83 protein-coding genes and 2 pseudogenes (1 of these 85 running past the window's edge) are annotated in these 115,343 nt (G+C 60.2%); 40 read left to right on the forward strand and 45 right to left on the reverse strand.

The annotated features are described in order from the left end of the window. Positions 1-389 precede the first annotated feature (389 nt). Entirely contained in the window at positions 390-1,457 is a 1,068-nt protein-coding gene (locus tag AC1RL4_RS10310; RefSeq protein ID WP_028940457.1) for a WD40/YVTN/BNR-like repeat-containing protein, read from the forward strand. Between the two features lie 28 nt (positions 1,458-1,485). Beyond that, positions 1,486-3,870: an efflux RND transporter permease subunit gene (locus AC1RL4_RS10315; protein ID WP_096480098.1), complete on the forward strand. Its 2,385-nt coding sequence runs from the start codon at positions 1,486-1,488 to the stop codon at positions 3,868-3,870. A gap of 64 nt (positions 3,871-3,934) precedes the next feature. Here the strand turns inward: AC1RL4_RS10315 and AC1RL4_RS10320 are convergent, their stop codons facing one another. The 3 genes from AC1RL4_RS10320 to AC1RL4_RS10330 all read right to left on the reverse strand — a co-directional run bounded on the left by AC1RL4_RS10320 (position 3,935) and on the right by AC1RL4_RS10330 (position 11,451). After that, entirely contained in the window at positions 3,935-8,650 is a 4,716-nt protein-coding gene (locus AC1RL4_RS10320) for a dermonecrotic toxin domain-containing protein (protein WP_230172544.1), read from the reverse strand. A 144-nt stretch (positions 8,651-8,794) separates the two neighbouring features. Then, on the reverse strand, positions 8,795-9,514 hold the full coding sequence (locus tag AC1RL4_RS10325) for a FadR/GntR family transcriptional regulator (RefSeq protein ID WP_019579311.1): 720 nt from the start codon (positions 9,512-9,514) through the stop codon (positions 8,795-8,797). Positions 9,515-9,714: 200 nt separating this feature from the next. Further along, entirely contained in the window at positions 9,715-11,451 is a 1,737-nt protein-coding gene (locus AC1RL4_RS10330) for an IlvD/Edd family dehydratase (protein WP_018926177.1), read from the reverse strand. Positions 11,452-11,644: 193 nt separating this feature from the next. Between AC1RL4_RS10330 and AC1RL4_RS10335 the strand changes: the two genes are divergently transcribed. The 9 genes from AC1RL4_RS10335 to AC1RL4_RS10375 all read left to right on the forward strand — a co-directional run bounded on the left by AC1RL4_RS10335 (position 11,645) and on the right by AC1RL4_RS10375 (position 18,389). Beyond that, positions 11,645-12,967 carry an MFS transporter gene (locus AC1RL4_RS10335; RefSeq protein WP_019579310.1) on the forward strand — a complete coding sequence of 441 codons (1,323 nt, stop codon included), beginning with the start codon at positions 11,645-11,647 and terminating at the stop codon, positions 12,965-12,967. 43 nt (positions 12,968-13,010) lie between these two features. Beyond that, a complete protein-coding gene (gene araD1, locus AC1RL4_RS10340) occupies positions 13,011-14,003 on the forward strand; it encodes an AraD1 family protein (RefSeq protein ID WP_096480100.1) in 993 nt (330 codons plus the stop codon). A gap of 10 nt (positions 14,004-14,013) precedes the next feature. Then, on the forward strand, positions 14,014-15,594 hold the full coding sequence (locus AC1RL4_RS10345) for an aldehyde dehydrogenase (NADP(+)) (RefSeq protein WP_230172545.1): 1,581 nt from the start codon (positions 14,014-14,016) through the stop codon (positions 15,592-15,594). An 88-nt stretch (positions 15,595-15,682) separates the two neighbouring features. Beyond that, the gene (locus tag AC1RL4_RS10350; protein WP_493119595.1) at positions 15,683-15,979 is read left to right on the forward strand and encodes a DUF5629 family protein; all 297 of its coding nucleotides are present in this window, start codon (positions 15,683-15,685) and stop codon (positions 15,977-15,979) included. Next, entirely contained in the window at positions 15,972-17,141 is a 1,170-nt protein-coding gene (locus AC1RL4_RS10355) for a lactonase family protein (RefSeq protein ID WP_028940460.1), read from the forward strand. Before AC1RL4_RS10350 ends, AC1RL4_RS10355 begins: the two co-directional genes overlap by 8 nt. 155 nt (positions 17,142-17,296) lie before the next feature. Then, the gene (locus AC1RL4_RS10360; RefSeq protein WP_019650041.1) at positions 17,297-17,476 is read left to right on the forward strand and encodes a hypothetical protein; all 180 of its coding nucleotides are present in this window, start codon (positions 17,297-17,299) and stop codon (positions 17,474-17,476) included. Between the two features lie 205 nt (positions 17,477-17,681). Beyond that, positions 17,682-17,807: a hypothetical protein gene (locus tag AC1RL4_RS10365; RefSeq protein WP_019579306.1), complete on the forward strand. Its 126-nt coding sequence runs from the start codon at positions 17,682-17,684 to the stop codon at positions 17,805-17,807. Positions 17,808-17,922: 115 nt separating this feature from the next. Then, on the forward strand, positions 17,923-18,135 hold the full coding sequence (locus AC1RL4_RS10370) for a hypothetical protein (protein WP_019579305.1): 213 nt from the start codon (positions 17,923-17,925) through the stop codon (positions 18,133-18,135). Then, a complete protein-coding gene (locus tag AC1RL4_RS10375; protein ID WP_018926169.1) occupies positions 18,132-18,389 on the forward strand; it encodes a hypothetical protein in 258 nt (85 codons plus the stop codon). The genes AC1RL4_RS10370 and AC1RL4_RS10375 overlap by 4 nt, the downstream gene beginning before the upstream one ends. 170 nt (positions 18,390-18,559) lie before the next feature. Here the strand turns inward: AC1RL4_RS10375 and AC1RL4_RS10380 are convergent, their stop codons facing one another. The 10 genes from AC1RL4_RS10380 to AC1RL4_RS10425 form a co-directional block, all read right to left on the reverse strand. Beyond that, a complete protein-coding gene (locus AC1RL4_RS10380) occupies positions 18,560-19,156 on the reverse strand; it encodes a glutathione S-transferase (protein ID WP_204123759.1) in 597 nt (198 codons plus the stop codon). Continuing rightward, positions 19,153-22,794, reverse strand: coding sequence for an AAA family ATPase (locus AC1RL4_RS10385; protein WP_230172546.1), 3,642 nt, complete (start codon positions 22,792-22,794; stop codon positions 19,153-19,155). The genes AC1RL4_RS10380 and AC1RL4_RS10385 overlap by 4 nt, the downstream gene beginning before the upstream one ends. Then, the gene (locus AC1RL4_RS10390; RefSeq protein WP_019579302.1) at positions 22,791-24,035 is read right to left on the reverse strand and encodes an exonuclease SbcCD subunit D C-terminal domain-containing protein; all 1,245 of its coding nucleotides are present in this window, start codon (positions 24,033-24,035) and stop codon (positions 22,791-22,793) included. The genes AC1RL4_RS10385 and AC1RL4_RS10390 overlap by 4 nt, the downstream gene beginning before the upstream one ends. A gap of 254 nt (positions 24,036-24,289) precedes the next feature. Further along, positions 24,290-25,930 carry a BatD family protein gene (locus AC1RL4_RS10395; protein ID WP_019579301.1) on the reverse strand — a complete coding sequence of 547 codons (1,641 nt, stop codon included), beginning with the start codon at positions 25,928-25,930 and terminating at the stop codon, positions 24,290-24,292. Next, positions 25,927-27,663, reverse strand: coding sequence for a vWA domain-containing protein (locus AC1RL4_RS10400; RefSeq protein WP_019579300.1), 1,737 nt, complete (start codon positions 27,661-27,663; stop codon positions 25,927-25,929). The genes AC1RL4_RS10395 and AC1RL4_RS10400 overlap by 4 nt, the downstream gene beginning before the upstream one ends. Further along, entirely contained in the window at positions 27,660-28,754 is a 1,095-nt protein-coding gene (locus AC1RL4_RS10405) for a vWA domain-containing protein (RefSeq protein WP_028940466.1), read from the reverse strand. The genes AC1RL4_RS10400 and AC1RL4_RS10405 overlap by 4 nt, the downstream gene beginning before the upstream one ends. Beyond that, the gene (locus tag AC1RL4_RS10410; RefSeq protein ID WP_019579298.1) at positions 28,747-29,241 is read right to left on the reverse strand and encodes a DUF4381 domain-containing protein; all 495 of its coding nucleotides are present in this window, start codon (positions 29,239-29,241) and stop codon (positions 28,747-28,749) included. Before AC1RL4_RS10410 ends, AC1RL4_RS10405 begins: the two co-directional genes overlap by 8 nt. Then, positions 29,238-30,182 (reverse strand): DUF58 domain-containing protein, encoded by a 945-nt coding sequence (locus AC1RL4_RS10415; protein WP_019650033.1) that lies wholly within the window; start codon positions 30,180-30,182, stop codon positions 29,238-29,240. The genes AC1RL4_RS10410 and AC1RL4_RS10415 overlap by 4 nt, the downstream gene beginning before the upstream one ends. 5 nt (positions 30,183-30,187) lie before the next feature. Beyond that, positions 30,188-31,147 carry an AAA family ATPase gene (locus AC1RL4_RS10420; RefSeq protein WP_007941298.1) on the reverse strand — a complete coding sequence of 320 codons (960 nt, stop codon included), beginning with the start codon at positions 31,145-31,147 and terminating at the stop codon, positions 30,188-30,190. A gap of 238 nt (positions 31,148-31,385) precedes the next feature. Further along, on the reverse strand, positions 31,386-31,739 hold the full coding sequence (locus AC1RL4_RS10425) for a hypothetical protein (protein ID WP_019579296.1): 354 nt from the start codon (positions 31,737-31,739) through the stop codon (positions 31,386-31,388). 514 nt (positions 31,740-32,253) lie between these two features. Here AC1RL4_RS10425 and AC1RL4_RS10430 point away from each other — a divergent pair. Continuing rightward, a complete protein-coding gene (locus AC1RL4_RS10430; RefSeq protein ID WP_019579295.1) occupies positions 32,254-37,164 on the forward strand; it encodes an NAD-glutamate dehydrogenase in 4,911 nt (1,636 codons plus the stop codon). A gap of 88 nt (positions 37,165-37,252) precedes the next feature. Here AC1RL4_RS10430 and AC1RL4_RS10435 read toward each other — a convergent pair whose 3' ends face one another. The 3 genes from AC1RL4_RS10435 to pdxR form a co-directional block, all read right to left on the reverse strand. After that, entirely contained in the window at positions 37,253-37,672 is a 420-nt protein-coding gene (locus AC1RL4_RS10435; RefSeq protein ID WP_230172548.1) for a cupin domain-containing protein, read from the reverse strand. A gap of 287 nt (positions 37,673-37,959) precedes the next feature. Beyond that, positions 37,960-38,253: a putative quinol monooxygenase gene (locus AC1RL4_RS10440; RefSeq protein ID WP_018926158.1), complete on the reverse strand. Its 294-nt coding sequence runs from the start codon at positions 38,251-38,253 to the stop codon at positions 37,960-37,962. A gap of 123 nt (positions 38,254-38,376) precedes the next feature. Next, entirely contained in the window at positions 38,377-39,810 is a 1,434-nt protein-coding gene (gene pdxR, locus AC1RL4_RS10445; protein ID WP_230172549.1) for a MocR-like pyridoxine biosynthesis transcription factor PdxR, read from the reverse strand. A 208-nt stretch (positions 39,811-40,018) separates the two neighbouring features. Here pdxR and AC1RL4_RS10450 point away from each other — a divergent pair, with 208 nt between their 5' ends. The 3 genes from AC1RL4_RS10450 to AC1RL4_RS10460 all read left to right on the forward strand — a co-directional run bounded on the left by AC1RL4_RS10450 (position 40,019) and on the right by AC1RL4_RS10460 (position 42,142). Beyond that, the gene (locus AC1RL4_RS10450) at positions 40,019-40,459 is read left to right on the forward strand and encodes a carboxymuconolactone decarboxylase family protein (protein ID WP_019579292.1); all 441 of its coding nucleotides are present in this window, start codon (positions 40,019-40,021) and stop codon (positions 40,457-40,459) included. A gap of 92 nt (positions 40,460-40,551) precedes the next feature. After that, positions 40,552-41,538, forward strand: a complete 987-nt coding sequence (locus AC1RL4_RS10455) for a LysR family transcriptional regulator (protein ID WP_230172551.1) — start codon at positions 40,552-40,554, stop codon at positions 41,536-41,538. 85 nt (positions 41,539-41,623) lie between these two features. Next, on the forward strand, positions 41,624-42,142 hold the full coding sequence (locus tag AC1RL4_RS10460) for a GNAT family N-acetyltransferase (protein WP_019579290.1): 519 nt from the start codon (positions 41,624-41,626) through the stop codon (positions 42,140-42,142). Position 42,143: 1 nt separating this feature from the next. On the opposite strand, the gene AC1RL4_RS10465 is transcribed toward AC1RL4_RS10460, so the two are convergent. Further along, positions 42,144-42,836 carry an aspartate/glutamate racemase family protein gene (locus AC1RL4_RS10465; RefSeq protein WP_028940471.1) on the reverse strand — a complete coding sequence of 231 codons (693 nt, stop codon included), beginning with the start codon at positions 42,834-42,836 and terminating at the stop codon, positions 42,144-42,146. Positions 42,837-42,913: 77 nt separating this feature from the next. Here AC1RL4_RS10465 and AC1RL4_RS10470 point away from each other — a divergent pair, with 77 nt between their 5' ends. Together AC1RL4_RS10470 and AC1RL4_RS10475 are read left to right on the forward strand one after the other, a co-directional pair. Next, positions 42,914-43,690, forward strand: a complete 777-nt coding sequence (locus AC1RL4_RS10470) for a helix-turn-helix domain-containing protein (RefSeq protein ID WP_028940472.1) — start codon at positions 42,914-42,916, stop codon at positions 43,688-43,690. Positions 43,691-43,760: 70 nt separating this feature from the next. After that, on the forward strand, positions 43,761-44,255 hold the full coding sequence (locus AC1RL4_RS10475; protein WP_019579287.1) for a hypothetical protein: 495 nt from the start codon (positions 43,761-43,763) through the stop codon (positions 44,253-44,255). Positions 44,256-44,419: 164 nt separating this feature from the next. On the opposite strand, the gene AC1RL4_RS10480 is transcribed toward AC1RL4_RS10475, so the two are convergent. Then, complete coding sequence (locus AC1RL4_RS10480) at positions 44,420-44,641, reverse strand: hypothetical protein (protein ID WP_019579286.1); 222 nt, start codon at positions 44,639-44,641, stop codon at positions 44,420-44,422. Between the two features lie 15 nt (positions 44,642-44,656). Next, positions 44,657-46,084 carry a cytochrome-c oxidase, cbb3-type subunit I gene (gene ccoN / locus AC1RL4_RS10485; RefSeq protein ID WP_230172553.1) on the reverse strand — a complete coding sequence of 476 codons (1,428 nt, stop codon included), beginning with the start codon at positions 46,082-46,084 and terminating at the stop codon, positions 44,657-44,659. A 428-nt stretch (positions 46,085-46,512) separates the two neighbouring features. Here ccoN and AC1RL4_RS10490 point away from each other — a divergent pair, with 428 nt between their 5' ends. The 8 genes and pseudogenes from AC1RL4_RS10490 (at position 46,513) to AC1RL4_RS10525 (ending at position 55,830) form a co-directional block, all read left to right on the forward strand. Further along, a complete protein-coding gene (locus AC1RL4_RS10490) occupies positions 46,513-48,186 on the forward strand; it encodes a nitrite/sulfite reductase (RefSeq protein WP_230172554.1) in 1,674 nt (557 codons plus the stop codon). Beyond that, positions 48,183-48,677 carry a DUF934 domain-containing protein gene (locus AC1RL4_RS10495; RefSeq protein ID WP_028940476.1) on the forward strand — a complete coding sequence of 165 codons (495 nt, stop codon included), beginning with the start codon at positions 48,183-48,185 and terminating at the stop codon, positions 48,675-48,677. Before AC1RL4_RS10490 ends, AC1RL4_RS10495 begins: the two co-directional genes overlap by 4 nt. A 183-nt stretch (positions 48,678-48,860) precedes the next feature. Then, positions 48,861-49,532, forward strand: a pseudogene (locus tag AC1RL4_RS10500) (hypothetical protein); the annotation flags it as partial. 120 nt (positions 49,533-49,652) lie between these two features. Then, entirely contained in the window at positions 49,653-50,324 is a 672-nt protein-coding gene (locus AC1RL4_RS10505; protein WP_230172556.1) for a DUF3313 domain-containing protein, read from the forward strand. Positions 50,325-50,820: 496 nt separating this feature from the next. Then, positions 50,821-53,382 carry a pyocin-S2/colicin E7-DNase domain-containing protein gene (locus AC1RL4_RS10510; protein WP_230172557.1) on the forward strand — a complete coding sequence of 854 codons (2,562 nt, stop codon included), beginning with the start codon at positions 50,821-50,823 and terminating at the stop codon, positions 53,380-53,382. Then, complete coding sequence (locus AC1RL4_RS10515; protein ID WP_230172559.1) at positions 53,372-53,647, forward strand: bacteriocin immunity protein; 276 nt, start codon at positions 53,372-53,374, stop codon at positions 53,645-53,647. The genes AC1RL4_RS10510 and AC1RL4_RS10515 overlap by 11 nt, the downstream gene beginning before the upstream one ends. A 105-nt stretch (positions 53,648-53,752) precedes the next feature. After that, the gene (locus AC1RL4_RS10520; RefSeq protein WP_230172561.1) at positions 53,753-55,321 is read left to right on the forward strand and encodes an S-type pyocin domain-containing protein; all 1,569 of its coding nucleotides are present in this window, start codon (positions 53,753-53,755) and stop codon (positions 55,319-55,321) included. A gap of 65 nt (positions 55,322-55,386) precedes the next feature. Continuing rightward, positions 55,387-55,830, forward strand: coding sequence for an SRPBCC family protein (locus tag AC1RL4_RS10525; RefSeq protein ID WP_019650013.1), 444 nt, complete (start codon positions 55,387-55,389; stop codon positions 55,828-55,830). Between the two features lie 75 nt (positions 55,831-55,905). Here AC1RL4_RS10525 and AC1RL4_RS10530 read toward each other — a convergent pair whose 3' ends face one another. Beyond that, on the reverse strand, positions 55,906-56,331 hold the full coding sequence (locus tag AC1RL4_RS10530) for a YciI family protein (RefSeq protein WP_019579276.1): 426 nt from the start codon (positions 56,329-56,331) through the stop codon (positions 55,906-55,908). Positions 56,332-56,525: 194 nt separating this feature from the next. Here AC1RL4_RS10530 and AC1RL4_RS10535 point away from each other — a divergent pair, with 194 nt between their 5' ends. The 8 genes from AC1RL4_RS10535 to AC1RL4_RS10570 all read left to right on the forward strand — a co-directional run bounded on the left by AC1RL4_RS10535 (position 56,526) and on the right by AC1RL4_RS10570 (position 70,178). Continuing rightward, entirely contained in the window at positions 56,526-56,969 is a 444-nt protein-coding gene (locus tag AC1RL4_RS10535; protein WP_230172562.1) for an SRPBCC family protein, read from the forward strand. Between the two features lie 149 nt (positions 56,970-57,118). After that, positions 57,119-57,619, forward strand: coding sequence for a thiol peroxidase (gene tpx, locus AC1RL4_RS10540; RefSeq protein WP_018926141.1), 501 nt, complete (start codon positions 57,119-57,121; stop codon positions 57,617-57,619). Positions 57,620-57,799: 180 nt separating this feature from the next. Beyond that, on the forward strand, positions 57,800-59,116 hold the full coding sequence (locus AC1RL4_RS10545; protein ID WP_019579274.1) for an MdtA/MuxA family multidrug efflux RND transporter periplasmic adaptor subunit: 1,317 nt from the start codon (positions 57,800-57,802) through the stop codon (positions 59,114-59,116). Beyond that, positions 59,113-62,217 carry an MdtB/MuxB family multidrug efflux RND transporter permease subunit gene (locus AC1RL4_RS10550; RefSeq protein WP_028940481.1) on the forward strand — a complete coding sequence of 1,035 codons (3,105 nt, stop codon included), beginning with the start codon at positions 59,113-59,115 and terminating at the stop codon, positions 62,215-62,217. The genes AC1RL4_RS10545 and AC1RL4_RS10550 overlap by 4 nt, the downstream gene beginning before the upstream one ends. Next, the gene (locus AC1RL4_RS10555; protein ID WP_230172564.1) at positions 62,214-65,321 is read left to right on the forward strand and encodes an efflux RND transporter permease subunit; all 3,108 of its coding nucleotides are present in this window, start codon (positions 62,214-62,216) and stop codon (positions 65,319-65,321) included. Before AC1RL4_RS10550 ends, AC1RL4_RS10555 begins: the two co-directional genes overlap by 4 nt. Continuing rightward, entirely contained in the window at positions 65,318-66,799 is a 1,482-nt protein-coding gene (locus AC1RL4_RS10560) for an efflux transporter outer membrane subunit (RefSeq protein WP_230172565.1), read from the forward strand. The genes AC1RL4_RS10555 and AC1RL4_RS10560 overlap by 4 nt, the downstream gene beginning before the upstream one ends. A gap of 282 nt (positions 66,800-67,081) precedes the next feature. Then, positions 67,082-69,163, forward strand: a complete 2,082-nt coding sequence (locus AC1RL4_RS10565) for a putative bifunctional diguanylate cyclase/phosphodiesterase (protein ID WP_028940484.1) — start codon at positions 67,082-67,084, stop codon at positions 69,161-69,163. A 268-nt stretch (positions 69,164-69,431) separates the two neighbouring features. Further along, positions 69,432-70,178, forward strand: a complete 747-nt coding sequence (locus tag AC1RL4_RS10570; protein WP_230172569.1) for an SDR family oxidoreductase — start codon at positions 69,432-69,434, stop codon at positions 70,176-70,178. A gap of 132 nt (positions 70,179-70,310) precedes the next feature. Here the strand turns inward: AC1RL4_RS10570 and mapR are convergent, their stop codons facing one another. From mapR to AC1RL4_RS10585, 3 genes are all read right to left on the reverse strand, one after another. Next, entirely contained in the window at positions 70,311-71,720 is a 1,410-nt protein-coding gene (mapR, locus tag AC1RL4_RS10575; RefSeq protein WP_019579269.1) for a GntR family transcriptional regulator MpaR, read from the reverse strand. Between the two features lie 175 nt (positions 71,721-71,895). Then, positions 71,896-73,326: a cytochrome c oxidase accessory protein CcoG gene (ccoG, locus tag AC1RL4_RS10580; protein WP_230172571.1), complete on the reverse strand. Its 1,431-nt coding sequence runs from the start codon at positions 73,324-73,326 to the stop codon at positions 71,896-71,898. A gap of 195 nt (positions 73,327-73,521) precedes the next feature. After that, on the reverse strand, positions 73,522-73,755 hold the full coding sequence (locus AC1RL4_RS10585) for a DUF3203 family protein (RefSeq protein WP_019579267.1): 234 nt from the start codon (positions 73,753-73,755) through the stop codon (positions 73,522-73,524). A gap of 279 nt (positions 73,756-74,034) precedes the next feature. Here AC1RL4_RS10585 and AC1RL4_RS10590 point away from each other — a divergent pair, with 279 nt between their 5' ends. From AC1RL4_RS10590 to glgB, 3 genes are all read left to right on the forward strand, one after another. Then, entirely contained in the window at positions 74,035-76,032 is a 1,998-nt protein-coding gene (locus AC1RL4_RS10590; protein ID WP_230172573.1) for an alpha-1,4-glucan--maltose-1-phosphate maltosyltransferase, read from the forward strand. 253 nt (positions 76,033-76,285) lie between these two features. After that, the gene (gene treS / locus AC1RL4_RS10595; RefSeq protein WP_230172582.1) at positions 76,286-79,627 is read left to right on the forward strand and encodes a maltose alpha-D-glucosyltransferase; all 3,342 of its coding nucleotides are present in this window, start codon (positions 76,286-76,288) and stop codon (positions 79,625-79,627) included. Between the two features lie 2 nt (positions 79,628-79,629). Continuing rightward, positions 79,630-81,861 (forward strand): 1,4-alpha-glucan branching protein GlgB, encoded by a 2,232-nt coding sequence (glgB, locus tag AC1RL4_RS10600; RefSeq protein ID WP_230172583.1) that lies wholly within the window; start codon positions 79,630-79,632, stop codon positions 81,859-81,861. Between the two features lie 107 nt (positions 81,862-81,968). Here the strand turns inward: glgB and AC1RL4_RS10605 are convergent, their stop codons facing one another. The 12 genes from AC1RL4_RS10605 to AC1RL4_RS10660 all read right to left on the reverse strand — a co-directional run bounded on the left by AC1RL4_RS10605 (position 81,969) and on the right by AC1RL4_RS10660 (position 98,959). Beyond that, the gene (locus AC1RL4_RS10605) at positions 81,969-83,033 is read right to left on the reverse strand and encodes an autotransporter domain-containing protein (protein WP_026345922.1); all 1,065 of its coding nucleotides are present in this window, start codon (positions 83,031-83,033) and stop codon (positions 81,969-81,971) included. Positions 83,034-83,459: 426 nt separating this feature from the next. Beyond that, positions 83,460-84,260: an endonuclease/exonuclease/phosphatase family protein gene (locus AC1RL4_RS10610; RefSeq protein WP_019579262.1), complete on the reverse strand. Its 801-nt coding sequence runs from the start codon at positions 84,258-84,260 to the stop codon at positions 83,460-83,462. A gap of 229 nt (positions 84,261-84,489) precedes the next feature. Continuing rightward, a complete protein-coding gene (locus AC1RL4_RS10615; RefSeq protein ID WP_019579261.1) occupies positions 84,490-85,248 on the reverse strand; it encodes a PIG-L deacetylase family protein in 759 nt (252 codons plus the stop codon). Positions 85,249-85,642: 394 nt separating this feature from the next. After that, positions 85,643-87,799 (reverse strand): glycogen debranching protein GlgX, encoded by a 2,157-nt coding sequence (glgX, locus tag AC1RL4_RS10620; RefSeq protein ID WP_019579260.1) that lies wholly within the window; start codon positions 87,797-87,799, stop codon positions 85,643-85,645. A gap of 93 nt (positions 87,800-87,892) precedes the next feature. Continuing rightward, complete coding sequence (locus AC1RL4_RS10625) at positions 87,893-88,237, reverse strand: DUF2934 domain-containing protein (protein WP_019579259.1); 345 nt, start codon at positions 88,235-88,237, stop codon at positions 87,893-87,895. Positions 88,238-88,258: 21 nt separating this feature from the next. After that, complete coding sequence (locus AC1RL4_RS10630; RefSeq protein ID WP_230172586.1) at positions 88,259-91,045, reverse strand: malto-oligosyltrehalose synthase; 2,787 nt, start codon at positions 91,043-91,045, stop codon at positions 88,259-88,261. Beyond that, a complete protein-coding gene (gene malQ, locus AC1RL4_RS10635) occupies positions 91,042-93,120 on the reverse strand; it encodes a 4-alpha-glucanotransferase (protein ID WP_096480124.1) in 2,079 nt (692 codons plus the stop codon). Before malQ ends, AC1RL4_RS10630 begins: the two co-directional genes overlap by 4 nt. Next, a complete protein-coding gene (gene treZ, locus AC1RL4_RS10640; RefSeq protein WP_096480125.1) occupies positions 93,117-94,913 on the reverse strand; it encodes a malto-oligosyltrehalose trehalohydrolase in 1,797 nt (598 codons plus the stop codon). Before treZ ends, malQ begins: the two co-directional genes overlap by 4 nt. Positions 94,914-94,926: 13 nt before the next feature. Continuing rightward, the gene (gene glgA, locus AC1RL4_RS10645; RefSeq protein ID WP_019579255.1) at positions 94,927-96,513 is read right to left on the reverse strand and encodes a glycogen synthase GlgA; all 1,587 of its coding nucleotides are present in this window, start codon (positions 96,511-96,513) and stop codon (positions 94,927-94,929) included. Between the two features lie 563 nt (positions 96,514-97,076). Next, positions 97,077-98,030, reverse strand: coding sequence for a D-2-hydroxyacid dehydrogenase family protein (locus AC1RL4_RS10650; RefSeq protein ID WP_019579254.1), 954 nt, complete (start codon positions 98,028-98,030; stop codon positions 97,077-97,079). A 36-nt stretch (positions 98,031-98,066) separates the two neighbouring features. Then, positions 98,067-98,513, reverse strand: a complete 447-nt coding sequence (locus AC1RL4_RS10655) for a YqaA family protein (protein ID WP_028940491.1) — start codon at positions 98,511-98,513, stop codon at positions 98,067-98,069. Continuing rightward, positions 98,513-98,959 carry a DUF411 domain-containing protein gene (locus AC1RL4_RS10660; protein WP_230172587.1) on the reverse strand — a complete coding sequence of 149 codons (447 nt, stop codon included), beginning with the start codon at positions 98,957-98,959 and terminating at the stop codon, positions 98,513-98,515. Before AC1RL4_RS10660 ends, AC1RL4_RS10655 begins: the two co-directional genes overlap by 1 nt. 563 nt (positions 98,960-99,522) lie before the next feature. On the opposite strand from AC1RL4_RS10660, the gene AC1RL4_RS10665 reads away from it, so the two are divergent. Further along, positions 99,523-100,056: a hypothetical protein gene (locus AC1RL4_RS10665; RefSeq protein WP_019579250.1), complete on the forward strand. Its 534-nt coding sequence runs from the start codon at positions 99,523-99,525 to the stop codon at positions 100,054-100,056. Between the two features lie 49 nt (positions 100,057-100,105). Here AC1RL4_RS10665 and AC1RL4_RS10670 read toward each other — a convergent pair whose 3' ends face one another. Beyond that, positions 100,106-101,101, reverse strand: coding sequence for an aldo/keto reductase (locus AC1RL4_RS10670; protein ID WP_230172589.1), 996 nt, complete (start codon positions 101,099-101,101; stop codon positions 100,106-100,108). Positions 101,102-101,216: 115 nt separating this feature from the next. On the opposite strand from AC1RL4_RS10670, the gene AC1RL4_RS10675 reads away from it, so the two are divergent. Further along, on the forward strand, positions 101,217-102,143 hold the full coding sequence (locus tag AC1RL4_RS10675; RefSeq protein ID WP_204123737.1) for a LysR family transcriptional regulator: 927 nt from the start codon (positions 101,217-101,219) through the stop codon (positions 102,141-102,143). Here the strand turns inward: AC1RL4_RS10675 and AC1RL4_RS10680 are convergent. The 6 genes and pseudogenes from AC1RL4_RS10680 to AC1RL4_RS10705 all read right to left on the reverse strand — a co-directional run bounded on the left by AC1RL4_RS10680 (position 102,132) and on the right by AC1RL4_RS10705 (position 109,654). Continuing rightward, positions 102,132-103,094, reverse strand: coding sequence for a GNAT family N-acetyltransferase (locus AC1RL4_RS10680; protein ID WP_096480129.1), 963 nt, complete (start codon positions 103,092-103,094; stop codon positions 102,132-102,134). The two genes, AC1RL4_RS10675 and AC1RL4_RS10680, sit on opposite strands and share 12 nt — an antisense overlap. After that, entirely contained in the window at positions 103,094-104,383 is a 1,290-nt protein-coding gene (locus AC1RL4_RS10685) for a phenylacetate--CoA ligase family protein (RefSeq protein WP_196808796.1), read from the reverse strand. Before AC1RL4_RS10685 ends, AC1RL4_RS10680 begins: the two co-directional genes overlap by 1 nt. Positions 104,384-104,422: 39 nt before the next feature. Then, positions 104,423-106,825, reverse strand: a complete 2,403-nt coding sequence (locus AC1RL4_RS10690) for an aldehyde dehydrogenase family protein (protein ID WP_028940497.1) — start codon at positions 106,823-106,825, stop codon at positions 104,423-104,425. Position 106,826: 1 nt separating this feature from the next. Beyond that, positions 106,827-107,958, reverse strand: a pseudogene (locus AC1RL4_RS10695) (LuxE/PaaK family acyltransferase). A gap of 21 nt (positions 107,959-107,979) precedes the next feature. Then, positions 107,980-109,221, reverse strand: coding sequence for an MdfA family multidrug efflux MFS transporter (locus tag AC1RL4_RS10700; RefSeq protein ID WP_026331694.1), 1,242 nt, complete (start codon positions 109,219-109,221; stop codon positions 107,980-107,982). A gap of 295 nt (positions 109,222-109,516) precedes the next feature. Beyond that, positions 109,517-109,654, reverse strand: coding sequence for a hypothetical protein (locus AC1RL4_RS10705; RefSeq protein WP_019579242.1), 138 nt, complete (start codon positions 109,652-109,654; stop codon positions 109,517-109,519). 158 nt (positions 109,655-109,812) lie between these two features. Here AC1RL4_RS10705 and AC1RL4_RS10710 point away from each other — a divergent pair, with 158 nt between their 5' ends. Then, positions 109,813-110,001 carry a hypothetical protein gene (locus tag AC1RL4_RS10710; RefSeq protein WP_018926107.1) on the forward strand — a complete coding sequence of 63 codons (189 nt, stop codon included), beginning with the start codon at positions 109,813-109,815 and terminating at the stop codon, positions 109,999-110,001. On the opposite strand, the gene AC1RL4_RS10715 is transcribed toward AC1RL4_RS10710, so the two are convergent. Further along, positions 109,991-110,392: a fe2+ zn2+ uptake regulation protein gene (locus tag AC1RL4_RS10715; RefSeq protein WP_204123733.1), complete on the reverse strand. Its 402-nt coding sequence runs from the start codon at positions 110,390-110,392 to the stop codon at positions 109,991-109,993. The two genes, AC1RL4_RS10710 and AC1RL4_RS10715, sit on opposite strands and share 11 nt — an antisense overlap. Positions 110,393-110,626: 234 nt before the next feature. Between AC1RL4_RS10715 and pvdQ the strand changes: the two genes are divergently transcribed. Beyond that, the gene (gene pvdQ / locus AC1RL4_RS10720; RefSeq protein ID WP_230172592.1) at positions 110,627-112,972 is read left to right on the forward strand and encodes a bifunctional acylase PvdQ; all 2,346 of its coding nucleotides are present in this window, start codon (positions 110,627-110,629) and stop codon (positions 112,970-112,972) included. Between the two features lie 56 nt (positions 112,973-113,028). Here pvdQ and AC1RL4_RS10725 read toward each other — a convergent pair whose 3' ends face one another. Both AC1RL4_RS10725 and AC1RL4_RS10730 read right to left on the reverse strand, forming a co-directional pair. Then, positions 113,029-114,030 (reverse strand): FecR family protein, encoded by a 1,002-nt coding sequence (locus AC1RL4_RS10725; protein ID WP_230172594.1) that lies wholly within the window; start codon positions 114,028-114,030, stop codon positions 113,029-113,031. Between the two features lie 98 nt (positions 114,031-114,128). Beyond that, positions 114,129-115,343: the 3' end of a M35 family metallopeptidase gene (locus tag AC1RL4_RS10730; RefSeq protein ID WP_230172595.1), read on the reverse strand. 3,609 nt of this gene lie beyond the right edge of the window; the window shows 1,215 of its 4,824 coding nt (coding positions 3,610-4,824); its start codon lies beyond the right edge, outside the window; it ends in the stop codon at positions 114,129-114,131.

Below are 115,343 nucleotides of genomic sequence, written 5' to 3' on the forward strand. Positions count from 1 at the left end.
CACTGCGGTGCATGCACATGTTTCAACGGACCGGGTAATCAAGGCCGCCAAAACGAAAAGACCTTGAAAGGGATGGCTGTAAGAGCGGAACCAATAGCCGCCGTTACCGCAGAAACGGATATGTACCCCAGACCCCAGACCCCAGACTCCAATCACCGCTCCGAATGCCTCCCCATTCACCCACACCCCATATCCCCCCGGTTAACAAAACATAACGTGGCGTCGATTGTCAGACCTTTCCAAACCCCGATAGGATAAGCCCAGCTTCCGAAGGGGCTCTGGATTGCGGGTTTCAGGACTATGCTCTGGAATAGGGCAGTCCCGGTGAGCACCCCCTTACGGCGCCCTGAAAGGTTGAATGACCTAACAATAATAATGGGGGAAGGTCTATGAGTGAGCCTGTCATGGGTGTGAGTATTTGCCGCCCGCCGGCGTTACGCAGGTTCGCGTTGCTGGCTACAGCGCTCTCGCTGTTGGGTTGTGCCGTGTTGTCGGCTCCTGTGCTGGCCGCTGCCGCGCCGACCACCGACGTGGTTTATTCCATTGAATCCGCCAAGGCCAGCAAAGGCCTGATGCTCGATGTCGTGCATGCCGGCAAACGCCTGGTGGCGGTCGGCGATCGCGGGCATATTCTGTATTCCGATGACCAGGGCGCGACCTGGACCCAAGCCAAGGTGCCGACCCGGCAACTGCTGACAGCGGTATTTTTTGTCGATGACAAGCACGGTTGGGCCGTCGGCCATGACGCGCAGATCCTCGCCAGTGAAGACGGCGGTGTCACCTGGAGCAAACAATTCGAAGACCTGCGACGCGAATCGCCGCTGCTCGACGTCTGGTTCAAGGACGTCAACAGCGGCTTTGCCGTGGGCGCCTACGGTGCCTTGCTGGAAACCACCGACGGTGGCAAGAACTGGGAAGACGTCAGCGATCGCCTGGCCAACGAAGACCAGTACCACCTCAACGCCATCGCTGCAGTCAAGGATTCCGGCATTTTCATCGTCGGCGAGCAGGGCAGCATGTTCCGTTCCGGCGATGAAGGGCAGACCTGGGAAAAGCTTGAAGGCCCCTACGAGGGCTCGCTGTTCGGCGTCATCGGCACCGCGCAACCGGCCACGCTGCTGGTCTACGGCTTGCGGGGCAATCTTTACCGCTCCACGGATTTCGGCACCACGTGGGAGCAGGTCGAGCTCAAGGCTGCACGCGGTGCGCTGGAATTCGGCCTGTCCGGCGCCACGTTGCTCGACGACGGCTCCATCGTGATCGTCGGCAACGGCGGCAGTGTCATTCGCAGCAGCGACGACGGCGAAACCTTCAGTGTGTTCAACCGTCCCGATCGCATTTCCGTCTCGTCGGTCACGGCGGCGGGCAACGGTAATCTGATTCTGGCAGGTCAGGGCGGCGTTCGCGTCACCTCGCCAACGGGTGCAGAGAATGGAACAAACGGGTCGTCCAAATGAGCCGGGCAAATAATAAGAAGGCGGGTCTATGACATCCTTAAGCACTCCTCATCAGGACAAGGCGACGTTTCTTGAGCGCCTGATCTTCAACAACCGCCCGGCGGTGATCGTCATCTGCCTGCTGGTCAGTATTTTCCTGTTCTGGCAGGCGACGCTGATCCGGCCGTCCACCAGTTTCGAAAAAATGATCCCGCTCGAGCATCCGTTCATTGAAAAGATGATGGAGCACCGCAACGATCTGGCGAACCTGGGCAACACCGTACGGATTTCCGTTGAAGCCACCGATGGCGACATCTTCTCCAAGGAGTACATGGAGACTCTGCGCCAGATCAACGACGAGGTGTTCTACATCTCCGGCGTCGACCGTTCCGGCCTCAAGTCGCTGTGGAGCCCGAGCGTGCGCTGGACCGAGGTGACGGAGGAGGGCTTCGCCGGTGGTGAAGTGATCCCCCAGAGCTATAACGGTTCCCAGCAAAGCCTCGACCTGTTGCGCAACAATGTGCTCAAGTCCGGGCAGGTCGGGCGCCTGGTGGCCAACGACTTCAAGTCGAGCATCGTCGACATCCCGCTGCTGGAGTCCTATCCGGACCCGCAAGACCAGGGCAAGTTACTGGCGCTGGACTACCGCAAGTTCTCGCATGAACTTGAAGACAAGATCCGCAACAAGTTCGAAGCCCAGAACCCCAACGTGAAGATCCACATTGTCGGGTTCGCCAAGAAAGTCGGCGACCTGATCGATGGGCTGGTCATGGTGGTGATGTTCTTCGGCGTCGCCTTCGTCATTACCCTGATCCTGCTGTACTGGTTCACCAACTGCATGCGCAGCACCGTGGCAGTACTGAGCACGACGCTGGTGGCGGTGGTCTGGCAGCTCGGCTTGATGCACTTTTTCGGCTTCGGGCTGGATCCGTACTCGATGCTGGTGCCGTTCCTGATCTTCGCCATCGGGATTTCCCACGGCGTGCAGAAAATCAACGGTATCGCCTTGCAATCCAGCGAGGCAGAGAACGCACTGACCGCGGCGCGGCGAACATTCCGTCAGTTGTTCCTGCCGGGGATGATCGCGATTCTCGCGGATGCGGTGGGTTTTATCACGCTGCTGATCATCGACATCGGCGTGATTCGCGAACTGGCTATCGGCGCGTCCATCGGCGTGGCGGTGATCGTATTCACCAACCTGATCCTGCTGCCGGTTGCCATTTCCTACGTGGGTATCAGCAAACGCGCCGTCGACCGCAGCAAGAAAGACGCGCACCGCGAGCATCCCTTCTGGCGCATGCTGTCGAACTTCGCCAGCGCGAAAGTCGCACCGGTGTCCATTGTCCTGGCGCTGATCGCGTTCGGTGGTGGCCTCTGGTACAGCCAGAACCTGAAAATCGGTGACCTCGACCAGGGCGCGCCGGAACTACGCCCAGACTCGCGCTACAACAAGGACAACAGCTTCATCATCAACAACTATTCCACCAGTTCCGACGTGCTGGTGGTAATGGTCAAGACCAAGCCCGAAGGTTGCTCGCGCTATGAGGCCATGGCACCGATCGACGAGCTGATGTGGAAGATGCAGAACACCGAGGGCGTGCAGTCGGCGATCTCGCTGGTGACCGTGTCCAAGCAAATGATCAAGGGCATGAACGAGGGCAACCTGAAATGGGAAACCCTGTCGCGCAATCCGGACGTGCTGAACAACTCCATCGCCCGTGCCGATGGTCTGTACAACAACAATTGCTCCCTGGCGCCGGTGCTGGTGTTCCTCAACGATCACAAGGCCGAAACCCTGGATCGCGCGGTTCATGCGGTGCAGGACTTCGCCAAGGACAACAACAAGGAAGGCCTGGAATTCCTCCTCGCCGCCGGTAATGCCGGGATCGAGGCCGCCACCAACGAAGTGATCAAGCGTTCCGAACTGACGATACTGGTGCTGGTGTACATCTGCGTCGCGACCATGTGCATGATCACCTTCCGTTCCTGGGCGGCGACCTTGTGCATCGTGCTGCCGCTGGTGCTGACCTCGGTGCTCGGCAACGCACTGATGGCGTTCATGGGCATCGGTGTGAAAGTGGCGACCTTGCCAGTGGTGGCACTCGGGGTGGGGATCGGCGTGGATTACGGGATCTACATCTACAGTCGCCTGGAAAGCTTCCTGCGTGCCGGTCTGCCGCTGCAAGAGGCGTACTACCAGACGCTGAAATCCACCGGCAAGGCTGTGCTGTTCACCGGTCTGTGCCTGGCAATCGGCGTGTGCACCTGGATTTTCTCGGCGATCAAGTTCCAGGCCGACATGGGTCTGATGCTGACCTTCATGCTGCTCTGGAACATGTTCGGCGCGTTGTGGTTGTTGCCGGCGCTGGCGCGGTTCCTGATCAAGCCGGAAAAACTGGCAGGACAGAAGGGCAACTCGCTGTTTGCTCACTAGGCGTAAGCCTGACCCAAAAAGCCGCAACTCAGGTTGCGGCTTTTTTTATGGGGGACCGAGTCACTCAGCGTGGTTGTAGCGTCAGGAATGCACTGTTGGCCAGTTCCTTGCTGATGATCCCGCGGTGGATATCGATTTTCTGTTTCGGATCTGTAGCCTTGGCCATCGCCGACTCGTAGGTTTCGAAGCGTTGTTCCCTGGTTTTCAGATGGGCCTGGGTATATTGCGTCTTGGCATCATCGAAGCGCTCATAGTGAAAATGTGCGTACCCCCAGGGTTGATCGTCTTTGTTCAACAGGACGTACTCCTGCATGAAGTCTTTACGTCCGGTTTTCAGTTGTACGCGATTGCCAATCATGCGTGGGTAAACCTCCTTGCACCGTAACAGAAACTCCACACCCTCACTGCTGGGGGGCTGGGCCAGTGTCATGCGGATGCGCAGTTCTGATGCCTTACTGTCGAGGGCTCGCGCGTGATCGCGTAAATCGCGGATTAACGAGGCATCTTGTTCCCGGTTTGGCGAGGGTGCCTCGTGGTGTTCCAGGCCCTCGGCATACCCGGTCAGCTTTTGTGCTTCGCGCTGCAATTGCTCTTCAATTTCCTTGGGTGAGCTTGCGCGTTGCACGTAACCTTCGATTTTCCTTACCTGCTTTTCGACATTGGCGATGGCCTTGCGGGCATCCCCTTTGAGCTGTGCGTAGGAGTGTGCGGAGGTCTTGGGCGCGGGCTGCCTGACCTCGACCATTTCTACCCAGACATTCGGTTCATGTTCATGGAACGAAGCCAGTGGTGCATCTTCAAGTGGACCGTTGATATCAACAATGTCTCCACCCTGGTTAGCCACGCGGGGGCGAATATCACCGATCAGAGTGCCCTTGGCGGTTTTGATGACCCGCTTGCGACTGGCCCATGAAGAGGGGCGCTGGATCGGGGGCTTGCTGGCTCCGGGTGAAGACGGACCAGGCTCGGAGACCGAAGGTTGCGGGAGATATTGAAGGTCGTCGGCCAGACGTCGCTCGGCATCGAGGCGCAGTTCACCGATGATCTCTCGCAGGCGATTGAAGGCCGCCGGCTGTAATTCTTCGGCATTGAAGATGCCGATACTTTCAAGCCCGTCCAGTGCTTTGCGGTAGTGATCGACCAGGTTGTCCAGAACGGCGATCCGATCGCTGTTGTTATAAGTGCGAGACGTTTGCAGTTCGGAATGGGAGCGAGACAGTAACATCAGGGGATCGAGCGCGCGTTCGAGTGGGGTCATGGTGGCGCTTCCCAGTTCCTTCAGGCTGAGAATACGCAAGATGCTCAGTTGGTAGGATTTGACTCGCAATGCGGTCAATTCATTTTCGGAGCGATTGTCGGTCAACCGTTTCCAGTCCTCGAAGCCCAAGCGAGACAGGTGTTTAAGCTCCGCAAGTCGGCTCTCTGTTTCTTCGTAGAACCTGATCATGGTTTCGTTGACTTCGGAGGTCCTGCGCATGAATTCGAAGTATCGATCCAGCACGACGTTGCCCTTGTCCTTGATTGCTTCGCGCAAGTGTTCGATACCGCGGGTCAAGTCCGCGTAAGTTCGATGGGTGGCTTCCCGTTCCCGGTCGGCGATGACAATACGTTTGCGCGCGTTGTTGATGAGATTCTCCAGCAGGCTGCGCTGCAGGTTTGGATCGGGATCAGTTTTGCTCAGAGCGCTTTTTTCGCGGATTTCGGCAAGCGCCGTGACATAGGTTGCGCTCTGTTTATCCAGTTCGTCCGCGAACCGTTGGCGAAAAGTGGCGCGATCCTGCTCGCTGCTGGCGGGGTCGTTTGTTTTCAGCTCCATCAGCTTTTCCGCGATATCAACGCGTTTTTGCACCTGCGTCTGTTGCTGCAAGAATTCCTGGTGGTTCAGTGCCAGCAGGCTGATGCGTTGTTGTTTGCTCTCGCGCAGGGCATCCCGCCTGGCGTTACGTCCTCCGCCGAGCAGTTTCAGCCCTTGATCCAGCGTCCACCGGCCGTATCCATCGGTTTTGAGCTTGATTCCCGGATGGTCGGGATGCTCGGGATGCACCAGGTAGGCCTCACCGAAACCGGGCACGACACTCACGCGAAACAGCAGGCCGGCGACCGTGACGTGCCATTTGTCGTCGATCCGGTACAGACCCTTGAACGGACCGCTTGCAACAGGCTCTGGCAGGGACGCGGGCCATGCAACCTTGACCGCTTGCAGCCTGTTGAACAGCCGCGCCGAGGTCGAGTCCCGAGCGGTCGACAGGTTGAAATCCAGCAACGTATCGCCACTGCCTGGCGGTTCGGAGGGCAGTCCGGGTGTTTCTTGAGTGATGTTTGTCTCGGGATTCAGCAAGTCCAGTGGCAACAGACGGCGCAGCGGATCGAGGGTCACCGGAGCGTTTTCGCCCATGCGCTCTGGCGCCAGTGCAGGCCGTTCACCTTGAGTTCGTGCGACGTGCAAAAGGAGCAGGCCGATGTTCAAGAGCACATCGACCCAGGCCAGATTCCGGGTAGTTGGGTCATCACTGTCCAGTGCGGGCAGGTCGTTGATCAGGCTATGGGTGATTTGCAGCATCCAGCCCACCAGCATTGCCGGGCCGCGCAACAGTGGCAGTACCAGGTTGTTAAAGACCAGCCAGCCACCCTCAAGGATGATCGCCCAACGGCTTTCGGCATTGGACACCGATTGCCTGTCAGCCAGATCGGCCAGCGCCCGGGCGTTGCTGGCGAACAGGCTGGCCGGCAATCGACCTTCCTCCAGTGCACTGAGCCACTGGGCCGCAGGTTCGTCGCCTGCCAGAATCGCCGGTTTCGGCTTGTCGGGTGGTGAGAACTCGTCGCTGATGTGAAAGTGGTTGATATGCGGTTCGTTGAAACCGTTGTTGTCGTAAACCGGACGTGCGCGGTCCGGGAGCCAGGTCAGCACGCTGGTTTGCAGCGCGCCCTGTTGCGCGACCGCTTTGAGCAAGTCGCTGCGTGCGGCGTATTGCTGCAGTGACGGGGTGTACAACGGGCGATAGAGGATATGTGGACCACTGGCCTGCAAGTCTTTGGGCTCGATGATGAACATGTTGGCGGCCACATCACAGTCGGCGCCGTCCTTGCGTTGGAAGGCCAGGGGCCGGATGACCACGGCCTGTTCATCGACGACCCGTTCGGCGGCGGTGCGATTCATCAACGCATTGACATAGCGATACCCCAGATGGGTGAACCCGTGCTCACTCTTGATCGAATGCTCGAGGGCCAGCAGGGGGAGATGAACCGACAGTTCCAGCGCGAACAATCGTTCCCGCTCCCGTGCGTCGTCGGTCTGGCCGAGCAGTAAGGTTTCGATCAGTTCGGGATAGTGCTGGCCGACATTGACCCGGCTCACCAGGTCCAGCAGATAGGCGTCGGTAGTCCACTGCTGAATCAGTTGGTCTCCCGTGTGACGGACAGTCATGCGGCCCTTGGGTTTTGCGGCGAGATTGTTGATCGCCAGCTCGGTCAGGGTCATTTTGACGGTTTCGATGTAGCCGCTGCCGAGGTCACCGACGGGTACATGAAAGGTCAGTTCCAGCTCGTCGGAGTTGTAACCGGGCGCCAGCGGATAATCTTCCTGCATCTGCTTGTGCAAGGCTTTTCGGGCAAACGTACGAAGGTCGTCGATGCCATCGTTGAAGGTGCGCCCCTGGGTCTGTTGCTTGACGCTGGCCATGGCCAGGACATGCTTGCGATAGGCCATGCGGTCAGTGGGTGTCGCCGCTTGCAACCACCTGGGAATCGATGCCTGTATCGGTTGAAAAACGGCATCGACCGGTTGGCTATCGATGAACAGCGTGGCGACTTCGGTGATCGCGTCAACGTGTTTCGCCAACTCGCCCAGGCCCTGGCTGGCGGGCAGTTTGAGCGCAGCCAGATCTTCCAGTTGCCGGTTCAGGAGCAGGGCAGCCTGAATGTCAAAGATGTTACCGTCCGGCTCAAATCGCTTCCAGGTGATGACATCGGCTTTGTATGCCTGCTGAAACCGTGCGCCCCAAGCCAGGCCGAAAGCTTCCAGGGAAGAGAAGGGCTCGATTTTGCCGGTCACGCTGCACAACAAATGGGTTTCACCACAAGTCACCAGGAGCTCGGAGGCCAGCAGCGTAATCGAAACGTCACCTTTGGTCAGGGTGGTTTGCAGGGTGCAGGCTTGTATTGGGCCTATTGACCGGGGCTGCTGGAGACGCTGCAGGTTGTCCGGGTAGCTGGCCAGCTCCGTGAGAATCCCGGCCTGCACCGGGTCGCTTTTCGACAGGCGGGTCGCGGATGTCTGCAGGACACCGGCCAGCAAGTCTCCCAGCCATTGCCAGCGGCTGACGCCGGTCTCGTCCTGCTGGTTCCAGTAAAGGGTCAGCGATTCCTGAAGCCCGATGTGCAGCAAGTCGGGCAGCTCAAGGATGACCCCCGCAATCACCTGGAGATCAGGCAGGCTCGATGTGGTTTTGCCGACAGTCAGTTGCGCGGGCGCACGGTTGGTCAGAAAGCAGGCACGACTGAACTGCTCGCTGAAATCGACAGGCGTGCCGCTGGCCAGATAATCCAGTACCAAGTCCAGCAGCAACGTGAGGCGCCAGGCCCCGTTGGGAATCGGCTGCGCGATTTTGGTTCGCTCAGGGTCGAAGTCCAGTTGCGGGTACTTTTCCAGTACGCCGTCCTTGAGCAGGCGAGCGGTTTCCGAGCGCAGGGTGGGGCGGGAGCTGAAGCGGGCGCTGACGGCGTGCGCGATGATGTTGGTCAAATCCGCCGTGGCAGGGGGGGATGCAGGTATCGGCATGATGCAATCCTTTGCATGGGTTGAGTTACGCAAAGTAAGGCGAGGCCGGAATGGATGTGCGGTAACGGGATACCGCAGATCCGACAATTCGATGATCTAAGTGATGACTACGTGGCGGCAATGAGCCCAGGGGAATTGTGGTGGTTATGAGGGATCGGTGCCGAGCACCACATTCAGCGCATTACGCGCATCGTCCAGTTGCACCAACGTCGCATGCCGCGCACCCAGCGCATCGCGATTCTCGATAGCCGTGAGAATCGCCTTATGCCGAGGCAACGCCAGTTCATGAAGGTTCGGCCGTTGGTTGGAGTGCTTCAAGGCTTCGGCAATCGCCACCGACAACATGTTGCACAGGTTCGCCAGCAAGTCGTTGTGGGTCGCGTCGGCGATGCGGCTGTGGAAATCCAGGTCCGGTTGCAACAAGGCTTCAGGCGTCGGCGCGGCTTCCATGCGTTGGTAGGCTTCACCGATGGAGGCGATGTCTGCGTCGGTGGCGAACTGCGCGGCCAGGGCTGCCGCGGCCGGTTCGATGATGCTGCGCACGCTGGTCAGCAGGCTGAAGAACTCATTCTGCGGGCTGCTTTGCATCAACCAGTGCAACACGTCCGGGTCGAGCATGTGCCATTCCCGGCGCGGCTTGACCACGGTGCCGACCCGCGGACGGGAATACACCAGGCCCTTGGCAACCAGCACTCGGGTCGCTTCGCGCAGGACTGGCCGGCTGACCGCGTATTCCTCGCACAACAGGGCTTCGGCGGGCAGTTTGTCGTCCGGTTTGAAGCGTCCCGAGACAATCTGCATGCCCAGTTCCTGGACGATGCGCGAGTGCATGCTTTTGCGGTCGGAGGGTTTGCGGTAATCCATGGGGAACGGCGCGGTCCTGTGCGATGGGGTGCTGCGCATGATAGCAGGCGCGAGTGGTGGGCGATCCAGCCCTTTGATGATCGTTCCCACGCTCTGCGTGGGAATACAGACCGTGACGCTCCGCGTCACTTTCCGTGCGGGGACGCGGAGCGTCCCTTGAGGCATTCCCACGCGGAGCGTGGGAACGATCGGCGAAAGGGTCAGTGAGAGTGACGCGGCACCTCGGCTCCACGACAACCGACCAGGAAGTCGAAGTCGCAGCCCTGATCCGCCTGCAGCACATGGTCGATGTACAGCTGGCGATAGCCGCCCACCAGCAACTGTTGTGGCGGTTGCAGATCGGCCATGCGCGCGGCCAGTTCGGCATCCGGAATGTCCAGATGCAAACGTCCACTGGCGCAATCGAGCTCGATCCAGTCGCCTTCCTTCACTGCCGCCAAAGGCCCGCCGGCGGCGGCTTCCGGTGCCACATGCAAGACCACGGTACCGTACGCCGTGCCGCTCATGCGTGCGTCGGAAATGCGCACCATATCCGTCACACCCTGGGCCAGCAGCTTGGCCGGCAAGCCCATGTTGCCGACTTCGGCCATGCCCGGATAACCCTTCGGCCCGCAGTTTTTCATCACCAGAATCGAGTTGGCGTCCACGTCCAGTTCCGGATCGTTGATCCGCGCCTTGTACATATCGAAGTTCTCGAACACCACCGCGCGCCCACGATGTTGCATCAGCTCGGCACTCGCTGCGGAGGGTTTGAGCACCGCACCCAGTGGCGCCAGGTTACCGCGCAGCACACAGATGCCGCCGTCGGCGCGGATCGGGTTGTCGAGGGTGCGGATCACTTCGTCCTGGCCATAGATCGGCGCGTCCTTGGTGTTTTCGCCGAGGGTTTTGCCGTTGACGGTGAGGGCGTTCGGGTTCGGAATCAGGTTGGCTTCGCCCAGGCGACGCAGCACCGCAGGCAAGCCACCAGCGTAGTAGAACTCTTCCATCAGGAAGCGCCCGGACGGTTGCAGGTCGACAATGGTCGGCATGCCGCGACCGATGCGGGTCCAGTCATCCAGGTCCAGTTCGACACCGATGCGCCCGGCGATGGCTTTCAAATGGATCACCGCGTTAGTCGAGCCGCCGATGGCAGCGTTCACCCGGATGGCGTTTTCGAAGGCTTCCTTGGTGAGGATTTTCGACAGCTTCAAATCTTCGCGAACCATCTCCACCGCACGCATGCCGGACATGTGCGCAAGTACATAACGGCGGGCATCCACCGCCGGAATCGCCGCGTTGTGGGGCAGGGAAGTGCCCAGTGCTTCAGCCATGCAAGCCATGGTCGAGGCGGTGCCCATGGTGTTGCAGGTGCCGGCGGAACGGGACATGCCGCCCTCGGCCGCGAGGAAATCATCAAGGGTGATCGTGCCAGCCTTGACCTGTTCGCTGAGCTGCCACACCACCGTGCCTGAACCAATGTCCTGGCCCTTGTGCTTGCCATTGAGCATCGGCCCGCCGGTGACGACGATCGCCGGCACGTCGCAACTGGCCGCGCCCATCAGCAGCGCCGGAGTGGTTTTGTCGCAACCGGTGAGCAGCACCACGCCATCGATCGGGTTGCCGCGAATGGCTTCCTCGACGTCCATGCTCGCCAAGTTACGGGTGAGCATGGCGGTGGGGCGCAGGTTCGATTCGCCGTTGGAGAACACCGGGAATTCCACAGGAAAGCCACCGGCTTCGATCACCCCGCGTTTGACGTGCTCCGCGATCTGGCGGAAATGCGCGTTGCACGGAGTCAGTTCCGACCAGGTGTTGCAAATGCCGATGATCGGCTTGCCGTGGAACTGATGGTCGGCGATGCCCTGATTCTTCATCCAGCTGCGGTACATGAAGCCGTTCTTGTCGGCAGTGCCAAACCATTGGGCGGAGCGCAGGGTGGGTTTCTTATCAGTCATGGTCGGTTCTCTTATTGTATGACTATATTGTTCGAGCTGTGGCGTAACATAAGCGCAATTTCGGCTGTTTGGAAGTGTTGTTGGTTAAATAGTAATACTATATAGTCGATTTCAACGGAGGGATGGCCCTGGTGGTTTTCCGCGAGAGGCGTCCCCCGAGGTTCTATAACAACAACAATCGGAGACCGAACTCATGAGCCAGGAATTGCGGCTTATCCGTCGCATCACGTTGAAACTGATTCCCTTCCTGATCCTGCTGTACCTGATCGCCTATGTGGATCGCTCCGCCGTGGGGTTCGCCAAGCTGCACATGGGCGCCGACGTGGGCATCGGTGATGCGGCTTACGGATTTGGCGCCGGGCTGTTCTTCATTGGCTACTTTCTGCTGGAGATCCCCAGCAACCTGATGCTCGACCGCTTCGGCGCCCGCCGCTGGTTCGCGCGGATCATGGTCACCTGGGGTGCTATCACCATCGGCATGGCGTTTGTCCAGGGCCCGAACAGCTTCTATGTGATGCGTTTTCTGCTCGGCGCGGCCGAAGCCGGGTTCTTCCCGGGCGTGCTGTACTACATCACCCAATGGTTCCCGATTCGCCATCGCGGCAAGATCCTCGGGCTGTTCATCCTTTCCCAACCCATCGCCATGATGATCACCGGCCCGGTGTCCGGCGGCTTGCTCGGCATGGACGGCATGCTTGGTCTGCACGGCTGGCAGTGGCTGTTCATCGTCATCGGCACGCCAGCGATCCTGCTGACCTGGCCGGTGCTGCGCTACTTGCCGGACGGCCCGGACCAAGTGAAATGGCTGGATCAATCCGAGAAAGACTGGCTGACCGGGGAACTGAAAAAAGACCTCGCCGAGTATGGCCAGACCTGCCACGGCAATCCGTTGCATGCACTGAAGGACAAACGGGTGTTGCTGCTGGCGCTGTTCTATCTGCCGGTGACCTTGAGCATCTATGGCCTCGGTTTGTGGCTGCCGACGCTGATCAAGCAGTTCGGTGGCACGGACCTGGTGACCGGGTTCGTGTCATCGGTGCCGTACATCTTCGGAATCATCGGTTTGCTGATCATTCCGCGCAGTTCCGACCGCCTCAATGATCGCTACGGTCATCTGGCGGTGCTGTATGTGTTGGGTGCCATCGGCCTGTTCCTCAGCGCCTGGCTGTCGGTGCCGGTGCTGCAACTGGCGGCGCTGTGCCTGGTGGCATTCGCGCTGTTTTCCTGCACGGCGGTGTTCTGGACCTTGCCGGGGCGCTTCTTCGCCGGCGCCAGTGCGGCGGCAGGAATCGCGTTGATCAATTCGGTGGGTAACCTCGGCGGCTACATCGGCCCGTTCGTGATCGGTGCGCTGAAGGAGTACACCGGCAACCTGGCGTCGGGGCTGTATTTCCTGTCCTGCGTGATGGTGTTCGGCCTGGTTCTGACCGGCGTGGTGTATCGCCTGCTGGAACGCAAGCACGTGCTGCCGGCCGACCAGTTCGCGGCAAGTGCCCGCGGTGCTACCCGTACCTGACGCGAGATTGGCCAACAAGTTTTGCATTAACAGGAGAAGGTTCATGCGTTTAGTTCAGTTCGAATTGAGTAATGGCGAACGCCGCGTCGGCGTGGTCGAAGACGGTCTGGTGCGTGAAGTGCAGGATGCGCATACGGTGCGGGATCTGGCGCTGGCGGCGATCGAGGCGGGCACCAGTCTTGAGCGACAGGTTCAAACCCTGGGGCTGGGCATCAGCCACAACTATGCCGAGCTGCTGGCCAAGCTGCGCATCCTGCCGCCGCTGGATCACCCGGACCCGGCGCATATGCTGGTCAGCGGCACCGGCCTGACCCATTTGGGCAGCGCCTCGGCTCGGGACAAAATGCACCAGCAGGCCGGCGATGAAGCGGCGATGACCGACACCATGCGCATCTTCAAGTGGGGCGTGGAGGGCGGTAAACCTGCAGCCGGCCAGGCCGGTGTACAACCGGAGTGGTTCTACAAGGGCGACGGCAGCATCGTCGTGAGACCGGGCAAGCCTTTCCCGCTACCGCCCTTTGCTGAAGATGCTGGGGAAGAGCCCGAGCTTAGCGGCCTCTATGTCATCGGCCATGACGGCAAACCGTATCGCCTCGGTTTTGCTGTGGGTAACGAGTTCTCCGATCACGTGATGGAACGCAAGAATTACCTTTACCTGGCCCATTCGAAACTGCGCAGTTGCAGCTATGGCCCGGAGCTTCGGGTCGGCGAATTGCCACAACACCTGGCGGGCACCAGCCGCATTCTGCGCGACGGCGAAGTGCTGTGGCAGAACGAGTTCCTCAGTGGCGAAGCCAACATGTGCCACAGCCTGGAAAACCTCGAGTACCACCATTTCAAGTACAGCCAGTTCCTGCGCCCCGGCGACGTGCACATCCACTTCTTCGGCACCGCGACCCTGTCCTTCGCCGACGGCATCCGTACCCGGCCGGGCGATGTGTTCGAGATCAGCCAGGCCGAGTTCGGCGCCCCCTTGATCAACGGCATCGCTCCGGTTGAAGCAGCGTTCGAACCCGGCACCGTCGGCACACTTTAAGGAGACACCCATGACCCGGATTCTTGGTCACAACTACATTGGCGGTGAGCGCAGCGCTGCCGGCACCGTCAAACTGCAAAGCGTCGATGCCAGCACTGGCGAGGCTTTGCCCCACGATTTCTACCAGGCCACTGCTGCAGAAGTCGACGCCGCCGCGAAGGCCGCCGCCGCCGCTTACCCGGCCTATCGCAGCCTGAGCGCCGAGCGCCGTGCGCAATTTCTGGACACGATTGCCGATGAACTGGACGCCCTGGGCGATGAGTTCGTGGCTGTGGTCTGCCGCGAAACCGCATTGCCGACGGCGCGGATTCAAGGTGAGCGTGGGCGCACCAGCGGCCAGATGCGTCTGTTCGCCAAGGTGCTGCGGCGTGGTGATTTCTATGGCGCGCGGATCGATCTGGCGCTGCCGGAACGCCAGCCACTGCCGCGTCCGGACCTGCGTCAGTACCGCATTGGCCTGGGGCCGGTGGCGGTGTTTGGCGCGAGTAACTTTCCGTTGGCGTTTTCCACGGCGGGTGGCGACACCGCTTCCGCCTTGGCCGCCGGCTGCCCGGTGGTGTTCAAGGCCCACAGCGGCCACATGGCAACCGCTGAATGGGTGGCCGACGCGGTGATTCGCGCCGCTGAAAAAACCGCCATGCCGGCCGGTGTGTTCAACATGATCTACGGTGGTGGAGTAGGGGAAGCACTGGTCAAGCACCCGGCGATTCAGGCGGTCGGTTTTACCGGTTCACTGAAAGGCGGTCGGGCGCTGTGCGACATGGCCGCGGCACGGCCGCAGCCGATTCCGGTGTTCGCCGAGATGTCGAGCATCAACCCGGTGATCGTGTTGCCGCAGGCGCTGGAAGTTCGTGCTGAAAGCATTGCCCGTGACCTTACGGCTTCGGTGGTGCAGGGCTGCGGGCAGTTCTGTACCAATCCGGGGCTGGTGATCGGCATTCGTTCGCCGCAGTTCAGTGCGTTCGTGCAACAGGTGGCCGGGCTGATCGGCGATCAGCCGGCGCAAACCATGCTCAACGCCGGCACCTTGAGCAGCTATGGCAAAGGCCTGCACAAGCTTCTTTCGCATCCGAAAATCGAGCACTTGGCCGGTAATCCGCAACAAGGCAATCAGGCGCAGCCGCAATTGTTCAAGGCGGATGTGAGTCTGTTGCTCGATGGCGATGAAGTGCTGCAAGAGGAAGTGTTCGGCCCGACCACGGTGTTTGTTGAAGTGGCGGATCAGGCGCAACTCAGTGCTGCGCTGAACGGCCTGCACGGGCAACTGACGGCAACGATTATCGGTGAGCCGGCGGACTTCGAACGCTTCGGCGAGCTGACGTCCTTGTTGGAGCAGAAGGTCGGGCGGATCTTGCTCAACGGTTATCCGACCGGTGTGGAAGTCTGCGATTCGATGGTCCATGGCGGGCCGTATCCGGCGACTTCCGATGCGCGCGGCACTTCGGTGGGCACCCTGGCCATCGACCGTTTCCTGCGCCCGGTGTGCTTCCAGAACTACCCCGACAGCCTGCTGCCGGACGCGTTGAAGAATGGCAATCCGTTGCGTATCCAGCGCCTGGTCGATGGCAAACCATCGCGCGATGCCCTCTAACCGCTGTGGCGAGGGGGCAAGCCCCCTCGCCACAGTCCGTTCCCGCATTGAGCTATCATTGCCCTTTCCCATTCAAAGATTGACTGCCATGACTGCCGTAAACGACACCTTGCTCAACGCCCTCGAACATTGCGACATGCTGGAGATCGACGGGTTGTACGCTTTCGATTTCTCTCTCGATGAAGACGATAACCTGCACATCGAATGCATGGACGGTCGGGCGCTCAAGCGCTGGGAGTTCAGCATGGCGCAGATCAAGGCGGCGACTTTCGATCCCGATTTGAAGAGCTGGATCATCATCGGTGATTCCGGTGAACACCGGCTGGTGCCTATGGAAGCGTTTGGTGGTCAGGATGACGAGGACGAAACGAATGAGGATGCGTAACTTCTGGCCACTGTTGATCGCCGGCAGCGTCGGCGCGATGGGCGTGCAGGCGGCGCCGGTCGACAGCTACGAGTTGCTGGTGGGGTCGTACACCGCCGGCCAGAGCCAGGGGATTTATCGCCTGAACTTCGACAGCCGCACCGGGCAGATCGATGCCAAGCCGCTGCAAGTGGTGAAGAGCGCCAACCCGTCCTGGCTGACCGTGTCCAAGGATCAACGTCGCTTGTTCGCGGTCAACGAAAACGGCCCGGGGCAGGCCGATCCGGTAGGGCGCGTCAGCAGTTACGCAATCGATCCGAAAACCCATGAGCTGAGCCTGATCAATCAGATGCAAACCCTGGGCAACGAGCCGACCCATTCGAGCATCAGCGGTGATGCCAGCCATCTGTTTGTCAGCAACTACTCGGTGGCTGAAGACCCGGGTGGCACCCTGGCGGTGTTACCGGTGGGCAGCGATGGCACGCTTAAACCGGTGGTGCAGATGAGCAGTCATCCGGCCAGCCGAGTCAACCCCGAGCGGCAGATGTCGGCGCACGTGCATTCGGTGGTTTCTTCGCCGGACGGCCGCTACGTGTTTTCCAATGACCTGGGCGCGGACAAGGTCTTTGTCTATCGCTTCGACCCCAAGGCCAATCCGGAACTGCCGTTGACTGCCGCCAAGCCCGCGTCCGTCCAGTTGCCACCCGGCAGCGGGCCGCGACATTTGCTGTTCAGCGCTGATGGCAAGCACGCCTGGCTGACCCTGGAAATGAGCGCGCAGGTGGCGGTGTTCGACCATCAGGACGGCAAACTCGAGCAAACGCAGTTGGTCGATCTGGCGGCGGGGCTGCCCACATCGGGCAAGGCTGCGGCTGCGCTTCACGCCTCGGCTGATGGCAAGTTCCTTTACGTCAGCAACCGTGGCACCGCCAATCAGTTGCTGGTGTTCGCCATCGACCCGGCAACCGGCCACCTCAAGGAACTTCAGCGTCGCTCGGTGGACGGCGATCACCCGCGCGAGTTCAGTCTCGACCCGAGCGGCAAATTCGTGCTGATTGCCAACCAGAAGAGCAACCAGATTGTCGTCATCGAGCGTGACGCCAAGACCGGCCTGTTGGGCAAAACCGTGCAAAAACTGCCGATGGATGCCCCGAGCGATCTCAAGTTTCTGCTGCGTCAATAGGCCGCAGGCCCCGGTTGATGGGGCCTGCAACCTTCTATTAATGAGACTGATATCGGCTAATGCTACAAAGCATTTCAAGGCGCCGACCCTCGGGAGTTAAGTTTGCTTCACGGCCCAACCGGGCAAGCAAGCCAACTGAATCGAGGAATACCGCCATGAACTTCAATCTCTTCTCTGTTATCGCCGCTTCCGCTATTTCCGCCACTGTTGCACTGCCTGCCAGCGCCAACGTTGAAATCAGCGACAAAAAATCCCACACCCAAAGCTACACCCAGAAATACCTGCAACAGAGCGCCAACTTCTACGCCGCGCTGGATCACAAAACCCAACACTGAAATGTCAGCCCTGCACCCTTTATGCAGGAGCGAAGTCACTTGCCGATCGGCCCACAGGCGTCGAAAAGCCCCGAAGTGATGTCGCTCCTGCATAACGCATTTACGACAGCATCATATTGCTATCAATGTAGTGCTTGATATCACATGGCCATGTGTTTAAATTTGACGCTGATTTTTTGACTCCTTCCCTAAAAGGATCGACAGCATGGCGATGCGTCTGGCAGTGGTTCTCCTGTTTCTCTATTCCACCCCGATTCTGTCGGCTGCCCAGCCCGTTCCCAACGAGCCGGAAGCTGCCCGTGAGCGCTTGATGAGTTTTATCGAGGACTGAAACACGCTGGGTTCAAGATCAATAAAACTGATAGCTACTATGCATAAAGGTCGCTAGTTATCTTCTGTTTTTTGATCGATTCTGTGGGCACTGAAACATGCCCACGGAGAACACCATGGCCAGCACCATCCTCACTTCTGCCAAACACGGCGCCTACCTGGCCATTGGTCTTTACGTGGCCATGGTGTTGGTCGTCAGCCTTTCGGCTCAATCGCAACACAGCCTTCAAGCACCGATTCAGATCGCTTATCCCGGCATCCAGTTCGAACACCGCGCCCAACACGCGGTGGTTGATGACGCCGACTTGGCGGGAGTGGCCGGGGCATGAAAGGACGCAGACTCTGGGTCATCGCCTTCCTGGCGTTCATGACCAACGGCGCTTCGTTGTTGGGGATCGGGCAGGGCTCGGCGGGGTCGGTGGCGCGGGCCATCGAATGCAACCACAACATCGCCCACAACATCCAGACCGCCAAAGCGCTGGAGTTGCTGGTGGGTAATCCGCCGAGCAAATCCAATGGCGAATTTTTCGGGCCATTCCAGGTGGATTGCTCGGCGTTGGGGATGTGTGAAGTGTTGGCCTGATTCCCTTACCTGCACACACCCACACCTGTAGCAGCTGCCGAAGGCTGCGTTCGGCTGCGAAGCAGTCGTAAAACCAGAGCTTGCGGTGCATCAGTCAGACCGCATCAGCCGAGTTTACGACTGCTACGCAGCCGAACGCAGCCTCGCACGCTCGGCAGCTGCTACAAAGGCTACTTCTGCATCACACCCGTGAACAATTCTGACTCGATGAAGCGCTGCAACCAGCCCTGCAATCGCACATAAGGCGTCTGCCCGAACCACTCGCGATCCACATGGGCGAATTGCCGCACGAACGGCATCAAGGCGACATCCGCCAGGCTCGGGTGCGCGGCCAGCAAGTAGGCGCGCCCCTCCAGCAACTGATCCAGCTTGCGCAAGAACACCTCGCCCTCGGCGCGATAAAACGTCATTGGCTGCTCGGGATAACGCTCGGCGTATTTGTAGCGATTGAGGTGCACCTTGAACACCTGATCGTTTTCTTCGATCAGCCTGGCGATGTATTGCTGCCCGACAGGGTCATCCTTGAGCAGCCAGTCCTGCGGATCGTTCTGCGCCAGCGCCCAGCGCATGATTTCCAGGCTTTCATCGATCACCCGGCCGTCCACGCTCAGCACCGGCACTGTGCCTTTGCTCGACAGCGCGAGCATTTCGGCCGGTTTGGCCTTGAGGCTGACCTCGACGATATTCACCGCAACCCCCGAATAACGCAGGGCCATGCGAGCGCGCATGGCGTAGGGGCAGCGGCGGAACGAATACAGCGTGATCATTTCACCTCCAGGGTACTCAGGCCGTTGCCCTGACGGTGGACCCGGATCTGCACCGGAATCCGTTCATGCATTTCCTGTACGTGGGAAATCACCGCGACCTTGCGTCCCTGCGCCTGCAGGCCGTCGAGGGCGTCCATGGCCAGTTGCAGGGATTCGGGGTCGAGGCTGCCGAAGCCTTCGTCGATGAACAGCGATTCGATTTTCAGCGTGCTCGATGCCATCGATGCCAAACCGAGCGCCAGCGCCAGCGACACCAGGAACGTCTCGCCGCCGGACAGCGAATGCACCGAGCGCAGTTCATCGCCCATCTCGGTGTCCATCACCAATAACCCGAGCATGCTGCCGCCCCGTTTCAGGCGATAGCGCCGCACCAGTTGCCGCAATTGGACGTTGGCGTGATGCACCAGCAGGTCGAGGTTGTAGGCCTGGGCGATTTTGCGGAAGGTGTCGCCGGTGGCCGAACCGATCAGCGCACTCAAGCGCGCCCAGCGCTGGTACTCGGCGTAGGCGTCGGCGATCTGCTGCGCCAGCGCCTGATTGGCGTTTTGTCGACGCTGATCTTCGGTTTGTTCGGCACGCAATTCGGCGCAGCGATGCTCGCTGGCGGCGAACAGGTTTTGCAGCTCGGTCAGTGCCGTGGCCAGTTGTTCGGCGTCCAGGTTGCCGTTGTGCTGCGCCTGATGATCGCGCAAGCGCTGATCGCGCTCCTGCAACAGCACCTTGGCTTGCGCGATGTCTTGTTCGCTTTGCTGCAATCGTTGACGCAGCTCGCTGAGCTGTTGGTCGTTGACGCCGAGCAGCGCTTCCAGCCCACCGTCGTCCAGTTCTGGATGCTGCGCGCGCCAGTCAGCGATCTTGCTGCTCAGCTCGCGGTCTTCGCTTTCCAGGGCTTGCGCACGTTCCTGTTGCGCCTTGAGTTCGGCGGCCAGTTGCACCAGCCCCGTGCGCACGCTTTGCAGTTCCTGATTGGCCGTCGCTTCGGCATTGCGTGCCTGCTCGACGGCCTGATCCAGTTGCTGCTGCCATTGTTCGGCGCTGGCGTGTTCGCCCAGCAGTTGCGTCAGTTTTTCCTGGCAAGCCTGTTGTTGCCCGGCCAGCGCGCTGAACTGCTGCTGCGCGGCGTCCAGTTGCTGGGTGCGGGTCTGCTGGCGGTCCTGTTCTTTGTCCAGCGTCTGCTGGCGTTGTTGCTGTTCAGCGAGTTCATCGCGCTGCTGTTCGAGTTGTTGCAGGCGCTGGGCGATCTGCTGGTCGAGCTGCATGAAAGTCGCGGCGGGTTCATTGCGCAGCGCTTCCAGCGTCTCGGCTGGCAGCAGGCTGCTGAACGCGCTCAGTTCTTCGTCCAGGCGTTGGCGATCGCTGCTCAACTCCCGTTGCTGGTTGAGCAGGTGTTGTGTCGCCTGTTGGTTCGCCGCTTCGGCGCTGCGCAGTTGTTGCGCCAGTCGCGCGGCATCCTGTTGCAGGGTGAGCAGGGCGGTTTGCCGCTGTTCGTCCTGGGTGATGCTCTGGTTCAACTGGTTGCTTTGTTGGATCAGCCAGGCATCGCGTTTGTTCGCGTCCTGGGCCAACAGTTGGGCGGACAACGGGTGCGCTTCCAGGCTCGGCGCCAGGCTCTGTTGTTGAGTGGCGAGTTGTTCTTGCTGCTGCAGCAGTTCCTTTTGCTGAGCAATCAGGCCACCGACTTCGGCGCGCAGCTCGGTGAGTTTTTCCTTGAGCAGGTCGACGGCTTTCTGGGCGTTGGCCTGTTCGCTTTCATCGTGGCGGCCGAGGCTTTGCAACAAGGCTTCGGGCTGATGATAAGGATGGTCCGGGCTGCCGCAAACCGGGCACGGCTGATCGTCCAGCAGTTGTGCACGCAGCTCTTCGACGCTGGCACTGCGTGCCAGGCGCTGACGTTCCAGCAGTTCGCGGGTGACGGTCAGGGTCTGTTCGGCGACCGTCAATTCGGTCTTGGTCTTCACCCCGTCCTGGGTCAGACGATCACGCTCTTGCTGAGCGGCGACTTGGCGCTGCTGAAGTTCGGTGCCGCGCTTGTCCAGTTCCTGTTGGCTGGCCCACAGCCGCGTCAGTTCTTCAACGGCCCGCAGTTGCTTGCGGTTGTCCTGTAGCAGGCTGCCGAGGATCTGAATCTGCTCGGCCACGGCTTCGGGTTCGGCGCCAGCCTCTTTGTACAGCAGCTCCAGGCTCTGGCGTTGAGCGGCCAGATCTTCGGCGGCGCGGGTGGCGCTTTGCTCCAGGGCCGCCAGTTCGGACTGGCCCTTGTTCAGGCGGTTGCCGATCAGCATCAGTTGTTGCAGACGATCGCGGTAGGCGTTCCAGGCATCGCTCAGCGGCGTCAGATGAGTGCTTTTCTCAAGCTCACCGGCAATTTGCTGCAACCGTTCTGCGACTTGTTTCTGCTGGTCAAGCAAGCCCTGAATCGTGGTTTGGCCCTGCGTGCAGGCCAGTTCCGTCTGCTGCTTGAGGTCGGCACTGAGTTTGGCGTCCTTGACCAGGCGGGCGAGGGTGCTTTGCTCTTCGAAGGCCTGACGCAGCAGTGGTGCGCTGTGGCTGTGTTGGCTTTGCGCCGCGGTCAGTGCCGTTTGCGCCGCACTCAGGCTGTGTTCGAGCTGAGCCTGACGCGCGTTCAGTTCAGTCTGCTGTTGAATATGCTGCTGAATCTGCGCCGCCAGCGGTGTGAGCTGGGTGGTCAATTCGGTCTTGCGCGCGAACTGGTGCCGTTGCGGGGCCAATTGCTCCAGACGGGTCAGCTTCAAGCGCTCGCCGGCCAGGCTGTCCCAGTGTTGTTGAGCGGACTGCAGTTGCTCGGAGGCGCTCTGTTGCGCGTCCTGCAACTGACGCAAATCCTTGAGCCAGGTGTGTTGCAGCTCCAATTGCTTGAGCTGCGCCTGCTGGGTCTTGAGTTGCTGCTGCGCGTCATTGAAGCGCTCATCGAGCTCGGCCCGGGCTTCAGGCGACAGTGGCGTGACCCCGGTGGCCTGGTCCTGCAACAGCTTGTGGGCTTCGCGCGCTTCTTTGGTCTTGTCGAAGGCGCGGCGACCGAGGCGGGTGTAGAGCGCGGTGTCGGTGAGCTTTTCCAGCAGTTCGCTGCGGTCGTTGTCGTCCGCCTTGAGGAACGCACTGAACTCGCTCTGCGCCAACAACACGGCGCGGGTGAACTGTTCGAAGTTCAGGCCCAGTACGGACTCGATCTGACTCTTGAATTCAAGTTTCTGGCTGGCGAGCAGTTGATCCTGATCGATGTCGCGCAGGCTCTGGCGACTGGCTTGCAGCTTGCCAGCGGCCTTTTCCCTGGCGCGATTGGCTTCCCAGCGCGCGCGATAACGGCGGCCATCGATGCCAACAAAATCCACTTCGGCAAAGCCTTCACCGGTGCCGCGACGCAACAGCGTACGCGGATCGCCAGTGCTGATTTCACCATCGGCGTCCGGGGTTTTGGCGGAAGCTTGAGCGTTGTTCAGCCGCGGCACGGCGCCAAACAGCGCCAGGCACAGCGCATCGAGCAGGGTGCTTTTGCCGGCGCCGGTCGGCCCGGTAATCGCAAACAGGCCGGCACTGGCCAAGGGGTCGGCGGTGAAGTCGATTTCAAATGGCCCGGCCAGGGAGGCGAGGTTTTTCAGGCGGATCGCGAGGATTTTCATGGCTGTTCGCTCTCCATCTGCACATCTTGCAGCAGCTCGGCGAAGTCCCTGAGCGTTTGCTCGTCGACCTCGCTGCCGTAGTTGTCCTGCCAGGCGCGGCTGAACAGTTCCTGCGGCGTCAGTTGGTCCAGTTCGATCAAGGTGGCGCCGTCCTCGACGCCGTCGCGGCTGCCGTTGCCGGCGTATTCGGCGGCAATCCGCACCAGCCGTACAGCTTTGCCTTGCAGGGCTGTTTCCACTTGATGGCGCAGGTCCGGTTGCGGTTCATCGAGGCGCACCCGCACTTCCAGCCACGGCTGGCGCTGGATGTCGGCGAGCAGGTCGATGTTGGGCAGGTCGGCCAGTTGCAGCAGGATTTCCGCCAGCGGCGCGGGGCCGAGGCGTTGCAGGTTCACTGGTCGGGGAATGAGCTTCGGTTCGACGCTGAGCAGGGTTTCGCCATCGAGTTTGATGTCGAGAATCTGATGTTGATAACCGATCTCGGAGAACGACAACGGAATCGGCGAGCCGCTGTAGCGGATGCGTTCTTCGCCGTTGACCTTCTGCGGCTTGTGCAAATGCCCGAGGGCGACATAGCTGATGCTCGGCCCGAACAGGCTGGCAGGCAGGGCTTCGGCGTTGCCGATGATCAGGCTGCGCTCGGAGTCCTCGGACACCGAACCGCCGGCCATGTGCGCATGGCTGATAGCGATCAGCGCCTGACCCGGTTTGCGCTTGGCGTTCGCCGCTTCAATCAGCCATTCGTGAACCTGGCTGATGCCGCGCAAATAGTTGTCACCCAGGTGCGCGCCGGTCACTTCGGCGGGGCGCAGGAACGGCAGCGCCAGGCACCAGGCAGCGATTGCGCCGCTGGCATCCGGCAACGGCAGCAACAGGCGTTCGGCATCCAGTTGGCCGTCATCCAGCCACAGCACGCGCCCGAGAGCGTGAGTGCGCAAGCGCCGCATCAACGGCGCGGGCAGTTCGATGCGCGAGCCGGAGTCGTGGTTGCCGGCGATCATCACGATGGTCAGCAAGGGCTGCTGTTCGTGGGCGCTGACGATGAAATCGTAGAGGCGTTCCTGGGCTTTGACCGGCGGGTTGACCGTGTCGAAGATATCGCCGGCAATCAGCAGCACATCGGGCTGCTCCAGCTTCAGCTGACGCAGCAGCCAGTCGAGAAAACAGGCGTGCTCGAAATCGCGTTCCTGGCCGTGCAGGTTCTGCCCAAGGTGCCAGTCGGAGGTGTGGAACAGACGCAAGGCGTACTCCGCAACAAAATAAGGTGATGGCCGCGGGGGAAATGATGGCGGCTAAAGAGGGGAGAGTTTACTGGCAAACACATGGGATGTGGTCAGGCACTGATTTTGTGGCGAGGGGGCTTGCCCCCGTTCGGCTGCGAAGCAGTCGTGAATCCAGGCGACTCGGTGGCACTGAAGAATTGTAAGGGGCGCTTCGCACCCCAACGGGGGCAAGCCCCCTCGCCACAACAGCCCCTTCATCCCATTGGTCGGGATTATTTAGGGTAAAGCGGCGGCAACCCGCTATCGCCGACCACGCCTTGAACCCCTTCGGCCGTCGGGATCGCCCGGATGGCGCGCCAGAGTTCTTCACCTTGCCAATACTGCCCGGTCTCGCTGTAGAGCGCGCCGTTCAGGCCGTCGAGGGCATCGGACAGCGGCACGAAACGGGCAGCCATGTCGGCCAGGGTTTCCGGTTGTTGCCGGGCCCAGGCGTCGAGGGCCTGGCGGGTGGCGTGGGTGTCGTTGGCCTGGCAGGCGCGTTTGAGGTCGTCGAGCAGCGTGCGTGGGCTCGGGCCGGTCTGCGCTGCCCGCAGGACTGCCGGTTGCGAGCGGGCGCGCCACCAGAGGCCGAAGCCCAGCAGGGTGGTGCAGGCCAGAATTGCCGTGCTGAGTTTCCACCACCAAAGGGCTTCGTTGCTGGCGCCGGACATCACCAGCGGGCTGCTCGCCGGGGTGTCGACGATCAGGCTCGGATTGCTCGCCACTTGCAGCGTGCGGGCCGGCAGGCTGGTGTGTTCCAGGTGATCCTCGAAGGTGTTCCACCAGACTACTTCAACGCTCGGCAAGTCGATGTCGCCGGTGCGGATCGGAACCAGGGCTTCACGGTCCTCGCGACTGCCGACCAAGCCACGCTCCCCGCTCTGGTTGCTCAGCACCGGTTGATCCGGGTAGCGCCGCAGGCCGTTGATCTCGGTGGCGGGCAGTGGTGGCAGTTGAGAACTGGCGAGGCCTTCGGCACTCAAGGTCAGGCTGCGGGTCAGCGAGTCGCCGACCTGCGCATGATCCGGTTCCGGGCTCCAGCTCTCGCTTAGGCTCAGGCTGCGGGCCGGTAGCCAGGGCGCATCGGCGGGGTAAGAATCGGGTTTAGCCTTGACGGTTAACGGGATCTCGGTGGAAGTGACGCGTATCAACTTGCCCGCTTTGGGCCCTTGGGATGTTGCGTCCGGGGACGGCTGGGTATCGACCAGCGTGGCACTGAACACCTGCGCCGGAATGGTCAATACGCCGCTGTGCTGCGGGTAGATCGCGTAGCGCATCTCGATCACGCCATGGCGCAGGCCGTTGATGGCTTTTTCGTAGGTGCGTGACTCGCCCAGTTGTTCGATGCGTGCATCGGTAATCTGCAGCGGGGTCAGGCTGCTGTCGTCGAACAGCGACACGGAATGGTAAATGCGCAAGGTCAGGACCGCCTGAGCCTGTACATAGACGCTGTTCTGGTCGAGGCTGGCTTCGATGAACACCGGTGCCAGCGTATTGCTGCTGTCCTGGGTTTCGCTCTTGATCACCTGCACGGTTATCGGTTGGCTCTGCGCCTCGCCCAATTGCAGCGACGGAATCACCACGCTACCGTTCTGCCGGGGCAGCAGGGTGATGATCCAGCGGGTAGTCGCTTGAGTGTTGCCGTTGAGGGTGTTCAGTTGGTTGACCTGACGGGTGCCGCGCACCTCGAACTGCGGCTCCAGCGGAGTCAGGTCGGGTTTGCCGAACTGGGTCACGTCGCTGGATTCCAGAGTCAGTTCGACCGTCTCCCCGGAATTCAGGCGACTGCGATCGACACTGGCGACCAGCCCCGCAGCCTGGGCCTGAGCGGTCCAGAAAAGCAGTGCAAGCAAGAAGGCGGTGAAGCGGGTCATCGAGTTTTTCCCTGATCCTGATGTTGTTGCTGTTCGTACCAGAATTTGCGCCTGAGCAGTTCGCCGGGGTCATCCGGGATCTTGCGCAACCATTGCTCCAGCGCCTGTTGCTGTTCGCCTTCGAGCATGTCGCTGGCGGGGCGCCGTGGTGGCGTGGTGCTTTGTTCATCCCCCAATTCGCTGCCCGGAACTTCATTGGCGCCCGGTTGCGGTGGTGCCGCGGGCGGCTGCTCGGCGTCCGGCGTGGCCTGTTGGGCATCGGTTTTCGGCTCGCCATCGCTCGGCTGGGTGGCGCTGCCCGGTGGCGGTTCCTGAGGCATGGTTTCGGTTTCGCCCTCGGCGGTTTTGTCCGGCTCGACGGGTGGTGTAGCGGTTTTCTGCTTGAGCAGCGTTTCCACCAGAGCCTTGTTGGTCAGCGCCGGGCGCAGGTCTGGCTGAAGTTCCAGCGCTTGCTCATAAGCGTCCAGCGCCGCTTCCAATTCGCCGCTTTTGGCCAGCGCGTTACCCCGATTGTAGTGGGCGTGGGCGTCGTTGCCTTGGGCAAACCGCTGGGCGGCGCCACTGTAGTCGCCGGCTTCATAGAGCGCCACACCTTGCCATTGCGGGTCTTCGAAATGCTGCGCGGCTTCGGCAGGGCGCTTTTGTTTGAGCAAGTGCAAACCCTGCTGATCAGGCCGCAGCCACAGGTCTTCGAAATCGAAGGCGTAACTCGGTTGCGGCAGCAGGAACAGCAGCGGCAAGCAGAACAGCCAGCCGCGACGCCCGGCACAGGCGGCCAGCAGCAACAATGGCAGCAGCAGCCAGTAACCCTGATCAGCCCAGGTGTCGAGGCGCAACGTTTGGCCGTCGTTGCGCAGGTCCCGTGGGCCGTCGAGCAGGCCGAGGTCGCGCAGGTCGGCATCGTCCAGGCGTGCCTGGGCGTAACCTCCACCCAGGCCATTGGCAAAGGCTTTCAGGCTGGGGCCGTCCAGATGCGGCACCAGAATCGCGCCCTGATCGTCCTTGAGGAAACTGCCGTCGTCCTGCGCGACCGGCGCACCTTCGGCGGTACCGATGCCGAGCATCAGAAATTGTGTGGACTTGGCGTCCAGCGCCTGACGAATCCCTTGGCGTTCGTGTTCCGTCAGCGACGAACCGATCAGCAGGATCCGCCCCTGGCCGAGGGCACCCCGATCCAACAGCGTCAGGGCCTTGGCCACCGCCAGGTCGGCGCGATGACCGGCCTGGGGCATCAGCGACGGCTTGAGTGCATCCAAAAGATTGCGGCTGGTCGAAAGGTCGTCCGACAGTGGCACCAGCGTGTGGGCGCTGCCGGCGTAGACGACGATGGCGGTCTGCGCGTCGCTGCGGTTTTGCAGCAGATCCAGCAGTTTGCGCCGGGCCTGTTCCAGCCGGTTTGGCGCAACGTCGGTGGCGAGCATTTCCGGGGTCAACTCAAGCAACACCACCAGTGGATCAGCGGGTTTCTGGCCGGTTTGTTCGACGCGTTGCCAGCTCGGCCCCAGCAGGGCCAGCACGGTCAGCACCCAGGCCAGGCCCAGGGCGACCCACGGCAGTTTGCTCTCGCGACCGCTGCCACCGCTGAGCAAGGCGGCATGGAAGGCCGGTGGCAGAATCATTTGCCAGCGACCCGCGCGCTTCTGTCGGTGCCAGAGTTGCCAGAGCAACCAGCCCAGCAACGGCAGCAATAACAACCACCAGGGGCGGAACCAGTACGGCCAGAGAGCAATCATCGGCGCCTCCGCAGACGCAGGCGTTTGAGCCGCTGACGCCAGTCTGGCAGTTGCGTATGCAGAAACCGCTCTTTGGTAAACAGCTGCTTGGTTAACAGCCGTTGCAACGGGTTATCCGGCCAGCGCTCACGGATCACCAGCAGCATGCTCAACAGTAGCGCCATCGCCAGAGGCCAGTGATACAACGCCTGGGCCGGACGGGCCTGCGTAGGTTGCTGGGCTACCGGTTCCAGTTTGTCGAGGGTGGTCTTGATCGCCTGCAATTCCTGGCCGTCGCGGGCGCGGAAATACTGGCCTCCGGTGGCTTGGGCAATGGCTTTCAAGGCCGGCTCGTCGAGGTCCAGGCTCGGGTTGATGCCCAGGAAGCCCAGGGTGCCGCTTTGTTCCGGGTCGGCGCCAATGCCGATCGGGTAGATTTTTACGCCTTCATTCGCCGCCAGGCGTGCGGCGGTCAGCGGATCGATTTCGCCGCCATTGTTGGCACCGTCGGTGACCAGAATCAGCACGCGGCTTTGTGCCGGGCGTTGGCGCAGGCGTTTGAGGGCCAGGCCGATGGCGTCGCCGATGGCGGTGTTCTTGCCGGCAATACCGATTCGCGCTTCGTCGAGCCACACCCGCACGGTGTGGCGGTCGAAGGTCAGCGGCGCTTGCAGATAGGCCTGGCTGCCGAACAGGATCAACCCGACCCGGTCGCCATCGCGACTTTCGAGAAAATCACCGAGCAAATGCTGCACCAGTGACAGTCGGCTGACGTCTTCGTCCTGCCACTGCATGTCGGGGAAGTCCATTGAGCCGGAGACGTCCACCGCCACCAGCAAATCGCGGCCACTGGCGGCAATCGGTAGCGGTTCGCCGAGCCATTGCGGGCGCGCTGCGGCGATCAGCAGCAACAGCCACATCAGAATGAACGGGGCTTGCTGGCGCCAGGTCGGCAGGTTGGCCCGGGCGCGGCGGCGAGCGAGGCCTTCGAGGTCGCTGAGGAAGCTGACCTTGAGCGCCGGTTCGCCACTGTCGGCCACCGGTAACAGCACCCGCATCAGCCACGGTAGCGGCAGCAGGGCGAAAATCCACGGCCAGGCGAACTCAAACATGTTTGCGAATCCAGGTGTCGACGGCTTGAGTCAGGCCGGCGATGGCTTTGTCGTCAAGTTTGCATTCGGGCTTGTAGGCACCTTCCACCAGCACCATCCAGCGCGTGAGGCCGGCAGCCGGGCAGCGGTTATCAAGGAATGCCAGCCATTGGCGCCCGTTGAGGGTGTGGCTCTGGCTGTAGGGGTAATGGTTGCGGCACAGGCGTTTGAGCAAGCCGTTGAGTTGCTGCAGCCACGCACCGGCCGGGGCGCCGTCGTAGGGTTTGGGCATCAGTGCGAGTTCGGCCAGGGCGGCGAGGCGCACCGGGTCCAGCGGTTGTTCAGCGCGCACGACAGGGCGCTTGTCCGGAATGAAGCGTCGCAACTGCCATACGCCGAAACCGATCAGCGGCAGCAACAACAGCAGCAGCCACCAGCCCGGTGCCGGCGGCCAGAAGCCGATCGGTGGCGGGGAAATCAGCGGTTGCAGTTGATCGAGGCTGCTCATCGACCTTTCCCCGGACGTTGTGGGTTCAGGTATTCACGCAATTGCTCGACCATTTCGCTTTGGGTGCTCAACGGCATCAGCAACACCCGCAGCTTCTGCGCCAGCAGTTCCCAGCGGGCGATGCGTGCTTCCGCTTGGGCGCGATAGGCCTGGCGCAGGTCGAAATTCAAGGTGTCGAGTTCCAGTTGCGCGCCGTGTTCGGCAAAACGAAGCAGGCCGGCGGCGGGCAGGGCGTGATCCAGCGGGTCGGACACCGGCAGCAGCAACAGGTCGCAATGGCGCGACAACAGGCTCAGTTGCTGCTCGGCACTGTCGGACAAGGCGCGTTCGTCGCAGATCACAATCACCAGGCTGCCGGGGCGCAGCACTTCCCGGGCGCGGCGCAGGGCTATGCCGAAGGCGTCGCGGTCAGGTTCGCGCTCGGCGTGCAGCGATTGATTGACCCGCACCAGCCGGTTGAGCAGTTGCAGCAGGCTCTGCTTACTGCGTCGCGGCTTGATTTCGTAATGCTCGTTGTCGCCGAACACCAGCCCGCCGACCCGGTCGTTATGCCCCAGCGCGGCCCAGCCAATCAGGCTCGCGGCCTGGGCGGCCAGCACCGACTTGAACATCAACCCGGAGCCGAAAAACAGCCGACGGCTCTGTTCAACCATGATGAAAATCGGTCGTTCGCGCTCCTCATGGAACAGCTTGGTGTGCGGTTCCTGGGTCCGGGCGGTGACGCGCCAGTCGATGCTGCGCACATCATCGCCGGCCTGATAGACCCGCACCTGATCGAAGTCCACCCCGCGCCCGCGCAGTTTGGAGTGGTGCAGGCCGATCAGCGGGCTGCGCTGGCTCGGCGTGGAAAACAGCTGCACTTCGCGCACGCGATGGCGCATCTCGATCAGCTCGGCGAGGCTGATGCGGATGCCCGGCTCGGGCGGCAGAAGGGTGTTCATCGGGGTCAAGCGACGGCTACGACGTCGAGAATCCGCTGGACCACCCGGTCCTGGTCGATGCCAGCGGCTTCGGCTTCAAAGGAAAGAATGATGCGGTGACGCAACACATCGAACAGCACCGCTTGAATGTCTTCCGGGCTGACGAAGTCGCGACCGGCCAGCCAGGCGTGGGCCCGGGCGCAACGGTCGAGGGCGATGGAACCGCGTGGACTGGCGCCGTAGGCGATCCATTCGGCCATTTCCGGGTCGAACTTGGCCGGGATCCGCGTGGCCATGACCAGTTGCACCAGGTATTCCTCCACGGCGTCGGCCATGTACAACCCGAGGATTTCCTTGCGCGCGGCGAAGATCGCCTGCTGGCTGACCCGGCGTTCAGGTTTGGTTTCGCCGTGCAGTGCTTCGCCACGGGCCTGTTGCAGAATCCGACGTTCGACGGTGGCGTCGGGGAAGCCGATTTTCACGTGCATCAGGAACCGGTCGAGCTGGGCTTCGGGCAACGGGTAGGTGCCTTCCTGCTCGATGGGGTTTTGCGTGGCCATGACCAGAAACAGCGGCGACAGCTCGTAGGTGCTGCGCCCGACGCTGACCTGGCGTTCGCCCATGGCTTCGAGCAGGGCCGACTGGACCTTGGCCGGGGCACGGTTGATTTCGTCCGCCAGCACCAGGTTATGGAAGATCGGGCCTTGCTGGAACACGAAGCTGCCGGTTTCCGGGCGATAGATTTCCGTGCCGGTGATGTCGGCCGGCAGCAGGTCGGGGGTGAACTGGATGCGATGGAACTGTGCTTCGATGCCTTCGGCGAGTTCTTTGATGGCCTTGGTCTTGGCCAGCCCCGGGGCGCCCTCGACCAGCATGTGACCGTCGGCGAGCAAGGCGATGAGCAAGCGCTCAATGAGTTTTTCCTGGCCGAGAATCTGCGTTGAAAGAAAGGTTCGCAGCGCGAGCAGCGCTTCACGATGTTCCATCGATGACTGTTCCTGGAAAGGGTGACCGAAGACGTTCGAATAACGCCAGGGCTGGGGGCGTTACTTTAATCCATCGCGGGGGGCGCCGACTAACGGCATTTTGTAGAAATGTGCGGATTAACGCTCGTTCCCACGCTCTGCGTGGGAATGCAGAGCGTGGGAACGATCACCTCAAAACCGGTAGGAGCGAGCGGTGCGGCGATCCGACTTGCCCGCGAGGGCGCCCATTCAGCCACCATCAGATTTCGCTGATGTAAGTACCAATCCCCTCGAGAATGTTCTGCAGCGTCTCTTCCACCTCGGCCAGATCGCTGGCATCGGTACTGTGCAGGATTTCCAGCGAATCATTGCCACCCAGCGCATCGGCGTCCACGGCGGCGATTTCGATCAGCAGACGGTCAGGGCTGAGGGTGACTTTCACGCCATCCAGGGCCGAAGGCTTGTCGTGGAAGATGATCTCCAGCTCGTCCTCGTCCGGGAAGCGGCTCATCAGGAACATTTCGCCCTCGGCGCTGGTGCAACAGAGCATGGCCAGATTGTCTTCTTCGTCGTCGCACGGGTTGACGATCAAGAGGTCGGTTGTCATTTGCATGGGAAAAATCCTGGCTCGGCGAGCGTTGTGAACACAACAAACGGCAATTCTGCCAGCCCTCGGGAATTTCTGCTTGGCTGAGTGTCAGAGGATGTGTCGTGAACATCCGATGCATCTCGAGTCATTTCTGGTACGAAGGTGCCGTAAATCCGGGCATAAAACGCCCATTTTTCTGCACGGCTGCTAGTGTTGTTCGAGGCGCATGCCACGAGTTACGTGCCGATGACCGAATATGTCGCAGCGCTGCAAGCACGGCCCTTGCCGCACTGGTTAAGCTGCGCAACGGATGAGCACCCGTAAAGGCATTGTCGATGGCTCAATGGTAGCCCCGACAGTCGTTTTTGCAGATGCCCATTCAATGGAAGGTGAATGTGACCTGAGTGTCTCGTCCAGCTTCACCCAACTGTCGTCCTGTTTCCTCTGCCCGAGAATCAGGAACAGGGTGACGGAATACCCCGAAAGGGGTTTGCACGCGACGCTTCCATCAATAACAAGCCCAAGCGGAGTACCACAGATGGCGTTCTTCACCGCAGCCAGCAAAGCCGACTTCCAGCACCAACTGCAAGCGGCACTGGCGCAGCACATCAGTGAACAGGCACTGCCACAAGTGGCGCTGTTCGCCGAACAATTTTTCGGCATCATTTCCCTCGACGAGCTGACCCAACGTCGGTTGTCCGATCTCGCCGGTTGCACCCTTTCTGCATGGCGCCTGCTTGAGCGCTTTGATCACGCTCAATCGCAAGTGCGTGTCTACAACCCCGATTACGAACGCCACGGCTGGCAGTCGACCCACACCGCGGTCGAAGTGCTGCACCACGATCTGCCATTCCTGGTGGATTCGGTGCGTACCGAGCTGAACCGTCGCGGCTACAGCATTCATACCCTGCAAACCACTGTGCTGAGCGTGCGTCGCGGCAGCAAGGGTGAGCTACTGGAAATCCTGCCGAAAGGCACCCAGGGTGAAGGCATTCTGCAAGAATCGCTGATGTACCTGGAAATCGACCGTTGCGCCAACACGGCCGAATTGAATGTCCTGACCAAAGAGCTGGAGCAGGTTCTCGGTGAAGTCCGCGTTGCGGTCGCCGATTTCGAACCGATGAAAGCCAAGGTCCAGGAGCTGATCGAAGGCATCGACAATAGCCAGTTCGCCATCGACGCCGAAGAAAAATCCGAAATCAAGAGCTTCCTGGAATGGCTGGTGGGCAACCACTTCACCTTCCTGGGTTACGAAGAGTTCGTGGTGGGCGAGGATCAGAACGGCGGCCACATCGACTATGACCAGAGCTCGTTCCTCGGCCTGACCAAGCTGCTGCGCGCCGGTCTGACCGTCGATGACCTGCGCATCGAAGACTACGCCGTCAACTATCTGCGTGAACCGACGCCGCTGTCGTTCGCCAAGGCGGCACACCCAAGCCGTGTGCACCGTCCGGCCTACCCGGACTACGTGTCGATCCGCCAGATCGATGCCAACGGCAAGGTCATCAAGGAATGCCGCTTCATGGGCCTGTACACCTCGTCGGTGTATGGCGAAAGCGTGCGGGTCATTCCATACATCCGTCGCAAGGTCGAGATCATCGAGCAGCGTTCGGGCTTCCAGGCCAAGGCTCACTTGGGCAAGGAACTGGCCCAGGTGCTTGAAGTGTTGCCTCGCGATGACCTGTTCCAGACGCCGGTGGACGAGTTGTTCGCCACCGTGATGTCGATCGTGCAGATCCAGGAACGCAACAAGATCCGCGTATTCCTGCGCAAAGATCCGTACGGTCGTTTCTGCTACTGCCTGGCCTATGTGCCGCGTGACATCTACTCCACCGAAGTGCGCCAGAAGATCCAGCAAGTGCTGATGGATCGTCTGAAAGCCTCTGACTGCGAGTTCTGGACCTTCTTCTCCGAATCCGTGCTGGCCCGTGTGCAGCTGATTCTGCGGGTCGACCCGAAGAACCGTCTGGACATCGACCCGGTTCTGCTGGAAAAAGAAGTGGTGCAGGCCTGCCGCAGCTGGCAGGACGACTACGCCAGCCTGGTGGTCGAGAGCTTCGGCGAAGCCCAGGGCACCAACGTGCTGGCCGACTTCCCGAAAGGCTTCCCGGCCGGTTACCGCGAGCGTTTCGCCGCCCACTCGGCTGTGGTCGACATGCAGCACCTGCTGAGCCTGAGCGAAAAGAATCCGCTGGTGATGAGCTTCTATCAGCCACTGGGTCAGGTATCGGGCCAACGTGAGCTGCACTGCAAGCTGTATCACGCCGACACGCCGCTGGCGTTGTCCGATGTACTGCCGATCCTGGAAAACCTCGGCCTGCGCGTACTGGGTGAATTCCCGTATCGCCTGCGCCACAACAGCGGCCGTGAGTTCTGGATTCACGACTTCGCGTTCACGGCTGCCGAAGGCCTGGAACTCGACATCCAGCAACTCAACGACACCTTGCAGGACGCTTTCGTCCACATCGTGCGTGGCGATGCCGAGAACGATGCCTTCAACCGTCTGGTACTGACCGCCGGCCTGCCATGGCGCGACGTGGCGCTGCTGCGTGCCTATGCCCGTTACATGAAGCAGATCCGTCTGGGCTTCGACCTGGGTTACATCGCCAGCACCCTGAACAACCACACCGACATCGCTCGCGAGTTGACCCGGTTGTTCAAAACCCGTTTCTACCTGGCGCGCAAGCTGGCCAGTGACGACCTGGAAGACAAGCAACAACGCCTGGAACACGCGATTCTGAGTGCGCTGGACGACGTTCAGGTGCTCAACGAAGACCGCATCCTGCGTCGTTACCTGGACCTGATCAAAGCGACTCTGCGGACCAACTTCTACCAGACCGATGCACACGGTCAGAACAAGTCCTACTTCAGCTTCAAGTTCAACCCGCACCAGATTCCAGAACTGCCGAAGCCGGTTCCGAAGTTCGAAATCTTCGTTTACTCGCCGCGCGTCGAAGGCGTGCACCTGCGCTTCGGCAACGTGGCTCGCGGCGGTCTGCGCTGGTCCGACCGTGAAGAAGACTTCCGCACCGAAGTCCTGGGCCTGGTAAAAGCCCAGCAAGTGAAGAACTCGGTCATCGTGCCGGTGGGTGCGAAGGGCGGCTTCCTGCCGCGTCGCCTGCCACTGGGCGGCAGCCGTGACGAGATCGCGGCCGAGGGCATCGCCTGCTACCGCATCTTCATTTCGGGCCTGTTGGACATCACCGACAACCTGAAAGACGGTGCGCTGGTACCGCCGGCCAACGTCGTGCGTCATGACGACGATGACCCGTACCTGGTGGTGGCGGCGGACAAGGGCACTGCGACCTTCTCCGACATCGCCAACGGCATCGCCATCGACTACGGCTTCTGGCTCGGCGACGCGTTCGCATCTGGCGGTTCCGCCGGTTACGACCACAAGAAAATGGGCATCACCGCCAAGGGCGCGTGGGTCGGCGTTCAACGCCACTTCCGCGAGCGCGGCATCAATGTCCAGGAAGACAGCATCACCGTGGTGGGCGTCGGCGACATGGCCGGTGACGTGTTCGGTAACGGCTTGCTGATGTCCGACAAGCTGCAACTGGTTGCAGCGTTCAACCACCTGCACATCTTCATCGACCCGAATCCGGAGCCTGCCAGCAGCTTCGCCGAGCGTCAGCGCCTGTTCGACCTGCCGCGTTCGGCCTGGTCGGATTACGACACCAGCATCATGTCCGAAGGCGGCGGTATCTTCTCCCGTAGCGCGAAGAGCATTGCCATCTCCGAGCAGATGAAAGAGCGCTTCGACATTCAGGCCGACAAGCTGACCCCGACCGAACTGCTCAATGCCTTGCTCAAGGCTCCGGTGGACCTGTTGTGGAACGGCGGTATCGGCACGTACGTCAAAGCCAGCAGCGAAAGCCACGCCGATGTCGGCGACAAGGCCAACGATGCACTGCGCGTGAACGGTAACGAACTGCGCTGCAAGGTTGTGGGCGAGGGCGGTAACCTGGGCATGACCCAACTGGGTCGCGTCGAGTTCGGCCTCAATGGCGGCGGTTCCAACACCGACTTCATTGACAACGCCGGTGGCGTGGACTGCTCCGACCACGAAGTGAACATCAAGATCCTGCTGAACGAAGTGGTTCAGGCCGGCGACATGACCGACAAGCAACGTAACCAGTTGCTGGCGAGCATGACCGACGAAGTCGGTGGTCTGGTGTTGGGCAACAACTACAAGCAGACCCAGGCACTGTCGCTGGCGGCCCGTCGCGCGTTGCCACGGATCGCTGAATACAAGCGCCTGATGAACGATCTGGAAGCCCGTGGCAAGCTGGATCGCGCCATCGAGTTCCTGCCGTCGGAAGACGCGATCAACGAGCGCGTCGCGGCAGGCCATGGCCTGACCCGTGCCGAGCTGTCGGTGCTGATCTCCTACAGCAAGATCGACCTCAAGGAGCAGTTGCTGGGCTCCCTGGTGCCGGACGACGACTACCTGACCCGCGACATGGAAACCGCTTTCCCGCCGACGCTGGTCAGCAAGTTCTCTGCCGCCATGCGCCGTCACCGTCTGAAGCGCGAAATCGTCAGCACCCAGATCGCCAACGATCTGGTCAACCACATGGGCATCACCTTCGTTCAACGGCTCAAAGAGTCGACCGGCATGAGCCCGGCGAACGTGGCCGGTGCATATGTGATCGTGCGTGACATTTTCCACCTCCCGCACTGGTTCCGTCAGATCGAGTCCCTGGACTACCTGGTCTCCGCTGATGTGCAACTGGAGCTGATGGACGAGCTGATGCGTCTGGGCCGTCGCGCTACGCGCTGGTTCCTGCGTGCCCGCCGCAACGAGCAGAACGCCGCCCGTGACGTCGCGCATTTCGGTCCGCACCTGAAGGAGTTGGGCCTCAAGCTTGACGAACTGCTCAGTGGCGAGATTCGCGAAACCTGGCAGGCCCGCTATCAGGCGTACGTCGAAGCCGGTGTGCCGGAGTTGCTGGCACGCATGGTGGCTGGCACCACGCACCTGTACACCCTGCTACCGATCATCGAAGCCTCCGACGTGACCGGCCAGGACCCAGCAGATGTGGCCAAGGCCTACTTCGCCGTGGGCAGTGCGCTGGACATCACCTGGTACCTGCAACAGATCAGCGCCCTGCCGGTTGAAAACAACTGGCAAGCCCTGGCCCGTGAAGCGTTCCGCGATGACGTCGACTGGCAACAACGTGCGATCACCATCTCGGTCCTGCAACAGGGCGACGGCACCCAGGACGTGGAAACACGCCTGGAGCTGTGGATGGAGCAGAACGAAGGCATGATCGAACGCTGGCGCGCGATGCTGGTGGAAATCCGTGCCGCCAGCGGCACGGATTACGCCATGTACGCGGTGGCTAACCGTGAATTGCTGGATGTGGCGTTGAGTGGTCAAGCGGTAATACCTGCCGCTGTAACTACTAGTACTGCGGGCGCCGAGCTGGAACCGGCTGCCTGATTGAGCGTTGAATGAAAAAGCCCCGCTCTCGAAAGAGGCGGGGCTTTTTTATGCCTGAAGGTTTTGTGGTGGCTGATGGCCTCAGCTATCAGTTCTCCAAAGGAATCAACACTTTCTCATCCGGGGCCAACACCATGAACACCAATAGCTTGGCAGGTTTTGTGGCGCTGGCGTTTTTCGACACCAGATGTTCCGAGCCGGCCGGCTCGTACCAGAACTCACCAGCCTTGTAGGTGATCGCTTTTTCGCCTTTGACTTGAGAAGTGATCTCCCCCGACAGCACGTAGGCCATGGCCGTACCCTGGTGTTTATGGGCAATGGAAGATTGGCCCGGCTTGTAATCGACTTCGATCATCAAGGCTTTTTTGCCAGGTGCGTTTTTCAGCATCTGGTCCTGCAGGATGGTGACGTTTTCCGAAGGGGCGGCGGTTTTGTCGGCGAATGCCGAGGCTGAAACGGTTAGCGTCAGGGCGGTGAGAGAGGCGGCAATAAAACGAAGTGCATTCATGGTTGATTACCTGTGGTGGTGAGTCGTCAGGGACCACAGTAAGCCGCGCTATCGGCTAATCAAACGGCCAATTTTCCGGAAGGTGAGGGGACCACTCACTGATGTTACGTTCCCTGTAGCAGCTGCCGAGCTTGCGAGGCTGCGTTCGGCTGCGAAGCAGTCGTCAAATCAGAACTCGCGGTGCGTCAGACAGATCGCGTCAGCTGGACTCACGACTGCTTCGCAGCCGAACGCAGCCTCGCAGGCTCGACAGCTGCTACGGGGTTGCGATCTTTTGATCTTGTTTTTTAAACGATAGGAAAGCTGTTGAAGTCGACGGCATTGGCCAGTCGGCTGTCGATCAGGCCGATAAAACCTTGCACTTCGGGGCGATTGAAATGCGCTTGCATGGCCGCTTCCGATTGCCAGCGGGCGCTGACCGTCCAGCGGGTGTCGTCTTCGGGGCAGCGGTCGACCATATAGCCATCACAGCCCGGAAGTTCGCGCAGGGTGTCGACAATCTTTTGCAGTTGTTTGCCCAGTTCGTCCGAGCGACCGGCGGCAGCCCGTATCTTTACGGTGTTGAATACTTGGTTGGACATTACTCACACTCCTGAATCAGGCCGGACGAATCCTGCTCATTGAGGGATAACGCTCATTCAGGATAGGCCTGCACCCCCGGACCGCCAATAGCCAATCACCGGATAAACCCGCAGACCAATCCCTCAGGCAACCTGCTGCAGTATGTCCCGCAAGCGGTCCAGGGCGATGTCGATGTCCAGGGTTTCGATGGCCCCGAATCCCAGAAAAAGCCCCGCCCGTGGCGCTTGCTGGTAAAAAAAGTCGTCCAGGGTATAGAGCCCCACTTCGACTTTTTTCGCGAGTTCGATCACCAATGGAATATCGACCGGCACCTTGCACAGTACCGCCATGTGAAACCCGGCCGTGGTCGGCACCGCTTCGAACCATGGCGAAAGGTCGCCCGCCATCCGCGCCAGGATCCGTTCGCGGCGCCCGGCGTAAATCGTATGGCAACGCCGGATGTGCTTGAGCAGACAGCCTTCGGCGATGAACTTGGCCAGCGCCCACTGGGGCAGGGTGGAGGTGTGCCGGTCGGTGAGCTGCTTGGCGCTGATCACCGCTTCGAGAATCGCCGGCGGCAAAATCGCATACCCCAGCCGCAACTCCGGCAACAGGGTCTTCGAGAAGGTGCCGACGTAGGCGACGATGCCTCGTTCATCCAGGCTTTGCAGCGAGTCGGTGGGCCGGCCTTCATAGCGGAACTCGCTGTCGTAATCGTCCTCTATGATGATCGCCCCCAGTTCGTGGGCCCGCTCCAGCAGCGCCAGCCGACGCTCGTGGCTCATGGGCATGCCCAAGGGGAACTGGTGCGACGGGGTGACATAAATCAGCCGCGTGCCGTCGGGAATGTGCTCGACCTGGATGCCTTGTGCATCGACCGGCACGCCGACCACCGTTGCGCCATGAGTCCCGAACAACAGGCGCGCCGGAGGGTAACCGGGGTCCTCCATGGCCACGAGGCTGCCCGGTTGGGTCAACACCCGGGAAATCAGGTCCAGCGCTTGCTGCGCGCCATTGCACACCACCACGTCTTCGTCCTGACAATTGACCCCGCGGGAAAATGCGATGTGCTGTGCGATTGCATTGCGCAACGCCGGCAGGCCTTCGGGCTGGCTGTAGAAACCCTTGGAACCGGCGATCTGGCGCAAGGCATGGGAAGTACAACGGCGCCAGTCGTCCTGCGGAAACTGGCCCTTGCTGGTTGCACCACCGATAAAGTCGTAGCGCAGCGAGCCTTCCAGCGTCGGGTGGCGCAAGAACGTCGGCAGCTTGCGCCAGCTCTCGATGACATCGAAGCTGGCCAATTCCGAATGGCTCTGTTTACGGACGACTTTTGCCGCCCGGGCATTGACGTAGGTGCCTTTGCCGATCACCCCGGTGAGGAAGTTTTCGTAGGTCAGTTGCGCATACGTGTCGGAAATAGTCTTGCGCGAGATCCCCAGTTGTTCGGCCAGCAAGCGGCTGGGCGGCAGCTGCGTGCCGGCTGCCAGCCGCCCGGATTCAATGGCGCTGCGCAGTTGCCGGTACAGCTGGCCTGCCAGATCCTTGCGGCCGTTGATGACAACGTGAAGTTCCATACCGGCGGGGCTCCTGGGGCGATTGTGAGGCGACTGTGCGTCGCGCCAGATTACCTGCATGAGTGACTGCACAGAAGTTGTGTGGGCGAAAAACCGGCAATTGGTCTTCTGTCGGGCGGTCCATGGCTTTTCCGCTGAATTGGCTCTGTAACGCTCGTGCATCAGCGCTTAACGTGGAGATACCGATTCGCGCCACGAGGCCGCCGCCATGACCGTTCGCCTGGATTACTACAGCGCATCGCCCAAGGCGATGAAAGCCATGATCGCCATGGAGGCCTTGACCCGTGATCTGAGCATCGAACCGGCGTTGCTGAACCTGATCAAGATCCGCGCCTCGCAGCTCAATGGCTGCGCCTTCTGCACGGACATGCACTCGGTGGACGCACGTCGTATCGGCGAGACCGATCGGCGGCTGTATGCGATCGTGGTCTGGCGTGACAGCGGCTTTTTCAGCCCTCGGGAGCGGGCGGCCCTGGCCTGGACCGAAGCGGTGACCCTGCTTGCGCAAAGCCACGTGCCGGACGATGTTTATGCACTGGCCCGGGAGCAGTTCGGTGAAGGGGAACTGGTCGACCTGACGATGGCCATCAGCGCCATCAACAGCTGGAATCGCCTGGCGGTGAGTTTTCGGCAAACGCCCAGCAGTTGATTATTGGTTTGGTTTTTACCCGTTTGTCACATCAGATTCATGAACGATCAGCAGGATGAAACGGTCAAGGACAGATCGACAGGGAGTCATCGATGTCATTCATGGAATCCGCCGGGCGTCAGGGCGTGGCCGAGTACCGTTCGTCCGTAGAACACAGCAACGCCTCTCACGCTCGGATAGCCGGAATCGATCCGGTGTTACTGCTGGCCTTCAGGGTCAGCGCCCGCTGTGGTTGTTTCATGCAAGCGGCCCGCAGTCTCAACATCAAGTCGACCCAGTTGCGTAAACAATTGGCGCAACTTGAAGCGCAACTGCAGCGCTCGCTGTTCTGCCATTCGGGCAATGGCTTTGCCCTCAGTCGTGACGGGTTGCAGCTTCAGGCGCAGTTGATGGCCTTGGCCCGTGAGCGCGATTTGCCAGTGATCGAACAGCCGTTGGTGCGCCTGGCCGTGGCCGAGTCGATCCTGCACGACATCCTCGGTCGCGACTTGGTCGCGCTGCTGCGGCGCAACGCCAGTGTGCGCCTGGACATCATCTCCCTCGATAGCGAGTTGTCCCTACGGGCGATCAGCGCCGATGTGGTGGTGTGGCTGGCGGGCACCGATTCGCCATCGCCAGGCCCCAGTTTCGCCATCAGCGAGCCCCAGCGCGTGGCACGGCTGGACTATCTGCCGCACATTGCCAAACGTTACTCGCGGGTCGCGGCCCGCCCGGACAGCCTGGGTGACCTGGCCGATTTCATGCTGGTGCAATGGCAGCACGACCGCCAGGTTGAGACCTTTGGGCCGTGGAACCGTCTGGTGGAGCAGCGTCTGGCGGGGGTGGTGCAGCTGCATTCCTATGAGTTGATGCTGGAGATGATCCGTTGCAGCGCCTGCATCGGTTTGCTGCCGCACTACATGAGCCGATTCGATCGAGGGCTGCTGGCGTTGCCCGGGCTGTTCAACCAACCGATGCAACGCCAGGTGTGGATGGCGGTCAATGCCGACTCCCGAAATGAGGCCGAGGTGCAGGGAATCGTCGAGCTGATCCGCAACACCTTCAACGAGCGGCGGGAGTGGTTCGAACAGCTCGACTGATCTTCTGGCAAGAGCATTTTTGTGGCGAGGGGGCTTGCACCGTAATAGAGTAAGCGGCCATGTACGCATCAAGGACGAAACATTCATGCCCGCTGACTCCGTCATTACCCTCGAACGCTTCAACGAATCCCACATCGAGGGCATCACCGCCCTCTATAACGACCCGGCCGTGGCCCGTCAGGTGCTGCAAATGCCGTTTCAGTCCACCGAAGTCTGGCGCCAACGCCTGATGGCGGACAACGAACGGGCGGTGAAATTGGTGGCGCTGCATCAGGGCTCGGTCATCGGTAACATCGGCCTGGAACAGTTTTCGCGAATCCGCCGCAGCCATGCAGGCAGCTTCGGCATGGGGGTTGCCGTGGCTTGGCAGGGCAAGGGTGTCGGTTCGAAACTGCTGGCGGCGGCGCTTGATGTCGCCGACAACTGGATGAACCTGCAACGGGTCGAACTCTCGGTGTACGCCGACAACGAAGCGGCCATCGGCCTGTACCGGAAATTCGGCTTCGAGACCGAAGGCCTGTTTCGCGACTATGCGGTGCGTGACGGTCGCTTGGTCGATACCCTGAGCATGGCGCGCCTGCGTCGCACGCCCAAGGCCGATTGAGTCAGTCGCCCAAGGCAAACGCCACCGCCGCCTGCGCATGCAGTTCGGTGGTGTCGAGCAGGGGCAGGGCGCTGTGCTCGGGTTTGATCAGCAGGCCGATTTCGGTACAGCCGAGGATGATCGCCTGGGCGCCGCGTTTGGTCAGCGTTTCGATCACCCGTTGATAGACTTGGCGCGATGCCTCGCTGATTACCCCGACGCACAACTCGTCATAGATGATCCGGTGCACCGCCTGACGCTCTTCAGCCTCCGGCACCAGCACCGTCAGGCCCTTGGCCGTCAGACGTGCCTTGAGAAAGTCCTGCTCCATGGTGAATGCAGTACCGAGCAGGCCCACCCGCAGAGCTCCGGCGTCCAGCGCCGCCTGAGCGGCCGGGTCGGCAATGTGCAGGAACGGAATATCAATCGCAGACTGAATCTGCCCGGCCACCTTGTGCATGGTGTTGGTACACAGCACCACGCACTCGGCGCCACCCGCTTCCAGACGCCGCGCGGCATCCACCAGAATCGCCGCCGCATCGTCCCAGCGCCCGGCATGCTGGGCCTGTTCGACAGGGCCGAAGTCGACGCTGTACATTAGCAATTTCGCCGAACGCAACGGCCCGAGGCGGTCGCGTACCTGCTGGTTGATAAGACGGTAATACTCGGCGCTGGACTCCCAGCTCATGCCGCCGATAAGGCCGATGGTGTGCATGTCGTGCTCCTGTGAATGGCAAACCCTTGGGGAGAGTGTCCAGTGGATCCTTGTTCCGATCTATCAGGAAATTTCACATGCCCGGTGTGCTGAGCGAGAACCTGTTGGGCGGCAGACTCTGCCTGCAACTCTTGCCCCGTGCGCCGTACAGCGCGCGGGATCCGGCGCAGTCGCAAACCCTCGGGGTGACGCTGGAACGTCAGCAGGGCGTGCATGCGATCGATTCTGACCGGCGGACGGATTTCGATACCTGGCCGGGCGTATTGGCGTATACGCCGGTCGGCGTGGAGGTGTTTTCCGAATCGGCCAGCGGTGGCGAGTATCTGCTGATGCTGCTGGACGAACAGTTCGCCAGCGAACAATTACCCAGTGTCGCCCACCGTGTGCAGTCTTGCGGCAATCGACGTGCGTTGACCATCGCACGTGAGATTCGTCGTCAGTTGCTTGCCACGCAGCCCGACCTGCTGGCGCTTGAGCAATGTGCCGTGGCGCTGGTTGACGTCGCGGGTTCGATAACCGATACAACGCAGCGTGCCACGCCCAAGGCCTTTGCCCGAGTCATGGAACAGATCGCCGAGCAGTTCCAGCATCCCCTGACGCTGGAACAATTGGCTGCCACCTATGGGCACAACGAACTGCGCTTTCTGCGCGATTTCACCCAGGCTATTGGCCTGACGCCTCACGCCTACCTCATTGAAGTGCGGCTTCAGGCCGCACGCAGGCTGATCGAGCGCACGGCTCTGCCCTTGGCCAGCATCGCTCTGGATGTCGGCTTCGCCCATCAGTCCCACATGGGCAGTGCCTTTCGCAAATACCTGGCCATGACCCCCAGCCAGTACCGCTCGCGCTTTTAGTCGTACGCCGGCCGCGCGCATCTGCCATGCTCAAAGTCCGCAGCACCGCTTCAACCAAAGGAACACCGCAATGGACGACGTACAGCAACTGGGCGAGATGCTTCGCCACTACGCAGAAAGCGAAGCGCACAAGAAGCAACTGTTTGAGGCGCAATCGGCCGTGTGGGCGACGCGCATCGGGGAGTTGTTCGATCAGATCCAGCAGTGGCTGGCACCGGTCCTGGCGCCGAATCTGCTGGAAGTGAACCGCGAGGCGTATGTCGCGTCCGGGCCGAGCGTGCCGGTGGAGACGTCGACGTTCAAGACCGAGAAACTGAGCGTCGTTATCGCCGGAAAACCGGTGGAGTTTGTGCCGGACGTGATGGGTGTTGGTGGGCAGATTTCCCTTGCCGTGATGGGGTTGACCGCGGCGCGCTATGGCAGTATTTCGCTGGTGTGCCTGCCACCGTCCAGCGCCTGGCAATGGCGCAAGACCAACGGCCTGAAAGACCCGGACACGTTTGCCTTCGATGCAAACTTTTTGGCGCAGCAACTGCAGAGCCTGATTCCCCGCGAGCGCAACTAATGTCCATGTGATCGACACTCAACCCTGTGGGAACGGGCTTTTGTGGCGAGGGGGCTTGCCCCCGTTGGGCCGCGCAGCGGACCCAGAACCTGCGAGCGCTGCGCACTCGAACGGGGGCAAGCCCCCTCGCCACAAGCCCGCTCCCACAGTGAATTGGGTGTACCTCAGATTTCGAGGTTGCCCCAGCCCGGCTTCGCCTCTTCCGGCGCCACCGCTTTCACTGTCTTGCCGGTAGCCAATTCCACCCGCCGCGCCACCTCGGGGTCATCGGCAAACGGAATCAGGCTGGCATCGTCCAGGCTCTCGGTCGTCTGCTGTTTCAAGCAGTATTCGATCGCCAGCCAAAGCCCCAGCACACCCAATAAATTCAACGCCATTTCGATCATGTCAGGCTCCTTGCCTCAGGCATACTGCGCTTCAAGTTCGGCCATCTTCACATCTGCAACCCGCACCGTACGCCACACGTTATAAGCCATCAGCAGCATGCCGCTGAGGAAGAACACCCCGCCGACAAACCGCACGATGAAGCCCGGATGGCTGGCCTGCAACGCCTCGACGAACGAGTAGGTCAGCGTGCCGTCGTCGTTGATCGCACGCCACATCAAGCCCTGGGTGATGCCGTTGACCCACATCGAGGCGATGTACAGCACGGTGCCGATGGTCGCCAGCCAGAAGTGCAGGTTGATCAGCGGCACGCTGTGCATTTGCGTGCGGCCAAAGACTTTCGGGACCATGTGGTAGATGGCGCCGAAGGTGATCATCGCTACCCAGCCGAGCGCGCCGGCGTGCACGTGGCCGATGGTCCAGTCGGTGTAGTGGGAGAGGGCATTGACCGTCTTGATCGCCATCATTGGCCCTTCGAAGGTCGACATGCCGTAGAAGGCCAGGGATAGCACGAGGAAGCGCAGGATCGGGTCGGTGCGCAACTTATGCCAGGCCCCCGACAGCGTCATCATACCGTTGATCATCCCGCCCCAGCTCGGCGCCAGCAGAATCAGCGACATCGCCATGCCCAGAGACTGCGCCCAGTCCGGCAACGCGGTGTAGTGCAAATGGTGCGGACCGGCCCAGATGTACAGGGTGATCAGCGCCCAGAAATGCACGATCGACAAGCGATAGGAATACACCGGCCGACCCACCTGTTTCGGCACGAAGTAATACATCATGCCGAGGAACCCGGTGGTGAGGAAAAAGCCCACCGCGTTGTGCCCGTACCACCACTGCACCATGGCGTCGGTGGCCCCGGAGTACACCGGATACGACTTGAACCAGTCCACCGGAATCGACAGGTGATTGACCACGTGCAGCATGGCGATCACCACGATGAACGCGCCGAAGAACCAGTTGCCGACGTAGATATGCTTGGTCTTGCGGCGCACCACGGTGGTGAAAAACACGATGGCATAGGCGAGCCAGACCACCGTCATCCACACCGCGCCGGAGAACTCGATCTCGGCGTATTCCTTGGTGGTCGTGTAGCCCAGCGGCAGGCTGATCAGCATCACCACGATCACCGATTGCCAGCCCCAGAAGGTGAATGCAGCGAGTTTGTCCGAGAACAGCCGAGCCTGGCAGGTGCGCTGCACGGCGTAGTAACTGGCGGCGAATTGCGCGCTGCCGGCAAAGCCGAAAATCACCAGGCTGGTGTGCAGCGGGCGCAAGCGGCCGAAGGTGGTCCACGGCAGGTCGAGGTTCATCTCGGGCCATACCAGTTGCGAGGCGATCCATACCCCCATCGCCATCCCGACGACGCCCCATACCACGGTTGCCACGACGAATTGGCGGACGACCTTGTAGTTATAGGCCAGTCCGATTGTTGCTGTGCTCATGGTCAGTTCTTCCACGGTTGCAAAGTCTTGCCAGGCCACCCGGTCTGGCATGCGATGAACTGTAGAAACCCTGCCGGAAACAAAACAGTCTCAGGAAACTTTCATTTATACGGATCAGATGCGGGGCAAGCCTGCGGCCATCAGTCGCGTCCTGATACGATTTTTTAGTGTTTAGCTGAATCTGTAACACGCTGCGCTGCTGCCGCATAGTTGCACCCCAAGAACGAGCCGCAGAGTTCGATCCACCGCAACTCCTGTGGGAGCGGCCTGTGGCGAGGGGGCTTGCCCCCGTTTGAGTGCGTAGCACTCACAAGATCTTCGGTGTATCAGAGATTTTGGGGCTGCTTCGCAACCCAACGGGGGCAAGCCCCCTCGCCACAGGAGCTCCCACTGGTTCTGCGCAAAATTCCTGATGAGGTGGCAGCCACATGTATCAATACGATGACTATGACCGGGCCCTGGTGTTCGAGCGTGTTGCGCAGTTTCGCGATCAGGTCGAACGTTTCATGGCCGGCGAATTGAGCGAAGAAGAGTTCCTGCCCCTGCGTTTGCAGAATGGCCTGTACATGCAAAAACACGCCTACATGCTGCGCGTGGCGATTCCTTACGGCACCCTGAGCACCAGGCAAATGCGCACTCTGGCGAGCATTGCCCGGGACTACGATCGTGGTTACGGCCACTTCACCACCCGGCAAAACATGCAGTTCAACTGGATCGAACTGGCCCAGGTCCCGGACATCCTCGAACGCCTGGCCCAAGTGGAAATGCACGCGATCCAGACCTCCGGCAACTGCGTGCGCAACATCACCACCGAAGCCTTCGCCGGTGTTGCGGCGGACGAGCTGATGGACCCGCGTCCGCTGGCGGAGATCCTGCGGCAATGGTCGACCATCAACCCGGAATTCCTGTACCTGCCACGCAAGTTCAAGATCGCCATCTGCTCGGCGAAACAGGACCGCGCGGCGATCATGATGCATGACATCGGTCTTTATCTTTATCGTGACGACAGCGGGCAAATGCTCTTGCGGGTGATCGTGGGCGGCGGGTTGGGGCGTACGCCGATTCTCGGTCTGCAGATTCGCGAAGGCTTGCCGTGGCAGCATTTGCTGTCTTATGTCGAGGCGGTGCTGCGGGTCTACAACCGCCACGGACGGCGCGATAACAAGTACAAGGCGCGGATCAAGATTCTGGTCAAGGCCCTGGGGATAGAAGCATTCGCCAAGGAAGTGGAGGAGGAGTGGCAACACCTCAAGGACGGCCCGGCGCAGTTGACCGACGTCGAGTATGAGCGTGTTGCCAGTGCCTTTGTGCCACCCGATTACCGTTCACTGGCCGGCACCGACCTGGACTTCGGCACGCGCCTGGCCGAGCACCCGGCGTTCGCCCGTTGGGTGGCGCGCAACGTTCAGCCGCACAAGGTGCCGGGTTACGCCAGTGTGGTGCTGTCGACCAAACCGGGTATCGCCGCGCCGCCGGGGGATGTTACTGCCGAACAAATGGAAGCGGTGGCGCAATGGTCCGAGCAGTTCGGTTTCGGCGAAATCCGCATCGCCCATGAACAGAACATCGTCCTGCCGGACGTGCCCAAGGCAGACCTTTATGCGCTGTGGTGCCTGGCCTGCGAGCAAGGCCTGGGGAGTGCCAACATCGGCTTGCTGACTGACATCATCGCTTGCCCCGGCGGCGACTTCTGCGCCCTGGCCAACGCCAAGTCGATCCCCATCGCGCAAGCGATTCAGGCACGTTTCGACGATCTTGATTACCTGCATGACCTGGGCGACATCAGCCTGAACATCTCCGGCTGCATGAACGCCTGCGGCCATCACCACATCGGCAACATCGGCATTCTTGGCGTCGACAAGAACGGCAGCGAGTGGTACCAGATCACCCTCGGCGGCGCCCAGGGCAAGGACAGCGCGCTGGGCAAGGTCATTGGTCCGTCCTTCAGCGCCGCCGAAGTGCCCGATGTGATTGAACGGATCATCGGCACGTTCGTGCGCTACCGCGAGAGCGAAGAACTGTTCGTCGATACCCTGGCGCGCATCGGTCTGGAGCCGTTCAAGGAACGTGTCTACCCGAAAGTGCTGGAGGTGTCGGTATGAACAATCTGCTGCGTTTGCGAGAGGGCGGCGCCGAGTGGGTGCGCGACGACCCATGGCAGTTGATTCGTGAAACGACCGGTGAACTCCCGGCCGGGCCGCTGATCCTGCCGTTACCCCAGTGGCTGGCCCTTAATGCCGACACCACAACCGCGCTCGAAGGTGTCTGGCTCGGTCCTGACGACGAAGTGGCAAATCTGATTCCGTGGTTCCCCGACCTGCCGCTGATTGCCCTGGACTTCCCGAGTTTTCGTGACGGACGCGCTTACAGCCAGGCCTATCTGTTGCGCACGCGATTCGGATGGCAAGGCGAATTGCGCGCGATTGGCGATGTGCTGCGCGATCAACTCAGCCACATGCGCCAATGCGGTTTCGACAGCTTTGCCGTGCGTGAAGACAAGTCTGCCGAAGATGCGCTGAAGGGACTGGCGGGGATGAGCGTGTTGTATGGGCGTTCGGTGATTGAGCCGCGGCCGTTGTTTCGGCGACGCTGACAAGTCAAGACGCAGAACCTGTAGGAGTGAGGCTTACCCGCGAAGAATGCGCCGAGGTGTCCAGGTATTACGCGTCATCGTTCTTCGCGGGCAAGCCTCGCTCCTACAGGGATTTCCCTCGTATGGGCATTTTTGCTTGGGCCACTGATGGCATTTTGATAGGGTCCGCGTCTCATAAGGAGTGTGGAGCCGCTGCAGTGGTCCTACGGCGTTGCGCCGATTTTCATGGAACAGGTCAAGATCAAACCCCTGAGCCGTAACCTGTCTTCGGTCAACAAAAGTGCCTACGCCGAACTTGAGTCCCGGCCCATCGACGTCCAGGGGCGTGCGACCGACTTTCCGTTCGACACCTACCGTTACGGTTACAAACCGGTGTTGTACTACCTCAAGGGTAACGAGCGCGTCGACCTGCGTTTCAAAAACGTCACCACCAGCATGCAGATGTCCAACACCTTTACGCCGATCCAGAAGTACAACCGTGTCGAGTACATCAACGAGAAAAATTCGCTGATCAGTGAGCAGGACTACAAGCCCTACGGCGCCAACGAATGCGCGTTCAGCGTCGAGCGCAAGGGCTCATTCAAGGTGATTGTGTTGCTGTTGTTGCTGGTGATGTGCCTGCCGCTGCTGCACGTGTTCTATCGCGACGAGCCGGGCATCGACTTTCTCGCGACGCTGGTGAGTATTGGCGCGATCCGGGTGTTCCTGGTGGGGCCGTTGAACGATTTCCAGTTGTACACCATCGACTTCCTGTTCGGCGCGGTGATCATCCTGGTGGGCACGGTATCGTTGATCAAGGCGATGCGGGCCAATAGCCGGCGGGAGTTGGCAGCGAAAAGCGGGTCTTCGTGGTGATGGCCGCAACCGTGGCGAGAGCTGAAAATTGTGATTTTCGATACAAAAACGCCGGGCATTAGCTATACCTGTAACTCTCGTAGGTAATACCGTTGCCGTCCTTCTGACAGGAGTTAAAGCATGAAGCTTGCGTTAATGATGAGCACACTGTGCATCGCCTCTCTCGGGGTGGCGGGTTGCGCCAGCAAAGTCGTCGAGCCAGACCAGTACTCCGGCTTTCTCAAGGACTACAGCCAGCTCAAGGAAGCCAAGTCGCCATCGGGCGCCGTGGTGATGCGCTGGGTCGATCCCAAGCTCAACGTCAACAAATACACCAGTGCCTACATCGAGCCGACTCAGCTCTATCCCAAACCGCAGCCAACAGCGAAAATCCCTCAGACCACGTTGAACGGCATCACCAGCTACTACGATCAGGCGCTCAAGCGCGAACTGGGTAAATCCCTGCCACTGGCCAGCGGCCCCGGCCCAGGCGTGATCGTGGTGCGTGCGGCGATTACCGCCGTCAGCAGCAAGACCGAAAGCCTCAAGCCTTATGAAGTGATCCCGATTGCCTTGGTGGCGGCAGCCGTCAGCACCGCGAGCGGTATTCGCGATCAGCAAACCGATCTGGCCACCGAAGCGGTGTTTCTCGATGGCAGCACCAATAAAGTCATCGCCCAGGTGGTGCGCAAGGGCACCGGCAAACCGCTGGAAAACGAAGCTCAGGTGATGAAAGCCGATGACGTGAAAAACGTGATCGATGGCTGGGCTTCGGACATGAATCAGTCGTTTGTAAAATTCAAGTCCAAGTAACGCGGGTTTATTGTTCGCGCAAGATCGTTCCCAGGCATGGGAACGATCAATCCCCTTGGCTATTCCCCCGGGATGTCGGCCGGTATGACAGTGAGCGCAACCGGCGCCGCATGACTTTGCATTGTCTGGGCACCGACACCACAACTTGCGAAAAGCGCCATCAGGCTGAATCCCGCAACGCGAAGCAAACCTTTCATAGACGTTTCCTCATTTTCCGAAGATGACATTCAGTCCGGCCAATAGCGTGAACGGTGGCTGGTCATTGCCGCCAAAACCAGGGGATGCAGTGGTCGTTTCTCAAGTGAAGGCCCTTTTTTACTCTAGCAGCTGGTTGTCGCGTCAACCGTCTGATCGTGCCGCTCTTTTATCGAACTCATCCTTTTGATGTGTCGGCTTGGTGGCCGATCCTTCGATATAAATCCCATCCGATAACTATGTACCGCACCTGACCACTGCTCCATCGACATGCTGTGCCCTACAGACAAGGAGTGACTGTATGGCACAACAAATACATAACGATGGATCGTCAGGAAGTGTCGTCATCAGGTCGGGACCGCCCGCTTCGAGTGGTGGTTCTGGCGGTGGTTTTGGCGGTGGCGGAGGGGTTTCAGGCGGGTTCGGTAAAACCAGCAAGAACAAGCAAAAGGCCCGAAGGCGGGCCATAGAAGCGGATCGTCAGAAAAAGCAAAAAGAGCGCGAGCAGGCCGAGGCGGCTCAAGCACAGGCTCAGGAACAGGCCCGTGTTCAGGCCCTTCACCAGTTTCTTGCGGGGCTGGCGCAGCGTCATGACGCCATCAGAGCCGAGGTGGATCGTCGCTTTGCCGACAAGGCCGGTCAACTCGCGTCATCTCTCGAACACGAAATATCGGCTGCGCGACGGCCACCCAATAGCGACTCGAGCGAACGCTGGCAGCTTTATCTGATAACCAAGGAAAAAAACGAGATCGACGGGCTTACCACCCGTAAAACCGCCGAGCTCGATGCAAAAAACGCGGTTGCTCGGTCCTTCGATGGACACGATCCATTCGCCCGCACCTCGAACGATTACCTGACGCGACTGGGGCAGTTTGGTCAGGCACTCAATGACGGCCATCAGATATGGGAAAACGCCTATAACGCGGCCCATGAAGCCCGATTGCTGACATCGCAAATCAATGCGCTCACGGACAAATCCAATGCGCTGGCAAGGCATCACGCCGAGCAGACAGTCGTCTGGCGCGAAAGGGAAGCCGTGTGGGAGGCCCAGCGTCAGTACGCCGAGCAGCGTGAAGCACGGGTTCGCTTCAAGCAGCAAGCCGATGAAGATGTACGGGTTGAACGGGTCAGGCAGGCTAACACGCTGACTATTCCCGTTACCTCGGTTGCCGCTGGCGGGATGGTTTTGACGCGTGACGGCGCATTCGTGGCGCGGCAAGCGGCGGCAGTGCTTGAGGCGGCGGTACAGTCTGCCGTCAGCACCCTCATCGATTTCGGACGCATTGCCGCAAAAACGGGGCCGGTGTTCGTCACCGCGATGGTGTACTCGCCCACCCTCGGCAACAGTGAGTTGAGCGTCGAGCAACGTCGGCGTTTGTTCCAGGCTGTCGCCATTCCCGCGCAAGCGCTGGGGCTTTCCGATGGTCGAGCACTGCAATCGATTGCTGATTCCGGTGGCTCGGTGGAGGCGGCATACCGGCTCAAACCCGAAGCCGTGTCAGAGGGCACCGCCATCATTGCTGTCGCTACCGGCGATGAGATTGATGCTGATGTGCCGGTCATCAATGCGGTACTCGACCCGCTGACCGGGTTCTACAACGCAAAGATCCCCGGATTCCCGACCAGGCACCTTCAATTCGCGCCGGGCGCTGCCGCTCAGGCTGCCACGACGAGCCAGGCGGGGCTGGCGAAGTTGACGCCGCAGATCCAGCACATCCCGGTAGGTGTCGACCTGCGCATTCAGGACTGCATTGTTTGCGTACCAGGCTTACCACCGACTTACCTGTCCTTCAATCAGCCACCTATGGGTTCGGGTGTCGTCACTGGGAGCGGTCAACCGGCCACGGCTGACTGGTGGAAAACGGCACGCAAGGTGACAGGCGCCGCCATTCCGACACAGATCGGCGATCAGTTTCGAGGTCGCGAAATCAACTCGTTCGGCGCTTTTGACGAGACGCTGTGGCGAACGCTGGGCGAGCATCCGGCGCTCACGGCCCAGTTCGATGAGGTCAATAAAAAACGCATCGAACAAGGTTTTGCACCCTATGCGCCAAAAAGCACTTGGGTTGGTGAACGGCGTGAATTCGAGCTGCGTTATCAAGAGCTTGCGGAGTTGGGTGAAACCCCCTTCAACCTCGACAAAATCAGCATCACCACGCCGCAAAGCACCCACGGACAGTTGGGGATCACCCCTGCGGTTCTGCCTTGGCCGATTAACCCCGTTGGCGTCGGAACCTGGACACCTCTCGTTCCGCCGGGTATCGAACACCTCGATCCTACAACCTCACCGGTTACACCGTCGATTCCAGCGGTTTATCCCGGCACCCCGGTCATCCCGGTCCTACCGCAAAACGAGACCTTTCCGGCTGTTGACGAAGGGCAGATCGGTGCCAGTATTCCTGGGTATCCGGCGGATATGGAGTTGCCCTCGTCGGATGTGTTGTTTCTGGATCGGCGGGATGATCCGGGGGTTGCTACGGGGGTTGGGCAGACGGTTACAGGGATTTGGTTGGGGGAGGCTGCAAGAGCAGAGGGTGCGGCGGTTCCTGTCCAGATTGCGGATCAGCTAAGGGGTAGGGAATTTGCCAATTTTCATCGGTTCAGGCGGGCGTTTTGGAGGACTGTTGCGGCGGATACGACATTGAATCACCAGTTTAGTGCTCACAATTTGAACAGAATGCGCGAGGGGCTCTCTCCGTACCCGCCGTTAGCTGACCAAAGCGGCGGACGCAAAACGTTCGAACTTCATCATGATGTTGAAGTTTCAAAAGGTGGGGAGGTCTACGGCTTGGACAACATATCGGTAATGACTCCAAAACGTCATATTCAACTGCACAAAGGGAATGGCAATCATGATTTTTAAAGAGAGGCTGGAGGACTACACAGAAGCGGAGTTTTTATCTTTTTTGGAGGAGTTTTCCAATCAATCAAGTGGTTTGAAAGGGCAGGCGTTGGAGGATTACAGGGACAGACTCCTCACGCATTTTGAACGTGTCACTGAGCATCCAGGCCGTTCAGACGTCATCTTCTACCCCAAAGAAGGCCAGGAAGACAGTCCTGAGGGCATCCTGAAAGAAGTCAAAGAATGGCGTGCACGTAATAACAAGCCCGGCTTCAAACCAGAGTAACTGCACTGATCTAAACGCAAACAATTCACACGCATCTGCTCATCACAATATGAGCAGATGTCGTTACCTGGGCAGTTGTGCGCCAGAAACAAGGAAGCAATAAAGATGGAACTAAAAACAACACTCAAGGATTACACCGAACCGGAATTCCAGGCTCTGGTCGACAGGATCTGGGCTGTCGATTTACCGAAAACGGACCACGATCAATTGATCAATCATTTCGACCGCATCGCCGGTCACCCCAAAGGTGCGGACCTGCTGTTTTATCCGCCAGAGGCTAGCTACAACGCCTACTCATCCGGCTCGGTCGTGTATTACGTCAAAGGCTGGCACCACAAACAGGGCCGTACTGCGTTCAAGGGGGAAAGTGTTCCCGTCCCCAAACCTGTTGCGACAGGGCCCAAAGCGCCGTTGACCCTGGCGCAGATGACGCAGCGGCGAATTGCACACAACCTGGCTGACGTACAAAAAGTCGCTGTAGATCTGACGGTCTCCGAGCGAGCGGCAGAAGCGGCACTCGCTGTGTTCGAGCAACGAATAAAGCACCTGCGTCAACGACAGAGCGCACACGTGGACATCCGTGTGCGTGAAGCGGACATCCGTGCCCTGGAGGCTTCCGAACTTGAAGCGCGCCTGGCAGCCCACCGGTACGAATTCTGGAAAATGCGCATCGAGTTCAAACGAGACAGCGCCCACCGTGAACTGCCCTACGCCGGGTCCGAACACGCGCAGTGGCAAAGCATCGCCCAGCAGATCAACGCCACTTACGACCGTTATCTGACGAAATTGAATGAGATCAATCAACGCCTCCACCGCTTTCAAGTGGACGCTGAAACGTCGCTGGTGGCCGCGCAAACACAACTCGTTGATCAGCGTTATCAGCAGGGAACAGGGCCGACTCAGGCATCCGGGCTGCTTTTTGCACCGCTTGCCTTTGCCAATACGCGACCAGGTATTTTCCTGGATGGTGGTCTTTCGCAACCCTTGGAGACTCATCGGGTCGCGCTGCAAAAAGCCATACGCTCGGCGGTGGCGGAGTTTACCTGGCAGATCACCTCGGGAGCCCAAGACCATCAAGGTCAATACGCAGCCGTGCTGCAATTCGATTTTTCCAGTCGCGCCGAAGTGGGGAGGTATGGGATCAGCGTTCCTCTGTCCGAGTTGCTGCCGATCGAGGGCCAGGATTGGCAAGGCCTGGCCGCGATGGAGGCCGAAGTCGATCTTCCGTTCAGGATGAGCAGCGGCACATACGCCGTTCCACCAGGGACGATGTCCCGAGGGCTTAGAGAAATAAAGACGTTGCTACAAGTGGCCATTACGCCAACGAATGGCAGCGTATTGTCGTCCAGGGTGAGGGTGCGAGCCGCCATCTGGAATGAGCAACTGAAGACCTACTGCTTCACCGCTGACGGGCCGGCCCCGGAGACTGTGAGCTGGAGCGCGCCGGCCCCCTTCGAAAGCACATCGACCCTGGCACCAGCCCCCGAGTATCGACTGGGATTCCTCCGATCTTCACCCGTGCCAGTATTGGAGTCCTTCAGCGACTTGGCTGCGATTGGTTTCGATGACTATGTCGTCGTCTTTCCGCCAGCGTCTGGCCTGGACCCGCTTTACATCCTGTTCAGAGACCGGCGCGAATATCCCGAAATGGCCCTGGCTGCAGCAAAGTCTTGAGGCGACTTTGCCCTAACGTATCTGCTGTTCCGTCATCTCGCCAAACAAAGGAATGCTTCTCGTCTATGCCTGTTCTGGAACTCACCACCTTAATCCCCAACCGCACGCCTGAGTTCGTCCTCGACTTTTGCCTGGAAGGTCTCAGCTTCCCGAAGATCTTTCCGGAGCGTGTCACACTGTTGAGCGATCTCGACTTGAGTAACCTGCGCATTGAAGCGGGTCGTCAATTGCGCTTTTGCCACTGGATGTTCAATCTCATCCCGGCTAACTGGACGGTGGTGATACGTGAAGTCGGCGATCACCATTTCATCGATGAAATGCTCAAAGGCCCGATGGCTGAGTATCGTCATGAACATCGGGTCGAGGCGGCACAGGGCGGGACGCTGTACACCGACCGGGTCACCTACAAGGTGATTGGCGGCGCCCTTGTGGAGTGGTTGCTGGTTAATGGCTACATGCGGAGGGTTTTTGCGGCACGGCACCGTAATATGCTGAAGTTGCTCGGTTAAGCCGCCCATATGCGGTCTTGTGGGAGCTGGCTTGCTCGCGAAGGCGCGACAGCTCCCACGGGTATCAGATGTGCATCAGTGCTTCTTCGCCTGTGCCCGCACGCGCTCTTCCTGTTCACGCAGTTCCGGGGTGAACTCGGCACCGAAATCTTCGGCCTCGAACACCTGGCGAATCTCGATCTCGGCCTCTGTACCCGGCATCGGATTGGGGCAGCGCTTGACCCACTCGATCGCTTCCTCTTTCGACTTCACCTGCCACAGCCAGTAGCCGGCGATCAGCTCTTTGGTTTCGGCGAACGGGCCGTCGATCACTGTGCGTTTATCTCCCGAGAAACGCACGCGGGCACCTTTACTGCTGGGCTGCAGGCCATCGCAGTCGATGAGGATGCCGGCCTTGGCCAGTTCCTCGTTGTAATTGCCCATTGCGGTCATCAGTTCTTCGCTGGGCATCACGCCGGCCTCGGAATCGGGGCTGGCTTTTACAATGATCATGAATCGCATGGTCTTGTCTCCGTTGAAGTTGAGTGATTCATTGCATAGTCGAATGGGCGTGACTTGAATCGACAATGCACCTAAACAAAAATTGTCCTTTTCGTTTTAGTCGATGTTGTAGGGAACAGATGTATTTTCGACATCCTCCTCGCGATCAAATATTCCTGTGAGACCTATCCAACGACCAACGGAAGGTGCCCTTCATGCCCGTACTGGAACTCACTACACTGATTCCCGACCGCACTCCCGGGCAAGTCCTCGACTTCTGCCTGGAAGGCGCCAATTTCCCGAAGATCTTTCCGGAACGGGTCACGTCGCGGGGTGATATCGACCTGGATAACCTGCGCATCGAAGCCGGGCGCGAGTTTCGCTTCAGGCACTGGATGTTCAACCTGATCCCGTCGAACTGGACGGTGGTGATCCGGGAGGTTGGCGACACGCATTTCATCGATGAAATGTTCAAGGGGCCGCTGCGTGCCTTTCGTCATGAACATCGGGTGGCGGCGGGTGAGGGCGGTACGCTGTACACCGACCGCGTGACCTATGCGGCGATTGGCGGTGCCTTGACTGAAGGGCTGCTGGTGAATGCCTACATGCGGCGGATTTTCGCGGCGCGGCACCGCAATATGCTGCGGTTGCTTGGGTAGTGCACGTGCATCCAGCCCTGTGGAATTGCAGGTTTGCCTCTCCCGCCACTCATGACAATTTGTGTTTTTGCATAGGTCCCCGGCCCATTTCGTGGTTAACTTCGGCCTCGTCAAAATTCTCTACATCAACGTTCAGAAGGACTCCGTTCATGGCTCAAGTCACTCTCAAAGGCAACCCGGTTCAAGTCAACGGCCAACTGCCACAAGCCGGTTCCCAGGCGCCAGCCTTTTCCCTGGTTGCCGGCAATCTGTCCGACGTGACCCTGGCGAGCTTCGCCGGCAAGCGCAAAGTGTTGAACATCTTCCCAAGCGTCGACACCCCGACCTGCGCCACCTCGGTGCGTAAGTTCAACGCCCAGGCCAATGACGTGGCCAACACCGTCGTGCTGTGCATCTCCGCTGACCTGCCGTTCGCCCAAGCCCGCTTCTGCGGCGCCGAAGGCCTGGAAAACGTACAGAACCTGTCGACCCTGCGCGGTGCCGAGTTCAAGGAAAACTACGGCGTAGCCATTGCCGATGGTCCACTCAAAGGCTTGACCGCCCGTGCCGTCGTGGTTCTGGACGAAAACGACAAGGTTCTGCACAGCGAACTGGTCAAGGAAATCGCTGAAGAACCGAACTACGACGCAGCGCTCGCCGTTCTGAAGTAAGCAAAGTTTTTACAATTGTTAACGGCCTGGCCCTGTCCAGGCCGTTTTCATTTGTGCTTCAGTGTCTTAGCCAAAACTCCTGTTAGGTAAGCCAAAGGTAAATTGCCAGTAAAGGCGCTTTGCTTAATACCCGCCAGTGCTTATCGTTCAGCCTCCCGTAGAAAAAAGCGCACGCGCCCAATGGTTGATCATTCCATGCAATCCTCCGCTTCCCGCAATCCTCGTCGCTGGCTGTTCGGCCTGCTTGTCCTGTTGGTCATCGCCGGCCTGTGCTGGAAGTTCTGGCCCGCTGGCAGCACCCCGAAGGAGGGCGCAGGGCAGAAAGCCGTTGCCGGGCATACCGGTCGGTCGGGGGGGATGCGTCCGGGATTCGGCGGGGCGACGGGACCGGTTCCGGTGCGCGTGGCGCCGGTGGTCAAAGGCGATTTTCCGCTGTATTACAAGGCGCTGGGCACGGTCACGGCGCTGAACACCATCAATGTGCGTAGCCGCGTCGGTGGCGAACTGGTCAAGGTCTATTTCGATGAAGGGCAGATGGTCAAGGCGGGTGACTTGCTGGCCGAGATCGATCCACGTCCCTATCAGAATGCCTTGCTCCAGGCCGAAGGCACCTTGCTGCAGAATCAGGCGCAATTGAAAAACGCCCAGGTCGACGTCGAGCGCTATCGTGGCCTGTACCGCGAAGACAGTATCGCCAAGCAAACCCTGGACACTGCCGAAGCGCTGGTCGCCCAGTATCAGGGCACGGTCAAGACCAATCAGGCGGCGGTCAACGACGCCAAGCTCAATCTCGAATTCACCAAGATCCGTGCTCCGATCACCGGGCGTGTGGGCCTGCGGCAGTTGGACGTCGGCAACCTCGTGGCGGCCAACGACACCACGGCGCTGGTGATCATCACCCAGACCCAACCGATCAGCGTGGCGTTTACCTTGCCGGAAAACAGCCTGGACACCGTGCTGACCCGCTATCGCACCGGCGCCAAGCTGCCCGCCGAAGCCTGGGACCGCGGCGACACCCAATTGCAGGCCACCGGGGTGTTGCAGAGCCTCGATAACCAGATCGACGTCACCACCGGCACCCTGAAATTCAAGGCCCGCTACGAGAACCGCGATCAAGCGCTGTTCCCGAATCAGTTCGTCAACGTGCACCTGCTGGCCGATACCCTTAAAGATGTGGTGCTTGCTCCCTCGGCGGCGATCCAGTTCGGCACCAACGGCACATTCGTCTATGCGCTGGACGGCGACAAGAAGGTCACCATCCGCCAGTTGAAAGTCGGCGCCAGTGACGGGGAAAACACCGTGATCACCGAAGGCCTGGCCATCGGTGATCGGGTGGTGCTGGAAGGCACCGACCGCCTGAAGGACGGCAGTGAAGTGGAAGTGGTCAACGACAGCAAGGATGTACCGACCACTCCGACCGAACATCTGCAAGGCAAATCGGCGGCGACCCCAGGCGAGCCGGCGGCCACCGACAAGGCGAAAAAGGGCGGCGCATGAACATCTCGCGGCTGTTCATCCTTCGCCCGGTCGCGACGACCCTGAGCATGCTGGCCATTATTCTGGCTGGTGTGATCGCTTATCGGCTGCTGCCGGTGTCGGCATTGCCCCAGGTCGATTACCCGACCATCCGCGTCATGACGCTCTATCCCGGCGCCAGCCCGGATGTCATGACCAGCGCCGTGACCGCGCCGCTGGAGCGTCAATTCGGCCAGATGCCCGGCCTGACCCAGATGGCTTCGACCAGTTCCGGAGGTGCTTCGGTGCTGACCCTGCGGTTCAGCCTCGACATCAACATGGACGTCGCCGAGCAGCAAGTGCAGGCCGCGATCAACGCCGCGACCAATTTGCTGCCCAAGGATTTGCCGGCGCCGCCGGTGTACAACAAGGTCAACCCGGCGGATACCCCGGTGCTGACCCTGGCCATCACCTCCAAAACCATGCTGCTGCCCAAGCTCAATGACTTGGTCGATACCCGTATGGCGCAGAAAATCGCCCAGATCAGCGGCGTCGGCATGGTCAGCATTGCCGGTGGACAGCGTCAGGCGGTGCGGATCAAGGTAAACCCCGAGGCCCTGGCGGCCAACGGCCTGAACCTGTCGGACGTGCGCACCTTGATCGGTGCCTCCAACGTCAACCAGCCCAAGGGCAACTTCGACGGCCCGACCCGGGTGTCGATGCTCGACGCCAACGACCAGCTGACGTCACCCAAGGACTACGCCAACCTGATTCTGGCCTATAAAAACGGCGCGCCGTTGCGGCTCAAGGACGTGGCGGAAATTGTCGATGGCGCCGAGAACGAACGCCTGGCGGCATGGGCCAATGAAAACCAGGCCGTGCTGCTGAACATCCAGCGTCAGCCCGGCGCCAACGTCATCGAGGTGGTCGACCGGATCAAGGCCTTGCTGCCGAGCATCACCGACAACCTGCCGGCCGGCCTCGACGTCACGGTGCTCACCGATCGCACCCAGACCATCCGCGCCTCGGTCACCGACGTGCAACACGAACTGCTGATCGCCATCGCCCTGGTGGTGATGGTCACGTTCCTGTTTTTGCGGCGAGCCAGTGCCACGATCATTCCGTCGGTGGCGGTGCCGCTGTCGTTGATCGGCACCTTCGGCGTGATGTACCTCGCCGGGTTTTCGGTCAACAACCTGACCCTGATGGCGCTGACCATCGCCACCGGTTTCGTGGTGGATGATGCGATCGTGATGCTGGAGAACATTTCCCGCTTCATCGAAGAGGGCGACAGCCCGCTGCAAGCGGCGCTCAAGGGCGCCAAGCAGATTGGCTTCACCCTTATTTCCCTGACGCTGTCGTTGATCGCGGTGCTGATTCCGCTACTGTTCATGGCTGATGTGGTGGGGCGTTTATTCCGCGAGTTCGCGATCACGTTGGCGGTGGCGATCCTGATTTCGCTGGTGGTGTCCCTGACCCTGACGCCGATGATGTGCGCGCGGTTGCTCAAGCGTGAGCCCAAGGAAAAAGATCAGGGCTGGTTCTACCGCTCCAGTGGCGCGACCATCGACTGGATGATCGCCGCCTACGGGCGCAAGTTGCAGTGGGTGCTCAAGCATCAGCCGCTGACCTTGCTGGTGGCCATCGGCACGTTGGCATTGACCGTGTTCCTGTACATGGTGGTGCCCAAGGGGTTCTTCCCGGTGCAGGACACCGGGGTGATCCAGGGAATTTCCGAGGCGCCGCAGTCGATTTCCTTCGCGGCGATGAGCGAGCGCCAGCAGGAGCTGGCCAAGGTGATCCTTGCTGACCCGGCGGTCGAAAGCCTGTCGTCCTATATTGGCGTCGACGGTGATAACTCGACGCTCAACAGCGGCCGGTTACTGATCAACCTCAAGTCCCACAGCCACCGCAACCTGAGCGCCACCCAAGTCATTGCCCGCTTGCAACCGGAGCTGGACAAGCTGGTCGGCATTCGCCTGTTCATGCAGCCGGTGCAGGACCTGACCATCGAAGATCGGGTCAGCCGTACGCAGTACCAGTTCAGCATGTCGTCGCCGGATGCTGAGTTGCTTAGCTTGTGGAGCGGGCGTCTGGTCGAAGCCCTGGCGCAACGGCCGGAACTGACCGATGTCGCCAGCGATTTGCAGGACAAGGGCTTGCAGGTTTATCTGGTGATCGACCGCGATGCGGCGTCGCGGGTTGGCGTATCGGTGTCGAACATCACCGACGCGCTCTACGACGCCTTCGGCCAGCGGCAGATTTCCACCATTTACACCCAGGCCAGCCAGTACCGCGTGGTGCTGCAATCGCAGTCCGGCGAGAAGATCGGCCCCGATGCGCTGAACCAGATTCACGTCAAGACCACTGATGGCGGGCAAGTGCGCCTGTCCAGCCTGGCGCATGTCGAGGAGCGTCAGGCGCAACTGGCGATCACCCACATTGGCCAGTTCCCGGCGGTGATGATGTCATTCAACCTGGCGCCCGGTGTGGCGTTGGGGCAGGCGGTGCAGATCATCGATCAGGTGCAGAAAGACATCGGCATGCCGATTGGCGTGCAGACCCAGTTCCAGGGCGCGGCCGAAGCGTTCCAGGCGTCGCTGTCGAGCACCTTGCTGCTGATCCTGGCGGCGGTGGTGACCATGTACATCGTGCTCGGCGTGCTCTACGAGAGCTATATCCATCCGATCACCATCCTCTCGACCTTGCCCTCGGCGGCGGTCGGCGCCTTGCTGGCGCTGCTGTTGAGCGGTAATGACCTGGGGATGATCGCGATCATCGGCATCATCTTGCTGATCGGTATCGTGAAAAAGAACGCGATCATGATGATCGACTTCGCCCTCGAGGCTGAACGTAATCAGGGCATGGACCCGCAGGCTGCGATCTATCAGGCGGCGCTGTTGCGTTTCCGGCCGATTCTGATGACCACCCTGGCGGCATTGTTCGGCGCGGTGCCACTGATGCTCGCCACCGGTTCCGGCGCGGAGTTGCGCCAGCCTCTGGGTCTGGTAATGGTCGGTGGCTTGCTGGTGAGTCAGGTACTGACGCTGTTCACTACGCCCGTTATCTACTTGTACTTCGACCGCCTCGGGCGGCGCTGGGGCCGTAAGGCCCAGTCCGTGGACCCGGTAGAGCAGCCATGAACCTGTCCGGACCTTTCATCAAGCGCCCGGTCGCGACGATGTTGCTGAGCCTGGCGATCATGCTGCTGGGCGGCGTGAGCTTCGGCCTGTTGCCGGTATCGCCACTGCCGCAGATGGATTTCCCGGTGATCGTGGTTCAGGCCAGTCTGCCCGGCGCGAGCCCGGAGGTCATGGCCTCGACTGTGGCCACGCCGCTGGAGCGTTCCTTCGGTACCATCGCCGGGGTCAACACCATGAGCAGCCGTTCCAGCCAAGGCTCGACCCGGGTGATTCTGCAGTTCGACCTGGACCGCGACATCAACGGCGCGGCGCGGGAAGTGCAGGCGGCGATCAACGCCTCGCGCAACCTGCTGCCCAGCGGGATGCGCAGCATGCCGACCTACAAGAAGGTCAACCCATCGCAAGCGCCGATCATGGTGCTGTCGCTGACCTCGGATGTGCTGGAAAAAGGCCAGCTCTACGACTTGGCCTCGACCATTCTGTCCCAGAGCCTGTCCCAGGTGCAGGGCGTAGGTGAAGTGCAGATCGGCGGCAGTTCGTTGCCAGCGGTGCGCATCGAACTCGAACCCCAGGCGCTCAACCAGTACGGCGTGGCACTGGACGATGTGCGCACCACCATCGCCAACGCCAACGTGCGCCGGCCCAAGGGCTCGGTCGAAGACGGCCAGCGGCTGTGGCAGGTCCAGGCCAACGATCAGCTGGAAAAGGCCAAGGATTACGAGTCGCTGATCATTCACTACGCAGACGGCGCGGCCCTGCGATTGAAGGATGTGGCCAAGGTCAGCGACGGCGTCGAGGACCGCTACAACAGCGGGTTCTTCAACGATGACGCGGCAGTCTTGCTGGTGATCAACCGCCAGGCCGGCGCCAACATCATCGAGACGGTCAACGAGATCAAGGCGCAGTTGCCGGCCTTGCAGGCGGTGCTGCCGGCCAGCGTCAAGCTCAACCTGGCGATGGACCGTTCACCGGTGATCAAGGCCACCCTGCACGAAGCGGAAATGACCCTGCTGATTGCGGTGGCGCTGGTGATTCTGGTGGTGTTCCTGTTCCTCGGTAACTTTCGCGCCTCGCTGATCCCGACCCTGGCGGTGCCGGTATCGTTGGTGGGCACGTTTGCGGTGATGTACCTCTATGGCTTCTCCCTGAACAACCTGTCGCTGATGGCGCTGATTCTGGCCACCGGGTTGGTAGTGGACGATGCCATCGTGGTGCTGGAGAACATTTCCCGGCACATCGACAAGGGCGTGCCGCCGATGAAGGCCGCGTACCTCGGGGCGCAGGAAGTCGGCTTCACGCTGCTGTCGATGAACGTCTCGCTGGTGGCGGTGTTTCTGTCGATCCTGTTCATGGGCGGGATCATCGAAAGCCTGTTCCGCGAGTTTTCCATCACCCTGGCGGCGGCCATCGTGGTGTCGTTGCTGGTGTCGCTGACGCTGACGCCGATGCTCTGCGCGCGCTGGCTCAAGCCGCATACGCCGGGGCAGGAAAACCGTCTGCAACGCTGGAGCCAGCGGGCCAATGAGTGGATGGTCGGCAAATACGCCACCAGTCTCGACTGGGTGCTGCGTCATCGCCGACTGACCTTGCTCAGTCTGATCGTGACAGTTGGCGTAAACATTGCGCTGTATGTTGTTGTTCCTAAAACCTTTCTTCCTCAGCAAGACACCGGCCAGCTGATCGGTTTCGTGCGCGGCGATAATGGCCTGTCGTTCAGCGTGATGCAGCCGAAGATGGAAACCTTCCGCCGCGCGGTGTTGAAGGACGAAGCGGTGCAAAGCGTCGCCGGGTTCATCGGTGGCAACAACGGCACCAATAACGCGTTCATGCTGGTGCGGCTCAAGCCGATCAAGGAACGCAACCTGTCCGCGCAGAAAGTCATCGAGCGATTGCGCAAGGAAATGCCCAAAGTGCCCGGTGCTCAATTGATGCTGATGGCCGACCAGGACCTGCAATTCGGCGGCGGTCGCGAGCAGACCACCTCGCAGTATTCCTACATCCTGCAAAGTGGCGATCTCGGCGCTTTACGCGAGTGGTATCCGAAAGTCGTTGCCGCCTTCAAGGCCCTGCCTGAGCTGACGGCGATTGACGCCCGCGAAGGCCGTGGCGCCCAGCAAGTGACGCTGATTGTCGATCGCGATCAGGCCAAGCGGCTGGGCGTGGACATGAACATGGTCACGGCGGTGCTGAACAACGCCTATAGCCAGCGGCAGATTTCGACGATCTACGACAGCCTCAACCAGTATCAGGTGGTGATGGAGGTCAATCCGAAATACGCCCAGGACCCGGTCACCCTGAACCAGGTCAAAGTGATCACTGCCGACGGCGCACGAATTCCGTTGTCGACCATCGCCCACTATGAGAGCAGCCTGGAAAACGACCGGGTCAGCCACGAAGGCCAGTTCGCTTCGGAAAGCATTGCCTTCGACATGGCCGAAGGGGTGACGGTGGAGCAGGGCTCGGCGGCCATCGAACGGGCGATTGCCAAGGTTGGCCTGCCGGAAGACGTGATCGCGAAAATGGCCGGCACCGCCGACGCCTTCGCCGCCGCACAGAAGAGCCAGCCGTGGATGATTCTCGGCGCGCTGGTGGCGGTGTATCTGGTGCTGGGCGTGCTGTATGAAAGCTACATTCATCCGCTGACAATCCTGTCGACCTTGCCGTCGGCCGGTGTCGGTGCGTTGCTGTCAATCTATGTGCTGGGCGGCGAGTTCAGCCTGATCTCCTTGCTCGGGCTGTTTCTGCTGATCGGCGTGGTGAAGAAAAACGCCATCCTGATGATCGACCTGGCGCTGCAACTGGAACGGCATCAAGGCCTGGAGCCGCTGGAATCGATCCGCAGCGCCTGCCTGCAACGGCTGCGGCCGATTCTGATGACCACCCTGGCAGCGATTCTCGGCGCCTTGCCGTTGCTGCTGAGCCGCGCTGAGGGCGCGGAAATGCGTCAGCCGCTGGGCCTGACCATCATCGGCGGGCTGGTCTTCAGCCAGGTGCTGACCCTTTACACCACCCCGGTGGTTTACCTCTATCTCGACAAACTGCGCCATCGTTTCAACCGCTGGCGTGGGGTGCGTACCGATGCTGCTCTGGAAACTCCGCTATGACTGACCGTTCGCTTCTCAACCTGGCTGCACCGCTGATCACGGCCCGAGGCTCGCGTTTGCTGAGCCTGTCGCTGTGCGTGGCAATGCTCAGCGCCTGCGCCATCGGCCCGGATTACCAGCGCCCGCAAGCCGCTGCGCCTGCGCAGTACAAAGAGGCGGCCGGCTGGCGTCAGGCCAACCCCAGCGATTCGTTGGCGCGCGGTGCCTGGTGGGAGCTGTATGGCGATCAGCAGCTCAACGGCCTGATCGAAAAGCTCAACAGCGCCAACCAGACCGTTGCCCAGTCCGAGGCCCAGTACCGTCAGGCCCAGGCCTTGGTGCGCAGTGCCCGGGGGGCGTTTTTCCCGACGGCGGACCTGACCGTCAGCAAGAACCGCTCCAGCCAGGGCACCGGCAGCAGCAGTTCGAGCTTGAGCAGTTCGTCCAGCGGCATCCGTGACACTTACTCGGCCCAGGCCGGGGTCAGTTGGGAAGCCGACATCTGGGGCAAATTACGTCGAGGCCTGGAAGCCGACACGGCCAACGCCCAGGCGAGCTTTGCCGACCTGGCGGCGATGCGCCTGAGCCAGCAATCGGAGCTGGTGCAGAACTACCTGCAATTACGGGTGATCGATGAGCAGAAACGCCTGCTGGAAGCGACAGTCGAGGCCTATCAGCGCTCGCTGAAAATGACCGAAAACCAGTACCGCGCCGGAGTTTCCGGCAAGGATGCGGTGGCCCAGGCCACCACTCAGCTCAAAACCACCCAGGCGGAAATGGTCGACCTGATCTGGCAGCGCGCGCAGTTCGAGAACGCCATCGCCGTGCTGATCGGCCTGCCGCCAGCGGAATTCAGCCTGGCAGAAACCAAAGACATCCCAGCGTTGCCTCAAGTGCCGCTGAGCCTGCCTTCACAGTTGCTGGAACGCCGTCCGGATATCGCCTCCGCCGAACGCTCGGTGATGGCCGCCAACGCCAACATCGGCGTGGCCAAAGCTGCCTACTACCCGGACCTGACTCTGAACATGAACGGCGGTTATAGCAGTAGCACCTACGCCAACTGGATCAGCCTGCCGAACCGCTTCTGGTCGGTCGGCCCACAACTGGCCATGACCCTGTTCGACGGTGGCCAGCGCTCGGCGGAAGTCGACCGTAGTGAAGCGGCCTACGACGAGACTGTCGCCAAATACCGCCAGACCGTGCTCGATGGTTTTCGTGAGGTAGAAAATTACCTGGTGCAGCTCAAGGTGCTGGAAGACGAAGCGGTCGTGCGCCAGGAAGCTCTGGATGCGGCGCGCGAATCCCTTCGCTTGACCCGGAATCAGTACAAGGCCGGGTTGATCGCTTATCTGGATGTGGTGGTGGTTCAAGCCACGGCGTTGAACAACGAACGCAACGTGCTGAGCTTGTTGCAGAGCCGGCTGATTGCCAGCGTGCAGTTGATTGCCGCGCTGGGTGGTGGGTGGGACGGGCAGCTTCAGGTGAGTGACAAGCAATAACCCCATCCCTGTGGCGAGGGGGCTTGCCCCCGTTGGGGCGCGAAGCGGCCCCCTGCATTCTTCAGATATACCGAACCGCCTTATTTTACGACTGCTGCGCAGCCGAACGGGGCGATGCGGCGTTCCGACAAGCCCCCTCGCCACAGGGTCACACAACAGCTTCATCATCTTGGTGGCCTTTTGATTACTTTGTGAGTGCGTTCGTCCGCGGAATCAGTACAATCGCCGGCTTTGCTCCCCGAGAACAAACACAGTATGGCGGGGGCTGTTGCGAGAAATCCCATGCTCATTGGTAGTTATTCCCTTCCGCTGGTTTTCATATCGCTGTGCGTGGCGATACTGGCCTCTTATACCGCGCTTGACCTCACCGGACGCATCGCCACGGCCAAGGGCCGAGCGGTGCATTTATGGACGGCGGGCGGCGCTTTTGCGATGGGCATCGGCGTGTGGTCGATGCATTTCATCGGCATGCTTGCGTTCACATTGCCGATCGACCTGGGCTACGACACCACCCTCACGGCACTGTCGCTGTTGATCGCGGTGCTGTCTTGCGGCTTTGCCCTATGGCTGGTCAGTCAGCCACGGCTGCCGGCCTGGCAACTGGCGTTCGGCGCGCTGGTCATGGGCGCTGGTATCAGCGCCATGCATTACACCGGCATGGCCGCCATGCGCATGCAGCCGGGCATCGATTACGACCCGACTCTGTTTGGCGCGTCGCTGTTGATTGCCGTCGGCGCGTCGGGCGCGGCGTTATGGATCGCTTTCCGCCTGCGCCAGCACACGCCGCATGTTCGCCTGTTCCGTGCGGGTGCGGCAGTCATCATGGGCATTGCCATCGTCGGCATGCACTACACCGGCATGGCCGCGGCGCGCTTTGCCGCCGGCAGTTTCTGTGGTGCGGCGGTAAGCGGCTTGAACGGCAAGGGGCTGGACAGCCTGGTGCTGATCACCACCTTGGCGATATTGAGCATCGCCTTGCTGACATCGATCCTCGATGCCCGCCTGGAGGCTCGCACTGCGGACCTCGCCCACTCGCTGACCGTGGCCAACCGCGAACTCACTCAACTGGCCTTGCACGACACCCTGACCGGTCTGCCCAACCGCATGTTGCTGGCTGACCGTATCGATCAGGCCATATCGAAAGTGCAGGAGCAGGGCGGCTGTTTTGCGTTGATGTTCATTGATCTGGATGGATTCAAACCGGTCAACGATGCGTTTGGCCATCACATGGGCGACCAGCTGTTGCGTGAAGTTGCACTGCGCCTGCGCGAAGACCTGCGTAGCCAGGACACCCTGGCGCGGATCGGCGGCGACGAGTTCGTGTTGTTGGTGCGCCTGAACGAGCCGAACGATGCGCTGAGCCTGGCGGAGCGTCAGGTCGGGTTGATTGCGCGCTCATTCCGGGTCGCCGAACATGACTTGCAGATTTCCGCCAGTGTCGGCATCGCGCTCTATCCGGGCAACGGTCAGACGGCCGATGAGTTGCTGATGAACGCCGATGCCGCGATGTACCACGCTAAAGGCGCCGGGAAAAACGGTCATCGCTTCTTCGACGCCTCGATGAACAGCAACGCGCGCAAACAGCTGCAATTGCTCCAGGACTTGCGCAGTGCCGTCGATCAGCAGCAGTTCAAACTTTATTACCAGCCCAAATTCGACGCCGGTCATGGCCGACCAGTGGGCGCCGAGGCGTTACTGCGCTGGGAGCATCCGACCCAGGGCCTGCTGCAGCCGGACACGTTCATTGACCTTGCGGAGAAGACCGGGCTGATCATTCCGATTGGCGAGTGGGTGCTCAACGAGGCCTGCCGGCAGATGCGCGAGTGGTACGTGCTCGGTTACACCGATTGGCGTATCGCGGTGAACCTCTCGGCCTTGCAATTCTGCCATGCGGGGCTGGTGCAGAGCGTTGCCAAAGCCCTGGCCACCCATCATCTGCCGGCCAACAGCCTGACCCTGGAAATCACCGAAACCACCGCCATGAGCGACGCCGATGCGAGCATGACGGTGTTGCAGGAGCTGTCGGAAATGGGCGTCGACCTGTCCATCGATGACTTCGGTACCGGCTATTCGAGCTTGATGTACCTCAAGCGCCTGCCTGCTAATGAACTGAAGATCGACCGGGGTTTTGTCCGCGATCTGGAGCACGACAGCGACGACGCGGCCATTGTCTCGGCCATCGTCGCCCTGGGCCAGGCGCTGGGCCTGCGGATCGTCGCCGAAGGGGTGGAAACCGGCGTCCAGCAAGACTTCCTGACCCAGCTGGGCTGCGACTCGTTGCAGGGCTACCTGCTGGGGCATCCGCTGCCGGCCGATCGCTTCATGGTCGACATCCACCGGGGGGAGCAATTGGCAACGGGCTGATTGATCCTTGTGGTGAGGAGAGCTTGCCTGTGGTGAGGGGGCTTGCCCCCGTTGGACCGCGAAGCGGTCCCTCTTCGATTTTTCATGTTCACCGAGTTGCCTGAATTTACGACTGCTTCGCAGCCGAACGGGGGCAAGCCCCCTCACCACAGCAAGCTCCCTCGCCACAGGTTTGTCATCACAGGGTTGATGCAGGCCCATGCAAAACCGCGCAATGGCGGTTATTCTTGGCCCCGACTGCTTACGCTTGGAACGGGGGAAAGCCAGCATGGACAAAGTTATCGTCATCACCGGCGGCAGCCGTGGAATCGGCGCCGCCACAGCCCTGTTGGCCGCCGAACAAGGTTATCGGATCTGCATCAATTATCAGTCCGACGAACAGGCGGCGTTCAGTGTGCTGGAGCAAGTCCGCGCACGCGGTGCCCAAGCCATTGCCGTGCGTGCCGACGTCAGCATCGAAGACGAAGTGATCGCTCTGTTTCATCGGGTGGACACCGAACTGGGCCGGGTCACCGCGCTGGTGAACAACGCCGGCACCGTCGGACAAAAGTCGCGGATCGACGAAATGTCGGAATTCCGCATTCTGAAAATCCTCAAGACCAACGTCCTGGCGCCGATTCTCTGCGCCAAACACGCGATTTTGCGCATGTCGCCCAAACACGGCGGGCAGGGCGGCAGCATCGTCAACGTCTCCTCGGTCGCCTCGCGTTTGGGCTCACCCAACGAGTACGTGGATTACGCCGCGTCCAAGGGGGCGCTGGACACCTTCACCATCGGCCTGTCCAAGGAAGTGGCGGGCGAGGGGATTCGCGTCAATGCGGTGCGTCCGGGTTACATCTACACCGATTTCCATGCATTGAGCGGCGATCCGGACCGGGTCAGCAAGCTGGAATCGGCGATCCCGATGGCACGCGGTGGGCGGCCGGATGAAGTGGCGGAGGCGATTGTGTGGTTGTTGTCGGATAAGGCGTCGTATGCGACGGGGACGTTTGTCGATCTAGGTGGCGGGCGTTAGTTTTCGAAATTTGTGTTGTCCCGGCTGGCCCCTTCGAGGGCAAGCCGCGCTCCTACAGGATTTGCGGTGTTCGCGAATTCCGTAGGAGCGAGGCTTGCCCGCGAAGAGGCCGGTGCTGGCAACATCAAACCCTCAGAACGACCGCACAATCCGCCCCAACGTCTCCATCGCCTTCTCCGAATCCTCGGTCCACGGGCTGCCGTAATTCAACCGAATACAATTCCTGAACCGCTGGGTCGGTGAAAAAATCGGCCCCGGTGCAATGCTGATCCCCTGCGCCAATGCCATCTGGAACAACTTCAACGAATCCATCTGCGGTGGCAGTTCCAGCCACAGGAAGTAACCGCCGGCCGGTTGGCTGACGCGGGTCTGGGCCGGGAAGTAGCGGGCGATGGCGGCGAGCATCGCACTTTGCTGTTCTTCCAGGGCGTAACGCAGTTTGCGCAGGTGCCGGTCGTAGCCGCCGTGTTGCAGGTAATCGGCGATGGCGGCCTGGGCGGGCATCGAAGCGCACAGCGAGGTCATGAGTTTCAGCCGTTCGATTTTCTGCGCATAGCGCCCGGCGGCGACCCAGCCGATGCGGTAGCCGGGGGCCAGGCTCTTGGCGAACGAACCGCAATGCATCACCAGCCCTTCGGTGTCGAACGCCTTGGCCGGTTTCGGCGCCTGTTGGCCGTAATAGAGCTCGGCGTAAACGTCATCCTCGATCAGCGGCACCTGATGGCTGCGCAACAACTCCACCAGTTCCTGTTTCTTCGCCTCGGGCATGGTCGCGCCCATGGGGTTCTGGAAACTGGTCATGCACCAGCACGCCTTGATCGGGTGCCGTTCCAGGGTCTGGGCGAGTACGCCGAGGTCGATGCCGTCTCGCGGGTGGACGGGGATTTCCACGGCTTTGAGCTTCAGCCGTTCCAGCACTTGCAGGCTGGCGTAAAAGGCCGGGGCTTCGATGGCCACCAGATCGCCAGGCTCGGTGACGGCTTGCAGGCACAGGTTCAGCGCTTCCAGCGCACCGTTGGTGATCAGCAGTTCTTCCATCGGCAGCATCAGCCCGCCGACCATGTAGCGCAGGGCGATTTGCCGACGCAGTTGCGGGTTGCCCGGCGACATGTCGGTGACCACCATGCGCGGGTCCATCTCCCGGGCGGCACTGGCCAGCGAGCGGGATAAGCGCTGCAGCGGGAACAGCGTGGGGCTGGGGAAGGCCGAACCGAAGGGCACGGTGGTGGGGTCCTTGATCGAGTCCAGCACCGAGAACACCAGTTCGCTGACGTCGACTTCGGTGGACTCGTTGACCTGGCTGCTGATCACCGGCTCCGAGAACGGGCTCGGTGCATGGGCGTTGACGAAGTAGCCAGAACGCGGCCGGGCACGGATCAAACCGCGACGTTCGAGCAGATAATAGGCCTGGAACACCGTGGACGGGCTGACGCCGTAGGTCTGGCTGGCGTAGCGCACCGACGGCACCCGATGGCCGGGGCCAAGAACGCCGGAGCGGATCAGTTCAGCGATGTCGTCGGCGAATTTTTCGTAGCGTTTCATCGAGTGCCCGGTTAGTGAATTGTGCATTTTGTGGCGAGGGGGCTTGCCCCCGTTGGGTCGCGAAGCGGCCCCCTACATTTTTCAGACATACCGAGTTGTCTGGTTTTGCGACTGCTTCGCAGCCGAACGGGGGCAAGCCCCCTCGCCACAGGACAAAGGATTGCATCTTAAAGGCTCAGCGGTTCATCGGTGCAACAAACCGGCTCTTGGCCACGCTATAGATGTCCGGCTCATCGCTGTCGACAATCTTGAAACTGATCGTCTGCGAGCTGCTGCTCGGCCGTTCCGTGGTCATCGCCACCGACACCGGCACATCGACAATCTCCCCGGCGGCCAGGCTCAGTTCGGTCTTGCCTTGCAACTGGAAGCCGTCGTCATCGACCAGCGTCAGACGGTAATCCTGACGTTGCTGGGTCTTGTTGATGACCTTCAGGCTGTAGATGTTTTCGATCTGGCCTTCACTGTTCTCGCGGAACAGGCCACGGTCCTTGCTCACGTCCAGCGACACCATCGGTCGCTCCACCAAGGCCAGGGCGAAGGCGCCGATCATCACCAGCAGCACCGCGGTGTAACCGATCAGGCGCGGGCGCAGCAGGTGGGTCTTGCCACCCTGCAATTGATGCTCCGAGGTGTAGCTGATGAGCCCTCGGGCGTAGCCCATTTTGTCCATGATCGAATCGCAGGCGTCGATGCATGCGGCGCAACCGATGCATTCCATCTGCAAGCCATCGCGGATGTCGATGCCAGTCGGGCAAACCTGGACGCACACCTGACAGTCGATGCAATCGCCCAGTCCGACCTCGGCGGGTTTCACTTCACGTTTGCGCGGGCCACGGTTTTCGCCACGAGCCACGTCGTAGGAGATGGTCAGGGTGTCCTTGTCGAACATCACGCTCTGGAACCGCGCATACGGGCACATGTGCATGCACACCGCTTCGCGCAGCCAACCGGCGTTGATGTAAGTGGCACCGGTGAAAAACAGCACCCAAAACAGGCTGACACCGCCGATTTGCAAGGTCAGCAGTTCTTCGGCCAGGGGCCGGATCGGTGTGAAGTAGCCGACAAAGGTCAGGCCGGTGAGCAGGCTGATCGCCAGCCACAAGGTGTGTTTGGCCGAGCGGCGGAGCAGTTTGTTCAGGCCCCAGGGCGCGGCTTGCAGCTTGATCCGCTGGTTGCGCTCGCCTTCGGTGATCTTCTCGCACCACATGAAGATCCAGGTCCAGGAGCTCTGCGGGCAGGTGTAACCGCACCAGACCCGGCCTGCGAACACGGTGATCGCAAACAGACCGAAGGCGGCGATGATCAGCAGCGCCGACAGCAGGATGAAATCCTGGGGCCAGAAGGTCGCGCCGAAGATGTGGAATTTGCTTTCGGACAGGTCCCAGAGCACTGCCTGGCGGCCGCCCCAGTTCAGCCATACCGTGCCGAAGAACAGCAGAAACAGAAACCCCGCGCCGCTCATGCGCAGGGTGCGGAACAGGCCGGTGAAGCTGCGGGTGTGGATCAGGTTGTCGCTGGATTTGGCCTTCATCTTTGGGCGCGAAGGCTCATTGTTTTTTATGAATGAGGCAGGTTCAACGGTTCGGACGGGGATTCTATCGCTCATGGTCTTTCGCTCATCAGCCTCCATCAGGCCTGAGCACTATGACCAGCGATCTGTTTGCATAACAGACTCAGCTAGCGCAATAAAAAGCGGATCAGATGGATTGCCCACGCCCGCCTGCGACAACTTGATGCACCCGCAAGGGCGGGCTGTAAGTACCTATGTCAGGCGCTGGCGGGATGTGTTGATGCGGGTCAGTCAAATCACCGAATCACTGTTCGTGGCCTTCAAATGTCGGCGACCGTCCACGGCGCCTGCTACGGTCAATGCGTCGGCTTCTGCTTCGGTGATGTAGAAGCGCCGGCCGTCGAAGTCCACTGCCGACATGGATTTTTCCTCGTCAGTGATTATGGTGATATCAGGGCAAAGGCGAATTTCTTCACTGTCCTCGGTGATGAAAAAGCAGGTCTGGTTTTCGATTCGCACGGTCATGGAGGAGGCCTTTTTTGCGGATTCATTAAGTGTTAGGACGCATTTGCCGGTGATTGTTCTGTGCAACCGATAGATGGCGTGAGTCGTGCTTAAGTAGGTTGACCCGTGCCCGAAGGATTCGATTCCCCGAAGGGCCTGGCAAATCCCTCTGAACTTTGCCGGCGCCTGTGGCTCGGAACTTATGTGTGTTCATACCCTGAGTTCATCTCGGGGCAGATTGCTTCGTGTGAGTGATGACCAGGCACAAGAGCGTCCTTGGGGCGTAAGGAGAGATGCTCGATGACCGCTGAAAAACCCACAGAACTGAGCTACAACCCGCATATACCGCTGTCCCAGGCGTTACTGCTGCCGCGTATCGTGATCGAAAACACCATGCCGACCCTCGATGGCGGGCAATTTGCCGTTAAAGCCGTGGTCGATCAGGACGTGGTGGTGACCAGCAAAGTGTTTGCCGACGGTCATGACAAACTGGCCGTGCGCATCCGTTGGCGTGCCGAAGGCGACGACTCCTGGCAGAGCGAGGTGATGGCCGAGTTGGGCAATAACGGCTGGCAGGGCCAGTTCCGTGTCAAGAAGCAGGGCCGCTATACGTTCTGCATCGAAGCCTGGATCGATCAGTACGCCAGTTTTTGCTATGAGCTGAAAAAAAAGCACGGGGCCTGCATGTCGGTCAGCCTGGAATTGCAGGAAGGGCGCCTGCACGTCCAGCAGGCAGCCGAACGCAGCGAAGGCCACCTCAGCGAGCAGCTGACAGCGTTGCACCATGAGTTGTCCGGTCTGCTCGAAACCGAGCAGGTGGCCTTGTTTCTGCACCAACGCAGCGCGGACTTGATGGCCCAGGCCGATCATCGTCCTTTCGTGAGCCTGAGTCCTGAATACCCGGTGGACGTGGAGCGGGAGTTGGCGCAGTTCGCCAGTTGGTATGAATTGTTCCCACGCTCGATCACTGATGATCCGACCCGTCATGGCACCTTCAATGACGTGCATACGCGACTGGCGATGATTCAGGACATGGGCTTCGACGTGCTGTACTTCACGCCGATCCACCCGATCGGCCGCAGCTACCGCAAAGGCCCGAATAACTCGTTGACCGCCGGCCCCGACGACCCGGGCAGTCCTTACGCCATCGGCAGTGAAGAAGGCGGGCATGAGGCGATTCACTCGGAACTGGGCAGCCGCGAGGACTTTCGCCGGCTCGTCGCGGCGGCTGCCGAACATGGGCTGGAAGTGGCCCTCGACTTTGCGATTCAGTGTTCCCAGGATCACCCGTGGCTCAAAGAGCATCCGGGCTGGTTCAACTGGCGGCCGGACGGCACGATTAAATACGCCGAGAACCCGCCGAAGAAATATCAGGACATCGTCAACGTCGATTTCTATGCCGTGGACGCGATTCCCAGCCTGTGGGTTGAATTGCGCGACATCGTGGTGGGCTGGGTCGAAGAGGGCGTGAAGCTGTTTCGCGTTGATAACCCCCACACCAAACCGTTGCCGTTCTGGCAGTGGTTGATCGCCGATGTGCGGGCGCTGTACCCCGATGTGATTTTTCTAGCGGAAGCCTTTACCACGCCGGCAATGATGGCGCGTCTGGGCAAGGTCGGTTATTCCCAGAGCTACACCTATTTCACCTGGCGCAACACCAAGACCGAACTGGCGACCTATTTCACCGAACTCAACGAGTCGCCGTGGCGCGAATGCTACAGACCGAATTTTTTCGTCAATACGCCGGACATCAACCCGGCGTTCCTGCATGACTCCGGGCGCCCCGGTTTTCTGATTCGCGCGGCGCTTGCGACCATGGGTTCCGGGTTATGGGGCATGTATTCGGGCTTCGAGTTGTGTGAAGCGGCACCGGTGCCGGGCAAGGAGGAGTACCTCAATTCCGAGAAGTACGAGATCCGCCCACGGGACTTCACCGCGCCGGGCAACATCATTGCCGAAATCGCCCAGCTCAACCGCATCCGCCGGCAGAACCCGGCGCTGCATACGCATCTGGGCCTGAAGGTCTACAACGCCTGGAACGACCACATTCTGTATTTCGGCAAACGCAGCGTGGATGGCAGCAACTTTATTCTGGTGGCCGTCAACCTCGATCCGAATAACGCCCAGGAAGCGAATTTTGAATTGCCGCTGTGGGAAATGGGCCTGCCCGACGATGCCAGTACCCAGGGCGAAGACTTGATGAACGGCCACCGCTGGACCTGGCACGGCAAGTACCAGTTCATGCGGATCGAACCGTGGCATCTGCCGTTCGGGATTTGGCGGATTACTCATTCCTGAGGGTGGTAAGGGGGCTTTCTCCTGTACCGGTAAGTGAAGCGGCAAGTGCGATCTGTAGCAGCTGCCGAGCCTGCGAGGCTGCGTTCGGCTGCGAAGCAGTCGTGAAATCAAACGACGCGGTCTTGCAGATATACCGTGCACTCATGTTTTACGACGGCTGCGCCGCCGAACGCAGCCTCGCGCTGCTCGGCAGCTGCTACAGCCGGACGCAGCCTTCGGCTCATGACGAACTCGAATTCAACAGGAGTTACAAATGGCGAAGAAACCCAGGTCAGCCACCTTCATCAAAGACCCGCTCTGGTACAAGGATGCGGTGATCTACCAGGTTCACGTTAAGTCTTTTTTTGACTCCAATAATGACGGGATCGGCGACTTTCCCGGCCTTATCGCCAAACTCGATTACATTGCCGATCTGGGCGTCAACACTATCTGGCTGTTGCCGTTCTACCCCTCGCCACGCCGTGACGATGGCTACGACATCGCCGAATACCGTGGCGTGCACCCCGATTACGGCACTCTGGCCGATGCCAAGCGTTTCATTGCCGAGGCCCACGAACGCGGCTTGCGGGTGATTACCGAACTGGTCATCAACCACACCTCGGACCAACACCCGTGGTTCCAGCGTGCGCGCAAGGCCAAGCCCGGCTCGGCGGCCCGCGACTTCTATGTCTGGTCGGACAACGACCAGAAATACGACGGCACTCGCATCATCTTCCTCGACACCGAAAAGTCCAACTGGACCTGGGACCCGGTGGCCGGTCAGTACTTCTGGCACCGCTTCTATTCCCACCAGCCGGACCTGAATTTCGACAACCCGCAAGTGATGAAAGCGGTGCTGTCGGTGATGCGCTACTGGCTCGACATGGGCATCGACGGCTTGCGGCTGGACGCGATCCCGTACCTGATCGAGCGCGACGGCACCAACAACGAAAACCTCCCCGAGACCCACGACGTCCTCAAGCAGATCCGCGCCGAGATAGACGCCAATTACCCCGATCGCATGCTGCTGGCCGAGGCTAATCAGTGGCCGGAAGACACTCAGCTGTATTTTGGTAACACCGACGCCAAAGGCCAGAACGGCGACGAATGCCACATGGCGTTTCACTTCCCGCTGATGCCGCGCATGTACATGGCGCTGGCCCAGGAAGATCGTTTCCCGATCACCGACATTCTGCGCCAAACTCCGGAAATCCCTGCCAACTGCCAGTGGGCGATTTTCCTGCGCAACCACGATGAATTGACCCTGGAAATGGTCACCGACAAGGAGCGCGATTACCTGTGGAACTACTACGCGGCCGACCGTCGGGCGCGGATCAACCTGGGGATTCGCCGGCGTCTGGCGCCATTGATGGAGCGTGATCGCCGCCGTGTGGAGCTGCTCAACAGCCTGCTGCTGTCGATGCCCGGAACGCCGACCTTGTATTACGGCGATGAAATCGGCATGGGTGACAACATCTACCTCGGCGACCGCGACGGTGTGCGCACGCCGATGCAATGGTCAATAGACCGTAACGGCGGCTTTTCCCGCGCCGACCCGGCCAGCCTGGTGTTGCCGCCGATCATGGACCCGCAATACGGCTATCTGTCGGTCAACGTCGAAACCCAGGCCGGTGATCCTCATTCATTGTTGAACTGGACCCGGCGCATGCTCGCGATACGCAAGCAGTCCAAGGCTTTTGGTCGCGGCACGCTGAAGATGCTGTCGCCGAGCAATCGACGGATTCTGGCCTATACCCGCGAATTCACTGGCGCGGACGGCAAGCACGAGATCATTTTGTGCGTGGCCAACGTGTCCCGCAGCGCGCAAGCAGCGGAGCTGGATTTGTCGGCGTATGTCGGCATGGTCCCGGTGGAGATGCTCGGCGGCAATGCGTTCCCGCCGATCGGCCAGTTGAATTTCCTGCTGACGCTGGCGCCTTACGGCTTCTATTGGTTCGGCCTGGCGGCAGAGAACCAGATGCCGAGCTGGCACGTGGAGCCGGCGCAAAGCCTACCGGATTTCACCACCCTGGTGCTGATGAAGCGTATGGAAGAGCTGCTCGAAGCACCGTCCCGGCAATCGTTGGAGCAGGGCATTTTGCCGAGCTGGTTGCAGAATCGCCGCTGGTTCGCCGGCAAGGACGGCACCATCGACAGCGTCAATCTCGCTTACGGCGTGCGCTTCGGCGACCCGCAGCATCCAGTGTTGTTGAGTGAAATCGACGTCACCAGCGCTGGCCAGACCAGCCGCTATCAGTTGCCGTTCGGCTTTATTTCCGAGGAGCAGGTCGGCGCGGCGTTGCCGCAGCAATTGGCGCTGGCAAGGGTCCGGCGCGGTCGCCAGGTCGGCCTGATCACTGACGCCTTCAGCCTCGACAGCTTTGTTCATGCGGTGTTGCAAGGGTTGCAGGCCAGCACGGTGCTGCCGTCGGACGGAGGCGAGATCCGTTTCGAGCCAACCGACGAATTGGCCAAACTGGGGCTGAGTGCCGAGTCGGAAGTGCGTTACCTGTCTGCAGAGCAATCCAACAGTTCGGTGGTGATCGGCGCCAGTCTGGTGTTGAAGTTGATCCGCAAGGTCGCGTCAGGGGTACACCCGGAACTGGAAATGAGCGCGTACCTGACCCATGCCGGTTTCAAAAATATTTCGCCGCTGCTGGGGGCGGTGATCCGTCGCGATGCGGCGGGTGAGGACACGCTGTTGATGATTGCCCAAGGCTATTTGAGCAATCAGGGCGATGCGTGGGAGTGGACACAGAACAATCTCGAACGGGCGCTTCGCGATGAGCTCGCCGATGCCGTGTCCGAACAGGAACAGCACTACAACGCCCTCGGCGAGCTGAAGGATTTTGCCGGCATGCTCGGCCAGCGCCTGGGGGAGATGCATCAGGTACTGGCGACCCCGAGCGCCAACCCGGACTTTGCCCCACACATCATGAGTCAGAAAGATGCCCTGGCCTCGGCCAAGGACGTGGCGGCGCAGCTGGAGCATGCACTGAAGCTGCTCAAGCAACATCAAACAGAACTGAGCGCGGCGGACCAGACGTTGGTCAGCCGATTGCTGGACAACAAAAAAGCCATTCTCGGTCATGTTCAGGAGTTGGGTAAAAAGACTGCTGGCGGCTTGCGTATTCGCGTCCATGGCGACTTGCACCTGGGGCAAGTGCTGGTGATCAAGGGCGATGCCTACCTGATCGATTTTGAGGGTGAACCCGCGCGGCCGCTGCGTGAGCGCCGCGGTAAACACAGCCCCTATAAAGACGTCAGCGGCGTGTTGCGCTCCTTCGATTACGCCGCGGCGATGGCGATAAATGTACACAACGTCGACAACACGGCGGATGCCCAGGCGGCGCGTCAACGGGTCGCCGATCGCTATTTGAAAGAGGCGCGACAATCATTTGTCGACGCTTATCGGCTGGCGGCAGCTAGTCTTGCTCATGCATGGCAAGATCCCGAAGGCGAGGACGCTGCGCTGGCGTTGTTCGGGCTGGAGAAGGCGGCTTATGAAGTGGCTTATGAGGCGGAAAATCGCCCCACCTGGCTACCGGTGCCGTTACACGGTTTATATGGATTATTGAGTGGGCTTAAACCCTTTTCCGATCTTGGTGGAGAGTAGTCATGAGTTTCTCGAACAAGGAACAGGGGCACGTTAAAGAGGCGCTGCTGCCCAGGGCGCGGGACATCGACGCATTGGTACGCGCCGAACATCAGGATCCCTTCGCAATTCTCGGCCCGCACAGCGATGGCGCTGGCGGGCAATTCATACGGGCCTATCTGCCGGACGCCTTGAGCGTGCAGGTGGTGGACAAGGCGTCCGGGGAAGAACTCGGCAGCCTTGAGGCGACCCAGACTCCGGGGTTGTTCGTCGGGCACTTCGAGCGGGCCCAACCCTATCTGTTGCGGACCCGTTGGGCCGGCGGCGAGCAACTGGCCGAAGACCCTTACAGCTTTGGCCCGTTACTCGGCGAGATGGATTTGTACCTGTTCGCCGAGGGCAATCACCGGGATCTGAGCAGTTGCCTCGGCGCGCAGTTGAAGATGGTCGATGGCGTGGAGGGTGTGCGCTTCGCCGTGTGGGCGCCGAACGCCAGAAGGGTCTCGGTGGTCGGCGATTTCAACGTCTGGGACGGTCGTCGGCATCCGATGCGCCTGCGCCATCCCACTGGGGTCTGGGAGTTGTTCATCCCGCGCCTGCAAGCGGGGGAGGCCTACAAATACGAAATCCTCGGCGCCCACGGCATTCTGCCGCTCAAGGCCGACCCGGTGGCCCTGGCCACAGCGCTGCCGCCAGACACCGCGTCGAAAGTCGCTTCGCCGCTGCAAGTCGACTGGCAGGATCAGGACTGGATGCAGTCGCGGGGCGAGCGTCAGCGAACCAGTGCACCGCTGTCGATCTATGAGTTGCACGCCGGTTCCTGGCAATGCGAGCTGGATGACCTGGGCGAAGTCGCCCGTCAGTACACCTGGCCCGAGTTGGCCGAGCGGCTGATTCCGTATGTCAAAGAGCTGGGTTTCACCCACATCGAACTGATGCCGATCATGGAGCATCCGTTCGGTGGCTCCTGGGGTTATCAATTGTTGTCGCAGTTTGCCCCGAGCGCCCGTTACGGCTCGCCGGATGAGTTCGCCGCTTTCGTCAACGCGTGTCACCAGGCCGAAATCGGCGTGATCCTTGATTGGGTGCCGGCGCATTTCCCCACCGATGTACACGGCCTGGCGCAGTTCGACGGCACCGCGCTGTACGAATACGGCAACCCGATGGAGGGCTTTCACCAGGACTGGGACACGCTGATCTACAACCTGGGCCGCACCGAGGTGCACGGCTACATGCTGGCGTCGGCGCTGCACTGGCTCAAGCATTTCCATGTCGATGGGCTGCGGGTCGACGCAGTGGCGTCGATGCTGTATCGCGATTACTCGCGCAAGGCCGGCGAGTGGGTGCCCAACCGTCACGGCGGTCGGGAAAACCTGGAAGCCATCGATTTCCTGCGTCATCTCAACGACGTAGTGGCGCTGGAAGCACCGGGTGCACTGGTGATTGCCGAGGAATCCACCGCGTGGCCGGGTGTCAGCCAGAGCACGCAACAGGGCGGGCTGGGTTTTGCCTATAAGTGGAACATGGGCTGGATGCACGATTCGCTGCATTACATTCAGCAGGATCCGGTGTACCGCGCCCATCATCACAATGAACTGAGTTTCGGCCTGGTGTATGCCTGGTCCGAGCGTTTCATCCTGCCGATTTCCCACGACGAAGTGGTACACGGCAAGCATTCGCTGATCGACAAAATGCCCGGCGACCGTTGGCAGAAGTTTGCCAACCTGCGGGCTTACCTGAGTTTCATGTGGACCCATCCGGGCAAGAAACTGTTGTTCATGGGCTGCGAGTTCGGCCAGTGGCGCGAGTGGAATCACGATCAGCAACTGGACTGGTATCTGCTGCAATACCCGGAACACCAGGGTGTGCGCAAACTGGTCGGCGACTTGAATCGGTTGTATCGCGAAGAGCCGGCCCTGCACGATCAAGACGATGTACCGCAGGGTTTCCAGTGGTTGATCGGTGACGACGCGATCAACAGCGTTTATGCCTGGCTACGCTGGAGCAAGGAGGGCAGGCCGGTATTGGTGGTGGCCAACTTCACCCCGGTGCCGCGTCAGTCCTACCGCGTCGGCGTGCCGTTTGCCGGGCGCTGGGTCGAGTTGATCAACAGCGACGCCGACACCTATGCCGGGTCCAATTACGGTAACGGTGGCGGGGTGTTCACCGAGGAGGAACCGAGCCATGGGCAGGCACTTTCCCTGGTGTTGAATTTGCCGCCGTTGGCGGTGTTGATCCTGCGACCGGAGGGTTGATCGAAAAGATCGCAGGCTTCGCCGGCTCCTACAGGATCGGGTCGCCCCAGGTGGGCGGGACAACGTTGAACTGTAGGAGCTGCCGAAGGCTGCGATCTTTTGATTTTTTACCAACGCATCCGCACCCCAAGGCTACCAATCAACCCATTCAAATCATTGTCATCCACATTGCTGCTGTAATCGGCGCTGACGTACAGGCTGACCAAAGGCGTCACTCTGGCCACTAATCCCAGACCCACATCCACCGTTGATGAATTGCGACTGCTGCTGATTTTGTCGACCTGATCCAGGCTCACGGTATTACCGGTGTACACCGTGTGCCACACGTTGGTCCGCACATAGGGTTCGACCGGCAAGCCATTGATATCGTAACTGCCTTTCAAGCGTGCACCGACCCGTCCGCTCCAGGACGTCAGGTCGCTGGACGAGGCGTTGCCTGACCCGGCATACGGCGTATCCAGCGTGATGCGTTGATTGATCAACTGCGCCTGGGGTTCAACCACCCAGTTTTCGCTCAGGCCTATCGGGAAACCACCTTCCACCGACACTGTCATCGCGCTGCCTTCGGTGGTTTGTCGCACACCCTGGTCGTTGCGGCTAAAACCGCTGACCCGGCCGCCGCTGGCCGTCAAGTCGACGTGCCAGCCTTGCGGCCCGGTCAGGCTCCAGTAGGCACCAAGGCTTTGACCTTGAAGGTTGAGCGTGTCGTGGCTGGGGTCGGCGAGGGCGCGGCTGGTCAGCAGGCCGTTTTCGTTGCCCTGGAATTGAGCGGTGCCGCCGATCAGTCCGACCCGTTGGGTACTACCGCTGTTGCTTTGCACGGTCAGGAGCGCCGGGCCTTTGAATTCGCTGGCTCCGGGGATCGTGCCCTGGGCCAGATAATCGGTTTGGGCTTGCCGCGACGTCGGGCCATAGGCGTGGTCCCAGGCCAGGGGCGCAGCGTCTTCGATCGTCAGGCGTGAGCTGGGTAAGTCTGAGTTGACGCGTAAGCGGTCGGGATACGTGGCCAAGCCGAAGGGCAAGGTAATTGTCGGCGGTTGCTGGCTGTACCAGGGCGTTGTTTCGTCCTCGGCAGACGACGCTCGCACCTCCATGGATGAGCACAGCAGGAGTGAACCGGAGACAACGCAAAAAGTGAATTTTATCTCTTGTGGGGTGAATGAAGTTCTCATGGAGGTCTACCTTGCAATCGCATGCGTATCTCGCTGTGGCGTCTCTCCTACCCCGAATGAGGGGCGACCGAATGGATTGAGGCAAGGTCCGACCCGCCCGTTTTACGGGTGTCTGGAGGCTTGCCCCTGATGGATTTCCGGGGGTAGTAAGGACTAGCTAAGAAGACCGATGGTGTTGCGTCAAGAAAATGGCCGATAAGTGGTATGGCTATTTTAGAGTCTGTAAGTGACTGATTTTTGGCGCTGATCTAAGTTGTTGTTTGTGCGAAAAATCATCCTGAAAGGTGCAATCCAGACGTGTTGGGTAGTGGGCTATCGGTTGCGTGACAGATGAGCAGTGCAAAATTCATGAGCAAGTCCGTGACGTGATTACTGTCATTTTTTCTGCTTCAGGCAGCAGTTCTTGGCGCCTGTCGCTTGACGGTCTTACAGGCGCACCTCCACCGCCAGCGGCAAATGGTCCGACAGGTGCGTCCAGGGCTTGTAGCCGAGTATGCGTGGCTCATGGCTGCTGGCATTGCGCAGGTAGATGCGGTCCAGGCGCAACAGGGGAAACCGTGCCGGGTACGTTTTCGCTGGGCGGCCGTGGTGGCGTTCGAATGCTTCATGCAGGTAGTCGCGTTGGGCGAGGGTGGCATTGCCTTGCAACTGCCAGTCGTTGAAGTCGCCGGCAATGATTACCGGGGCGTCGTCTGGCAACGATTCGAGTAACAGGCAGAGCAACTGCAGCTGGAGTTGTCGATGGCTTTCCAACAGGCTCAGGTGCACGCAAATGGCATGCACTTCAGCATGGCCCGGCACATCCAGCACACAGTGCAGCAAACCGCGCCGCTCGGGGCCGGTGATCGAGACATCGAGGTTGCGAAATTCGCGGATCGGGTATTTCGACAGCAGGGCATTGCCGTGATGGCCGTCGGGGTAGACCGCGTTGCGACCGTAAGCGAAATCGCTCCACATACTGTCGGCCAGGAATTCGTACTGCGAGGTCGGTGGCCAGTCGTTGTAACGGGAAGAATGGCGGTCGTGCTCACCGACCACTTCCTGCAAAAACACCAGGTCCGCCGACGTACTGCGTACCGCTTCGCGCAGTTCCGGGAGGATGAAGCGTCGGTTGAGGGCGGTGAAACCCTTGTGAGTATTGACCGTCAGTACTCTGAGTCGGCGAATCGCCGGGGGCGTGTTCGATGGCACTGATTCGACGGCTTGGCGTTCGGCATCGTGGGTCACGTTCACTCCTCTGAATCAGGGCTGCTGTATGTATGCGACTGATGCGTGGGCGAGCAGTTCAGTTTGAGCTACGCCAATCCATGTGGGAGCGGGCTACTGTGGCGAGGGGGCTTGCCCCCGTTGGGTCGCGAAGCGGCCCCAAAAGCTTTGCGACTGCTTCGCAGCCGAACGGGGGCAAGCCCCCTCGCCACAAAAGCCCCCTCGCCACAGAAAACATTCTTCGAGTCATTCAGACAAACACAATTTCATACGGCAACCGCATGCGTTCCAGAATCACTCGCGGCAGCAGCGGGGCGATGCCGATCGCCGGTTCGCCGTCGAGCTGGCTGGCGTAGGCATAGGTGGCGTGGCTTTTGCGCGCGACAGTCCAGGTGTCGAGGCGTAGCTTGCGCGCGCGATGCCAAGGAAGTTGCCCGTGGTCGCGCATCGGCCAGTGCCAGGCCCAGACCGGTATTTCGTTGAGCGTCGCCCCGACCAGGGCGGCGGCCCTGGCGCTGGCCCGGCCGACAGCGTCGTGGTCGACGTTGCCGTCTTCGCGCCAGGTGGTGAACACCACATCGCCGGGGCGCAGGTAGCGGACGATGAATTGGGTCAATTCTGACTCCCGCTCGTCCAGAGCGTTGTCGGTGAAGCCGCCGCGAATCCACTTCAGGCTGTGCATCGGCAAGCCTAGCCGGCGCAAGGCTTCGACACTTTCCTGGGGGCGGAACACGCTCAGGCGTTTTTCCGACCACTGTCGCGACCCCGGATGGCTGGCGCTGCCATCGGTAATCGAGATCAGTTGCAGAGGATGACCAAGGGAGCACAACAGTTGCAGCAGGCCGCCGCAAGTCACCACTTCATCGCCGGGATGCGGGGCGATCACCACCGCGCGAGCTCCAGTCGGGACCAGTGTTTCGGTGTTGATGACGGGGATGTTGTCCAGTTGTGGGGCGCTGTTCCAGATCTGCGCAGACAAGCTGTTTTCGCTGATGGAAACCGGTTTCATAGGCGCTACATCCTTGTTCTGTCTGGCCCTCAGTCGTGCGCAATGCTTGCAAGGACGCAAGCCTGGCAGACCCGTGAAGGCGGGTAGATAGCAATGTGCGGCGCTCCGAACCCTGGATTGCCGCGGTCAGAGTATTGCCCATGAAACGCTATTCGTCGCCTCAGCCTTTGGTCTGATGCCGTTTTTTTAACCCTGGCTGTGTCGGGGTTCGCAAAAAGTCACCGAAACCGTCCCTTGGTAGCAGCTGCCGAGCCTGCGTTCGGCTGCGCAGCCGCCGTAAAACCTGAGTGCACGGTATATCTGCAAGATCGCATCGTTTGACTTCACGACTGCTTCGCAGCCGAACGCAGCCTCGCAGGCTCGGCAGCTGCTACAGATGTTATGGCGATCACTTTCACTCTTCTTCCTCATGCTGCAGTTCAAACAACAGCAGCGAACGGCCAGTAACCGAGTATTGGCGACCAAACTCAAAACGTTCCTGGCCCCGAATCGACGGTTGATTGGTATCGATCATGCAGGTCCAGAAACCGCCGTCAGGCACTTCCGGCAGCAGGAAGTTGACGATGTCATGGTGCGCGTTGACCACCAGCAGCAGGGTTGCGTCGGCACCCTTGCGGCGAATGCCGGTTTCCTGGGCGCGGCCATCGAGCAGTATGCCCATGCAGCGACCGTGGCCTTCTTCCCATTGCTCATTGGACATTTCGCTGCCGTCCGGGGCCAGCCAGGTCACGTCCTTGACCCCGATGTCCTCGTTGTAATTACCCACCAGGAAGCGCCCGCGCCGCAGGATCGGATAGGCCAGGCGCAACTTGATCAGGCGTTTGACGAACTTGAGCAGCGCCTTGCCATCTTCGCTCAGGTCCCAATTGACCCAACCGATCTCGCTGTCCTGGCAATAGGCATTGTTGTTGCCTTTCTGGGTGCGGGCGAACTCGTCGCCGGCCACCAGCATCGGCGTACCCTGGGACAGCAGCAACGTGGCGAAGAAGTTGCGCATCTGCCGCAGGCGCAGGGCATTGATCTCGGGATCGTCGGTGGGGCCTTCGACGCCGTGGTTCCACGACAGGTTGTTGTTGCTGCCGTCCTGATTGTTCTCGTCGTTGGCCTCGTTGTGCTTGTCGTTGTACGACACCAGATCGTTGAGGGTGAAGCCGTCATGGGCGGTGACGAAGTTCAGCGAGGCATACGGTCGACGGCCGCGCTGGTTGAACATCTCTCCGGAGGCGGTCATGCGGCTGGCGAAGTCGGCGAGCTGGCCGTCGTCACCTTTCCAGAACGCGCGCACGGTGTCGCGAAATTTGTCGTTCCATTCGACCCAGCCCGGCGGGAAGTTCCCGACCTGATAACCGCCGGGGCCACAGTCCCAGGATTCGGAAATCAATTTCACCTGACGCAGCACCGGGTCCTGACGACAGGCAACAAGGAAGCTGTGCCGTTCGTCGAAGCCGTCATGGTAGCGGCCGAGGATGGTTGCCAGATCGAAACGGAAACCGTCCACGTGCATTTCCGTGGCCCAGTAACGCAGCGAGTCAGTGACCATTTGCAGCACGCACGGGTGGCTCAGGTCCAGGGTGTTGCCGGTGCCGGAATCGTTGATGTAGTAGCGTTTGTCGTCGGGCCTCAAACGGTAGTAAGAGGCGTTGTCGATGCCGCGCATGGACAGGGTCGGGCCTTGTTCGTTGCCCTCTGCGGTGTGGTTGTAGACCACGTCGAGAATCACTTCCAGATTGGCCTCGTGCAGGTGCGCGACCATCTCCTTGAACTCGGCGATCTTGCCGCTGGCCAGGTAGCGCGGGTCCGGGGCAAAGAACGCGATGCTGTTGTAACCCCAGTAATTGGTCATGCCTTTGTGCAGCAGATGCTGGTCGTTGACGAAGGCATGGATCGGCAGCAACTCCACAGTCGATACGCCGAGCTTGCGGATGTGTTCCAGCACGTCATCGACCATCAACCCGGCGAAGGTGCCACGCAGATTCTCGGGAACGGCGGGGTGAAGCATGCTGAAACCGCGTACGTGAGTCTCATAAATGATCGTCTTGTCCCATGGCACGCTGACCCGATGGTCATGGCCCCAGGTGTGGGCCGGGTCGATCACTTTGCACTTGGGCACGAAGGGCGCGCTGTCCCGCTCATCGAAACTGAGGTCGGCGTCGGGGTGGCCGATGGTGAAGCCGAACAACGCTTCGGACCATTTCAATTGGCCGACCAACTGTTTGGCGTAGGGGTCGATCAGCAATTTGTTCGGGTTGAAGCGATGACCGTTGGCCGGGTCGTACGGCCCGTACACGCGATAGCCGTAAATCAGCCCCGGATGGGCGTCGGGCAAGTAGCCGTGGTAGATCTCGTCGGTGTATTCCGGCAGCTCGATACGCTCCAGTTCCACCTCGCCGGCATCGTCGAAGATGCACAGTTCGACCTTGGTCGCGTTAGCCGAAAACAGCGCGAAATTGACCCCCAGGCCATCCCAGGTCGCACCTAGCGGGAAGGGCAAGCCTTCTCGGATTCGCGAGGCCTCGTGAGGTTCGGGCGCGGTTTTCTTTGGACTGGTCATAGCTGCTCCTGCAACGTTTTTTTTCGAGGGCGAATGCGCTCTCGGTGGCGAGCGGACTCGCCACGAAGTCAATCAGGACAAGACAGTGAAGCGTCAGACCTCGGGTGGTTTACGCGCGGTGCGCGGCTTTTTCACTGTGGTTTTTTCGCCCGGCGGGATCACTGCCGAAGCAGCAGCGGGTTTGGCTTTGGGCTTGGCGCGGGGTTTGGTTTCGAGGCCCTTGCCATTGACCAGCTTGCCGTCGGGTTTGCCGGCCGCGGGCTTGGCGCTTGCGGTTTTGCCGCCGCTGGCTTTGGCTGGTTTGCCGGGCGCCAGGGCTTCGGCCTCGGCCAATTTGCAGGCCATCTCCCAATGACGGGCTTCCTGACCCTCGGGCTTTCCTTCGGATTCCCAGATTTGATAGGCAAATTCGCGAATGCGTTTTTCGTCGGTACTCATCGCAATGCTCCTGAACTGAACTCAAGTTTGGGTAAAGAGATTGACCGGGAAATCCCCCAGCGCGGCGCCGACCATCAGCTCCTTGTGTTTTGTGACTGCGACGCTGGTAAAAAGTCCCTTCAGATTTTCTTCGGTGGCCGTGAACGGCAATTTGATTCGGGTATCGCCCCACAGCGACGCGTCAATCTGGGGGGCGGCACTGTTTTCCAGCAGTCCGGCACAACGTATCGGTACGGCCACGATGGCCCGTTTTCCCTGCCATTCTCGAGCAAACGCCAGTACCCGGTGAGCCTGGCTGCCAATCACTTCAAGGGCTTGATAAGTGCCTTTTTGAAACAGTTCGGCATGCTCGGCACGTCGGTTTAACGCCCGGGCGATCAAGGTTTGCTTGATGCGCCCGTTACGCCAGTTCGCCAACAGAGCGGGCAGGTCAAGCGGTAGGTGCATGGCCTGCTGACGGCTGACGTAATCCACCGGCCGGCGGTTATCCGGATCGACCAGGGTGAAGTCCCAGAACTCGTTGCCCTGATAGAGATCCGGCACTCCCGGCACGGTCATTCGCAGCAAGGTTTGCGCCAATCCATTCAGTGCACCCGGGACGGCAATGCGTTGAGCGGCTGCCTCGATGGCCGCGCGCAATGGCTGACCTTCGTGGCTCAGCAGCAGGCGTTCGAGAAACCCGTGGGTCGCCTGTTCATATACCTCGTTTGACGCGCTCCAGCTGCTTTGCAACTTGGCTTCGCGCAGGGCTTTGCGTTGCCACTGCCAGAGGCGTTTGGCGTAGTCCTCGAGCGCAGGTTGATCGTCGCTACACAATTCCAGTGGCCAACTGCCGAGGATTGCTTGATAGAGAATCAGCTCGTCGCCCGCCGAGGGCGCGCCGGGGTCGCTGCGCAGTTCGCCCGCGAGGGTTCGCCAGTGCTCGACCTGTTCGGCGTACCAGGCGCTGCGCTCGCTCAACACCGCCAGCCGCGCGCGGGTGTCTTCACCGCGTTTGTGGTCGTGGGTCGCAGTGGCCAGCAGGTTGTCGGGGAACTCGGCGAGGCGATTGGCGCAGGCGGCATGGAAGTCGGCAACCGGGGCGCTGAACTGCTCGGTGTTGTAGCCGACATCGTTGCGCGACAGCAGCACCGCCGAGCGATAAAGCGCGGTGTCTTCCACCGCTTTGGCCGCCGTCGGTGAGGTCAGTTGCTGGAAGCGCACGCACGCATGCTTGAGCAGTTTACGTGGACGGCCCACCGGGCGCTTGCGCCAGGGTTGGCCACCGAGCCAGCCGGCCAGGCAATCGAGCACCGGCCAGTCGGCCTCGCCAAGGGTTTGCCTGGCACCGGCCATGGCCTGCTGGAAAAACACCTCATCCTGGGCCGCGCGACCCAACGGGCTGATGTAAGTGCGGTACACCGGGAAGTGCACGATCAGTTCCTGCAAGGCCCGTCGGATCGCGCCGAGGGTCAGGTCCCGGGTCATCAGGTCGTCCCGGGCCACCTGCAACAGGGCGTGGGCAACACTTTCGAAATCCCCGGCGAGGGAGCCGTTGAGAATCTGCTGGCGCGCCAGTTGTGCTTCCTGGCGGAAATCGGCGGGCCGTTCGCTGTGCCGGCTCCAGAGTTCGCCCAAAGTCTGGGCGCCTTCGGGGGCGTGTTGCAGCAGCGACAACTGGTTCATGAATTCGTAACCGGTACTGCCATCGACGCACCAGTCGCGGTGCAGGGTTTCGCCTTCGCCGAGGATCTTTTCGACGTAGATCGGCAGGTGTCGGCCGGGTGCCAGTCGATCGACTCGACGTCGCAGTTTGCGACAGTAGCCCCGCGGGTCGGCGAGGCCGTCGATGTGGTCGATGCGCAGTCCGTCGACCAGACCTTCGGCCACCAGCTCGAAGATTTTTGCATGGGTCGCTTCGAACACCGCCGGCCGCTCGACGCGCAGGCCTCCCAGTTCATTGATATCGAAAAAGCGCCGCCAGTTGATGTCGTCCGCCGCGGTGCGCCAACTGGCCAGGCGATAACTCTGTTGCTCCAGCAGGTTATGCAGGCGCTGGAAACCGTCGGGAGTGAGCGAGTCGTAAGTGTCGAGGGTGTGCTGGATGGCGTGCAGAATGGCCGGATCACTGGCCAGTTCCCGTAGCTCGGCTTTCAGTGGAATCGCCAGGCTGTACACGTCGGACTGATAACTCAAGGTGTCGAAGCGATCTGCCAAGGATTTGAGCCGTTCAGCCTGCTCGGCATTCAATCGGTCATCGGCCTTGAGCAGTTCGCCGTAGTCGGTGGGGCATATCGGGAAGTGGTGTTCATAGTGCTCGGCATGAAAGGCGCCGCGCCGGGTATCGAAACGCAAGGGCAGGGTGCCGTCCTGCAAGGCGATGCCGTAGTCGCTGCCCAGAAAAGGCAGCAGCAACTGGCCTTCCATCAACGGATCGGGCGAGTGCCATTGAATGTCGAAGAACTCGCCGTAAGGGCTCAGTCGTCCCCATTCCAGCAAGTCGAGCCACCAGGGATTGTCGCCCCCGCCGACGGCCATGTGGTTGGAAACGATATCGAGGATCAGCCCCATGTGCTGTTCGCGCAACGCAGCGACCAAACGGCGTAACGCCGCTTCGCCGCCCAGTTCAGGGTTGACCGTGGTCGGGTCTACCACATCGTAGCCGTGCATGGAGCCGGCGCGGGCGGCGAGCAGCGGCGAGGCATAGAGATGACTGATGCCCAGGCTGGAAAAATACGGCACCAGCGGCACCGCTTGATCCAGGGTGAAGCCTTTATGAAATTGCAGCCGCAGGGTCGCCCGCAGCGGCTGGCTGAGCGGTTGATTCATTGGTCACGCTCGGCCGCCTGAAGTCGCGCACAGGCGAGCAGTTCCAGGCGGCGGGCGGCGTCCGGATCATCGAGCAGGCTTTCGCTGTCGCCGGGCAATCGGCGGGACCAATTGGGGTGGGTGTCGGTGGTGCCGGGCAGATTGGCTTGCTGTTCGATACCCAGGGCATCTTCCAGCGGCAACAACACCAGCGGCGCGCGGGTATGCCCGAGGAACCGGATGGCGGCGTCGAGCACCTGATCGGTTTCATGGTGCTCTTCGCGAAAGTTCTGCGGGTCCTGGCTCAGCACCCGGCGCAAGCCTTCACGCTCGCGTTCGCGATGTTGACGCCATTCGATTTCACCCGTGGCGTCGACCAGGCCCAGGCGTGCGCTCCAATCGATATCGCGGCCATGCCACCAGCCATTGAGCGTCGGCAGGTCGTGGGTGCTGGTGGTGGCCAGGGCGTTGTCCGGCCAGTCGAGAATCGGTTTGAAGTGCGTGTTGTCCTGTTCGAACAACAGCACGCGCATGCCGAGGATCGAGCGCGCGATGAGTTTTTCGCGCAGGCCATCAGGCACGGTGCCGAGGTCTTCACCGAGGACGATGGCCTGATGCCGATGGGATTCGAGGGTCAGAAGGCGCAGCAGATCATCCACCGGATAATAAAGGTACGCTCCGTCGCTGGGCGGTGCGTCTTTAGGGATCACCCACAGCCGTTGCAGGCCCATGACGTGATCGATGCGCAGGCCGCCGGCATGGGCGAAATTGGCCCGCAGCATTTCGATGAACGCGCGAAAGCCGTTACGCACCAGACCTTCGGGGGAAAACGCGGAAATCCCCCAGCCCTGGCCGGTGCGGTTGAGGATGTCGGGTGGCGCACCCACGGTCAGCGAGGCGAGTAATTCGTCCTGGCGACTCCAGGCCTGGCTGCCGCCGCCGTCAGCGCCCACCGCCAGGTCGGCGATCAGGCCGATGCCCATGCCGGCACCACGGGCGGCGGTTTGTGCGCGCTCCAGGCTGCGCGCAATCAGCCATTGGCAGAACGCGTAATAGCCGATGCGGGCCGAGTTTTCTTCGGCAAATTGCGCCAGAGCGGCGCTGCGCGGGTTACGCCATTGTTCGGGCCACTCGCGCCAGTCGAGGCTTTCACCGCGCCTTGCACGGGTTTCCTGGATCGCTTCGAAACGGCAATGATTCTCCAGCGCTTCGCCACCGGCGTGACGGAAGCTGCTGAAGTCGGCATGCAAGGGGTGTGCGCCGTGGGTGAATCCTTCGTACAAGGCTTCCAGTAAGCGATGTTTGGCCTCGGCGGCGGTGGGCCAGTCGATCAGCGGCAATGCCTCGAGGTGCTTGAGTTCGGCGGCAAGGTCGGTGGCGTCGATCGCGGTGCGCAGGGCACGCTCACCGAGAATCGCACCGGGCGCCGCGTACAGGCTATTGAGGAACAAACGGCTGGACGGCGAGTAAGGGCTGTAACGCTGGGTGTCGCCGCTGAACATCGCATGCAGCGGGCTGATCGCCAACGCTTCGGCGCCCCGTTCGCCGGCCACCCGGGCCAGATCTTCGAGGGCCTGGGTGTCGCCGAAACCGCCATCGCCGGGGCGGCGCAGCGAATATAACTGCACGCTCAGGCCCCAGGCGCGCGGGGTTTGACTGTCAACGGCGTCGCCGACGCTGTAGCAGCGCTCGGGCGCCACCGCCAGGGTGAACGATTGATCGTCGATGCTGACGTGCTGATAACCCACCGGCACCAAACCGGGCAACACAGCGTTGTCATCGAGCTTGAGGTTGAGCCGCGAGCCGTCTTCAAGATGGATCTCACACGGGGTTTGCGGTGCGAAGTAGTGGGCCAGATCAAGACCGACGCCAACGTCGCAGGTCAGCAGCGGCGGCAGGTGCCGGGTTTGTTGCACCTCCTGCAGTTGCAGCAGGCTGGCGTCGATTTCCTGGGCGGTGCTGGCGGGATGGCCAAGCCCGGCCAGCACTGAACGCAGCACCGCCGGCGTGACTTTTTGTGGCCGGCCGTTGGCGTCGATCCAGTCGACGGCCAGGCCGGCTTGACTGGCCAGTATTTCCAGTTGCGCATCGCTCATGGTCGCTCTCCATCCGGGGGTAGCAAAGGGGCTGCGGCTGTGAGGCTGACGAGCGCGCAATACGGGGCAAGGGTGCCCTGATCCAACAGACCGGCCGAGTGCGGCGGGTATTCGAACAGCAGTGTCGCGTCGGCCTGTGGGGAGTGGACCACGGGTGCGTCGCTGAGGTTCAGGTCAATGCGCAGCTGACTGCCATCGCCCAACCGCCAGCGGGCCGTCACCGCGCCTTCGGCCAGTACCTGCGCACCCAGCGCGTGAGCGCCGGGCAGCTGCGGGATGATGTGTTGATGGCGGATTTGCAGCAGCCGACGATACAGCTCATGAATGGCCGGTTGCCGGGTGGCGGTCAGCTTCGGCCGCGACGCTTCGAAAGTCTGCATCGCGTTCGGGTCGGGAATCTGCTCGCGTTTGTGCGGGTCGGCAAAGGCGCTGAAGGCTGCGAATTCATTGCGTCGACCTTCGCGCACCAACTCCGCCAGCTCACCATGGTGGCTGGTGAAGAACAGGAACGGTTGTTCGGCGGCGAACTCATCGCCCATGAACATCAGCGGAATCATCGGCGACAACAGCAGTAACACGGTGGCGGCGTTGAGGGCCTCAGGCCGGGCCAGTTGATGCAGGCGCTCGCCAAAGGCGCGGTTGCCGATCTGGTCGTGGTTCTGCAGGAACAGCACGAAGGCCGTCGGCGGCAAGTGACCGCTCGGCTCACCGCGCGGCGTACCGTGGCGGGTGATATGGCCTTGAAACACGAAGCCCTGGCTCAGGCAACGGGCGAGTTGTTCGGTGGGGTTTTGGGCATAGTCGGCGTAATAGGCGTCGGTTTCACCGGTGAGCAACACGTGCAGGGCGTTATGGCCATCGTCGTTCCACTGCGCATCGAAACCTTGCTCCAATAGGCTGGCCTGGTTGTGCTCGTTTTCCGCCATCAGCCACACATGCCGCGCTGGGTCGATTTGCCGGCGAACCCGTTGCGCCAGCTCTTGAAGGAAGTCCGGGTCTTCGATGGCGTGCACGGCATCCAGGCGCAGGCCGTCGAAACGGTACTCCAGCAACCACATCAACGCGTTGTCGATAAAGAAGTCACGCACCTCGCGCCGGCGGAAGTCGATGGCTGCGCCCCACGGGGTGTGTTGGTCTTCGCGGAAAAAGCCTTTGGCATAGCGATGCAGGTAATTGCCGTCCGGGCCGAAGTGGTTGTAGACCACGTCGAGAATCACCGCCAGGCCATAGCCGTGGGCCGTGTCGATCAGGTGTTTGAGTTGTTCGGGCGAACCGTAGGAGGCCTGCGGTGCGTAAGGCAGAACCCCGTCATAGCCCCAATTGCGCTCGCCGGGAAACTGCGCCAACGGCATCAGTTCGATGGCGGTAATCCCCAACTCGACCAAGCGCGCCAGATGCTGCTCGACCTCGCTGAAACCGCCGAGCGCACCAACATGCAGTTCGTAGATCACCGCCTCGTTCCATGGCCGACCTAGCCAGGCACTGTGTTGCCAGCGATAGGCGAGGGGATCGACCACCACACTGGGGGCGCCGATATCGCCCGCCTGGGCGCGGGAAGCCGGGTCCGGTACGTCCAGCTCACCATCGATGTTGTAGCGGTAGAGGGTCCCCGCGGGACAGCGGGTCTTGATCACAAACCAGCCGTCGGCCTGAGGCAGCAGTGGCAGGGATTGTCCGTTTTCCAGTTCAAGACTGACGTAAAACGCATCTGGCGCCCACAAGGCAAAACGCGTGTGTTCAGCGTCCAGCATGATTGCGCCGTGGGGCCAGGTTTCAAGAGTCCGTAACGGCATCGTTGAAAACCTCTTACTGTTTGCCCGATTTACCCAGCGCTTTAGCCACCAGTTGTTCGTAGAGTTCGGCGTAGGGTTCGACCGCCTTGCACCAGTTGAAAGGCGCCGCCATGGCCCGGCAACGCATGGCGTTGAGCAGGCCGGGGAAGGCGAACACCTTGAACGCGCGGCTCAGGGCTTCGCGATAGCTCTCCACGGTGGATTCGTCGAAAAGAAAACCGGTCACGCCGTTTTCAATGGTGTCGGCCAGGCCGCCGGTATTGCGCGCCACCGGCAATGAACCGAAGCGCTGGGCATACATCTGGCTCAGGCCGCAAGGTTCGTAACGCGAAGGCATCAGCAGGAAATCACTGCCGGCAAACATCCGGCGGGCGTCGGTTTCATTGAAGCCGATGTGCACGCCGATTTGCCCGGGGAAGCGCAACGCCAGCTCACGCATGGCTTGTTCTTCTTCCGGTTCGCCACGGCCGATAATCGCGATCTGCCCGCCGTTGGCGACAATGTATTCGGCCACCGCTTCGGTCAGGTCCAGGCCTTTCTGGTAGACAAGTCGCGAGACCACGGCGAACAGCGGGCCTTCGGAATCATCCAGGCCGAACAACCGGCGAACGTGCGCCGCGTTGACTGCTTTACCGTCCCAGTCGCCGATGCCGAACGGGCAGAACAGGTGCGGATCGGTGGCGGCGTCCCAGCTTTCATCGATGCCATTGGGAATCCCGCTGAGCAGACCTTGCTGGGTCTTGGCGGCGAGAAAACCGTCGAGACCGCAGCCGAAGGCCGGCGTGGTGATTTCCTGGGCATAGGTGGCGCTGACGGTGGTGATGTGACTCGAGTAGGCCATGCCGGCCTTGAGGAACGACATCTTGCCGTAAAACTCCATGCCTTCCTGCTGCAAGGCATGCACGGGAATACCGAGTTCCGGGCACGAACCGAGGCTGGTGACGCCCTGGTACGCCAGGTTGTGGATGGTGAATAGGGTCGGGGTGCGTTGGCCACGCCAGTGCATATAGGCAGGGGCCAGGCCGGCGGGCCAATCGTGGGCGTGCACCAGATCCGGGCACCAGTGAATTTGTGCGAGGTTGGCGGCGATATCGGCGGCCGCAAGGCCCAGGCGGGCGAAACGAATATGGTTGTCTGGCCAGTCACGGCCATTGTTGGCGCCGTAGGGTGAACCTTCGCGCTCGTACAGTTCAGGGCAGATCAACACGTAAATGACCAGGCCGTCGGGCATGTCCATGCGCCCGATCTTGCAGGGCGGCAGCGCGGCGTGCCCGCCCAGTTCACCGATGATATGAATCGGATTTTCGCTGTTCAGCACTTGCGGGTAACCGGGGATCAACACCCGGACATCGTGCAGGTGGGCCATCGCTCGCGGCAGCGCGGCGGAAACGTCGCCCAGGCCTCCGGTCTTCACCAGGTCGGCAATCTCCGAGGTAACGAACAACACTTTCTTCTTGTTGGGATTCTGACGGACTACCGGTGCCAACGCCTTGGTGACCGGGACGCTGACCGATTTGGCGGTAAGGGCTCCCACGGTGTTGGCTTCGCCGACCTGCTGAAGAGCACGTTCTCCCTGAACATCTAACGCCGTACTGATCATATGCATCTCCCCGTGTTGTTGATCTGATTCCAGGCCTGGCACAAACGGTGTTGGCCAATTCCTGTGGCCGGGCGCAAACGCGCTACGCATCGGTGAGCAAGTGCTGCCCATGCGCTGAAGCTCAATGGGTGAAGTGGCTGTTGCAAGGAATGCACCAGTCGCTGTGCCCTACCTTTCAGCTGACCTGAAGCCAGCACCAAAAGTTTCTATTTATTTCACCGAATGACCAGTCGGTTTTATTCCCCGAAAACAGTCTAGGCCAGAACCTAGAGCGGGGTGGTCAACCGGACAAATTGTTCGACAATCGGTTGGAGGAGGGTACAAAACACACGGGCTTTATGGGGAAACGCACCGACGAAGGGCAGGTTTGTTTTTTGGGGTGGGTCAAATCGGGACCGGGAGGTCACGATAGTTGGGCACGATGGAATAGGGATTGCACCATTGCGGTGCGCAGAATTTAGGGGGGGATTTGAGGGCCTCTTCGCGGGCAGGCCTCGCTCTCACAGGGGAATGCATTTCACATGTGGGCGCGCGGCTTGCCCGCGAAGAACGATAACGCCGTCTCAGCCCAACAACCGAATCGGCGCCCCGGCCGCCCAAGCCTGAATGTCCTCGATCATCTGCGAAAAGAACAGCTGATAGTTCTGTCGGCTGACGTACCCGACATGGGGTGTGGCCAGCACATTGTCCAGGGTTCTGAACGGATGATGGCGGGGCAACGGCTCGTGCTCGAACACATCCAGCGCAGCACCCGCCAGGCGTTGTTTCTGCAGGGCCTTGATCAGCGCCGCTTCATCGACAATCGGCCCGCGCGCGGTATTGACCAGCCATGCCGTGGGCTTCATCCAGTCCAGCGCCTGAGCGTCCACCAACCCGCGACTGCGCTCGCTGAGCACCAGATGGACCGACAGCACATCAGCCTGTTCGAACAGTTCCTGCTTGCTGACATAGGTCACGCCGACTTCGGCCGCTCGTTCACTGGTGAGGTTTTCGCTCCACGCAATGACGCGCATGCCGAACACCTGGCCGAATTGGGCGACCCGTTGACCGATGCTGCCCAGGCCGAGGATCGCCAGCGTCTTGCCCTGCAAGTCGCCGCCCAGGCCTTGCTGCCAAAGGCCCGCGCGCAAGGCGTTGGCTTCGGCCACCAGGTTGCGGGTCGCGGCCATGATCAGTGCCCAGGTCAGTTCTGGCGCGGCATGTTTGTAGCTGTCGGTGCCGCAGACCTGGATGCCCAGCGCGGCGGCGGCCTTCAGGTCCAGGGCGGCGTTGCGCATGCCGCCGGTGACCAACAGTTTGAGGGTGGGCAAGCGGCGCAGCAGGTCTTCGTCGAACCGGGTGCGCTCGCGCATCACGCAGATCACCTCGAATGCGCCCAGGCGCTCGGCCAGGGTTTCGTTGTCGGCCGGGTAGTCATGGATAAAACTCACCTGGCCGATGCTGTCCAGCACCGACCAGTCCACCACGTCACGCGCCACGTCCTGCCAGTCATCGATCACTGCAATCTGCACCGCCATCAGCCTTACCTCATCAACGAACGGGATTGGTTTTGTTCAGCCAGTCGGGAAACCCATCCAGCCTAGTGTGGCCATTGCCAACACGCCATAGCGGGCACCCTTGGCGAGGGTCACGATCATCAGGAAACGCCCCAGCGGTTCGCGCATGACGCCGGCCACCAGTGTCAGCGGGTCGCCGATGATCGGCACCCAGCTCAGCAGCAAGGACCAATGACCGTAGCGCTGATAGTGTTTTTGGGCTTGTTGAAGATGACGAGGGCTGACCGGAAACCAGCGCCGCTCGCGAAACCGCTCGATGCCGCGCCCCAGCCACCAGTTCAGCAGCGATCCCAGCACGTTGCCCAGCGTTGCCACTGCCAACAGCGACCAGAGCCAATACCGGTCGCTGAGCAACAGCCCCACCAACACCGCTTCGGACTGCAAGGGCAGCAGGCTCGCGGCGCCGAACGCCGCGAGAAACAACCCGATGTAGGCGCCGAACATCAATGGGCGGGGTAGTCCGCCACCACGACGTCAGTGCCATCCTTTTGCAGACCGATCACCTGGTAGGCGTCGCTCATGCCGTCCATTTCCATCCCAGGCGAGCCCATCGGCATGCCGGGTGCGGCAACCCCCAACAGATCGTCGCGCTTGCTCAAGGCCAGCACTTGATCGGCCGGCACATGGCCTTCGACGAACTTGCCGTTGATCAAGGCGGTGTGGCACGACGCCAGGCGAGGCGGCACGCCGTGTTGTTGCTTGAACTGGCTCATGTCGGCTTCGACGTGGTCTTCGACCTTGAAGCCGTTGGCTTCCAGATGGCTGACCCATTTTTTGCAGCAGCCGCAATTGGCGTCGCGGTGCACTTCGATCGGGATCAGGTCGGCGGCCTGGGCCAGGGAGGAGATGAAGAGGGCGCTCAGGGCGGCCAGACGCAGGTGGATTCGCATGGGAGTCTCGTCTCGGGTTGCGGCCAAAAAAGATGCATTTTGACTCTTTTATCCGACTGGGCATTGCGCGAGTGTTTCTAAGTTATACAAGGTCGGCTGGCCAGATCATCACAGATCAATGCTGTCAGCTGAATGAGCGCGCAATGACAAAATTGTCAGGTTTGCCTCCTGAGCGTCGAAAACCGGTGCTCAGTAGGCAACAGTCAACGCACCTTGAACCGATCCGCATGTTCGTTGACGCGCTGGGTGACGGGCGCTGTAAGGCGGTAAGTGTCGAGGCTGATAAAAACGAACTAACTAACGCGTACATAAAGTTGTTTTTAGTTGTCCGCTGCTCTATTTGCAAGGTCATCTGGGTCAATGAAAAAAGGCGTTTTTTGATAAGTATCGTAAATGTATAAAAATTGTTAAAAAGAGGAAATATTAGTTGGTGACACTAGTTTGCGCGTCGATACTCGCCCGCACCTAACTCGGTCAAACAAGGAACTTTTTATGGTCGCCCCACAAGGACGTCTGTGTGTTTTGGATGATGGTCATCCGGTCACGCAGTCGGGAGCCCGGTCATGACAATCGGTTACACAGGTAGCTGGACGAGCAAGGCAGGATTACTGGTCAGGGATGCGGGCAGCAGCAAGCCTGTCACCCATAGCGCCAGGGTCAAGCAGATGCTGGCAATGGTGGGAAACAATCCTAATGCGCTGAACACGGCGAAAATGGATGAACAGAAACTGCACCGGAACATCAAGGGCTTCGATCCGGAAAATGTCTCCGCCAAGCAACTGGGCAATCTCAGTGCCTTCTTGAGAAGCAAAGGACTGATTTCCGATATTACTTCGATGACCTTATTGAATGCCGGTGACAAGTTCGATCGGTTTGGCGTACAGAAAGATCCGGATGCGAAGTTCAATGCACTGGAGTATTTCGCCACACAACTGGACGCCATCCAGAGCAACAGCATCAAGGGTGACAAGTACGCCGCTGGCTTGATCCCGGAATACAAGACGGCGATCTACGTACTGCAGAACCTGCAAACTTACGGCAAGGGCAACGGAACAACGGTGGCGCCCAATGACAAGGGCGTCAAGTCCAGGGCCTGACGTTTGGCTGCATTGGCCCGCTCGAGCTGTCGAGCGGGCCAGGCAACGGCTACCGGTCGAGCAACTTCATGACCTCTTCCGGATAGCGCAAGCCAGCGGTGGCATTGGCCGGGAATATCGCTTCCAGGGCCTGCAACTCTTCGCGGCTCAGTTTCACCTCCAGCGCGGCCACATTTTCCTCCAGGTATTTACGCTGTTTGGTGCCCGGAATCGGGATCAGGTAATCCCCTTGAGCCAAAACCCAGGCTAAGGCCAGTTGGCCGGCTGTCACGCCTTTGTCGGCGGCCAGCGTTTGTACCTGCTGCACCAGCAACAGATTTTTGGCGAAGTTTTCCCCTTGGAAACGCGGGCTGAAGCGACGGTAGTCGTCGGCGGCGAAGTCATCCGGGCTGTTCAGTGCCCCGGTCAAAAAGCCCCGGCCCAACGGGCTGTAAGGTACGAAGGCCACGCCCAGACGCTGGCATGCGGCCAGGCAACCGTTATCTTCCTGATCGCGGCTCCACAGCGAATACTCACTTTGCAGGGCGCTGATCGGATGAACCTTGTTCGCTCGCTCCAGTGTGTCGACCGAGGCCTCACTCAATCCCAGGTAACGCACCTTGCCGGCCTTCACCAGTTCGGCCATGGCGCCAACGGTTTCCTCGATGGCCACCTGCGGATCGATGCGGTGCTGGTAATACAAATCCAGGGTTTCCACGCCCAGGCGCTTCAGGGTGCCGTCGATCGCTGCGCGAATGTATTCCGGGCGACCGTTGACACCCCGTGCACCAGGGTTGGACGGGTCTCGGACAATGCCGAACTTGCTGGCCAGAAACACCTGGTCGCGCTTGCCGACAATCGCCTTGCCGATCAGATCTTCGTTGGTGTGTGGGCCGTACATGTCCGCCGTGTCGAGCAGGTTGATCCCCAACTCCAGCGCGCGATGCAGCGTTGCCGTGGCTTCGCGGGTGTCTACGCCGGTGGTGTAGAAATCGGTCATGCCCATGCAGCCCAGACCGATGGCCGACACCTGTGGTCCGTTCTTGCCCAGTTGACGTGTTTGCATGAAATGAACTCCCTGTGGATGTAGGCGCTTAGTGTCGATCTCGACAGAACGAAGATAAACCGGCTAAAAGTGCTATCACTGTTCGTAATTTCTAAATAATCATCGAGTCCTGACCATGGATCGTTTAAACGCCATGCGTGTATTCACGCGTATCGTCGAACTGGGCGGCTTCGCCAAGGCGGCGGACAGCCTGCAATTACCGCGTGCCTCCGTGACCATTCTGATCAAGCAACTTGAGGCCCACCTGGGCGTGCAACTGCTGCAACGCACCACCCGGCAAATCAGCCTGACGCTCGATGGCGCAGCCTATTACCCGCGTTGCGTGCAGTTGCTGGCGGATCTGGAGGAAACCGAAGCCGTGTTTTCCGCTGCTCGCCACAACCCCAAAGGCCTGTTGCGAGTGGATATGCCGGCGGGAGTGGGGCGTTTGATGGTGATCCCGGCATTGCCGCAATTCACTGCACGCTATCCCTTGATCGAGCTGGAAATCGGTTTGAATGACCGGACTGTGGATCTGATCCGCGAAGGTGTCGATTGCGTGTTGCGGGGCGGCTCGGCCCTGGACGAATCACTGGTGGCGCGACCGCTGGCCACACTGGATCAGGTCACGTGTGCGAGTCCCGAATACTTGCAGCGTTGCGGGACTCCGTGGTGTCTGGAGGATCTGAAGGGGCATCAGATGGTGGAGTACTTTTCCAATAGCACAGGCAAACGCTACGGACTGGAGTTTGTCGTCGATGGGCAGTTGCGGTTGATCGACCTGCCCAAGCACGTCGCGGTCAACAGCTCCGATGGCTATCTGGCGGCGTGTGAGGCGGGGTATGGCTTGGTCCAGGCTCCGTATTATCACGTTGCCCGTCAATTGAAGGAGGGGCGGTTGATCGAGGTCCTGAGGGATGTGCCGCCACCGGGTATGCCGCTGACGGCGCTCTATCCTCCTCACCGCCAGTTGTCCCGGCGGGTTAGGGTGTTTGTCGACTGGCTGGTGGAACTTTGCGCTCAGTCGGGTAATGGTTTTTACAGAGAAGACTCACGCGGCTGAGCGGGCACCGATGGGGACGTCGGCGCAGCGGTGGCCTATCGTGGCGTTGGCGTTGTGTTGTAGATCGTCATGCAACTGTTGCATGTGCGGGCAGTTCAGGTTGAGGGGGCGAGACTGGACACCCCGATGAAACAGGGCGAACCAGCCATTGCCACCCGGCGTGGGCATCAGGCCGGTGAAGGCGAAGCCCAGCGCCGAAAAGCTTCGCAAGTCTCTTGTGAAGTGCCGGGACAGTTCGAGTCTGGCGCAGATCGTCCACTGCCTGGGCAGCTGCCAGAGTTGTTGGAGCAAGTGTCTGTTCAAGCGCGGAATGACAATATCGAACCGATGCTGGTGTTGCTTTATTTGCAAAGGCATCTCTGACCTCGACGCTATAGCCTGCCGGGTTCCGAACACCGAGCACAGGTGCTTCATGAGCGCCCGGTAGCGTTCGGGCCAGGGAATGTCGGGGAGCGGGTGCTCACATCCTTCGACCATGCGACACCCCATCACGATGGTTTCCGGGAGTGGTTCAGCGAATGGCGAAGGGACATAGTCGGGAAGCAATCCAGTGCTGTGAAAACCGATTTTTTCTGCCATGCGTTGAGTGTAGGGATGGTGGGTCACTTGCTTGATCGAAACGCTCGTGAGCCCCAGAGAACCTGACTGCCTCAATAACTCTCGGCCCAGGCGGGTTGCGATACTTTGTCCCTGTGCGGCGGGATGCACCACGCTTAGGGCCAGTTCCGCGGTATTCGAAAGCGTGTCGCAACACAATGCGGCATGCCCCAGAACGCGTGCGTCGTCCACGGCCAGCATCGATTGCCAGCGCCCCGCGGCGTGGTGCTGACTGATCATGTTCGGCAGGTAGACATCCGGCTGAACGTAATGATCGCCGTAGACCTCTCGAAACAGTTGACTCACGGCACCTGCGTCAGAAGGGCGGTAGGCGCGAAATATCAACCGGGTCATCACACAGTCTCCAGCGAGGGAGTGTCATACACTCGCAAATCCAGCACCCTGAGTTGTTTGCCCGAGCGAGGGTGAAGCTTCAGATCGGTGGTTGCACAGGTCTGCACCCGCAACTCCAGCAGGCCCTCGCGGCTTAGCTCGACGATGGCGGGGTAGTGGGCAAGCAGCGCCTCACGCAGTGCGTGGCGATCCGGTTCGACGGTTTGCAAGTGAGGTTCAGGCACCCACATCACGCTCAACAGATCTTTGTGGCCGGTCTGCTCGATCAGCAATTGCCATTGCTCAGTGCGTGCTGCACGCTGAACAATCTCGTGTATTTCTTCGGTAAACAGCGACAACACACCTACTCGTATACGTTGACTATGGGCACTGCGCCCCTTGAGGGCGAATTTACGCATCGGGGTTGCGGTCGGTTCACGCCAACAAGCACGGTCTCCCACCGGGTAACGCAGCAGCGGCATGAGCTGGCGTGTAAGGTTGGTCAGTACCAACAACCCGATGCGATCGCATTCTTCAATCACTTCACCAGTGTCTTCATCGATGATTTCCAGCAGGGTTTGTGGTTCGAATACCCGATGCTCGCCCAATGCACAGTCGCGATCGCTGGCGCCAATGAGTCCGGCGTCTACGCTGGCATAGCCAATAGAGGCGATGCGTGCGTTGGGGAACACTTCTGCGAGCATTGCCAACTGCGCGGTAAACAGGCTTTCGCCGCCGTACAGCAGCGTCTCGACCCCGCACAACACAAGCCGGTGCTGCGCCAGGTAAGCTGCGAATCGCAATAACTGTGCCGGCACTCCGGCCAGAACATTGATCCGATGTCGTGCGATGGCATCCGCCAGTACGTCGAGCTCGACGCTGCCGGTAAACGGAAACTCACAGATAGGTCGCCCGACATGAGCCAGGGAGTCGTGGATAAACAGAAAGCTGGCGTAGAGATCCCCTGAAAAAAACAGGTTGGCAACCCGGTCGCCGTTGTTCAGTTGAGCTGAGAGGCTGGCGCCGAACGTGCTGACCAAAGTGTGCCATTCCTCGGCGGAGTAAACTGCAAGTTTGCCCAGGCTGGTCGAACCGCCGGTTTTAAATACCAGTGCGTCATCGACATCTCCGGTCAGGACTGACCAATGACTCAAGTCGTTGCTACCGGACCAATAGTCGGCCACATTGGTTAATGGCAGATCTTTTAAAGTAAGCCTGTTCGCGGGCAAGTGCTCCAGATGTTTACGGTAGAAGTTGGAGTGTTGTCTTATATAAGGTAAAAGTTGATCAAGCGAATAAGTTGGCTTCACGGCATTCTCTTTTATGGTGAGCGTCTTGCGTCGACTTTTTTATTTTCGTTGATCGATAATTAACGGTGTTTTGCCACTGTGTTTGTTTCGGGTGAATGCTTGTTCAGCGCATGTCGTCACCTCCACAATTAAAAGTTCAGCACGCACCGCATTCGCCAAGGCTTCGTGGGTCAGCAGTTTTTCGTGTACCCACGCGGCGTCTGCATCCGCGCGAACGTGCATTCGTTCGATCCCGTCGGCGTTGTGGTCCAGGACCACTTGAATGGGGGATCCCACACTGAGTTCCAGCGCCGCAGGCGCAATGAATTCCGTGCCAATGCGCACCAGCTTGCCGTGCCGCTGCAGCAGTTCGAATCGTGGCGTCTCCAGTCCGCAAGCGCAGGCTCCGGGTATCCAGCGGCCGGTGTCGCCGATGTCATATCGGCGCACGTGCTGACCTTGCCGGGCGCGGGACGTAAACAGCAGCCGGCCGATCTCATTGGCCTGTACCGGCACATCCTGTTCGAGCTGAACGATTTCCAGATGCTGGGTTTCGCTCATCAAATGGAATACACCGTCCGCCGTTGCCCGGCAGGCATGCCCCAGGGGGCCGGCATCGACGGAGCCATACATGGCGGAGCGAATCGTCGACACCCCACAACTTTCCATCAGGCGCCGACTGGCTTCTCCCGGATGTTCGCCGCCAAGGAATACTTTGCCGATACCGGCATAAGCGCGAAGTCGGGCCTGCTCTTTGAGAAACAGCCGATGCAGCGTACTGGGCATGCCGATCAGCACGGTGACGCGCTGCTCCACGATCAGTCGGGCGATTTCGCTGAAGTCATCGTCCTGGGGAGCCCCCATGGGCAAATGCACAACACCCATCTGTTGAAGAATGTTGGAAAAGCTGAAAAAACCACCATAAAGGTTGCCGCCGTAGAACAAGTTCATCACCCGGTCCAGTGACGGATCGAGGCCGACGCAGAACATGCCATCGGCTGCGGCGCGCATTTGTCGTTGAAAGTCTTGATAGCTGAATCCAGCCAACGCCGGCGTCCCGCTGCTTCCGCCGGAACGGAAGTACAGCTGTGCTGCGGACCCGATCGGCTGGGCCATGAAAGTGCATTTGTCCATGATCGGGTCATTAGATGTGTCAGGGGCAGGCGGAACCGGGTCGAGCGTCGCACGGCCCGTCGACACATGCGGGGGCAAACTCACCGAGAGGCGGCGACTCAGACGCGACAGCGCGTAGACGCCATCGTGGGGCTCACCGGCGTAGCCGTCATGGATCGACTCACAAGGCGCAATGCGGCTGACGCCGGCGTTGACCAATGTTCGAACAGTCTCAGGCGTTTTTGCCGGGGGGCACATCAACGCGCAACTTTGCAGGACGTTGCGCCAGGGCTGCAGTGTCTCGGCGAGCAGATGTTGCGGAACCGGTTTGAGCATAATCGTACGAAACAGTGGTGACGGCGCGAGCGTTTGATGGTGCTCCCAGATGACACGCCATCCGAGGCCGGTCCACACCTGGCCGGTCTGATTGGCAAAGCACTGGCCGAGCCGCGCCATGGCGGTTCGGGTAGTGATTTCCGATGCTTCCTGATCTGTCGGGCTTAACGCCGGCCAGTGTGGGGCGCGACGGATGAAGGCTTCGGCCAGTCGATCTCCAAGGTTCTGCAAGACGGCTGGATCGTTGCTGTCCACCAGCACCCACTGAGGGCTGGAGCACGCCTGCTGATCCAGTCGACAGACTTCATCCACCAACGCATCGAGCGCCGAAGGGGTCGCCGCGTCAGGTGACAGATAGGCAAAGCTGATTTTGTGTCCCCAATCGATCCAGCGACAGCCGGACGGGATCTGCTGACGGATAGATTTAAGCGCCGCTTCCCCGCCCCAGGCGGACACTCCATCGGCCTTGGCGCAGAGTTGAGCGATGTACGAGGTGTTCACCGGCAGAACCGCTACGAATTCGGCCAGTCTGCCGCTGGTGTCGCACTGCACAAGGGCGGCGAGCAACTGTGCGGTCAAACCCTGATCGCTGGAGCTGGGGCGAAGCCAGTTGATGTTGCCGGCCAGCAGGCTTTCGAGGATCGCGCAGAACGCCAGCATCGGCGCATTGCCCGGGGTGATATGCACCACCAGCCCCAACGGGTGCCAGCTTTCGAAGCACGGTTGTCGGTAGTCGATGCGTCGCAGCGAACGCGGTAGCTGGCCCAGTTCCCGCTCAAGCTTGGTGCTCAGGTTGCTGTGTTGGCAGAAATCGATCAGCCCTTGATATTGATCGTCGTCGAGGGACAGATCCAGGCTACGAGTTTGCAACTGCGCCGCAAAGCGAGCGGCAGACTCGATGACGGTCTCGCTATCGATCGGTGCGCAAAGCAATCGAGGCAATGATTCTTGAAGGAGTTGCAGGGCGCTTTGCGGGGTGACGTCATCACGCAACTGGCCATTGATCAGGTACATATCAAGCCCCCCCGATCAGTTCTGAAGCGGCCATGGCACAGCTGCGACTGGCGGTGGTGCCGGCACGTCCATGCAGTTCGAACCAATCGGTCGCCAAGCCGCATCCGCAACTTGTGCCGGGGTGCAATGTCGCCAGATCGCCCATGACCACAGCATGAGCAGGGCTGGACGAGATGTACGGGGAGACGAATCCCAGCAAGCCGCGCTGGCCGTAGGGCTGGACAGTGAAATCGGATGGGTTGCGCACGAAAACCCTCGAGTAAATCGGTACATGAAAATGATGGTGGGCACACTGGATATAGGGCACGGCATGCTCTACGGCGCCGTAGCCGTCCCGACAGCGGGACAGGTCGATACCCAATTGCCGGTTGATGCGGGCATACAACTTATGCAGGGGAATCTCCTGCGCGGCCTGGGTTTTCCAGCCACCGCCCAGAAACACCAGTGACTGGGCAGGCAACTGCAAATCGGCGACGCTGGTGTCCTCCATGCATTGAAGCGCATGCGAAAGGAATGCCGGAAAACCGATAATGCGAACGGGCAATCCTTCCTCGGCAAACTCCTGCAAGGCACGAATCACACCGAAAAGGGTCGAATTCGTGGCCTTTTCCGGTCAGGCGCAAGCCGTAAACGACTCGATTGACGGGGGCATAGCTGCAAAGAAACTGATCGGTGTAGGCCGTGCCCAATGTGGTGGCAGCCTCGGGTTCATAGCTCAGAAGCAGGTAATTGCAGGGGGTGTGCGGAGTATCCCAGCCGTAATGCCGGAAGATGTGGTTCACCATGCCTTGTGCCGCGGTCATGCTGCGATGGTCGTAGCGCATGCGACTCTTCTGGCCGCTGGTGCCGGATGATGTCAGCTCCAACGCGTCTTCGCCTGTGGGGCCGAACAACAAATGACGTTTGAAGTAATTGGCGAAAATCGGCGGCAGCCTGGACCAGTCATCCAGTGTCTCCAGGGTGTTGGCAGCAAGCCCATTGGCGTTCAGCCAGCGTTCATATCCGGGCGTGTGATGACAATGAAACAGGCTGATTTCACCCATTGCCTGATCGAACAGACCTTTTGGCATGGATTCCAGGCAATAGGGTTGTGCTAACGCGCAAAGCGCATCGGTGTGGGGTAGATGGATCATCAAGAGACCTGTGGGGTGGTGTCAGACGGCAAGCGTGATATGAGAGCGGCGCAGAAACAGTCGTAAGGGCACCAGGCACAAGAGTCCCGTGAGACCGGCCATCAGGGCGAAAGCTTCAAGGCTGTCACCGGCACCCAGAGCGGCAATGATCGAGCCGCCACCACCCATGACGGCGATGGAGATCATGCCGATCATGGCCGAGACCAGGCCTTTGCTGTCGTCGCTGGAGAACAGGGCGAGCCGGTACAGCGCGGCATTGCTCATGCCAAGACCGATGGCGTAAAGCGATAGGCAACTGACCAACAGCACCGTTGAAGCACCGGTGAACGTTATGGTGATCAATGCAATGAGCCCGCCGCAAAATGGCCAGAGCGCATATCGAATCAGTTGGGGCAGTTCAGTGTTGGCAAGCAATCGGTTGAGTATCAGATTGCCGAGAATGACGGACGCAAATACCGGGATTTGCCACAGGCCGTACTGCAGAGGAGAAAGTCCTTGGCCCTGGATCAGCAAGATTGGCGCCAAGCCGATCCAGGCAATCAACGGCAGGCTCATGAGTCCGAGGGCGACGGTAGCGCTCAGGAATTGCGTGTTGCTGAGCAACGCGGCGTATCGGCGCACGGTGCCGTTCCATTCAAAGGGCACTGCGGCCAATTGTTGACCGTCCTGGCGCACAGTACCCACGGTTTCCGGCATGAACAGGTAAAGCCCGAACCAGACCGTCGCGCCACCGGCGCCCAACACTAAAAACAGCTCCCGCCAGGAAAGCCATTCCAGCGCCAGGCTGCCGAGCAGGGGGCCGAGAAGCGGGGAGAGCAGCGCAACGTTCCCCAGCAACGCCATGATTTTTACCGCGTCGGCTTCGCAGAAGACCTCTTGCAGGGCTGGATAACTGACTGCAATGACAAATCCCAATCCGATGCCCTGAATCAGGCGCAAGCCGTTGAAGGCAAGAATGCTCTGCACGTAGAACGCCGCGGCACAGGCCAGAGCAAACGCCGCACAACCGATGAGCAACAGCCTGCGACGACCGAAGTGATCGGACAATGGACCGATCAGCCACTGCAGCAGAATGCCGCCAATCAAGTAAAGGTTGAAGGCATATGGGACGTGACTCGGACTGGCATCCAGTTGATGGGTTACGGTCAACATGGCCGGCATGATCATATCGCTGGCCATATAAGTCAGCAGCTCGAAAAGAGTGATCGCAAGGCAAAAACCAAATAATCGAGGCGGACTTATATCTATCAAAGGTTTGCGCATGGTGTTCCTGTCGGTGCTGGAAGTTGGATAAAGCAGCGGAGCAAGAATAACCATGGCTCATGAATGATTACATGTGCTTATTTGAGGCTAAGAGTTTCAATGTTTTTCGTTATATGTCTGGTTGGGAGGTCAAGAGAAAGAAGAGTAAATTTGTAAATAAAATTACAGCGAAATAATAACGGTTCTACCCAAAAATGCCTGCTATAGAGCAGGCATTTTTACGCGAGGTGTAGGAAAGTTCTTCGTCTTGTGAGTGAACAGTAAATTGCTCTCTGGTCAAGAAAGCAAATTAACGTTATCGACGCTGATAGTAGCCGTGTCCGTCACGGTCGTAATGGTGGCCGCCATGCCAGCCGTTATTAGGAAAAATGATGCAGCCACTCAGGGTCAGGAGGGCGAGCAGTGGAATCAGCCGTGTGATTCGACGGAGCATTTTAAAAATCCTCATGGTTATCGCCGCAATGAAGTCAAAACTCTTCATCGGCTGTAACATGAGACCCCGTTTGCAGCCCCGCATTCGCACAGAACTGTAGGGGTTTGGTATGCAGTCGGATACAAACCGGATACATTTTTTTGGTTCAGGAACCCGTAATGACCCAGTCGCAACGTTTGAAATACTCGATTCTGATTTCCCTGGTGGTACTGGGGATCATGTTCGGCCTTTCCTGGCTGCAGAACGCAGGGTTCATCAGTGAGAAGCTGTTCCAGTACATCGCCATTGGCGTGGCGGTGGTCGTGGTGGTGATCAATGGCGTGATGCGTCGCAAGGTCAAGCCTTGAGCGACGCCTGCTGGCCTGATTGCACACCATGAAGGACGGCGACAGCCTGTGGATGCAGGCTGTAGCTTTTGTCTGGATTGAGCGTGATCACGCCTTCACTGCACAGGCGTTTCAACACTTCGCGGACACTGAGAAAGGACAGGGGAATGTCCAGGTCCAGCAAATGACTGTGCACACCGCGCACACCCAGGCTGCGGTCGCCTTCGGCGGCGCTTAGCAAGGCGTCGATGACTTTCAGGCGAATCAGGCTGGTCCGCAGGCCAAAGCACTTGAGCAAAAACCTGATCCGTTCGTTGCCCTGGCGTTCGGTCTGTTGATTGCAAGCACCGGAGCTCATGGCGCTGCCCTTTGATGCATGGCTACCATCCGTTGGCAGTTGCGGGTTGTACATGCAAAAACTCCTTTCCAGAGCCTGATCATGAAAATGTGATGGGTGCTCTTGATCAATAAGACGAACGAGCCGGGAAATAATGAAGACCTGCATGTAGAAAATTTGTCGCCGCGACGTCAGCGCTCTGTGAGAAGGGCATTGGGGATGCCCTCAAAGACCTAATTTTTTTGGTGTTTGCTTCGTTTTTCTGGAAGGCGCATTGCGTGTCATACGTCTTTTCGATCAGGAGCGAGCGTGATTATTTCCAGGCAGTTAACCAGGTTGAGCCTGGCGGGTGTGTTTCTGGGGCTGAGCCTTGCGGCAAACGCGCGCAGCCAGCCAGAGCAGGCGACGGCCGACATCCGTCGTACCAGTTTCGGCGTACCGCATATCCGCGCCGAAAACGAGCGTGGGCTCGGCTATGGCATTGGCTATGCCTACGCTCAAGACAACTTGTGCTTGCTGGCCAATGAGATCGTCACCGTCAATGGCGAGCGTTCGCGGTATTTTGGCCCGGAGCAGGTGACGCTCGAGGAGCGCGGTAACCTGGCCAGCGATCTGTTTTTCAGCTGGCTGAACACCCCTGAGGCTGTCGCCGGTTTCTGGCAGGCGCAAACTCCGGAAGTCCGTGAGCTCATTGAAGGTTATGTGGCGGGTTACAACCGTTCGCTGACAGAGCGTCGAGCGCAAGGTTTACCGCAGCAATGCCAGGGCGAATGGGTGCGCGCAATTACCGCCCAGGACCTGGTCAAGTTGACTCGTCGATTGTTGGTCGAAGGCGGCGTGGGGCAGTTTGCCGAAGCACTGGCCGGCGCGACTCCGCCTAACGCCGTCGCTCATGTGGCAGGCGACCCGGAGTCGTTCCAGTTGGCGGCTTCGCGCATGCAACGCTTCGCTCTGGATCGCGGCAGCAACGCCGTGGCGGTTGGCAGTGAGCGTTCGTTCAACGGTCGCGGAATGCTGCTGGCCAATCCGCACTTCCCTTGGGTGGGCGGGATGCGTTTTTATCAGATGCACCTGACCATTCCCGGCAAACTGGATGTGATGGGCGCCGCGTTGCCCGGTCTGCCGATGATTAACATCGGGTTCAATCAGCATCTGGCATGGACCCACACCGTGGATTCGTCCAAGCACTTCACCTTGTATCGCCTGCAACTCGATCCGAAGGAGCCGACCCGCTACCTGCTCGATGGCAAGTCCTTGCCGATGAAAAAGCAGACGCTGGCGGTCAGCGTGAAGCAACCCGATGGCCAGACCCGGCAGATTTCTCATGTGGTCTATAGCTCGGCGTTCGGGCCGATTGTGCAATGGCCCGGAAAACTGGACTGGAACAATCAGTTTGCCTACAGCCTGCGCGATGCCAACCTGGATAACGACCGGGTCTTGCAGCAGTGGTACGCGATGAATCGTGCCGCCAGCCTCAAGGATTTACAGGCTTCGGTGCACAAGATTCAGGGGATCCCGTGGGTCAACACCCTGGCAGTGGACGATCAGGGGCAGACGCTTTACATGAACCTGTCGGTGGTGCCGAACGTCAGTGCCGAGAAGTTGGCCAAGTGCAGCGATCCGCGAGCGGGGTTACAGATGATCCTGCTCGACGGCTCCAACGGTGCTTGTGCCTGGGACATCGACCCGCACGCTGCGCAAAAAGGCATTTATGCGGCAGACAAGTTGCCGCAACTGTTGCGCAAGGATTTTGTGCAGCATTCCAACGATTCGGCCTGGATGGCTAATCCGGCACAACCGCTCACCGGTTTCTCGCCATTGATCAGTCAGGACAGCCAGCCATTGGGGCTGCGTTCGCGCTTCGCCCTGGAGCGCCTGAGCTTTTTGAACAAGGCGGGTCCTATAGCGGCGGCGGATCTGCAACACATGGTGATGGACGATCAGGTGTATCAGGCGGCCCTGGTGATGCCGGACCTGCTGCAATTCTGTGCCGCGGACCTCGGCACCGATGCGCCGACGCTGACGCCCTTGTGTGCGAGTCTCAAGGCTTGGGATCACCGAGTGAATCTGGACAGTGGGCTGGGCTTTGTGCATTTTCAGAACGTCATGCTGGCGTTGCAGCAAACCCCTGACTTCTGGCGTGTGGCGTTCGATACGAAGGACCCGCAAACCACACCGCGTGGCCTGGCAATCGAACGGCCGGAAGTCGCCAAAGCGGTTCGGGCGGCGATGCTGGCTTCGGTAGAAAAGGTCAAGAGCCTTGGCTTGAAGGCCGATAGCCGCTGGGGCGATATCCAGGTGGCCAGCAGTGGCGGGCAGCAAACGCCGATCCACGGCGGGCCAGGCACGCTGGGTGTGTATAACGCCATTCAAAGCGTGCCGAGAACCGACGGCAAACGTGAAGTCGTCAGTGGCACCAGCTATTTGCAGGTGGTGACGTTCGATGACAAGGGGCCGCAGGCTCAGGGTTTGCTGGCATTCTCGTTGTCCAGTGACCCGGCGTCGAAGTATTCCCGGGACCAGACACAGGCCTTTTCGAAAAAACAGTTGAGTGTGTTGCCGTTCACCGAGCAGCAGATCACGGCTGATCCGCAGTACCAGGCTCAGACGATCCGCGAGCAGGATGAAAAAGCAGGGAAGATCGCCGCGCAGTAGCAGCGATAGCGTTTAAATGAAAAGGTGAAGGCCGCACCCCGCAAGGGTCGCGGCCTTCAGCTTTTTGGGGTTTGTTGAGGCATTGAGTTGAGGACCGGATTGCCGTCCTGGTTGCGGGTCAGGTAGACCGGCAGCACCTTGGGCAGCGAAGCCACCAGGTTATTGAGTTCTTTGATGTTGTAGATACCGCCGAGGCGAATCGAACCAGCGCTGTGGTCCGCGAGCATCACCGGTTTGTTCAGATAACGATTGATCAAGGGCAGGGCGTCGGTCAGCGCCAGGTTATCAAGCACCAGTTTGCCGCTGCGCCAGGCCAGCGATTGGTCGTTGGCATAGGTCTGGCTGATTTGTGGCGTGAAGTCGCCGTGCCTGTAACGTGCCTGCATCGCAGGTTCCAGGCGTAGACCGTCGCCGGGCAGGGCATCGTTGCTGGTCACCAGCACGGAACCCTCGATCAGGTTCACACGTACTTGGTCTTCATACATCCAGACATTGAATTGGGTGCCGGTGACGCGAATCCTGCCGTCGCCCGCCCTGACAATGAACGGGTGCTGCAGGTCGTGGCTGACGCTGAAGAAGGCTTCGCCTTTTTTCAGCGTGACACGACGTTGATCCTTGTAATTGCTGAACGTCAGTTCACTGCCCAGGTTCAGCTCCACCTGGCTGCCGTCACCCAGCGTGACCTGACGAACATTATCGGTCGCCTCGAAATGCTGGTAGGCATTGGGCAGCCACCCCAGGTTCCATCCGGTATACGCCGCCAGTGGCAGCGCCAGGGCGCAGACAGTGGCGGCGATGCCGAAGGTGCGCCAGGGCGTTGTCGGTTTGAGCCGAACAGCCGGTGTGGCGGATTCAGGACGAGGTAAATCCCCCGCAACATCCCAGATCTCCAGCATGGCTTCGTACTCGAAGGCGTGCAGCGGATGAGCATCACGCCATTGCTCGAACGCCAGGCGTTCCTCTTCTGTGCAGTCGGTGGCGTGCAGACGCATGCACCAGTGCGCAGCGGCATCGGTGATGGCGTCGTATTGGGCTTGCGAGAGAGAGTGGTCGGTCATTGACTCATCCTGATTTCCTGCATTCTAACCTTGAGGGGAAGTCTGCGAGAACAGCCGTCATGGCATTTCCCCATCAAAGTGGCGCTTATTTTTATGGTTCAAGGAGTGCTGGTGTGCAATTGTCGCCCTAACTGACCGATTAACCAGGACACGCTATCAGCATTGCTGAGTTGCACAGCCAGTCTGGTCGTTGAGTCCCTCATGAAGCGCTTGCGGGCATCGTCCAGAGTCTGTTCACCCGTTAATTTCAAAACATGTTCCAGCATCCGATCAGTATTGTCATAAGTAGTACTGCCAAAATCTTCCCATAGCCCGGAATCAGCATTCTCGAGCTTGAACAGCTGATTCAAGGGTGACTTGCTCGATAAGGCGGTCCGCTGAACGTCAGTCAGTGCTTTTTTAAGGTCTCTGGCCCGGGAGCTCGATGTTTCTATCAAGTCGGCAAAAGGTCTGGAGGCGTCGAGATAACCAAGGTCTTCTGTGTCGCACACAATGTGCGACAGTTCGTGGATCAAGGTGGAGGCACGGGCATGAGGCCGGATGGGGAAGGATGCATCGGACATGTAATTGCGGTAATGGTCGAAATACGGGAGAAAGAATTTCTCTGCCAGATAGACTTTGCGCTTGCGGTCCGAAGGAATCGTGAAGGCAAAGGTGGTTTCCCTGCCTTCATGGACGCTTCCGACCACAAACCGCTCGGACCTGGCTTCCCTGAGTGTGGGATCCAGCAAAGCACCAAAAATATCGCCGACGACTTTTTCGAGCATCGTCATATGCTCGGGTAGCACTGTCGGTACATCGAGAAACTCCATAATGAGCTGATGCACAGGAGTGACCTTGTTACCCGAGGTTCTGAGTAGTTGCAGGTTGCGAAAAGCGTTCCAGGCATACGTGGTCGCCTGGTCAAGACTTTCGTCGATCAATCGAGCCCTGACGGGAAACAGCATGCGGATTTCTGCCATCCCATCGGCTTCGACATTCATGCCTTCCCTTACAGCAAGAGCGGTCTCCAATCGGTTGAGCATGCTGTAGCGCGGAGCCAGCGCTTTCAAATCAAGCACCCATTGTTTGGAGGTGTTCAGGCGAAGATTGGGACCATGGGCATCGTCGCCGCCGATGCACCAACGCGCGCCCCGTTTTTCGAGTGGATACACTTTGCCTTCAACCGGGGCATAGTGTTTTTTTGTCGTCGGATGGGTGTAAAGCCCAAGCGTCGGGTTCGGCGTCAATGAGCCCAGATCGACATCGGGACTCTCATAGCGCTGCAAGTGAGTGCGTTCGGGAGCGGTAATGTCGACATCTTTCCATTTGAA

It is taken from the genome of Pseudomonas sp. GW822-FHT07A10, from assembly GCF_058798795.1.

Excerpts from the sequence above, each read along its gene's own strand:
- AC1RL4_RS10560 (WP_230172565.1), top strand. The coding sequence starts at position 65,318 with ATGACTGACCGTTCGCTTCTCAACCTGGCTGCACCGCTGATCACGGCC.
- ccoN (WP_230172553.1), bottom strand. The coding sequence starts at position 46,084 with ATGAGCACAGCAACAATCGGACTGGCCTATAACTACAAGGTCGTCCGC.
- AC1RL4_RS10370 (WP_019579305.1), top strand. The coding sequence starts at position 17,923 with ATGGCCAGCACCATCCTCACTTCTGCCAAACACGGCGCCTACCTGGCC.
- AC1RL4_RS10655 (WP_028940491.1), bottom strand. The coding sequence starts at position 98,513 with ATGTTCGGCGCCTACATCGGGTTGTTTCTCGCGGCGTTCGGCGCCGCG.
- AC1RL4_RS10625 (WP_019579259.1), bottom strand. The coding sequence starts at position 88,237 with ATGAGTACCGACGAAAAACGCATTCGCGAATTTGCCTATCAAATCTGG.
- AC1RL4_RS10615 (WP_019579261.1), bottom strand. The coding sequence starts at position 85,248 with ATGAAACCGGTTTCCATCAGCGAAAACAGCTTGTCTGCGCAGATCTGG.
- AC1RL4_RS10325 (WP_019579311.1), bottom strand. The coding sequence starts at position 9,514 with ATGGATTACCGCAAACCCTCCGACCGCAAAAGCATGCACTCGCGCATC.
- AC1RL4_RS10380 (WP_204123759.1), bottom strand. The coding sequence starts at position 19,156 with ATGATCACGCTGTATTCGTTCCGCCGCTGCCCCTACGCCATGCGCGCT.
- AC1RL4_RS10710 (WP_018926107.1), top strand. The coding sequence starts at position 109,813 with ATGACCCAGTCGCAACGTTTGAAATACTCGATTCTGATTTCCCTGGTG.
- AC1RL4_RS10430 (WP_019579295.1), top strand. The coding sequence starts at position 32,254 with ATGGCGTTCTTCACCGCAGCCAGCAAAGCCGACTTCCAGCACCAACTG.
- AC1RL4_RS10495 (WP_028940476.1), top strand. The coding sequence starts at position 48,183 with ATGAACAATCTGCTGCGTTTGCGAGAGGGCGGCGCCGAGTGGGTGCGC.
- AC1RL4_RS10455 (WP_230172551.1), top strand. The coding sequence starts at position 40,552 with ATGTCATTCATGGAATCCGCCGGGCGTCAGGGCGTGGCCGAGTACCGT.
- AC1RL4_RS10400 (WP_019579300.1), bottom strand. The coding sequence starts at position 27,663 with ATGATTGCTCTCTGGCCGTACTGGTTCCGCCCCTGGTGGTTGTTATTG.
- AC1RL4_RS10535 (WP_230172562.1), top strand. The coding sequence starts at position 56,526 with ATGCCCGTACTGGAACTCACTACACTGATTCCCGACCGCACTCCCGGG.
- AC1RL4_RS10330 (WP_018926177.1), bottom strand. The coding sequence starts at position 11,451 with ATGACTGATAAGAAACCCACCCTGCGCTCCGCCCAATGGTTTGGCACT.
- AC1RL4_RS10545 (WP_019579274.1), top strand. The coding sequence starts at position 57,800 with ATGGTTGATCATTCCATGCAATCCTCCGCTTCCCGCAATCCTCGTCGC.
- AC1RL4_RS10420 (WP_007941298.1), bottom strand. The coding sequence starts at position 31,147 with ATGGAACATCGTGAAGCGCTGCTCGCGCTGCGAACCTTTCTTTCAACG.
- ccoG (WP_230172571.1), bottom strand. The coding sequence starts at position 73,326 with ATGAGCGATAGAATCCCCGTCCGAACCGTTGAACCTGCCTCATTCATA.
- AC1RL4_RS10570 (WP_230172569.1), top strand. The coding sequence starts at position 69,432 with ATGGACAAAGTTATCGTCATCACCGGCGGCAGCCGTGGAATCGGCGCC.
- AC1RL4_RS10565 (WP_028940484.1), top strand. The coding sequence starts at position 67,082 with ATGCTCATTGGTAGTTATTCCCTTCCGCTGGTTTTCATATCGCTGTGC.
- AC1RL4_RS10315 (WP_096480098.1), top strand. The coding sequence starts at position 1,486 with ATGACATCCTTAAGCACTCCTCATCAGGACAAGGCGACGTTTCTTGAG.
- AC1RL4_RS10715 (WP_204123733.1), bottom strand. The coding sequence starts at position 110,392 with ATGTACAACCCGCAACTGCCAACGGATGGTAGCCATGCATCAAAGGGC.
- glgB (WP_230172583.1), top strand. The coding sequence starts at position 79,630 with ATGAGTTTCTCGAACAAGGAACAGGGGCACGTTAAAGAGGCGCTGCTG.
- AC1RL4_RS10470 (WP_028940472.1), top strand. The coding sequence starts at position 42,914 with ATGCCCGGTGTGCTGAGCGAGAACCTGTTGGGCGGCAGACTCTGCCTG.
- AC1RL4_RS10355 (WP_028940460.1), top strand. The coding sequence starts at position 15,972 with ATGCGTAACTTCTGGCCACTGTTGATCGCCGGCAGCGTCGGCGCGATG.
- treZ (WP_096480125.1), bottom strand. The coding sequence starts at position 94,913 with ATGCCGTTACGGACTCTTGAAACCTGGCCCCACGGCGCAATCATGCTG.
- AC1RL4_RS10410 (WP_019579298.1), bottom strand. The coding sequence starts at position 29,241 with ATGAGCAGCCTCGATCAACTGCAACCGCTGATTTCCCCGCCACCGATC.
- AC1RL4_RS10375 (WP_018926169.1), top strand. The coding sequence starts at position 18,132 with ATGAAAGGACGCAGACTCTGGGTCATCGCCTTCCTGGCGTTCATGACC.
- AC1RL4_RS10680 (WP_096480129.1), bottom strand. The coding sequence starts at position 103,094 with ATGACCCGGTTGATATTTCGCGCCTACCGCCCTTCTGACGCAGGTGCC.
- AC1RL4_RS10665 (WP_019579250.1), top strand. The coding sequence starts at position 99,523 with ATGACAATCGGTTACACAGGTAGCTGGACGAGCAAGGCAGGATTACTG.
- AC1RL4_RS10670 (WP_230172589.1), bottom strand. The coding sequence starts at position 101,101 with ATGCAAACACGTCAACTGGGCAAGAACGGACCACAGGTGTCGGCCATC.
- AC1RL4_RS10490 (WP_230172554.1), top strand. The coding sequence starts at position 46,513 with ATGTATCAATACGATGACTATGACCGGGCCCTGGTGTTCGAGCGTGTT.
- malQ (WP_096480124.1), bottom strand. The coding sequence starts at position 93,120 with ATGAGCGATGCGCAACTGGAAATACTGGCCAGTCAAGCCGGCCTGGCC.
- AC1RL4_RS10525 (WP_019650013.1), top strand. The coding sequence starts at position 55,387 with ATGCCTGTTCTGGAACTCACCACCTTAATCCCCAACCGCACGCCTGAG.
- AC1RL4_RS10725 (WP_230172594.1), bottom strand. The coding sequence starts at position 114,030 with ATGACCGACCACTCTCTCTCGCAAGCCCAATACGACGCCATCACCGAT.
- AC1RL4_RS10350 (WP_493119595.1), top strand. The coding sequence starts at position 15,683 with ATGACTGCCGTAAACGACACCTTGCTCAACGCCCTCGAACATTGCGAC.
- AC1RL4_RS10555 (WP_230172564.1), top strand. The coding sequence starts at position 62,214 with ATGAACCTGTCCGGACCTTTCATCAAGCGCCCGGTCGCGACGATGTTG.
- AC1RL4_RS10335 (WP_019579310.1), top strand. The coding sequence starts at position 11,645 with ATGAGCCAGGAATTGCGGCTTATCCGTCGCATCACGTTGAAACTGATT.
- glgX (WP_019579260.1), bottom strand. The coding sequence starts at position 87,799 with ATGACCAGTCCAAAGAAAACCGCGCCCGAACCTCACGAGGCCTCGCGA.
- AC1RL4_RS10675 (WP_204123737.1), top strand. The coding sequence starts at position 101,217 with ATGGATCGTTTAAACGCCATGCGTGTATTCACGCGTATCGTCGAACTG.
- AC1RL4_RS10550 (WP_028940481.1), top strand. The coding sequence starts at position 59,113 with ATGAACATCTCGCGGCTGTTCATCCTTCGCCCGGTCGCGACGACCCTG.
- AC1RL4_RS10310 (WP_028940457.1), top strand. The coding sequence starts at position 390 with ATGAGTGAGCCTGTCATGGGTGTGAGTATTTGCCGCCCGCCGGCGTTA.
- AC1RL4_RS10705 (WP_019579242.1), bottom strand. The coding sequence starts at position 109,654 with ATGCTCCGTCGAATCACACGGCTGATTCCACTGCTCGCCCTCCTGACC.
- araD1 (WP_096480100.1), top strand. The coding sequence starts at position 13,011 with ATGCGTTTAGTTCAGTTCGAATTGAGTAATGGCGAACGCCGCGTCGGC.
- AC1RL4_RS10690 (WP_028940497.1), bottom strand. The coding sequence starts at position 106,825 with ATGTACCTGATCAATGGCCAGTTGCGTGATGACGTCACCCCGCAAAGC.
- AC1RL4_RS10590 (WP_230172573.1), top strand. The coding sequence starts at position 74,035 with ATGACCGCTGAAAAACCCACAGAACTGAGCTACAACCCGCATATACCG.
- AC1RL4_RS10320 (WP_230172544.1), bottom strand. The coding sequence starts at position 8,650 with ATGCCGATACCTGCATCCCCCCCTGCCACGGCGGATTTGACCAACATC.
- AC1RL4_RS10345 (WP_230172545.1), top strand. The coding sequence starts at position 14,014 with ATGACCCGGATTCTTGGTCACAACTACATTGGCGGTGAGCGCAGCGCT.
- AC1RL4_RS10365 (WP_019579306.1), top strand. The coding sequence starts at position 17,682 with ATGGCGATGCGTCTGGCAGTGGTTCTCCTGTTTCTCTATTCCACCCCG.
- AC1RL4_RS10630 (WP_230172586.1), bottom strand. The coding sequence starts at position 91,045 with ATGAATCAACCGCTCAGCCAGCCGCTGCGGGCGACCCTGCGGCTGCAA.
- AC1RL4_RS10480 (WP_019579286.1), bottom strand. The coding sequence starts at position 44,641 with ATGATCGAAATGGCGTTGAATTTATTGGGTGTGCTGGGGCTTTGGCTG.
- AC1RL4_RS10650 (WP_019579254.1), bottom strand. The coding sequence starts at position 98,030 with ATGGCGGTGCAGATTGCAGTGATCGATGACTGGCAGGACGTGGCGCGT.
- AC1RL4_RS10515 (WP_230172559.1), top strand. The coding sequence starts at position 53,372 with ATGATTTTTAAAGAGAGGCTGGAGGACTACACAGAAGCGGAGTTTTTA.
- AC1RL4_RS10475 (WP_019579287.1), top strand. The coding sequence starts at position 43,761 with ATGGACGACGTACAGCAACTGGGCGAGATGCTTCGCCACTACGCAGAA.
- AC1RL4_RS10405 (WP_028940466.1), bottom strand. The coding sequence starts at position 28,754 with ATGTTTGAGTTCGCCTGGCCGTGGATTTTCGCCCTGCTGCCGCTACCG.
- AC1RL4_RS10530 (WP_019579276.1), bottom strand. The coding sequence starts at position 56,331 with ATGCGATTCATGATCATTGTAAAAGCCAGCCCCGATTCCGAGGCCGGC.
- AC1RL4_RS10605 (WP_026345922.1), bottom strand. The coding sequence starts at position 83,033 with ATGAGAACTTCATTCACCCCACAAGAGATAAAATTCACTTTTTGCGTT.
- mapR (WP_019579269.1), bottom strand. The coding sequence starts at position 71,720 with ATGAAACGCTACGAAAAATTCGCCGACGACATCGCTGAACTGATCCGC.
- tpx (WP_018926141.1), top strand. The coding sequence starts at position 57,119 with ATGGCTCAAGTCACTCTCAAAGGCAACCCGGTTCAAGTCAACGGCCAA.
- glgA (WP_019579255.1), bottom strand. The coding sequence starts at position 96,513 with ATGATCAGTACGGCGTTAGATGTTCAGGGAGAACGTGCTCTTCAGCAG.
- AC1RL4_RS10585 (WP_019579267.1), bottom strand. The coding sequence starts at position 73,755 with ATGACCGTGCGAATCGAAAACCAGACCTGCTTTTTCATCACCGAGGAC.
- AC1RL4_RS10385 (WP_230172546.1), bottom strand. The coding sequence starts at position 22,794 with ATGAAAATCCTCGCGATCCGCCTGAAAAACCTCGCCTCCCTGGCCGGG.
- pdxR (WP_230172549.1), bottom strand. The coding sequence starts at position 39,810 with ATGGAACTTCACGTTGTCATCAACGGCCGCAAGGATCTGGCAGGCCAG.
- AC1RL4_RS10360 (WP_019650041.1), top strand. The coding sequence starts at position 17,297 with ATGAACTTCAATCTCTTCTCTGTTATCGCCGCTTCCGCTATTTCCGCC.
- AC1RL4_RS10395 (WP_019579301.1), bottom strand. The coding sequence starts at position 25,930 with ATGACCCGCTTCACCGCCTTCTTGCTTGCACTGCTTTTCTGGACCGCT.
- AC1RL4_RS10520 (WP_230172561.1), top strand. The coding sequence starts at position 53,753 with ATGGAACTAAAAACAACACTCAAGGATTACACCGAACCGGAATTCCAG.
- AC1RL4_RS10510 (WP_230172557.1), top strand. The coding sequence starts at position 50,821 with ATGGCACAACAAATACATAACGATGGATCGTCAGGAAGTGTCGTCATC.
- AC1RL4_RS10425 (WP_019579296.1), bottom strand. The coding sequence starts at position 31,739 with ATGCAAATGACAACCGACCTCTTGATCGTCAACCCGTGCGACGACGAA.
- AC1RL4_RS10415 (WP_019650033.1), bottom strand. The coding sequence starts at position 30,182 with ATGAACACCCTTCTGCCGCCCGAGCCGGGCATCCGCATCAGCCTCGCC.
- AC1RL4_RS10450 (WP_019579292.1), top strand. The coding sequence starts at position 40,019 with ATGACCGTTCGCCTGGATTACTACAGCGCATCGCCCAAGGCGATGAAA.
- AC1RL4_RS10465 (WP_028940471.1), bottom strand. The coding sequence starts at position 42,836 with ATGCACACCATCGGCCTTATCGGCGGCATGAGCTGGGAGTCCAGCGCC.
- AC1RL4_RS10440 (WP_018926158.1), bottom strand. The coding sequence starts at position 38,253 with ATGTCCAACCAAGTATTCAACACCGTAAAGATACGGGCTGCCGCCGGT.
- AC1RL4_RS10700 (WP_026331694.1), bottom strand. The coding sequence starts at position 109,221 with ATGCGCAAACCTTTGATAGATATAAGTCCGCCTCGATTATTTGGTTTT.
- AC1RL4_RS10660 (WP_230172587.1), bottom strand. The coding sequence starts at position 98,959 with ATGCGAATCCACCTGCGTCTGGCCGCCCTGAGCGCCCTCTTCATCTCC.
- AC1RL4_RS10505 (WP_230172556.1), top strand. The coding sequence starts at position 49,653 with ATGAAGCTTGCGTTAATGATGAGCACACTGTGCATCGCCTCTCTCGGG.
- AC1RL4_RS10460 (WP_019579290.1), top strand. The coding sequence starts at position 41,624 with ATGCCCGCTGACTCCGTCATTACCCTCGAACGCTTCAACGAATCCCAC.
- AC1RL4_RS10435 (WP_230172548.1), bottom strand. The coding sequence starts at position 37,672 with ATGAATGCACTTCGTTTTATTGCCGCCTCTCTCACCGCCCTGACGCTA.
- treS (WP_230172582.1), top strand. The coding sequence starts at position 76,286 with ATGGCGAAGAAACCCAGGTCAGCCACCTTCATCAAAGACCCGCTCTGG.